This window comes from Microbacterium sp. F2 (assembly GCF_052274505.1).
In the GTDB taxonomy this organism is placed as follows: Bacteria; Actinomycetota; Actinomycetes; order Actinomycetales; family Microbacteriaceae; genus Microbacterium.
In genome coordinates, this window is the sequence record NZ_JBNVBV010000003.1 from 170795 (window position 1) to 270706 (window position 99912).

Consider the following 99912-nt stretch of genomic DNA (forward strand, 5'->3'; position numbering starts at 1 on the left):
CCCGGGAGCAGACCACACGCCGAGGGGTTCGGCATCTGTCATGTGGCCGAGGACTGCCAGGGCAGCATCCTGCGGGTCGATCGCGCTCACAGCTGGACCCCCTCGACAGCCTCGCGCAGGCGCGCTGCGGCATCCTCGGGCGGGATGTCGCCGATCCACGCTCCCATCGCGGCCTCGGAGCCAGCGAGGAACTTCAGCTTGTCGGCGGCGCGCCGGGGTGAGGTGATCTCCAGATGCATCCGCACGGTGTCGCGGGCGACGCTCACGGGAGCCTGGTGCCAAGCGGCGATATACGGAGTCGGCGTCTCGTAGAGGGCGTCGATTCCGCGCAGCAGACGCAGATAGATGCCGGCGAGTTCGTCGCGTTCGGCATCCGTGGACTCCGCGAAGTCGGGGACGTGGCGGTGCGGCATGAGGTGCACCTCGATCGGCCAGCGGGCGGCGAACGGGACGTAGGCGGTCCAGTGCTCACCGGCGAGGATGACGCGACCGCCCTCTCGCTCGAAGTCGAGCACGCGCTGCATCAGATCGGGAGAGGTGCGCGAGATGTTCTCGAGCAGACGACGAGTACGCGGGGTGACATACGGGTAGGCGTAGATCTGGCCGTGCGGGTGGGGCAGAGTGACCCCGATAGCCTCACCGCGGTTCTCGAACGGGAACACCTGCTCGACGCCCGGGAGGGCAGACAGGGCGGCGGTGCGATCCGCCCACGCTTCGATGACGGTGCGGGCGCGGGTGACCGACTGGGTTCCGAACGATCCGGTGTGCTCGGGGCTGAAGCAGACGACCTCGCAGCGGCCGACGGAGGTGCGCACGCTGCCGAGGCCGAGGGCATCGAGATCATCGAGACCGCGGGGCGGGTTCGATGCTTCCGGTGCGTCGCCGTGAGCCTCGGTGAGGGCCGGGCCAAACGAGGGCGAGCGGTTCTCGAAGACCGCAACGTCGTAGCGCGACGGGATCTCGGACGGATTCGTCGGCGTCTGCGGGGCGAGGGGATCTAGCTCTGCCGGCGGCAGGAAGGCGCGGTTCTGCCGCGCGGCGGCGATCGAGATCCAGTCACCGGTCAGGATGTCCTGGCGCATCGTGGCTGTTGCCGGGCGCGGATCGAGTGCTCGCTGATCGATTCCGCGATCGGCACCGAGTGTCGTATCGGGATCGTCGTAATAGAAGAGGTCTCGCCCATCAGCCAGCGTGGTGTCGCGTCTGACGACGCCGGCGCCGAGGGCTATCGGTTCCCGAAGCATGTTCACGATAACACGCTAATGCTCGGCCGTGATATCGTCAACATCGGAGGGCCCAATGACCCAGCAACGACGTGCATCCATGGCCGATGTCGCAGAACTGGCCGGCGTGTCGACGCAGACCGTATCGCGGGTTGCCAACGGTAGCCCGCGCGTGGACCCCGCGACGCGCGCTCGTGTCGAGGCAGCCATGGCCCAGGCCGGCTATCGAGTCCACCGGGCAGCCCGGGCGTTGCGCACCGGCCGCACCGGCGTCGTCGGGGCCGTCGTGTCGACCCTCGCCACGGTCGGTAACTCCATGCTGCTCGAGGCCGTCGTCGTCGAGGCCTCTGCGCGTGGCTATGCCGTCGCCGTCGCACGTATCGGCGAGGGTGGCCCAGCCGAGGCCTTCGAGCGGCTCCGCGATCAGGGCGTGGATGGGGCAATCGTCGTCAATGAGGCCTCGGCGCTTCTTCGTCAGAGCGAGTTGCCCACCGACCTGCGGCTGGCTGTGGTCGATTCACCGCCTGACGACCGATACGCGGGGGTGGAAACCGCCCACGCTGCCGGTTCAGCAGCCGCGACGGCGCACCTTCGTGAACTCGGGCATCGTGTCATCGCCCACATTGCCGGGCCGGAGTCGTCGTACGCCGCAGCCGAACGTGAGCGCGGGTGGCGTGAGACGCTCGCGGCTGCGGGTCTGAAGCCGGGCGCGCTGTTGCGCGGCGCGTGGGACTCGGCATCCGGCTACCGGGCGGGCCTGCAGCTTCTCGCGAACCCCGACGCCCATGATCCTGTGACGGCGGTTGTCGTTGCGAACGATCAGATGGCGCTCGGCGTCTTGCGGGCGGCCTCCGAGCTCGGCATCCTTGTGCCCGAGCAACTGAGTGTCGTCGGATTCGACGATGTGGCGGATGCCGCGAACTTCACTCCCGCCCTCACCACGGTGCGCCAGCGATTCGATCTGCTCGGTCAGCGCGCGGTAGCCGCGGTGCTCGACGGCGCAGAAGCCGGGTCCCGCGCGGTGATCGAGGCGCCGCTGGTCGTGCGCGGCAGCACTGCCGCGCCCTTCGCGCAGCCTGCCTGACGCGCGTCGGCGCTCCGCGTCACGCGGGTTCCCGGATGAACTCCAGCAGGAGCGCGCTCCCAGGGTTCATGACCGGAAGAGGCAGCCCCGCCTCGCACAGCATCGCGCCAGATGCCGACAGCGGCCCGTCCAGCCACGCTGGCGAGAGCACCTGGTGCGGATCGGCGCTCGTGAGCTCATCGCGTTCGCGGATTAGGTATCGGGATGCCGGATCCAAGCCCGGTATCGGGATGCGCATCGCTGCGGCATCCGGGCCCGTCGCCAGCTGCACCCAGGCGAAGACGGCATGAGCGGCATCCGGCGCCACCACGCCGTGGAGAAGGTTCGCCTCTCCGGGAAGATCGGCGCGCACCGTCGTGCCGGCGTGCAGCAGCGGCCGCAGCTCGCGATACAGCGCGCTCCAGGCGCGGAGGGCGTCGAGCTCGGCATCCGTGCACTCGGCGAGATCCCACTCGATGCCGGCGTGCCCGAACAGGGCAGTGGCCATCCGGAACCCGAGTGATGCGCTGCGGTGGGTCGTGTGAGCGCGCTCGGGGCCAATGTGCGCGCCGACCAGTTCGGGGGGCAGCAGAAGCCCTGTCCAGCGCTGGATCGCCTGCCGTTCGATGGGGTCGTTGGTGTCGGATGCCCACACACGCTGCGTGTGCTCAAGGACGCCCAGGTCGACGCGGGCTCCGCCGCTCGCGCACGACTCGATCTCCAGTGCCGGATGCCGTCTGTGCAGCTCATCCATGAGGGAGTAGACGGCCTCGACCTGCGCGTGCACGCTCGCCCGTCCCGTCGCCCGCGACACGGCCGCGTGCAGGTCGCGGTTGTGGTCCCACTTGATGGCATCGACGCCGGTTCGCGTGATGACGGCATCCATCTGTTCGAGGACGTGCTCCCACGCCTCGGGGCGCGTCAGATCAAGCACAAGCTGATGGCGCCAGAGCGCGGGATCAGCGTCGCGGCTCAGGATCCAGTCCGGGTGCTCCCGGACCAGCTGTGAGTCGGGGTTGACCATCTCGGGTTCGAACCAGAGGCCGAACTGCATTCCCAGCTCGTGGACGAGGTCGGCGATGGGGCCGAGGCCACTTCTCAGCGCCTTGGGCTGAGGCCCGCCACTGGAAGAAGCAGATGCCATCGGCGCCGCGGGCGATGTGGCTCGCCACGTTTCGGACGACTTCGCCCGGCGCTTTGGCGAGGTTGTATGGCTGCCAGTTCACGGCGCTCGTCGAGGTCTCCATGAGCAGCCAGGGCTCACCACCCGCCAAGCCTCGCGTGAGGTCGGCGGCGAAGGACAGCTCGGCAGCGGGATCCGGGAGGCGCCGATCGAGGTAGTGGTCGTTGGCGATGACATCCATCTCGCCAGCCCAGGTCCAGTAGTCCTGCGTGCGGATGTGGGCGGTGACCATGAAGTTGGTCGTGACCGGGGCGGCGCTGTGTCGGCGGATGATCTCGGCCTCGGCGCGGTACAGCTCGAGCCCCGCGTCCGAACTGAACCGTGAGAAGTCCAGCAACTGCGCGGGGTTTCGCAGCGACAGCGTCGCGCGCGGGGGCAGGACCTGCGCCCAGTCGGTGTAGCGCTGGCTCCAGAAGTTGGTTCCCCACGCCGCGTTGAGGGCGTCGATGGTTCCGTAGCGCGACTGCAGCCAGGAGCGGAAGGCGCCGGCGCTTTCGTCGCAGTAGCACAGCGCGTTGTGGCAGCCGATCTCGTTCGAGACGTGCCAGAGGGCCAGCGCGGGGTGGGCGCCATAACGCTCAGCGACGGTCTCGACCAGGCGTGCCGCGTGCTCGCGATAGATCGGTGAGCTCGGGCAGAACGCCTGGCGTCCCCCGGGGTAGCGGCGGGTTCCGTCGACGGCCATCGGCAGGGTCTCGGGGTGCGCGGCGCTCAGCCACGGCGGGGGTGAGGCGGTCCCGGTGCCGAGGTTCACGCGGATGCCGTTCTCGTGCAGCAGATCCATCATCGCGTCGAGATCGGTGAAGTCCCAGACGCCGGGGGCGGGATTGATGGCCGACCACCCGAAGATGTTGATCGCGACCAGGTCGATGCCGGCGTCGCGCATCAGCGCCATGTCCTCGCGCCAGGTGGCGCTGTCCCACTGCTCGGGGTTGTAGTCGCACCCGAACAGCACTCCCGGGGTCGGGACGAGGTCGGCGACGGTGGCGGCGGGCATCCGGTGGCGCTCCTTTGCGAATCTGTGCACGTGCACACATTCGAGTCTCAGAGAACCCTGACAAAAATGTGTGAACGTGCACAGATTGTCATGAGCGGCGCCCGAGTGTCAAGTCCCGACCCTCGATAGGCTGTCGACCATGGCTCATCCGGGGGTTCCGCCGCGTCGCAGCACCGTGCATGATGTGGCCCGAGCAGCCGGCGTTTCGCGGGGCACCGTGAGCCGGGTTCTCAACGGTGGATACGTGTCGGATGCCGCTCGCGAAGCGATCGAGCGAGCCATCCGAGACGTGGGTTATGTCCCCAACAACGCCGCCCGAAACCTCGTTCGCCAGCGCACGCAGGCGGTGGGCTTCATCGTGCACGAGCCGCACGCGCTGTTCCTGGAGGACCCGAACATCGGTGGCATCATGCTCGGTGCGAATGCGACTCTCTCGGATGCCGACTACCAGATGGTGTGTCTCGTGGTGGACTCGGTGCGCGACACCGACCGTGTGGCCCGGTACCTGTCCGGCGGCTTCGTCGACGGCGTCGTGATCGTCTCTGCGCGCCACGAGGATCCCATCACGGATGTCGTCGAGCGTCTCGCGCTTCCCGCGGCCTTCGTCGGGCATCCGCCGGGCATCAATGCCGCCTGGGTCGGAGTGGATAACAGAGGGGCGGCACGCGCCCTCACGCTGCGGTTCCGTCAGACCGGTCGCCGTCGTATCGGGATGATCGCCGCCGCCCTGGACCGCGACTCTGGTGCCGACCGCCTCGCGGGTTTCCGCGATGCGATGGGAGAGGACTTCGCCCCGGATCTCATCGAGCAGGTCGAGCTGTACTCCTATGCCGACGGTGTTGCCGGTATGACGCGGTTGCTGCAGCGCGCGCCGGATATCGAGGGAGTCTTCGCGGCTTCGGATGCCGTGGCCGCGGGTGCTATCGAGGCAATCAAGGCCTCCGGGCGTCGGGTTCCCCGCGATATCGGCGTCGTCGGGTTCGATGGCAGCACGTGGGCGCGGCGGACGGTTCCCGCCCTGTCAACGGTCCATCAGCCAGCCGAGGGAGTGGGCCGTGCGGCGGCAGCGACGGTTCTCGCTCAGCTTGCGGGCCAGGACGTCCCCGACGCGGGGCAGTTGCTCCCCACGCCCGTCATCTGGCGCGAGTCCGCGTAGGCTGTCGGTCCCGCGCGCTCAGCTCGCGTTCTGGCGCGCTTCCCAGCCGGTGCGCACCATCTCGTCGACCGTGTAGCGCATCTGCCAATCGAGGTCCCGTGCCGCCAGCTCGCCGGTGGCGACGATGCGGTCGGGGTCGCCCGGGCGGCGGGGGCCGATCTCGGCCGTGAAGTCCACGCCGGTGACGCGGGCCATGGCATCCATGATCTCTTTCACACTCAGCCCGTTCTGCGAGCCGAGGTTGTAGGCGGCCTCGACCGGTTCGCCGGCTGCCAGGCGCTGCGCGGCGACGACGTGAGCCGCGGCGATGTCGCCGACGTGGACGTAGTCGCGCACGTTCGTGCCGTCGGGGGTGTCGTAGTCGTCGCCGTTGATGCGCGGCGTCTCGCCGGCGATGAGCTTTTCGAACACGATCGGGAAGAGGTTGTGCGGGCTCGTGTCATAGACCGTGGGATTTGCCGAGCCGACGACGTTGAAGTAGCGCAGCGACGTGTGGCGCAGCGGGGCTGCCGAGTCCGCGGTCGCGCGGGCCTGGTCGGCGATCAGCCACTCACCGATGAGCTTCGACTCGCCGTAGGGCGACGCGGGGCGCTTGGGCAGGTCTTCGGTCACGAGCGGCACATCGGGAGTGCCGTAGACGGCGGCGCTCGACGAGAAGACGATGTTCGAGACATCCGCCGCGGCCATCGCCTCGAGAACGACCCGGGTACCTTCGACGTTCTGCGCGTACGTGTGCAGGGGGCGCTGCACCGAGACGCCCGCGTACTTGAAACCGGCGACATGGATGACGCCCTCGACGCCGTGTTCGCGCATGGTGGCTTCCAGTGCCTCGCGGTCGAGGATGGATGCCCTCACAAAGGGCACGCCCTCGGGGACGAAGGCGGCGTGCCCGCTGGAGAGGTCGTCGATCACGACGGGGGACAGACCCGCCGAGGCGAGCGCGCGGACGACATGGGCACCGATGTAGCCGGCACCGCCGGTGACAAGCCAACTCATGAGATCCATTCTTCCCCCATTCGACAGCATCGCCGCGCGTCCCCGAACACGTGCGGCGGCGCGTGACGAGATCCCCGCCCGTGGACCTGCTCGCGCGCTCCCTAGGATTGTGCCGATGCGAGACGTGCTGAAGAGCCTGATCACGTTGCGCCCGCCGGGCGGACCGCGCTGGCCGCACGCGCTCCAGGCGGCGATCGCGCTGATGGCCCCAATTCTCGTCGCGATCGCGTTCGGTGATCCGCACATCGGCTACCTGGCTGCGGTCGGCTCGTTCACCGCGCTCTACGGCGCGGCGTTGTTGCCGATCGAGCGTGTCAAAGTGCTGCCGTTCGTCGCCGTCGGGCTGCTCGGGTGTGCGGCCCTCGGCGCAGTTCTCGGCGGATCGACCGCGTCGACGCTCATCGGTCTCGTCGTCGTTGCGGCGCTCGCCGCCGTGTTCGTCTTCGGCTTCAGCCTCGGACCGCCCGGCGTGATGTTCTTCATCCTCGTGTACGGCATGGTCGCGCACGTCGTCGCTGTGAAGCCGGGCACCGACACTCTGCCCCTCCTGGCCGCGATCGCGGGTGGATGCCTTTTCGCGTATATGTTGTCGATCTCCCCGATCGTCCTGCGGCGCCATCGCGAGGGCGGGCGGCCACTGCGCGAACTCCTGCCTGTCCCTGCCTGGGAGGAACGCGGTCTGACACTCTTGTCGCGCACGGTCCTGGTCGCGGCGGTCGGAGCGGCAGCGGGCATCATCATCGACCCGGTGCGCTCATACTGGATCGTCGCGGCGGGCGTCGTGGTCGTGGGGATCTCGGTCGAGCGCGAGCAGATCATCGGGCGCGGCATCCACCGTATGGTCGGCACCGTGCTGGGCGCGGCGTTCTATTTGGCCTTCACCTTCGTGCCCTGGATCCCGCTGTGGGTCGCCGTCGTGCTCGGGCTGCTGCAGTTCTTGATCGAACTGTTCATCACGCGCAACTACGCACTGGCGCTGATCCTCATCACTCCGCTCGTGCTCTTGCTGACGGGCGCGGCCACGGGCGACATCGGGTCGCTGGATGTCGCGCTCGAGCGCCTCATCGACACGATCGTCGGCTCGACACTGGGCGTTCTCGCCAGCTTCCTGCCGCGGGTCAGGCGCCGTGCCCGCTGATCAGAGCAGGCTGGGAACCGCGGGATCAGATCCCTGCAAGGGCTGCCGCCACGACCGCGCGCGCCTCTTCCTGCACCTGGCGCAGGTGCTCTTCGCCCTTCAGCGACTCGGCATACAGCTTGTAGACGTCCTCGGTGCCGGAGGGGCGCGCGGCGAACCACGCGCTTGCGGTCTGCACCTTGAGTCCGCCGATCGCTGCGCCGTTGCCGGGAGCGTGCGAGAGCTTTGCCGTGATGGGCTCGCCGGCGAGCTCGATCGCCGTCACCACGTCGGGGGAGAGCTTGGCGAGCGCCGCCTTCTGCGCCGGGGTCGCCGGGGCATCCACGCGCTGATAGACGGAGGCTCCGAACTCGGCCTCGAGCTCGGCGTACCGCTGCGAGGGGGTCTTGCCGGTCACCGCGAGGACCTCGGATGCCAGCAGGCAGAGAATGATGCCGTCCTTGTCGGTGGTCCAGACCCCACCGTCGAACCGCAGGAACGAGGCGCCCGCGGACTCCTCGCCGCCGAAGGCGACCGAGCCGTCGATGAGGCCCGGAACGAACCACTTGAAGCCGACGGGCACCTCCACGAGGGTGCGTCCAAGCGACTCCGCGACACGATCGATGATCATCGACGACACCAGCGTCTTACCGATCGCGGCATCCTTCGACCATCCGTCGCGGTGTGAGAACAGGTAGTCGATCGCCACCGCGAGGAAGTGGTTCGGGTTCATGAGGCCCGCGTCCGGGGTCACGATTCCGTGGCGATCGGCATCCGCGTCATTGCCGGTGAGGATGTCGTAGTCGTGGCGCTTGGCGACGAGCGACGCCATCGCCGAGGGGGAGGAGGGGTCCATCCGGATCTTCTCGTCCCAGTCCAGGGTCATGAAGCGCCACGTCGGGTCGACCTCGGGGTTGACGACCGTCATCTCGAGCTCGTACATCTCGGCGATGAGCGCCCAGTACTCGACCGATGCCCCACCGAGCGGGTCGGCGCCGATCCGGATGCCGGCGCGTCGGATCGCGTCGAGGTCGATGATGTTCACCAGGTCTCGCACGTACCCGTCGCGGAAGTCATACGTGCCCAGCGTCGAGCGGTCGATGTTCGAGAACGGGGTGCGGTGCACGCCCGCAAGGCCTGCGGCGATCAGCTCGTTCGCGCGCGCGGCGATCCACGATGTGGCATCCGTGTCGGCGGGGCCACCGTGTGGCGGGTTGTACTTGAAGCCGCCGTCACGAGGCGGGTTGTGGCTCGGGGTCACCACGATGCCGTCGGCGCGTGCCGGATCATCGAGCGCGCGACCGCGGTTGTAGGTGAGGATCGCGTGGCTGAGCGCCGGGGTCGGGACCCAGGCGTCGCGGGAATCCACGAGCACCTCGACGGCGTTGCCGACGAGCACCTCGATGGCCGTGCGTTCGGCGGGAAGGGACAGCCCGTGCGTGTCACGACCGAGGAAGATCGGTCCGGAGATGCCCTGTGTCGCGCGGTAGTCGACGATCGCCTGCGTCGTGGCGAGGATGTGGTCCTCGTTGAAGCTCGTACTCAGCGACGAGCCGCGGTGGCCGCTCGTGCCGAACACGACCTTCTGCGCCGGGATCGAGACATCCGGTTTCAGGTCGTAGTACGCGTTGGTCAGCTCATCGATGTCGATGAGGTCGGACGGTTCGGCGGGCAATCCTGCGCGACTCATGGCACCAGTCTGCCTGGTTTGCGCGTGTGCGCGATACTCTTTCCATGGCTGTTCCCGCGCGCATTGCGATCGTCGACGACCACGAGTTGATCGCTCTCGCCGTGCGCGGGCTGGTCGATGCGTCCGAGCATCTCGTCTTCGAACGCCACGTCGCCTCGGTTGCAGACCTCGTCCGCCCGATGCCGGATGCCGACCTGGTGCTTCTCGATCTGAATTTGCGCGACGGCTCGAGCCCGAGCGAGAACGTCGAGGCCGTCCGCAGCTGGGGCGCCGAAGTGCTCGTGCTGACCTCGGCCGAGAACCCCTATCTCGTGCGGGATGCCTCGCGCACCGCGGCACTCGGCATCGTCCGAAAGGCCGCGCCGAGCCCGGTACTGCTGGGCGCGATCGAACAGGCTGCCCGCGGCGAGATGGTCGCGACGAGTGAATGGGCGTCGGCCCTCGACACCGATCCGCTGTTGAAGGCTGCGCCTCTGACATCCCGCGAGCGCGAGGTGCTGTCGGCATACGCCTCGGGACTGGGAGCGAAGGAGGTCGGCGAGCGCTTGTTCGTCAGCGAGAACACGGTGCTCGATCACCTCAAGCGCATCCGTTCGGTGTACCAGCAGCTCGGTCGCCCCGCGGCCACGAAGATCGACCTCTACCAGCGCAGCGTCGAAGACGGGCTGATCCCGGCACCGATTCGTGACTGACGGGATCGAGCGCAGGCGCACTCGCGGAGCGCCGGGCGTGGGCCCCTCCGAGCTCGCCGCACGCCGAGTCGTCGCCGTTAGCGCGGCGATCATCGCGCTGATGACAGCCGCGATCACGTGGGGACTACTGCTCGGGGATGTCGAGCGCGGCCTGCCGGGCTGGTATCTCGCCATCGGCGGAGCCGCCAGCGTCGCGTTCATCCTGTCGGGAGTGCTTGCGCCGTGGTTCGGCGAGCGGATGCTGCGGACCGCCGCGACCATGAGCCTGGCCGTCTACGTCGCGATGATCCTCGCGTTCCCGATCGCCGCGCTGCAGGCCGGCGGCGTGGACCACGTGCCCTGGATGCTCACCCCGAGCGCCGCGGCGATCGCGGCGGCTCTGCTCGTGGGGCGACTGCGGGTCGCCTGGGCGACGCTCGCCTTCGCGACCATCAGCACCCTTGTCTACCGATTGTCGATCGGTGGGTTGAGCGCCGAGACCATCGTCAACGACTCGCAGGTCGCGCTGACCGGGGCGGTGATCTGCGTCATCTGCGGGCATGTGCTCTCGATCAGTCGCGAGCTGGATGCCGCGGCATCCACTGCCTCGTGCACCGGCGCGCAAGAGGCTGCTGAGCGTGCCCGTTTGTCCGCGCGGCGGCGAGCGGCCGCGGTCGTGCACGACGAGGTCCTGACGACCCTCGCCGTCGCGGGATCGGGCATCGAGGTGCCCCGTGAGGCGCTCACGCGTCAGGCGAAGACGGCGGTAGGCGCGATGGCGGCGCTGACCCACGAGATCCATGACGGGCGGTCGGGCCTGCGTGAGGCGCTCGCGGATGCCGTCGCCGAGATTCGTGGCGAACTCGATGCGGGACGTAGCCGCGTCGCGTTCGAGGTGCGGGCCGACGACCCCGGTGAGGTACCCGGCGTGGCGGTCGAGGCGCTGGTCGCCGCGACCCGTCAGGCACTGCGCAACAGCGCGCGACACGCGGGCGCGGGGGCAGACATCCGACTCACCCTGTCGGCCACCCCGGAACGCATCGAGATCGAGGTCGTCGACGACGGCGTCGGGTTCGACCGCGCGGCACTGCGCGACGACCGGTTGGGCGTGCGGGTGAGTATCGAGCAGCGGGTGCGTGACGTACCCGGTGGCTACGCGCAGGTGGACTCGCGGCCCGGCGCGGGCACGCGCGTCGTTTTGGGCTGGCAGGCGATGGGACGCGCCGAGGCCCGCCCCTCCGCTGCGCTGGCGGCGGGCGATCAGCGGGCCCTTGAGCGCGGACTCGTCGCGATTGCCGTGATCTTCGTCGCGGGACAGGCCGCCAGTGCGCTCGCCGTCGCGCTCGCTGCACTGTCTGTCGGCCCGGCCGCAGGATCATCGATCGGCGCAGGCTGGTGGGCACCGATCCTGATTCTGCTCGGCGTGCTTGCGTCCTCTGAGATTCTGCGCTTCTCGAAGACGAACCTGCCGAGCCCTGCGCGCGCGCTCGTCTTCGTCGTGAGCACGGTGGCGACCGTTGTGATCGGCGCCACGCTCGTGCCGTTCACGTACGCCGACATGTGGTTCGTCACCGCGGCCGCTTTTCTGCTCGTCGCGCTCGCCCTCCGCTCGCGTGCGGGAGCCGCGCTGATGGGACTGGCGGGACTTGTCGCCGTCGTCGTGGTCGCGGGGATCGCCGAGGGAGCGCCGCTCGCGCTGCTGGCGAACGTCGCACTGCGCCCGGTGGTGCTCGTCGTGTTGGCATCCGCACTGCTGATCGCCGTCGACCGGATGCAGCATCGCACCAGGGCGCTGCTCGCGCGCACTGTGGACGTGACCCGCCGCACCGCGTGGGAGGCGGCCTCGCGCGCCGAGGTCGAAGAACGCGCTGCGGCTCTGGAAGAGCGCATCGCGCCGACGCTGCGGATGATCGCCCGAGGTGAGCCGTTGAGTATCGACGAGCAGCGTCGGTGCCTCGCGCTGGATGGCGAACTGCGCGACGAATACCGGGCCGGTGCTCTCGCGCGCTCGCCCCTCGTCGAGGCGGTGCGCGCCGCCCGCGAGCGGGGTGTGGATGTCGTGCTGCTCGACGACAGCGACGCGCCGATCGTGGACACCGACCTCGACGACCTCGCACGCGAGATGACGTCTTTACTGGCATCCACGCGCGCGCAGTTCGTCGGACGATTGCTGCCCGCCGATCGTGGACGGCTCGCGACGGTCACCGTCGACGGTAGAACCACCGACCTCGGGGGCTGAAGTGACCTCGAGCCCGGCCGGAGCCCACGTAGCCTCTGCCGAATGGAGTCTGGGTGGATCGTCGCGATCGCGCTGGTGATCGCCGGATGGCTGCTGGTCGCCGTGATCGGGATCGTCCGTGTCGCCTCGCGCCAGCTCGATCGAGACGTGGAGCCTGACGGTGATCCCGAGCGTGCTCTCGACGCTGATTCTGACGTGGACTGACCGCGGAGCGGGCGTCGCATGAGAAACCACTGGAGCCGGTGGGAGAAGCGCCGTCGGCGAGGCATCCGGTGTTCGTAGCGTCTGTCGTGGGTTTTGACAACGCAACACACACTCACGAAAGAGGCTCCTCATGAAAAAGATGAACAAGGCGGTGAAGGGCACGATCGCGGTGGGCGTCGCGGGTGCGCTTCTCATGGGCGGTGCGGGTTCGCTCGCTTACTGGCAGGTGCAGCAAGACGGCGGGGCAATCAACTTTCAGACCGGTTGGCTGACGATGCAGGCAGGTCGCGCGAAGACGTGGACCGTCAACGGTGAGACGCTGCCGAGCAACGAGGACTTCAGCAATATTCGTGTCGTCCCGGGAGACACGCTGGTCTACACCGAGGAAGAGCGCATCGAGATGGGTGGTACCAACCTCTTCGTGAGCGTGACGCCCGAGATGGGGACATTGACCGCCACCGATGGCCCCGACGGCCTCGACACGACCGCTGGGGTGAATGCGGCGCTCAACGTCAGCTACACGCTGACCGCTAAGCCTGGTTCCGGAGTCGGGGTGCAAGAGACCACCACGCCCGGTGTCTACAACATCACCGGCTCGGGAATTGGCGACCTCATCGTCACCGTCACAATCGACTGGCCGGAGGGATCGAACGTGCAGGAGGGCGGGGCGATGTTCAGCCACGTCGATATCTCGAACACGACGATCACCCTTCAGCAGGTCCCGGAGCCGATGTCGACGCCTTCCACCCCGCCGGTCTAATCCGAGGCATCCGCGCCCTCTCGAAGCCTTCCCCGCTCCCGCCTGCCCGAAAGGCCTCCCCATGAAGCGCATCCTCGTCGGCGCTCTGGCGCTGTGCGTCGCGGGTGCGCTGTGCCTGGGCGGGAGCGGATCGATGGCGTTTTGGGAGGTGCAGGAACAGGGTGGTGCGATGACCTTCCAGACGGGAGGTCTCGAACTGAGCGCGGGGGACGCGGCATGGACGTCGGAGGGACTCCCCGTGACCTCCGCCTTCCACGCCGCCCCGGGCACGTCCCTGACCTACACGCAGGAGTTCGACGTCGTGATGGAGGGGGACTCCCTCGCCGCGACGGTCGAATTCAACCCGGGGGCGATCACCCAACCGGCCGGCGCGAACTACGTCGTCACGGCCGAAGACATCACCGGTGTCGCGGAGCCCTCGGGCACCGCAGGCGTGTGGAACGTGACCGGCAGCGGCACGCTGACGCTGAGCTTCACGCTCACCTGGGCGCGCGGTGACGCGCTGAACAACGCCGGGCAGGGCGGCACGATCTCGGTCGCTGCCGGAGAGCTGCTCATCACACAGGTCGCGAACGAGAGTGGAGCGGGCGAGTCGTGAGGGATGCCATGAACGAGAGCCGTCGCCCCCGTCGACGTCTGCTCACCGGGGCCCTGCTTGCGACGGCGGCGCTCGTCGCCGGAGTTTCGGTGGCGCAGGGCAGCCTCGCGTACTGGAACGACGCGGAAGCTTCGGAGGGCATCACCGTCACGTCCGGCACTGCGTCGCTGGAGGTGACGGCGCCGGTGTGGCTGTCCAGCACGGTGAGCGCCGTCTACCCCGGTAGTTCTTCTATGCGATTCGGCAACGGTGCCGTGGAAAACACCGGCACGGTTCCCCTGGCGGTTACGGTGAGTCGTGTCAGCGCGGACGCGTTCGCCGAGGCCCTTGTGATCAACGTGGGGCTGGTGCAGGGAGACTGCCAGCCGGGGACGCCGCTGACGTCCACCACGGCGACGCTCGCCACGCTGGATCCGGGCGATTCTTACACCCTGTGCGCATCGGCGTCGCTGCCACTCGAAGCGAGCGTGGGCGTCAGCGCAACGACATCCGTGACGCTGACCGTGACGGGAGTGCAACCGTGAGACTTCGACGATCGAAGCGCGGGGATCATCCCGCGAGGCGTGGTCGTCCGATGGCCGTCCTCGGTGTAGCGGCAGCGCTCGTCATCGGTGCGCCGGTCGCCGCCGCCGCATATTGGGGGGCAACAGCCCCGGCGACGCTGTCGATTGCCGGTGCCCCGTTCGGGATCACCGCCACCAACTCGGGCCCGTCCTCGGCCACGATGACGAGTGTCGGGGGAGCCGCGACGCAGGCCGACGTCGCGTTCGTCGTCAGCTCCGTGGCGGGAGCGCCACAGTGGAGCGCCTCGGCGTGGATCCTCCCTGGCCACAACATCGCGGGCATCGTCACCACGTCGTGGGCTGCGTCGAAGACAGCGACGTCGTGTGACGGTCTCACGTACACCGAGGTCAGCGGGGGTGCCGTGACGCTTCCGGCGCTCGCGGACGGTGCCACCGCGCTCGTGTGTGTGCGAGTCAGTATGGCGAGTGTTCCTGCGTCGGCAGACGGGAAGTCGGTGTATGTCAGCTTCATGCCCTACGCGCAGCGGGGCGGATGGTCGGCGACCGCCAGTGCCTACGCGACTGTCCACGTGGAGTATGAACCCGTGCCGGTCGGCATCTGCGAACCGACAACCGACCCGTGGTACGTGGGCTATGAGGATGCCGTCGACTTCTTGCTACCGGACGGCGCGCCCTATCTGCCGGTCGAGTACACAGTGCGCGCTGGTGACCCTGTCTGGGGCCAGATCGTGAAGTCGTTCTCGGGTGACGAATTGGGGAACAACGGGCGTCCGACACTCGGCTCCTCCGATCTTCAGAACGTGGACCCGCCGCTGCCGCTCGGGACCTACACGTTCTATGTGATCCAAGGCGGAACGCTGCCTGTCGCCCAGTTCACGGCCACGCTCGTCAATGACATGTGGTATCCCAACGTCGTATGCGGGGAGGTGGCACCGTGGTGAGGGGTGGGTGCGTGACGCGGATCGCGGTCGCGACGTTCCTCAGGATGGTCCTCACGGTGCTGGTCACACTCGCCGCGGTGCTTGTCCTCCCCACCGCGGCGCACGCCGCCGACGCGGTGCCCACTGCTGCTCCGCCTGCCCCGGTCGAGTACTCGACCGACGGTGTCACATGGTCGGCGACGCCGCCGGCATCCGTGTTCCCGACGTCGTGGATGCCGGTGCCCGGCGCCTCCACGACCGCAACCCTTTACATCCGTGCCGCTCGCCCCGGCAACACCGTCGTCGCGGTCTACGCCGGCAACGCGGCATCCACCGATCCGGTGCTGCTCGCCTCGACCGCGGTCGCGGGGCCCGACGGTGAGGATGTCAGCCTCTCGAGCATCCCGACCTGCCGCGCACTCGCACCGCAGACGGTGCTCGCCGAGGGCGCCGTGGTCGGCATCCCGCTGACGGTGTCGCTCGCGCCCGACCTCACGACGGCGCAAGACACCGCGCTGAGGATGGACATCCTGGTCGATCTCAGCGACACCGGCGTCCCCACGCTCGTGGGCGGGTGCCCGGTGAATCCTGACATCCTCGCGGCTTTCCCCGGCGGTACCTCGCAGTCGGCCCTGGGAGGGACCGGCGGAGAGGTGCCGGTCGTGACGGTCGCCGCGGCGGCCGGGGTCGTTGCCTGTGGGCTGGTTGCGTGCGCGATCGCGCTGAGCATGCGGAGGCGGGAATCGTGACGCTCTCGTCTCCGAATCCGGCGCCGACCCCGGCGCCCACGCCGATCCCAGCGCCGGTGGGGCATCTGGCCGACCGGGACCGTCCACTGCGCTGGTACGTCGGCCGCGGCCTCGCCTATGGCCTGTTCGCCGTGGTCGCGCTGGTGGTGGCAGTCGTCGTGGTCGTGCCCGCGGTTTTCGGGGCGACCGCCTATACGATCACGGGGCGGTCGATGGAGCCCGCTCTGCCGGTCGGAACCCTCATCGTCACCCGTCCGGTCGACCCGGCTGAGATTCGGACTGGTGACATCATCACCTTCCAGCTCGAGTCGGGTCAGGCCGAGGTTGCCACGCACCGGGTCATCGGTGCGCAGAGCACGGCCGATGGCACCGCTGCCTTCGTCACGCGAGGGGATGCGAACGACGTCGCGGACTCCACGCCCGTGATCGCCGATCAGATCCGTGGACGACTCTGGTATTCGGTGCCGCTGGTCGGGTGGGTGAATTACGTGCTCACCGGGCCGGTGCGGGCCGTGATGCTGCCCCTGGCGGTCGCGGCCCTCTGCGGCTACGCGGTGTGGATGTTCTACGGCGCGTTCCGTGATCGCCGACGCCCGGCCGCCACGCCCCAGGACTCCCCGCCAGAGCACACCCCGGTCTAGGCTGGGTGGCCGTGACCTTCAACGCGAGCACGGCCGTGCCCGACACCCGCCGCACCTACAGCTTCCTCGGGCCCGCGGGAACCTTCACCGAGGCAGCGCTCGCGCAGGTGCCCGAGGCGCGCGGCCAGAACTGGCGGCCGGTGCGCAACGTCGGCGAAGCGCTCGCGGATGTCGTCGAGGGCCGCTCGGATGCCGCGATGATCGCGATCGAGAACTCGGTCGACGGTGGGGTTTCGACCGCGCAAGACGCCCTCGCGACGATGCCCGGACTGCGGATCGTCGGCGAGTACCTCGTTCCCGTCGAGTTCGTGCTGGTGGGCCGACCCGGCACGCGACTCGAGGATGTGTCGCTGGTGGCTGCGCATCCCGTGGCTTACGCCCAGTGCCTGCGGTGGCTCACGGCGACCCTGCCCGCCCATGCGCATATCCCTGCAGCATCGAACGTCGCGAGCGCTGTCGGGCTCATCGACGGCACCTCTGATGCGGATGCCGCGATCGCCGCTCCCGGCATCCTGGAGCACCTCGACGTCGAGCTTCTGGCGGAGGGGATCGGCGATAACGCCGAGGCCGTGACGCGGTTCGTGCTCGTCAGCCGGACGGTGGCGCCGCCCGAGCCGACCGGTGCCGACAAGACCTCGCTGATCGCCGAGCTGCCCGACGATCACCCTGGTGCGCTGCTGGAGATGCTCGAGCAGTTCGCGACCCGCGGGATCAACCTGAGCTTGCTTGCCTCCCGGCCCATCGGAGATGCCCTGGGCCGCTATCGATTCGTGATCGACGCCGACGGGCACATCATGGACGAGCGCATGGCCGATGCTCTGCTGGGGCTGCGGCGTTTCAGCCCCAAGGTGATCTTCCTCGGCTCCTACCCCCGCGCCGACCACGCGATCATCCGTTACCCCGACCGGTACTCCGATGACGTGTTCGTCGAGGCCCGCGACTGGCTGCGCGGGCTTCTCTCGGGCGAACCCGACCGCTGAAGCGCGCAATGGAAGCTCTCGCTCCGGTCGCGGCCTGGGTCGCTGTCGTCCTGCTCATTGTGCTCGTCGGATTTCAGGTCGCGCTCGCAGCGGGGGTGCCGTGGGGGAAAGCGGCGTACGGCGGCGCATCCGCGACGCTCACGCCGGCGCAGCGGGTCTCCAGCGGCGTCGCTGCAGTGATCTGGGCGCTGGTGGCGTGGTTCTTCCTTGCCCTCGCGATCCCCGCGCTTGCCGGGCCCGTTCCCGATTCGTGGCAGATCGTCGTGCTGTGGGTGCTCGTCGCGCTCTTCGCGATCGCCACGGCGATGAACGGTATCTCGCGGAGCCGCATCGAACGCGCGATCTGGACGCCCGTTTCCGCCGTTCTCCTGGTGTGCGCTCTGGTGAACGTCTTTCGTGCCCTCGCGCTCTCGGGCCTGGCCGGCTAGTCAGCGCGAGTTCTTGACCGTCTCGTAGGCGGCGAGGGCGGCGTCGCGGGTGGCCTTGAGGTCCACGATCGGTTCCGGTGCGTCAACACCGGTGTGCTCAGGAGCCCACCGGCCCACGTAGGCTCCGTCGGGATCGAACTTGGCTGCCTGCAGCTCCGGGTTGAAGATGCGAAAGTACGGTGCGGCATCGGCGCCGGAGCCGGCAACCCACTGCCAGCTGAACGGGTTGGAGGCGGCATCCGCGTCGACGAGGGTGTCCCAGAACCACTGCTCGCCCTTGCGCCAGTCGATCATCAGGTTCTTGGTGAGGAAGGATGCCGTCACCATCCGCACCCGGTTGTGCATTGTTCCGGTGTGCCAGAGCTCGCGCATGCCGGCGTCTACGAGTGCGACGCCCGTTCGTCCGTGCTGCCAGGCCTCGAGCCTGGCGGGGTTCAGTCGGGGCCAGGGGAACGCGTCGAACTCGGACCGCCAATTCTTGGTCGCAAGCTCGGGGAAGTGGAAGAGGATGTGCCACGCGAACTCCCGCCAGCCGACTTCGGTGAGGAACTTCTGCGCCGCGGTCGCGTGGGGACCCTGCGCGTGCCGGGCGTTGGTCTGATGCCAGATCTCGTGCGGGCTGATCTCGCCCCACCGCAGGTGCGGGGAGAGGCGGGAGGTCACGGCGCGGTCGGGCCGGTCACGTTCTGCCGCGTAGTCGGGCAGATCGTCGGCGAGGAACGCTTCGAGCCGGGCGTGAGCTGACGCCTCGCCCGGCTCCCACGTCTCGCGGAAACCCTCGGCCCAGTCGGGGTCGGTGGGCAGGAGCTGCCAGTCGGTCACGTCGTCGCTGTCGATGGCGGGTCGGGCGCCGCGTGCCCCTGTGGGGGCAGGAAGCGGCTCGCGCGGTTCGGGGAGTGCCAGGCACGCCTTCCAGAACGGCGTGAAGACACCGTACTGTGTGCCCGACCCGGTACGGACAGTCCACGGTTCGAAGAGCAGGTTCGCGCCGAACGAGCGCACATCGAGCCCGGCATCCCGCAGCTGGGACTTCAGCTGGGCATCGATGTCGCGCTCGGGAAGGCCATAGCGTCGGTTCCAGTAGATCGCGTCAGCGCCGATCTCGGCGACGAGCTCGCGGATCATCTCGCCCGCGGCTCCTCGCCGCAGGATGAGAGTGATGCCGAGCCCGTGCAGCTCGCCCTCGAGGGCGCTCAGGCTGTGGTGCAGCCACCAGCGGCTGGCGCCGCCGAGGGGTCGGATGCCGGGGGACTGCTCGTCGAGGACATACACCGCAACGATCGGTTCGCCCCGCTGCACAGCCTCGTGAAGAGCGGGGTTGTCACCGATCCGCAGGTCGTCTCGGAACCAGACGATCGTGCGAGAGGTCACCCTGGGATGCTAGCCGCGCCCGAGTACCGTAGGGCCCGATCGTGCGGTATTCAGCGGCGGAGATTACGCTGCCGCGAGCAGGTCGAGGGTTCGAAGGCGGGCGGGTGCGGCATCCATCGGGTCGCTGTCGTGTGCTGCGGCGACCGGCGAGATCATGACCTCATCTACCTGCCACCGGGTTGCGAACTCTCGCAGTCGCTCGGTCACGGCGTCTGGTGTGCCGATGAACCAGCGCTCAGCTGCCCAGGACTCCAGAGGCGCCGCCAGGCTGTCGGCTGCCTCGGCGGCGTGCGCCTGCTCGACGGTTTCGAGCGCGATCAGCGGACGCCCGCCGCGAAGCCGCGCCATCATCCGCACCTGAGGGAGGGCAAGCGCGCGGGCTTCGGCATCCGTGTCTGCGACGACGACGTTTGCCGTGAGGAACGTCCTCGGGGTGTCGCCTTCTGCTGCGGGTCGGAACTGCGAGCGGTACAGGTCGAGCGCCCGTTCGAGACCGTCTCCGGAGAAGTGGTTGGCGAAGACGTAGGGAAGACCCAAGGATGCCGCGAGCTGCGCCGAGTAGTCGCTGGAGCCGAGCAGCCAGACTTCTGGTGCGGCGGTCGCCGCGGGGGTCGCGCGGACGGCGTACTCCTGGCCGGAGGTGAAGCGCAGGCTCGCGCCCTCAGGGGAGGCAAGGGCGAGGATGTCGCGGATGTTGTCGGGAAAGCGGTCGACGTCGCTCGTGGTTCCGGACTGCCGCAGGAGTTGCGTGATGACGGGGTCGCTTCCGGGTGCGCGGCCGATGCCGAGGTCGATGCGTCCCGGGGCGATCGCTTCGAGCGCGGCGAACTGTTCGGCGACGACGAGCGGCGAGTGGTTCGGGAGCATGACACCTCCCGAGCCGAGGCGGATGCGGGAGGTGCGCACCGCGGCTGCTGCAACCAGGACCGGCGGAGTTGTCGAGGCGACGGCCGGCATGTTGTGGTGCTCAGCAAACCAGTAGCGCCGGTACCCGAGTCGGTCGGCCGCATCGGCGGTGGCGAGGGAAGCGGTGACCGCCTGTGCGCTGGTCTGCCCGGTGCGGACCGGCACGAGGTCGAGGACGGAGAGGGCAAGCGGTGCGGCAGACATCGCTCCATGCAACGCCGGGCGGCTCGATCCCATTCCGGTGCGTCAGAAGGGCGCTGGTTCGCTCTGACTATTCGTGGGGCCGTCTGGTGGGAAGTGCACCGAGACCGGCGGCGGACGGTCCGTGTAGATCCGGCCGGTCGGCGAGGTGAACTGAAGGATGCCGCCGTCGAGTTGCTGCACCTGCCAGGCCGTGAACTGCTTCATCGAATGATGTCGCTGACAGAAATGGCAGAGATTCCCGTGCTCGGTCTTGCCACCCTTGGCGTAATCGTCGTTGTGGTCGACCTCGCAGCGGACGGCGGGAATGCGGCATCCGAGTGTCCGACAGTGTTGATCCCGGGCCCGAAGCCAGCGGTCGAGCGCCGCGGGCCTGGCATACCCGTCTGCTGCCAGCACGGTGCCGCTGACCGGGTGGGTGACCAACCGCTCCCACCAGGTCGAGCCAGCGGCGAGCTCACGCGCCGTCTCGGGGTCGATGGGAGAGTGCCCGACGAGGTCGGCGGGTCCGGCGGTGTCGATGTCGGTCAGGGTGAGCGCGGGGATGACGATCTGCACCTTCGCCCGGATCGCGCCGAGCGGGCCTTCTCCGTCTCCGGCGACGGGGTCGGCAACGGGCGAACCAGCGAGGAGCAGCTGTGCGAACAGATCGGCCCGGATCTGATCCATCGTGCGGGCATCGCCGGTGAAGACGTTCCCGTGAACGTTGGGCCCCTCCTCAGGGGCAGCCGGGCTTGGCCGCGAATCGATGACTGCGCGCGCCATCTGGGTCAGCCGGTCGTCGATGCCGACAGCGATCACGGTCGGCACCGGCGCGCAGACCTCGCTCATTCCGTCTGACAACGGCCTGATCCGCACGGCGCGCCCTTCGCGTGCATCCTGGTGGCGCTCCTGCGGCGTGCGGGGGTGCATGCGCTCGGCGAGGATCATGACAGCGGCGCGAACCCGGTTCGCCGAGTCGGTCAGGCATCGTTCGGTGGCCAGCCGGTCGAATTCGGCGCGCACCTCGGCGGGAAGCGGGGCGCCAGCCTCGACGACGAGGGTGACGTGCTGACGGGTGATCGCCGCGGTCTCGCGTGCCGCGAGCAGGGTGGGGTAGTCCTCGACGAGCTGAACGGCGTCATTGATCTGGCGCTGCATCGACCGGTCACTGACCCGCGAGGCGGCGCCCAGTTCCAGCGCGATCGACCGCAGCGCCATGTCGTGGGCGCGCACCTTGGCCGTCTGGCCCATCGCCTGCTTCCGCGCCAACTGGCCGGCGCGAGCGAGGACTCGCACGCGAGCTACCTCTTCGCGAGCTGCCCGAATCTCGACGTCTTCGAAGTCGGCGACGATCTGGCACAGGGCGCCGAGGTCGGCATCCGTGTACCCGATCACCGGTCCGATCGACCGGTCACCCTTCCCGACATTCGAAGACATGTTCTAATGATGACAGGGGCCTCGGACATTGAACCGGCGGCCTCGGCCGTGCTCAAACACCGACACGAACCTGCGGACTCACGCTCCGCTGATGTCGTGACCGGCGGGGATCGCGATGACGAGGCCCTTCTGCTCGATGCGGCACTCGATCCGCACGGCCTCGCCGAACTCGTCTCCATCGAGCTGCACGGGCTGGGCTGCCTCCGGCATGATCTCGACGGTCGTCCCGCGGGAGTAGACGATCGCGTTGTCAGCGGTCCGCAATTTCAGGAATGCCCGGCTGCGGTGGAAGTGGCGGCGCAGGAAACCGTTGATCCATGCGACCCTGCGCCACACGAAGAACCAGCCGAAGAAGCCCTTGGGTTGGATGACCGCGACATCCAGCTGACCATCAGCGACCGACGCCTCGGGGATCAGCGACAGGCCAGCGGGCAGCGACCCGCAGTTGGCGAACAGCACGCTCTGCACGCGGGCGGTCCGCATCCGCTGTCCCGAAACCTCGTACAGAATGCGAAACGGTTTGGCGCTCCACAGGGACCGAGCCGCTCCGTCGACGTAGGCAATCCAACCGAGGCGCTTCTTGAGATCACTGTTCGTGTTGGCGATCATCGCGGCATCCATGCCCATGCCGCCCATCACGACGAACGCGTGCTCGTGGCGCGAGCCGTCGGCGCGCCGCAGCTCCGCGATACCGACATCGATGGTCTCGTGATCGCCGGAGAAGGTGGCTGTCACCATCGCGTCGGGCGGCGAGAGGGGGAGCTGCAGGTTGCGCGCGAGGAGGTTCCCTGTTCCCGACGGCACGATCGTCAAGGGAACGCCAGTCCCGGTGAGCGCCTCGGCTACCGCCCGGACGGTGCCATCGCCGCCGGCAACGAGCACGGCATCCGCTCCGGCTTCCAGCGCTTCGCGGGTCGCGAGCTGCCCGAGATCGTCGACTGTCGTCTCAAAAAAGAGCGGGGGTCCCCATCCGGCGGCGGCGGATTCGCGCTCGACCGATGCGCGGATGGCATCCTGATCGACCTTGATCGGGTTATAAACGAGAGCTGCCCGTTTGACATCCCCCGGCTGCGCCTCGTGCCCGGCGGAATCGACGGGTGAATCGGTGCCGGGATCGTTGGTCGGCGCTGCTTCCTCATCGGATGCGGAAGCGTGCGTCATGCACACACGATAACCCTCTCCGCGGGCGGAGGCGGTTCCGGGCGCTGTGACAGACTTATCGGGTGATCGATCCCGTGCTGCTTCGTGAAAATCCCGAGCTGGTCAAGCGCTCGCAGGAGGCTCGCGGGCACTCGTCCGAGACAGTGGATGCCGCCCTCGACGCCGACCGTGAGCGCCGCGCCGCCATCACGGCCTTCGAGGAGCTCCGAGCCGCGCAGAACTCCCACGGCAAGCGGGTGGCGCAGGCGCCGAAAGAAGAGAAGGCAGCGCTCGTCGCCGAGGCTAAGGAGCTCAGCGAGCAGGTCAAGCAGGCCCAGCAGCGGGTGACGGTCGCCGAAGAGGCTGCTGATGCGGCACTGTCGCGCATCGAGAACATCGTGATCGACGGTGTTCCGGCTGGCGGCGAGGCTGACTTCGTGACGCTCCGCACGTACGGCGAGCCGCGCACCTTCGACTTCACCCCGCGCGACCACCTCGAGATCGGCGAGATCCTCGGCGCCATCGACATGGAGCGCGGCACGAAGGTGTCGGGCAGCCGCTTCTACTTCCTCACCGGGATCGGTGCGCGCCTCGAGCTGGCGATCATGAACCTCGCCCTCAACCGCGCCCTGCAGGCGGGGTTCATTCCCGTCATCCCGCCGACCCTCGTCCGCCCCGAGGTGATGCGCGGCACCGGATTCCTCGGCGAGCACGCCGACGAGATCTACCATCTCGAAGAGGACGACCTCTTCCTCGTCGGTACCAGCGAAGTTCCGCTCGCCGGCTACCACATGGACGAGATCATCGACTTCGCGAAGGGCCCCAAACGCTACGCCGGCTGGTCGACGTGCTACCGGCGCGAGGCGGGTTCGTACGGCAAGGACACGCGTGGCATCATCCGGGTCCACCAGTTCAACAAGCTCGAGATGTTCGTCTACACGAGCCTCGAGGATGCCGAAGCCGAGCACCTCCGCCTCGTCGAGATGCAGGAGCGGATGCTGCAAGACCTCGGCCTCGCGTACCGGGTCATCGACGTGGCCGCCGGTGACCTCGGGTCGAGTGCCGCTCGCAAGTACGACGTCGAGGCGTGGGTCCCCACGCAGGATGCGTACCGCGAACTCACCAGCACGAGCAACTGCACGACGTTCCAGGCGCGTCGGCTCGACATCCGCCACCGCCCCGACGGTGGCAAGACCCAGCACGTCGCAACGCTCAACGGGACGCTCGCGACCACGCGCTGGATCGTCGCGCTGCTCGAGACTCACCAGCGCGAGGATGGGTCCGTTGCGGTGCCCGAGGTGCTGCGCCCGTACCTCGGCGGGCTGGAGATTCTGGAGCCGGTCGCGTGACGGATTCCGCGGTGCCGCACACCGGCGAGGTCGAGGCGGTTCCCGAAGCGGATGCCGCCGAGATCGTCGAGGAGCTCGCTGAAGAGACCGAGCGCCACCCGCGGAGCACGCCGCGGCTGCTGATCGCCCTGGACATCGACGGCACGGTGCTGCTCGAGGACGAGACCCTGAGCCCCGGCGTCGTCGAGGCCGTGGAGCACGCTCGCCGCGCCGGGCACGAGGTCATGCTCGCGACCGGTCGCTCGTGGGCGAGCACGCGCGGAGTCGTGCGCGTGCTCGAGATCGAACCCGACTACGTCGTGTGCTCGAACGGCACCGTCATCCTCAAGAAGATCGAGGGTGACGAGGTGCGCTACGAGCAGGTGCACACCGAGACCTTCGACGCGACCGAGGTCGTCACGCTGCTGCGCGAGCACCTGCCCGACGCGAAGTACATGGTCGAACTCGAAGACGGCAGCCGCCTGTATACCGAGGAGCTCGACGACTGGAACCTGCTCGGCGCGCGCCGCGTCGCCTTCGACGAGCTCACCAGCGAGCCGGTCTGCCGCGTCGTTGTCGTCTCGCCGGATCACGCGGAGGGGGACTTCGTCGACCTCGTTGCGCAGGTGGGCCTGAACGAGGTGTCGTACGCGATCGGTTGGACCGCCTGGCTCGACATCGCCCCGCCGGGCATCGACAAGTCGACGGCGCTCGAGATGGTGCGCGAGTGGCTCGGCTTCGACCCGCACGAGGTGCTCGTGATCGGTGACGGCCGCAACGACGTGGGCATGTTCGCGTGGGCGCTCGAGAACGGGGGTCGCGCGATCGCCATGGCGCAGGGCCCGCAGGAAGTGCTCGATGCGGCCGGCGAGATCACGACATCCGTTCACGAGGGCGGCGTGGCAGCGATCCTTCGCGCGCTCTGACTCGTCGAGGCGAGAACGTCGCCTGGGTGGTCGGATAGAGTGGACGCCGTTCGATGGATGCCGCGCGCGGCGTCATCGGGAGGGTTGTCCGAGCGGCCGATGGACCTGGTCTTGAAAACCAGTGGGCAGCAATGTCCCGTGGGTTCGAATCCCACACCCTCCGCAACGACGAAAGCGGGTCCCGGAGGGGCCCGCATTCGTCGTTATGGCCGGTTGAGCGGGATACGAACGCAGTTGGGCCCACGCCGCCGGAGGCTCCGCGCGCCGCGCAGCGGCGTGTGGAGGGGCGGTGGGGAGAATCCCACACCCTCCGCCATCGGAAGAGGCGTCGCCCGAAGGGCGGCGCCTCTTCCGATTGTCGGACGCGGCGGGTTCGAACCCTTGGGTGGGCCCACGCCGCCGGAGGCTCCGCGCGTCGCGAAGCGGCGTGTGGAGTGGCGGTGGGGACGAATCCCACACCCTCCGCAACGACGAAAGCGGGTCCCGGAGGGGCCCCGCTTTCGTCGTTATGGCCGGTTGAGTGGCGGCGCTTCGGGCTCAGCCGATCTTCGTCAGGGAGATGTTCGTCGAGCCTTCGGGGCTGGCGAACAGGCTCGCGCAGTTCGCGTCGACAGTGACCGGGGTGTCGTTTGCGCCCGGCGTGTGGCGCAGCTGCAGCGGACCGAGCGGACCCTCGGGCAACTGAACCGTGTACGACACCGTGCGGGACTCACCCATCGGTAGCAGCAGGGTGCGGCTCAGCCCCTTGTTCCCGTGGTCGATGCCCGAGCGGTCACGGAAGTACGAGTCCTGGTAATCGCCGCGCTTGGGATCGGTCGACAGAATCTCGCCACCGGGCGGCGCGAAGAAGAGGACATCGAGCATCATCGTGCGGGGATCGATACCGCGATTCACGTTGCGAAGCCCGAGCGTGTACTCGCTCTTGATGTCTTTGGTGATGCTGTTGTGCAGGTTCATGGTGACCGTGATCGTGCGCTCGTCGACGTTGCATGTGGCGTGCTGGTCGTAGGCCAGGTGATAGTTGAGCTTGCCGATCGAGTAGTCGTTGAAGTAGATCCCGAGCTGCGTGGCATCCGTGTTGTCTTCGCGCAGTGAGGCGTCGAGGCCGTACTCGGTCGCGAAAGCTTCGAGGCCCGGGTCGTTGAACCACACCTGGATGCGGCCTTCATCGGCGCTGCGCACGAGTTGATCCCACATGGCGCCGAACTCCCAGTTGCCGCTGGTGAGCGCGCTGAACATCTTCGATGTCACCTCATTGAAGTAGGCATCCATCGCTGCGTTGTCGGCACCGAACCTTTCGTACGGTTCGCTCATGAGCAGCGACGCCGTGTTCTCGGCCGTCACCTGTTCGCCCGAATCGAGGGTGAGAGGCCCGGTCGCCTCGATGAGGTGCGCAAGCACGATCGGGTCGATGGAGATCGCGCCGTCGAACTCGGGCAGGTCTTCCCACTCGCGGGTCGCCTGGAAGAGCTCAACGGCGCGTGGAAACTCAGGCGTCATCGTGAAGTTCGATGACCAGCTCACGAGTTCGCGAGGGTAGAGAGACTTGACGTCGCGGGGGAGGGTGATCAGGGATCCGTTGACGGTGTCGAACCCGAGCGAGGGAAGCCGCGTGTACATCAGGTCGACGCCGTTGTCTTGACCCACGAGCTCTGCCTGCCCGTTATCAACTTTGAGGATCAGCCAGTGCGCGACGCCGCCGCCGGTCGCACGAATCTCGGCGGGGGTCTGGATCATGACCTGGTAGAGCATCGGTCCGTTGGCGCCGGCTGCCTGCAAGAGCGCGGGGAGGTTCTCTTGCGCCACTTTAAGGATCGGGATCGCCTGGTTGAGCAGCCCGACCATCTCGTCCATCGGCTCGTAGACGGCCGGCAAGACGTCGGTGCGGTCCATGTTCGCCGCGATGGCTGAGGCATCCTCGAACGACGAAATGATCGTCGGGAGCACCGTCTCGGCCTCGAGGAACGGTTGCAGGTTGATCCCGAGGCTGCCCTCGGCGCGCTGCTCGTCCACGTTGGCGGCCGAGACCATGTTGACGACGGGTGGGATCGATTCGCTCGCGATCGTGTTCACGGCTTCGGCGACCGTGCGCACCGCGAGCACGTTGTTGCCAATACGGGGGAGCGTGGATACCAGATCCCAGAGCGGACCGTTCGCGGTCTCGGATGCGCGCTGGGTGCGAGCGACGATCTCATCGCCCGCCTGCTGGAGGGTGTCGGTGTTGCCCGACACGGCGGCCTCTGCCAGTCCACCCAGCTGCGATTTGACGGTTTCGAGGTCATCGCGGACCTCGAGCACCTGGAGCGCGAAGACGCCTCCCAGAATGACGGTTCCGACCAGGATCAGCCCGAGGGGGCTGAGCGCGATCCAGAACGTCCGCCATCCGCGCCGCCTGCGCGACGCTCCCGACTCGGGTGCGGCGTGCCGAGCCAGCGGCCGCGCCGGGGAGCGCCGTGTCCGTGTCTCACGCCGGGTCGTCGGCGGTTTCGGGACGACGGATGGCGCACTCGACCGGGTCCGCCGGGTGATGGCCTGCGAATCTGACGAATGGCCCGCGCTCAGGGCGGGCTGATTGCTGGGGGAGGGCTCGCCTGCCGGGACGGAATCGGCCTGCCGGTCGCCGTCAACGGTGGTCACGGCGCTGATGTTACCGGGCCCGTGTTGCGGGAAACCGAGCGCGGGCCGTGAAAGCCCGAACGGACGCTGAACATTGCATATGCGTGTGAGGAGGCGTGGTCAGCGACCGCACAGTGCATGTCCAGCGGCCATGGCATAACCTACCTTTCTTAAGGCGTCAGTTCTTCGGCTGCGCCAACACCCGACGTCCTAGAGGTCAACGACGTGTGACCGAAAGGGATCGCGCGCAGCCGGAGTCGAGCCACGCGTCGCACAGCCAGCGACCGAGGTGGGTTGCGACGGGCATCGGAAGGAACTTTGTGAGCAAGACAGCACCGCAGCGCGGCCGCCAGACGGTGGCCCGTCATGGGGCGCTGAGGTCGCCGCATCCGTTCTCGGTCTTCATGAAGGCGCTCGGTATCGTCGTTGCCGTCGTCCTGGTCTCCGGCACCGGAGTTGCCGCCTATGCCGTCTACGACCTGGCCGCCAGTTACGTCACGGAGAACACGGTCGAACTCGAAGACCAGGTCGTCGTTCCGCCCGACATCGGCGCGATCGAAGGTGGCGTCAACCTGTTCGTCGCGGGCACGGATGCCTGCGAGCCCGAGTTCTCTGCGATCTTCGGCGACCGCTGTTCGGGTTCCGACTCGGAGGGAGAACTCAACGACGTCAACATGCTCGTGCACATCTCGGATGCGCCGCGTCGCGTGACAGTCATCTCGTTCCCGCGCGACCTGATGGTTCCTATCCCCTCGTGCGATCGCGGTGACGGCTCGACATCCTCCGCAATGAGCAAGCAGCCCCTGAACTCCGCGTTCTATGCGGGCGGTGGAGCAGAGGGCGGCGGGCTGTCCTGTGTCGTCAAGACCATCTCGCAGCTGAGCGGCCAGAGCATCCCGTTCGCCGCGAAGGTCACGTGGGGCGGTGTCATCAACATCACCGATGCGATCGGCGGCGTCGACGTGTGTGTCCAGGGCGGCATCAGCGACCCGCTCGCGGGCCTCTATCTACCCGACGGGATCTCGACCGTTTCGGGAACCCAGGCGCTGGCGTTCCTGCGCACCCGCAAGGGTGTCGGTGACGGCTCGGATCTTGGCCGGATCAGCAACCAGCAGCAGTACATGTCGAGCCTGGCGAAGAAGCTCGTGAGCGAGAACGTGCTGTCTGACCCGACGACGCTCTACCGGCTTGCGACCGTGGCGATCGACAACATCACGAAGAGCTCGAGCCTGACCAACCCGCTGACGCTCGTGCAGATCGCGCTCGCGATCAAGGACGTTCCCTTCTCAGACATCGTGTTCGTTCAGTACCCCGTCAACGGCGACCCCGACGACCCGAACAAGGTCGTGCCGAACTACGCCGCCGCCGACCAGCTCTGGGCGGCACTCGAGGCGAACGCTCCGATCGAGCTCACCGGCACGGCGGGTATGAACGGAAGTGTCGTCGATGTGACTCCGACCGAGGAGCCGGCTCCCGAGGCCACCACCGACCCGAGTGCGACAGCCGCGCCTACCGATGCTCCTGCGCAGGAAGCCGTGGTTCTTCCGAACTCGATCACCGGCTCAACCGCAGCACAGAGCACCTGCTCGGTCGGAAACCTCGGCTGACGGCATCCATTCGTCGCGGCGGACCGCAGCGGTTAGTATTGACGAGGTCATCCGCCCGATTCGGGCACGGATGCCTGGAGACGTCGCATAGTCAGGCCTAGTGCACCACCCTGCTAAGGTGGAGTCCCCTTACGGGGACCGAGGGTTCAAATCCCTCCGTCTCCGCTCAGGTGGGCTCGTTTCAATCAGGTGAGCCGGTTTCGGCCCGATTCGGTTCGTGGCAAATCGTGGCAGAACTGAATCCCTGGTCAGCGCCCGATCGGCGGACCACCGCGTGGGCCGCTCACATTGCTATGCCGATCGTCACGGACGCGGGCATAACGCTGTGGGTGGCGCGTTCTGCCACGAACTTGCCACGTCGGAGACCGAGGGGCTGCGCGCCTCGGTCCGAGACCGGCACGTCGAATCCCTCGGTCTCGGGGCTGTGAGACGCTCGCGCCCGCGGCTCGTCGGTTCCTCCACAGCGCGGGCTTCGAAAGCGTTCTCGCCACGGCGTCGGATGCGGCGATCGAGGCTGCGCCTGCGTCGGGATGCTGGCCGCATGGGAATCCGCTACTACGCATATGCCTTCGATGCCGACCGCGCTCAGCAGGCGGTCGATGACCCGCAGAGCATCCTCTCCAGCGATCCGCTTGCTGACGCATGGGGCCTGGAGCCGCACGCGAGCCTGAGTGTCGCGACGTTCGAGCAGGTCTCGCCGAAGCGCGACATGCTCTATCTCGACAAGGCATGGTCTGCTTTGCAGTCCCTCACGCGCTCGGGGCCCCGAAGTCCCGCCGCCGGTTCGTGCTACCGGATGTTCGAGGGGAACGTGACGATGCACGACATGGGGTGGGACCCGTGGGTGAGGACCATCCTTCCGGAGGAGGTGCCGGCGATTCGGGACGACCTCTGCGCCATCGACGAGTCTCAGGTGCGAACGTGGGCGCGCACTTGGCGCAGCCGCCACGGAGCCGGCGATGACGACGAGCTCAACTACGTCCTCGACTACCTCACGCGGGCACAGGAGTTCGTCGAGCCGCTCGCAGCGGACGCCCGTGGAATGGTCTACCTCATCGGGTGATCCGAATGACTCGCATCGCGATCGTGAGGAAGTCCGGGCTCGTGTAGCCGCTCGTGCCGGCGTGCCATGCTCGCTGTATGGCGCGCACGTGGCTGTCGGTGAGGGTGGAGCTCCTGGGCGGGCGGGGTGAGGACCTGTGGCCGTGGCCGGGGCGGATCTTCGCGGTTGCGCCGTCGCACACGTTCCTTGATCTGGCTGAGGCGATCGATGATGCGTTCGCGCGCTGGGATCGCTCGCACCTCTCGGTGTTCACGCTCGCCGACGGTCGTGTCATCACCGACGACGAGACCGGGCAGGAGCTGGCGTCCAGTTCGTTCGGGCCGGTGGTGGCCGCTCTGGATATCGAGTCGGCGAAGGTGGGACGGATGCTGACGCTCGGCGCCATGTTCCAGTACACGTTCGATCTCGGCGACAACTGGGTGCACCGATGTGTGGTCGGCGAGCGCAAGATCGATCCGCTCGATACGGTCGGGATCGTGCCCGACAAGCCGCTGCCGTACTGGGGGTGGGGGAGTATCCCCGACCAGTACGGCAGGAACTGGGACGGCGACGACGGCGAGTCGCCGATGCCGCCGCGGCCACGGGTGCTGCATCCGATGCAGGCCCATCGGTGGCCAGCGGCGGATGCTCTGGCGGAGCTCGACATCCGGGCCGTCCGTCAGGCGGTCGCGGCAGCCGATCCGGCGGGTTTCCTCGATGCGCTGACGGGGCGGGAGATCGATGACGCGCTCCAGCAGCTCGGCTCCGGAATGGCCATGGCGTTGCGCAGCCGACGCCGCCAGGCGGAGCCGGTGGCGCTCTCGCTGATAAACCGGCTCATCACGCGCAGCGGCCCTGGGGACCAGGTGCTTTCCGAGGATCTGCTGGCCTTGCTGCGACGCGAGCCGCCCGCAGCGCACACGGCTCCCGTCGACCTCGACGAGCTCAGTTCGCTTCTGGAGGGCGGCTCCGGAGAGTCGAGCACGGTCTACGTCGACCTCCTGACCGGTGAGGCCTTCAGCGGAGACTTCACCGACCCTGCCATCGTTGGCGAGGACGCGGTGATTGATGTCGAGGCGGAACCTGATCGGAGGGTCTGGCTCGAGAGGGCTGGATCGCGGGAGGGGTGGGAGGACATGGAAGCGTTCGCGCTCCGCCAGCGTGATCATGCGTTGCGTGACCGACTCGCCCGTGCGATCGAGGGCGCGGGCGCGTTCCGACGGTTCCGTGACCTCGTCCACAACGAGGGCCTCGCCGAGCAGTGGCGGATCTACTCCGACGACCGCCGATGGGGGAGAGCCCGTGACGCGCTCGCGGACGCCGGCATCCGCGTCTTCTGACAGTGTCGAGCCAGTCCATGTACTGATCCGTCGGTGACGCGTGGTACTCTAATCGCAACAAACGCAACCTCCTGCGTTTACGCGTATTGAGGTGATTCCCGTGTCTCGCGCTGCAGTTGTTGAAGAGACGTACCTTCCCAGCAGAGGAGTCGAGCTTGCCCCTGTGCTGGACTTCCTCACCGCCCATGAGGCCGCTGGCAGGGCTCTTCCCGAGCCAAGGTACTTTCTTGCGGGGGCGCGTCCAGGTGACCAGGTGGAGCTTCCGGAAGAGGTCTACCTCGCTCTCCGCAAGATCGTGGACGCAATGCAGAGTGGGCTTGCCGTTTCGGTTGTGCCCCAGACAACACGGCTGACGACCCAGCAGGCCGCGGATCTTCTGAACGTGAGCCGCCCAACCGTTGTGAAGCTCCTCGACGAGGGTGAGATCCCGTTCGAGAAGGCGGGAACGCACCGACGCGTTCTCCTCGCGGATCTGCTCGAATACCGAGAGCGCCGGCGTGAGCGTCAGTACGACATGCTCGCCGCCACGCGTGATGCTGTTGACGAAGACAACGTCGAGCAGACGCTCGAGGACCTCAAGGCGGCGAGGAAGGCGGTCGCAGCGAGGCGGGCTGCGAGCCGTACGTGAGCAGGCTGGCTGGGGAGCTCGCCGAATGCGCACTCGTGCCTTAGAATCATAACTATTCGTTTGAGCGAAGGGTTACGAATGTCTGAGGTGACCACGGCGGATGCTGCGCGGCGCCTGGGGCTGTCGCAGGAGCGGGTGAGTCAGATGTTGCGGTCCGGCGAACTCGTCGGGCGACGGATCAGCGCCCGGGGCTGGCTCGTCGACCTCGCCTCCGTCGGCGAGCGCGCGCGCATCGCCACCGATGGCGGCCGACCCTGGTCCGAGCGCCGGGTGCGATCGGTCATCGATGCGCTGTCGACCGGTGAGACCACCGACGCGAGAACGCGGGAGCTGATCGGCACGACGGAGACCGACGTGTTGTGGCGCAGACTGGCGCAGTCGGTGACGGTGCGGCGCTTCACCGCCCGGCATCCGGATGTCGCTCGGGACGCTCTGGTACCTACGGGCGAATCCGCGATCGATGTGCTGGGAGAGCGGCTCGTCGGGCAGTCGGACACGATCCACGGGTACCTTCGCGAGGGCGAGCTGGACGACCTCATCGACGACGCTGGACTGGTGGAGCACGGCGACGGCGGGGTTGCGATCCACGCGTTCCGATCCGGGGACCTGTCCTGGATCGTCGGCGATACGGCGCCGCGCGCGCTCGTCGCGGCGGACTGCGCCCGGTCGGCGGCGTCCCGTGTCCGTTCGATCGGAGTGCGCGCGCTCGAAGAGATGAGGCAGGCGTGGCTGACGCGGAACACCTGATCGTCGTCCCGGGTGACGAGCGTCCCTGGAGCCTGCTGATCGAGATCGCCGACGTCACGGCCCCGGGCGATTGGGTGCTGGTTGGTGGGCTCATGGTGCACGCCCACGCGTTGCGCGCCGGCATCACCGCCTCGCGCCCGACCGAAGACGTCGACCTGCTACTGAACATCGCAGCGGCCAGCGTCAGCGCCGTCGCGGGTCCGCTCCAGAACATCGGACTCCGCCCGGCGGAGTCTCACGGTCGCAGTGTGCTGCATCGATTCGACCGCGGTGACGAGTCCGTCGATGTCATGGTGGAACGAGGCGCGTCCGCGCGGTGGGCGCGGCGATCGATCTTCCAGGCCCCGGCAGCCCGGCAGGCGATCGACCGCCGAGACTGGTACGACCTGCATGGCGCAGACCGCGTTGTCCGCATTGCGGTGCCGGATGCTCTCGGCGCCATCGTTGCGAAGGCCGCCGCTTACGCCGTCGACCAGCGCGACCGAGGCCGACACCTCGACGATCTTGTGGTGCTAATGGCCGCCGCCGGAGGTCGGCGCGGTCTCGGCCTGGACCGGCTCACCCGACGCGACAAGCAGCACCTGCGGCCCGCGTTCGATCAGCTCGCCGACAGCGGCCACGACGCCTGGATGATTCTCGATGCCAACGACCGCGCCATCGGGCAGCGCGCAGCGGATGCGATCATCGCAGCCATCTCCGCGGCCTGAGTGAGGTCCTCAGGAGCGCCGTAGTGCCGCGACGTCTCTCCGACGGATCGAACCCGGCCGACCGACCGAGGACGCTGTTCGCGACGTCAGAACCCGCGGAATCATGCGTGCCCGGTGATGTCCTCGTCAAGTCGCTTGACGAGGACGAGGAAGGCGTCGGCGGCCCGCTGCTCTTCTGTGCGTGTGTTGGGAGTTGCTCCGGGGAGGAAACTGCGCATGTCGTCGGCGTGCAACTCTGCCGTGACCCTTCCGAGCGCGTGCACGAGCGCGGCGCCGCTATCGCCCACCAACGGGCCTTCGAATCTGACCAGGCCGTCGACTTCTTCGGAGTTCTGCATCAGGGCCGTCAGTGCTTCAAGGAGCAATCCGGCAGGTTCGCCTTCCACAAGGACATCGCTGTTGGTCGTCATGACGCCACGCTACGTCGCGCCCCCGACATCCCCACAGGCTCGCTGCGACGTGTGATGCTGTTGACGAGGAGAACGTCTCGCGGTCGCTGGCGGCTGAGAGGCCGCCGGCCGACTCCGAAGCGGTGGTCGTCACTTCGAACGCGCTCACTAGCCCGCCACATTTCTGCCACGAATCGAAGCCGGCTCCACTGATTGAGGAGCACGTTCGCGACCTCAGAACCCGCAGAATCATGCGGTTTCGGCCTGTCTCGGTTCCCATCGGCGCGATTTCAAATCCCTCCGTCTCCGCCATTTGTCCTGAACGTCACCGAGCCGATCTCTTCTCCAGGCGGCGTGCGGGCATGATGGAGCACGTGACCCGTCATCCGCGAGCAGACGAATGGATCGAGCGACTGGGACTGCGCGTGCTCGAGGGTGAATCGGGATGGTGGGCTCCGGCCTTCCGTTCGGATGTAGAGGTTCGAACCATCGACGGTGTGGCATCGCCAGCTGCGAACGCCATCTACTACCTGCTCGACCCCCGTCGCCCGATCAATGCGTGGCATTGGCTTGCTGTCGATGACACTCACGTCATCGTTGACGGTGGTCCGGTCGAGTATGTGGTCGTGAACAGCTATGGCGTGGTGACCAGGTCTGTGGTGTCTCAGGAGACTCGGCCGATGATCACCGTGCCGGCCGGGTCTTACAAGGCGCTTCGACTTGTCGACCCCGCCGGCTTTGCACTGATCTGTTCGGTCGTCACGCCGGCCTGGACTCCCGAAAGGGTGCGAGTCGAACCGCCGATGAGAATCGTGCGGCCCGCATGGCTCGATGATGCCACCATGTCCGAGCTGACGACCGGCGTCCGCGCCTGAGATCGAGCGTCGTTGGTGCGAGCTATCGTGAGAGCGGCCACGAGCAGGAAGAGCACGCATGACTGACTTCGCCCGGCGCATCGACGCCATCACGATCGAGCAGCTTCGCGCGACCGGCGCGACGAAGTGGTCGGCGACGGATGACTCGATCGGAGCGTTCGTTGCCGAAATGGACTTCGGCGTCGACCCCGCCATCACCGCCGCTCTCCACGCGGCGGTCGATGAGGGGGCCTTCGGGTACATGCCGCAGCGCATCGCCGTCGACTTGTCGGAGGCGACAGCCGGGTTCCTCGAGCGCCGCTACGGCTGGAACGTGCCGGCCAGCGACGTGTGGGGCATCCCGGATGTCATCATGGGGCTCGAGCTCGCGATGGAGCACTGCTCGGAGGTGGGGTCGAAGATCATCGTCCCCACTCCGTCCTATATGCCGTTCCTGATGGTGCCGCCGATGCGCGGTCGCGAGGTCATCGAGATGCCCCTCGCCGTGCGGGACGGACGCTACGAGTTCGACCTCGACGCCCTGCAGCGAGCCTTCGACGAGGGCGGGAACCTGCTGCTGCTGTGCAACCCGTACAACCCCGTGGGCCGGGTGTTCCCGAGAGACGAACTGATCGGGATCGCCGAGGTGGTCGACCGCAACGGCGGGCGCGTCTTCTCGGATGAGATCTGGGCACCGCTCGTCTTCGCGGGAGCGGCCCACATCCCGTACGCAACGGTGACACCCGCGGCGGCTGAGCACACGATCACGGCCATGAGCGCCTCGAAGGCCTGGAACCTCCCCGGCCTGAAGTGCGCCGAACTCGTGCTCACGAGCGACCGTGACCGCGAGACGTGGGAGCGAATCGGGCGGTTCTCGGGCCACGGCACGAGCAACCTCGGCGCGATCGCCAACGCCGTCGCGTTCCGCAGCGGGGATGCGTGGCTCGCCGACCTCGTCCCCTACCTTGAGGGCAACCGCGACCGCCTCCTTTCACTCCTCGCCGAGCATCTCCCGGGAGCCTGGATGCCGAAGCCGGAGGGCACCTACGTCGGCTGGATCGATTTCCGCGGCGCCGGGGTCGAGGAGCTGCCCGCGGAGTACTTCGCCAGGGAAGCATCCGTGGTCCTGACCGAGGGAACAATGTGCGGACAGGCCGGCGCGGGATTCGCGCGCCTCATCTTCGCGACACCTCAGCCTGTGCTCGACGAGATCGTTCGCCGGCTCGCTGCTGCGATACCGACGAACTAAGCGGGCTCCGGTTCGACTGCGCCAAGAGCTCGATGCTGGTCGCGAAGGTACGCCGCGTAGCCCCCGGGGGTGCGTCCGACGAGCCGACCCGAGGTGACGACCTCTGCTGCGTCGCTGGCGACGACCCTCGCCCCGGCTGCGCGGCAGCGGTCGACCAGCATCACGTCCTCGTGCTCTGGGGCATCGCTGAAGCCGCCGGCTCCGCGATACACATCACCCCGCAGCCCGAGGTTGGCGCCGTGGACATGTCCGTTCGGGTGGCCGCGCGTGTGCGTGTCGAGCCACAGCTGCCGGTGCCGCGGGCTGAGATCGGTGAACTCTGGCCGTACGGTGCCGATGACCACGTCGGCTCCCGCCCGGGCGAGCTTGAGCTGCAGCGTGAGCCAGTTCGGCGGCACCACGGAATCCGCGTCGGTGTTCGCGATCCAGGTTCGCCGGTGGGGCACCTGCGCGAGGTGATCGAGCGCAGCGGCGACGCCGACCGAGCGGGCAGCGCCAACAGAACGCGCTCCGATCTCGATGACGGTGAACGGATGCCGCTGCGCGACCGCCCACGACCCATCGGTGCTCGCGTCGATCACCACGAAGACCGTGCACGGCAAGCTCAGCCGCGAGACGGCGGCCTCCACGGATGCCAGACACCGCGAGAGAAGCCGCTCCTCGTTGTGGACGGGGACCACGACGGCAAGCGCCTCGATCGTGGAGTCGGTCATGTCAAGCCTTCCCTAGCCGCCACCGACTCGGCAGCGCCGCGGCCAAAGACCTCCAGCACGAAGTCGTCCTCTTCGTGCAGCACGGTCCTGCGCCACCCCGGCACCCGCCGCAGCGTGTGGTGTACGCGATCGCCGGTCGAGGGGTACTCCGCCACCGGATGCCGCCAGTGGCACGCGACGACGATGCCGTCATCGGTGAGGGCCGCGTCGATTCGGCGGATGAGTGCGTCCAGATCTTCCGAGTCGAAGTAGTACCCGACCTCGGAGAGCACAACGGCGTCGAACGTGCCCTCGGGCCACTCCGTCGGGACGTGCGCGCGTGAAACGGTGACGTTGTCGGCCGAGGCCAGCCGGTTCCGGGCACGATCAACGGCGCGCTCTGATGCATCGAGGGCGAGGACCCTGTCGGATCGCGCGGCAAGCGGTGCAGTCAGTAACCCCGTCGCGCACCCGATCTCAAGAACGCTGCCCAGACGCCGGGTCGGCAGGGCAGCCAAGAGCACGGCGCGTTTGCGTTCCTCATACCATCGCGTCTCGAATCCCCAGGGATCGTCGTGGCGGTCATAGAAGTCCTCGAAGAACGCGGTGCGCAGCGTGGCGGCCTCGTCGCCGGGCGCCTCGTCTAGGAAGACCTCGCGGTCGCGCGTGAAGTGAGCGAGAAGTCGCGGCGGCACGATGGCCTCGTCACCCGGCTCGCTCGAGAGAGCTTGCACCTGAGACATATGAGCGCGCAGCGCGGAGACTTTGCGTACCCTCTCGTCCTCTGTCAGCCGCACAGCGTGCGCCAGCGACCAGGGCACATCATCGGGAGTAGCCCAGTGCCACATCCAGATCGGATAGCCCAGATAACGCACGCCGCGGGGTGAGGCGGCATCCCGCACGGCGCGGGCGACGGCCCGGTGATCGCGGTGACCGTCTCCTGACCAGGGCGAGACAATCATCGTCTGCGTGGGCGTGGCATCCGTCGCATCCAGGGCGGCTGCCAGGGCGTGCTCGACGACGCTCGCGTGCGCATCCACCTCGCCGTCGGGGATCGACAGGAACTGAACACGCGCGCTCGGCGCGAGAAGAGACACCGCTTCGATCACCTCGAGACGCCGCTTCGCGCGGAGCGTATCGGGTTCGTGCGTCGGGGATTCCGGATGCGACGCCTCACCGTCGGTCGCGACGATGACGCTCACCCGGGCCCCCTCGGCAGCGGCGCGTCGCATGAGTCCACCGGCACCGAGGGTCTCGTCATCCGGATGGGCGGCGACGACAATGAGTTCGCCGGGCACGGACTCCAACAGGGGCAGGGAGTGCAGCCGAGGGTCCGCGAGCCACTGCTCCTCGGCTGTGCCCTCATCGAGGTGGCTGAAGCTCACCACGCGGCACTCTGCCGAGCAGTTTCGCGGCCGATCCGCGCCACATCGCGCAGTCCGTGGTGCTGCTGCAGGTAGAGGTGGAGGTCGGCGCTGTGCCGGGCGTACCGCTCGTCGCGGGTCAGTGGACCGGGGCCGAGCGCCTCGGCAGCTTCAGCGAGCGTGAGTGCCGCGGCATCCACCACGACGGTGCGCACGCGTTCACTCAGCAGCCGCTCGCCGACCTGCTTCGATCGGCCGTCGTCTACCAGTTCGGCTGCCTCGGCGAGCACGGCACGCGCCGACCAGAGGGCTGCGTCGACGCGGCCGAGGTGGACGAGTGAGAGCTGGTCGGCATTCGTTGACTGCGCGGGGGTCAGCAGTCGCCCCGCGATGGCGGTAGCAGCGCCCCACCAGCAGGCAGCGACAGACATCCCGCCCCATGCGAACCCTGGCCGCTCCAGGTACCACCCTGCTGGTCCGACGGGCACGGCCGGGGCATCGTCGAAGTCGACCGGTGCGCTCACGATGTTCGCCAGCCCGCGTGCCACCCACGGGCCGTCGTGCGCTCGAACGCAATCCGCGCGAAGGTCGACCGCGAACAGGCGCCGGCGCCCGTCATCCAGCGTCGCCGTCACGAGAGCTCGGGAGAGGCGCGAGGCAAGAGAACACCACGGTTTGGTGCCCCGGAGGGTCCACCCCGCACCTGACTTTTCGGCGACGAGGTGGTAGCCGGGACCCTCAGCCGCGAAGACTCCCCAGGTGTCCTCGGGCCGATTGAGATCGCCCCTGTCGGCCTGCGCGAGGATCGTCAGTGCGTCAAGGTGCGGCTCGAGGGTGCGCGCAGCGCCCACGTCGATTGCAGCGGTGCCGGCGAGAAGCTCCCACAACTCCGCCGTACGACCCTCACCGACCCGTGGCGCCCACGCTCCGACTTCCACGCACCATCCGAGGGTCGCCGTGAGGCCAGTGCCGAACCCATCCGTCTCCGCTGCCGCGGCGATGGCACGCCGGACCCGCACCGTCGTGGCGTTCGCGTGCGCGCTGAGAGTCAAGCCTCCCTCGTCGCTCACCGGTATGGGCTGGTGAGTCGCGATGTTCGAATCGATGATGATGGTCCACCTCCGGCCGGGAGCCTAAACCGACTAACGGTTCGGCGAAGGAGGCTTGACATCGCATGAAGCGGACGGAATGTGTACCGACGAACGATGCCGGTCAGCCGCCGGGGCTGCTGGGATCGATAGGGGCGCCGTCGCCGTTCTCCGGTAGGTCTCCCCGCTCGATCGGCTGGGCAGGCCCGTCGGGGAGGTCGGAGAAGAGGAGGTCGAGCTCGGCATCCGATGGCACGCGCACAGCCTCGGCGGCAGCTTCGAGGTCGGCGGGGTCGGCGAGGTTTGCTCCCGTGACGCGGATCAGAGCACCGTCGCGGGCCACGATGTACTCCTCGACGGAGCCCGAGAATCGATGCCAGATATCACCCTCGCTGGTGCAGGTGACGTCATCGAGGGTGTCCCAGAGCGGCACCTCCGGGCAGGTCTCGGTGGTCAGCGTCCCACGGTCGGTGCGAACGGTCAGTATCCCGCCGGTCTGGGTATTGACCCAGGATGCAGACATCCCCTCGGCCCCTGTGAGCCCGACAGACTGCGGTGCCAGGTCGTATCCGTCGACGCCTGTCACGTAGACAAGGTCGGGGGAGATCCCAGCCGCCGTCGCGCGCTGGGCAAGGACCTCGCGCGCGGCGGGCTCGGTCGACGCGCAGCCGACAGTTGAGGCGGCGAGGGCCGTGAACACCATCGCCGCCCCCAACGCCCTCATGCCGTTCTCCGGTGCTGAACGCATCTCTGCATTCTTGCGTACCTCCGGCTGGCGCAAGTCGAGGATCAGTCAGCTGCCACCTCGACCGGTGCTTCGGCAGCAAGTCGCATCCACGTCTCCACGACCGTGTCGGGGTTCAGTGAGATCGACTCCACGCCCTGTGCGAGCAGCCATTCGGCAAGATCCGGATGATCGCTCGGGCCCTGGCCGCAGATGCCGACGTACTTCCCCTGCGCTCGGCAGGCCTGGATCGCCATCGACATCAGCTGCAGCACCGCGGGGTCGCGTTCGTCGAACGTGCTCGCGACCAGACCGCTGTCGCGGTCGAGACCGAGCGTCAGCTGGGTCATGTCGTTCGAGCCGATCGAGAAGCCGTCGAAGAACTGCAGGTACTGGTCGGCCAGCAGGGCGTTGGTCGGCAGCTCGCACATCATGATGACCTTGAGGTCGTTGACGCCGCGACGCAGGCCATTCTCGGCGAGCATCTCGACGACGGCGTGGCCCTCACCGACGGTGCGGACGAACGGGATCATGACCTGGACGTTCGTGAAGCCCATCTCGTCGCGCACGTACCGCAGCGCCTCGCACTCCATGTCGAAGCAGGCACGGAAGTCGGGGGAGATGTAGCGGGATGCCCCGCGGTAGCCGAGCATCGGGTTCTCCTCGTGCGGCTCGTAGCGCTCGCCGCCGATGAGGTTGGCGTACTCATTCGATTTGAAGTCGCTCATCCGAACGATCACCGGTTCGGGCGCGAACGCTGCAGCGATCATCGAGATCCCCTCCGCGACACGCTGCACGAAGAAGTCACGCGGCGACGGGTAGGCGGCGACGCGCTCGTCGATCTGGGCCTTCAGCTCGGTATCCAGCGTGTCAGCCTCGAGCAGGGCGCGGGGATGGATGCCGATCTGCCGGTTGATGATGAACTCGAGCCTCGCGAGCCCGACCCCGCGGTGGGGAAGACGCGAGAACGAGAACGCCTGGTCGGGCGTGCCGACGTTCATCATGATCTTGACGGGCAGTTCCGGCATCCGGTCGAGGTGCGTCTCCTCCTCGGCGAACTCCAGCGGGCCTTCGTAGACGAACCCGGTGTCGCCCTCGGCGCACGAGACCGTGACATCCTGTCCGTCGCCCAGGATGCGAGTGGCGTCCCCCGCGCCGACGACGGCGGGAATGCCGAGCTCGCGCGCGATGATCGCGGCGTGACAGGTGCGTCCTCCGCGATTGGTGACGATCGCGGCCGCCCGCTTCATGATGGGCTCCCAGTCGGGGTCGGTCATGTCGGCGACCAGAACATCTCCGGGACGGAACGAGTCCATCTCGGCCAGGTCGCTCAGGACACGGACGGGTCCCGAGCCGATGCGTTGGCCGATGGCGCGCCCCGCGGCCAGTACGGTGCCGCGTTCGTGAAGCCGGAACCGGCGGATGACGTTCGCCGATGCGCGGGACACGACAGTCTCGGGACGCGCCTGCAGGATGTAGAGGCGACCGTCGACGCCGTCCTTGCCCCATTCGATGTCCATCGCCCGGCCGTAATGCTCTTCGATGACAAGCGCCTGCCGGGCAAGTTCCTCGAGTTCGGCATCCGTGAGTGAGAACCGGGCGCGATCAGCAAGTGGAACATCGACGAACGCCGTGCTCGCGCCCGCGGCACGACTGTCGGTGTAGCGCATCGCCACCGCCTTCTCACCGACCGAGCGCTTCAACACGGCTGGGCGGCCGGCGCGCAGGGCCGGCTTCGAAACGTAGAACTCGTCGGGGTTGACGGCGCCCTGCACGACAGCTTCCCCCAGCCCGTACGAACTCGTGAGGAAGACCGCCTGATCGAACCCGGACTCGGTGTCGACGGTGAACATGACACCGGCGGCTCCGACATCCGAGCGCACCATGCGCTGCACACCTGCCGACAGTGCGACCTCGGTGTGGTCGAAGCCCTGGTGGACGCGGTAGGCGATCGCGCGGTCGTTGTAGAGCGACGCGAAGACCCGACGGATCGCCGTGAGGATGTTCTCGATTCCTCCGATGTTCAAGAACGTCTCTTGCTGCCCGGCGAAGGATGCATCGGGCAGGTCCTCGGCGGTCGCCGAGGAGCGAACCGCCCAGGTCACGGCATCCGGTTCGGCATCCTCGTGCAGCAGCCGGTCGTACGCGGCGCGGATGTCGCTTTCGAGGTCCTCCGGGAGGGGATGCTGCTCGATACGGGAACGGATCTCGCCGCCGACGCGGGTGAGCTCGGCGACATCGTCGGTGTCGAGGTCCCGCAGGAGGGCTGCGATCTGGTCGCCGAGGCCATCGTGGGCCAGGAAGCGGCGGTAGGCGTCGGCGGTCGTGGCAAACCCGCCGGGCACCCGCACGCCGAGCGCTGACAGGTGAGAGACCATCTCACCGAGTGAGGCGTTCTTGCCACCGACGGCGGGCAGGTCGGTCATACCGATCTCGTCGAACCAGAGGACGTTCTTCATGGATGCTCCTTTGTGAGGGCGGGGCGTGACGGATGGTCAGGCGCGAAGCTTCAGGGTCTGCAGGATGATCGCCGACATCTCTTCGACGCTCTTGGTCGAGGAGTTCAGGAACGGGACGCGGGTGCGCCGGTAGAGCTCCTCTGCCCGGCGCAGCTCGAGGGTGCATTGCGCGAGGCTCGCGTAGCGGGAGTCCGGGCGCCGCTCGTGGCGTACCTGGCTCAGGCGGAGGGGCGTCGTGGTGAGGCCGAAGCAGCGCTCGGCGTGCGGGGCGACGAGCCGCGGGAGTCCATCGGTGGGAAAGTCCTCGTCGGTGAGCGGGTAATTCGCGACCAGGAGGCCGTACTGCAGCGCGAGGTACATGGTCGTCGGGGTCTTGCCGCAGCGCGAGGGGGCAATGATGATGACGTCGGCGAACTCGAGCGCCCGCGAGCTCTGCCCGTCGTCATGCTCGATGGCGTACTCCACAGCGCGCATCCGCGCGAAGTAGGCCTCGGTGTCACCGAGGGTATGGAATTGCCCGAGCTGTTCGGATGCCGTCGTGCCGAGCGTTCGCTCCAGATCGGTGAGGTGGCCACCGAGAAGGTCGATGCGCGGCGCCGGCGCGGTATCGAGCACGCGTCCGACAGTCGCGTTCTTCATCGTCGAGAAGACAATGGGCGCCAGGCCCGCGGCATCCGCACCGGTGATCGTCTGCACCACCGCCGCTGCCGCTTCGGCGGTGTCGACGAACGGAATCGTGTGGCGCTCGAACCGGAATCCGGGAAAGTTCGCCAGGAGCGCGTTGCCCAGGGTTTCGGCAGTGATGCCGGTGCTGTCTGAGACGAAGAACACGGCGCGGCTCGGGCGCGCGTGGTCGCTCAGGGCAGGATGCATGCCTCGAGGCTAGGGAGATTTGCCCCTGCTTTTCGCCGAATTGTGCGTCAAGATTTGGTCTTCTTTACGCATGGGCAAGCATCGCGATGCCGGCCTCGCTCACCCGGCGAGCTGGTCGAGGTCGCGGAGGTGACGGTAGGAACCCTTGAAATAGAGCAGCGGTTCCTCGCGGTGCCACTCGGCCGGACTCATCCCCACAACCGACCCGATGACGATCAGGTGGTCACCGGCCTCGTGCTCGGCCCACGCTTCGCAATCGACCCACATCAGAGTGTTTGCGATGATCGGGTTTCCCGAGGCGGCGGGACTCCAGGAAACCCCGGCCCACTTGTCGGTGCCCCGCCGGGCGAACTGGTTGGCGATCTCGTGCTGGTCGTGCGCGAGGACGTTCACGGCGAACCTGCCGGTGGCGGCGATCCGGGGGTAGGTCGTCGAGGTCTTCATCACGCTGAATGAGATCAGCGGGGGGTCGATCGACACGGAGAAGAACGACTGGCAGGTGAAGCCGATCAGTTCGCCATCGTCGATGCCCGACACGATCGTGATCCCGGACGCGTAGTGGCCGAGGGTGTCACGGAACTGGCGGGGGGAGAACGGCACATCGGGTGCCGAGTACTGAGACATGGGTTCGCTTTCTCTTTCGCCGTCGGTTCAGGATGCCGGGACGCCGGCGCGGAGGGCGCCGGCCAGGGACGCGACCTGTCGGATGTTGGTGGCATACTCGGCGACCGCCGCGTCAAGGACCTCGTCGACCCGCTCCAACTGGCTCAGAGCCAAGTAGAAGCCCCGTCCGGGCACTGTCGCCCCGAGTTCCACCAGGAGGGGAGACAGCGTGAAGGTCGGTCCCATCGAGTGGGTGAAGTCGGCGCCCGTGTGAACCGGGATCGCGGTGACACCGGCGAGCCCGTTGGCCGGATACCTGTCGAGGAAGGCTTTCAGCAGCCCCGTGTAGGTGGCCTTGTAGGTCGGTGACGCGAAGATCGCGAGGTCGCTGTCGGCGACCACGGCGTTCAGCGACCCCATGACCTCCGACGGCCAGGCGAAGATCTCGTTCGTGTAGTCGGCCAGGTCGATCACCTGGGCCTCGTAGGTTCCCTGGTCGAGAAGCTTCTCGACCAGGAGCTCGGCGATCTTGCGGGTGCGCGATGCCGGCTTCGGGTTGCCGACGACAACCGCGACTTTGAGTGACATGACTCTCTCACTTCCATACCGATGAACAGGAAGGGATGAGTCGCCGCACCACACCGCGAGAGGGACGTGGAGCGAACGACATCTCCACACGCCCCGGGGTCTTGTGGCCCAGTGCGCCCGCAACGGCTTACGCTGCACGTCCATTGTGCACACGCTCGTGTTTCGGTCGCGTAAACCGCGCCTCAGAGCGCTCGGGTGAGCCGATCCTGGGATGCCCCGAACCACGTCACGGCGTCCGGGAGAACCGGCCCCCCGTCGGAGTGAGCCTGATCACCTCAGAAGGTCGCGGCAGCTTCCTCGACCTTCGCGAACGCGGCGGCCATGATCTCATCCGAGCGCGCCGGGTCGTGGTCCATGCCCTCGGCGGCGATCTCCGTGTAGTCGTCGATGCCGATGAATCCGAGCATCGTGCGCAGGTACTGGCTCGCGGGATCCTGGGAGTTGAACACTCCGCCGGCGGCCTGGATGTGCAGCGCCTTCTTGCCGTGCACGAGGCCGACCGCCTCGCCCTGTTCGTTGTAGCGGAAGGTCTTGCCCGCCACACAGATGCAGTCGATCCACGCCTTCAGTCGGGTGGGTACCTGGAGGTTCCACAGCGGGTTGGCGATCACGATCTTGTCCATGTTGAGGAACTGGGTCGTGTAGCCCTCAAAGAGGGTGAGCTTGCTCTGCTCGGCCTCGTGGAGGCGGACGAACGGCATGCCTTCGCGCAGCTTCCCCCATGCGCTGAACAGATCCAGATCGATCTCGGGGATCGCGATGTTGTACAGGTTCTGGTCGATGACGTCGTCGTCGGGGTGCGTCTCGACGTACGTCTTGAGGAACGCATCCGTGAGTCGCATCGACTTCGAGTTCTCTGAGGTCAGAGGGTGGGCGCGGATAACCAGCAGCTTGGACACGAGGTCCCCTTCTTCATCGTGTCGGAATGTCCGACCCCTCAACTGTGCGCCGGATCCGACCGTCGGCGGCAGGGACCAAAGACCCTCACTGTGGCGGCCGACGGGGCTGACCGCCCGCTGCATCCCGTGCAAGACTGGCCAGTCATGGGCATCCTGGCAACTGTCGTGAACGTCTTCGTCGATGAAGCCGGCGAGCACGGCAATCCGCTCGGAATCGTGTGGGCGTCGACCGCCACTCGCGGGCATGAGCAGGACATCGCCGCTGACCTCGGATTCAGCGAGACGGTGTTCATCGACGAGGTGGACGGGCGCACTGTTCGGGCGCGGATCTTCACCCCGAAGCAGGAGCTGCGCTTTGCCGGGCATCCCACGGTGGGACTGGCAGCCTGGCTGCGCGCGGCAGGCGACGACATCCGGCACGTCGTCGTGCCGGCGGGCTCGGCCCGGGTCCGTGCCGACGGCGACCTCACGTGGATCAGTGCCGACGTCGATTGGGCCCCGGAGTTCGAACTCGAACGACTCGACTCCCCTGGTGAGGTCGATGCCGTCGATCCGGATGCCTACACCGAGGGTATGCACTACGTCTGGGCCTGGCTCGACGAGGAAGCCGGGCGCGCGCGCACGCGGATGTTCGCGCCGGGCCTCGGGATCCGCACCGATGAGGCGACCGGGTCAGCAGCGATCCGGCTGACCGCCGCACTTGGCCGAGATCTGCAGATCGAGCAGGGAGCAGGGTCGAGGCTGGTCACGCACCGCCGGAACCTCGGCCGGGAGGTCGAGATCGGCGGCCGTACGACGCCGGGGCGCGACGTCGAGCTGGCGTGAGCTTTCAGTACAACTGGAACAGTTCAGACGCGATCGCGCCCAGATCGGTGTTGGCCTGGATGACCGCTTGCACCTCGGTGATCGGTACGTCATTGACGAACACCGCGAAGGCGAGACGCCGGCCGGATGCGGCATCCAGAAATCCGGCGAGCGCCTTCGTCTCGAGCACGTAGGGGGTGTCGGTTCCCGGACCGACGAGCGTGCCGGTCTTCGCGTGGGCAGAACCGATCGCGGGGTCACCGTCGGGCAGCACGGTTGCCAGGGACCCGTCCACCCCGAGGATCGGTGTGGATTCGAGGAAGGTCTCGAAGTACGGGGCGTCCGTCAGCGACACCAGGTAGGAGGTCATCGCTGCCGGAGTGATGCGGTTCCCCGGCAGCCCTTGACCATCGGTGATCACGACGTCGTCGGGCCCGAGTCCCGCCGCTTCGAGCACGCTCATCTGTCTCGCCAGCCCGGCGTCGAGGGTTCGCTCACCCGCCTGCGCCGCCAGCAGCAGCGGCAGTTGATTGGCGCCGAGGTTGTGGCTGACCTTGTTGATCAGCCGGGCGGTCTCCGAGAACGGCGGGGAGGTGAACGTGGCGACCGGGATCGCGCCGTCGAGGTCCGCCACCGGCGGCAGCTCGCTCGAGCTCGGCGTCCGCGGGTCCGCCGTGACGGTGACGCCCGCGCGCTCGAGCGCCTCGATGAACAGGATGCGGGCCCACGCTGCCGGATCAGGGACCTGATAGGTCTGCACCACCGGTTCGGCGCCCAGAGGGATCGTTCCGGTGACGGTGAGGATGCCGCCTTGCTCGGTGATCGTGACGTCGAACCCGCTGTCGGCATCCGCTGTGCTAACCAGATTCTCGACGGTGTACGCCGAGCTCTGCGGCCGCCAGCTCGCGGTCGTGGGGTCGCCGACCGCCGCGCCGGGGGTGATGACGATGTCCACCAGGTTGTCGTTGACCACGATCGGTGAAATCGGTACGCCGTCCAGGACGACGGGATCCCAGAGCCTGTCGTCGACGAGGACGTCCCCGCCCACCGTGTGGATTCCGGATGCGGCGACCTGATGTGCGAGATCATCGAGGCCGGTCAGCGGATCCTCGGGAGTGAGCGTCGCCAGGCCCGGGAGGACGTTCGCGTCGTAGTGGTCGAAGATCGGCACATCGAGGGTGCCATCGGGCATCGTTCGACCGCCGAGGGTGAGGTCTCCCGAGCCGCGCAGAATGAGATCTCCCTCGAGGGTGCCGTTCGAGACCTCGCCGACGGCGACGACCGGGGTCGTGAACGTCGCATCCGCGCCGAGCAGGTCGAGGGCTGCGGTGACAGAGAGGATCTTCGCCGTGGACCCGGTGAGGAACTGCTCGTCGGGGTTGACGGCGATGAGGGTCTCGCCGCTGTCGATGTCGATCACCGACATCCCCCAGCGGCCGCCCTCGTAGGTGGGCTGGTCCATGATGGCCGCGATCGTGGGTGGCACATCAGTGGGCGGACCGGGCGGGGCGGCGGTGCACGAGATCAATCCCGCTGACGCAGCGATGATCGCTGCAATGGTCACCGGTCGTCGGGTGCGGCGGAGCATGGGACGGAGTCTAGTGAGGCGCCCTCTGTGCCTCGGCCCGCAGGCCGTGCGGGGAAGGTACGATTTACATGTACTAAGACATGGAAAACGTCGGACGGGAGAGCGCGGATGAGCATGGTGCGCGGAGGCTTCGGCGGGGGGCTCACTCGAGGGGCCGACGAACGGACGCAGCGTGAGCGGAACGCGGAGGCGCCCCACATCCCTCACCTCGGGCGCCGCATCGTCGCGCTGTTCTCGCCGTACCGTGGGCGGCTCGCGGTCACCGCGGTTCTCGTCGTCCTGAGCGCGGCGCTCGGCGTCGTGCCCGCGCTGTTGGTCGAGCAGGTCTTCGACCTCGCCCTGTTCCCGGCATCCGGGTCCCCGGACATCCCGCTTCTGATCGAACTCGTCGCGCTGATGATCGGGCTGTTCGTGGCATCCGCGGGACTGAACGTGCTCCAGACGTGGCTGACCTCGTCAGTGGGTAACCGTGTCACCGGTGATCTGCGGGTTCGGCTCTTTCGGCACCTCCAGTCGATGGAGCTCGCGTTCTTCACACGCACGAAGACGGGAGTGATCCAGTCCCGCCTCCAGAACGACGTGGGCGGGGTCGCGAGCGTGCTCACCAACACGTTCACCTCGATCCTCGGCAACAGCGTCACCGTTGTCGCGTCGCTCGTGGCGATGGTCATCATCGACTGGCGGCTGACCCTCGTGGCGATCGTCATGCTTCCGGTGCTCGTGGTGATCCAGCGCCGCGTCGGGCAAGTGCGTGCCCGGATCGCCGCGCAGGCCCAGGAGTCCCTGTCGACCCTCACCGCCATGACCCAGGAGTCGCTCTCGGTGTCGGGCATCATGCTCACGAGTTCGTTCAACCGCTCGGATTACGAGACAGGTCGCTACGCCGAAGAGACCAGCCGTCAGGTGTCGCTGCAGATCCGGCAGGCCATGAGTGGCCAGGGCTTCTTCGCGGTCGTGGGCGTCATCATGTCTGCGGTACCGGCCATCATCTACCTGCTTGCCGGAGTATTCATCACGGGTGGTGTCGACATCACCGCTGGTGCGATCGTGGCCTTCACCGCGGTCCAGGGGCGACTGCTCTTCCCGCTCATGGCACTCATGAGGGTTGCTCTCGACGTGCAAACCTCGATGGCGCTGTTCGCCCGCATCTTCGAGTACCTGGATCTGACACCCGCGATCGTCGACTCGCCGGATGCGGTCGACGTCGCCGATGCCCCGGGACCGGTCGGTCGGATCGAGTTCCGCGATGTGTCGTTCCGCTACCCCGGGGCGGGAGAGGATGCTGCGACCCTCCGGGGCGTCTCGTTCGTCGCCGAGCCCGGTCAGCACATCGCGTTCGTCGGTTCCAGCGGAGCCGGCAAGACGACGATCCTCTATCTTGCGCCGCGGATGTACGAGGCCTCGTCGGGCGCCGTGCTCTTCGCCGGTGCCGACGTCCGCGATCTCCGCCGCGCGTCCCTCCTCGAGGGTATCGGGATCGTTTCGCAAGAGACGTACCTGTTCCACGCATCCATTCGCGACAACCTCCTCTACGCGAAGCCGGATGCCTCGGCCGACGAGATCGAACAAGCATGCCGTGGCGCGCATATCCACCACGTCATCGAGTCGTTCCCGGACGGGTACGACACGATCGTGGGTGAGCGCGGCTACCGCCTGTCGGGTGGTGAGAAGCAACGGATAGCCATCGCGCGGGTGTTGCTGAAGAATCCACCGGTGCTGCTGCTGGATGAGGCGACCAGTGCCCTCGACACGGTCTCGGAGCGCACGGTGCAACAGGCTCTCGATGCTGCAGCGCAAGGCCGCACGACCCTGACGATCGCGCATCGCATCTCCACGATTGTCAGTGCCGACGTCATCCATGTCGTGGAATCCGGCCGCATCGTCGAGAGCGGTACGCACGCCGAACTTCTCGCGGCCGGGGGAGCGTACGCCAGACTGGTCGCCCACCAGCAGGAGAGCGCCCTCTCGGCGATCTGACGGTTGCCGCCGCTCTGACGCGCTGGGAAGCTGAGAGGGCGCGTTCGGATGCGCGTCTCGCCGATGGAGGAACAACGATGGCTGGCAAGTTCGATCTGAACATGACCACGCTCGGACAGCTGCTCGACGACCCGGAGGCCCGGGCGATTATCGACGAGCTGGTACCCGAGCTTCCGACCCATCCCATGGTTGGAATGGCCAAGGGGATGCCGGTGAACACGGTGCTGACCTTCGCCGGAGGCCAGGTCGACCCCGAGATCGTGGCGCAACTGAAGGCGCGCATCGACGCACTCTGAACACTGCACTCGCGTCATAGCCGAGTCGGTGCGGCACTACGCTGAGGCTCCATGAGCGATGCCACCCGCCCGACGCGCCCCGCCGGGGTACGCGAGGTCGCTCGGCTTGCGGGGGTGTCGACCCAGACGGTGTCGCGGGTGATCAACGACTACCCCAACATCCGCCCCGAGACACGGGCGCGCGTCGTCGAGGCCATGCGCACCCTCGACTACCGTGTCAACAACGCCGCGCGGGCGCTCGGTACGGCATCCACCCGCACCATCGGTGTCATCGCCACGGATGCCACCCTCTACGGCCCCACGGTGGGAATCGCCGCGCTCGCCGAAGCCGCCCGCGAGGCCGGGTTGTGGATAGCCACTGCCTATGCCGATGCCGGTGACCCGGAAGCGATCGACAGAGCGATCGCCCATGTCCTCGCTCAGGGCATCGACGGGCTCGTGCTCGTCGCCCCGCACGAGCGCATGGTCTCGGCGCTGCGCGAGCGGGGACTGGGTGTCCCGATCGCCGCGCTGCACGCCGACGCCGGCGCGAGGGCGCAACGCGAGGGTGCGGCTCTGGCCGCGGCGCATCTCACCGAGCTGGGCCACCGACGTATAGGGCGGCTGGGAGGACCGGTCGACTGGCTCGAAGAGACAGCCCGTGCGCAAGGCGCCTCTGACGCGCTCGATGCGGCGGGCCTCTCCGTTGCCCGTCAATGGCGCGGTGACTGGTCGGCTCGATCCGGGGCGGTCCGAGCGCCGGAGGTCGCCGCGGCGGCGCGGGCGGGCGAGGTGACCGCGGTCCTTGCCGCGAACGATCAGATGGCGTTGGGACTCATGGCGGGCCTCGCCGCGAGGGGCGTGCGGGTTCCCGAAGATCTCGCGGTCGTCGGCTTCGATGACAACCCGGATGCGGAGTTCTATGCGCCGGCACTCACGACAGTTCGCGTCGATGTCCTCGGAGATGCGCGTCGCTGCGTCGCCGCTGTCGTGGGCGGTGTTTCTCTGCCGTCGGCGCCCGCTCAGCTCATCGTCCGCTCCTCGAGCGCAGCCTCGACTGCCTGATATCACCGCCCAGAAGGGCTTCGAGGGGTGAGCGCTGGCGGATCCGAAGTGTTACCGGTAACATTCAGGCGTGCCCGGTCGGTGCAGACAAGCGCGACGACGAGGGTGTCTCGGAAGGATTCATCGATGACCGAAATCGACAGTGCCCATTTCGACAGCGCCGTGAGTGAGGCGATCGCAAGGGTCCGTGCCGATGTCGCGTCCCTGCACTCCGAACTCGTGCGCTACGGACTGATCGTCTGGACCGGCGGGAACGTCTCGGGTCGCGTTCCGGGCGCTGACCTGTTCGTCATCAAGCCCTCGGGTGTCTCGTACGACGATCTGGCCCCCGAGAACATGATTCTCTGCGACCTCGACGGCAACGTCGTTCCCGGCAGTGTGGGAAGCGAACGCTCGCCCTCGAGCGACACCGCCGCTCACGCCTACGTGTACCGCCACATGCCCGAGGTCGGCGGGGTCGTTCACACCCACTCGACGTACGCCGTCGCGTGGGCAGCGCGCGGAGAAGAGATCCCGTGCGTCGTCACGGCGATGGCCGATGAGTTCGGCGGGCCGATCCCGATCGGCCCGTTCGCGATCATCGGCGACGACTCGATCGGCCGCGGCATCGTCGAGACACTGCGTGGTCACCGCTCACGCGGGGTCCTCATGCAAAACCACGGACCCTTCACGATCGGGTCGAGCGCGAAGGATGCTGTGAAGGCCGCCGTCATGCTCGAAGATGTCGCCCGCACCGTGCACATCGCGAAGCAGGCGGGGCCGGTGATTCCGATTCCGCAGGAGGCGATCGACAGCCTCTACAACCGCTACCAGAACGTGTACGGCCAGTCGACGGACGACCGTCGATGAGCGCCCTGAATACGGAAGAAGGCCGCGAAGCGATCGCCGCCGGGCGAGCGAGCCTGGGGATCGAGCTCGGCTCGACCCGCATCAAAGCCTGCCTCGTCGACGAGCGTGGACGGGTGCTCGCGATCGGCAGCCACGAGTGGGAGAACAGTTACGTCGATCGGGTGTGGACCTACCCCCTCGATGAGGTGTGGGCGGGCATCCAGGCTGCGTACGCGGCGCTCGGCATCCGGGTTAAGCACGCCTACGGGATTGTGATCGAGTCCCTCGCGAGCATCGGCATCTCGGCCATGATGCACGGGTACCTGGCCTTCGACGCCCAGGACCAGGTGCTCGTGCCGTTCCGCACCTGGCGCAACACCAACACGGGTGCTGCAGCGAGCGAGCTCAGCGCCCTGTTCGGTGTGAACATCCCGCTTCGCTGGTCGATCGCCCACTATCGGCAGGCGATGCTGGATGCCGAGCCACACGTCGGCGCCATCGACCATCTCACGACGCTCGCCGGCTACGTCCACACCGCTCTGACCGGCCGCCGTGTGCTCGGTGTCGGCGACGCGTCGGGCATGTTCCCCATTGATCCGGCCACCGGCAGCTATGACGCTGACCTCGTGTCGTGCTTCGATGCCCTAGCCGGCGACGCCGCGCCGCGTCGCCTCCTCGAGGTGCTCCCGACCGTCCTGCCGGCCGGCGCCGAGGCGGGGGAGCTCACCGCCGAGGGTGCCGCACTGCTGGACCCGACCGGGGCGCTGCGGCCCGGCGCGGTGTTCTGCCCACCCGAGGGTGATGCGGGTACCGGCATGGTCGCGACCAACGCCGTCGCCCCCCGCACCGGAAACGTCAGCGCGGGCACGAGCATCTTCGCGATGATCGTCCTCGAGCGTCCGCTGTCGGCCGCGCACGACGAGCTCGATATCGTCACGACTCCCGCCGGTGACCCCGTCGCGATGGTGCACTGCAACAACGGCGCCTCGGAGCTTGCCGCGTGGGTGGGTGTCTTCCAGCGCTTCGCGGACCTCATCGGCTCCCCGCTGCCGCCCGACTCGGTGTACGAGGCCCTGTTCACCGAGGCGCTCACCGCCGCACCGGATGCCGGGGGCATCCTCTCGTACAACCACCTCTCCGGCGAGCCCATTGCGGGCCTCGACGAGGGCCGACCCTTGGTCATCCGCACCCCCGACAGCCAGCTCACGCTGGCGAACTTCCTGCGCTCGCAGCTGGCGGGAGTGTTCGCGACGCTGAGCCTCGGGATGCAGGTGCTCGATGACGAGGGCGTCGAGGTCGACCGGATGCTCGCGCACGGCGGCATCTTCCGCACCGCCGGTGTCGCCCAGCGGGTGCTCGCCGCCGCGCTCGATACCGCTGTGTCGGTCGAGCGGCACGCTTCCGAAGGCGGAGCCTGGGGCATTGCGGTTCTTGCCGCGTACACCGCGGCCCGCCACGCGGGTGCCACTGACGCATCGCTTGCGGCGTACCTCGATGCCGTCGCTTTTGCTGATGCCGAGTTCGCCACGGTTGTTCCCGACCCCGCTGAGGTGGTCGGCTACACCTCCTACATCGACCGATACCGCGCGGGCCTTGCCGCCGAGCGTGCAGCCGTGACCGCCCTCTAGCTCCCCACCCCTCATCGAAGAAGGATCCTCATGACTTCTCTCAACACGTTCGCGACCCGCGAGGTCTGGTTCGTCACCGGCAGCCAGAACCTCTACGGCGAAGAGACACTCCGCCAGGTCGCCGAGCAGTCCCAGACCGTGGCCGCCGGGCTGTCCGAGCTGCCCATCCGGGTCGTCTGGAAGCCCGTGCTGAAGGATGCCGACAGCATCCGCCGCCTCGCCCTCGAGGTGAACGCCCGTGACGAGGTCATCGGGATCATCGCGTGGATGCACACCTTCAGCCCCGCCAAGATGTGGATCGGCGGGCTTGATGCGCTGCAGAAGCCGCTGTTGCACCTGCACACGCAGGCCAACGTCGAGCTGCCGTGGAGCGAGATCGACTTCGACTTCATGAACCTCAACCAGGCAGCCCACGGCGATCGGGAGTTCGGGTACATCCAGACCCGCCTGGGTGTTCCCCGCAAGATCGTCGTCGGGCACGTCTCGAACCCGGCAGTGCGCGACCAGATCGAGACGTGGCAGCGCGCCGCTGCGGGCCTTGCCGCGATGCGCTCCCTGAAGCTCGCCCGCTTCGGTGACAACATGCGCTACGTCGCCGTGACCGAGGGCGACAAGACCGAGGCCGAGATTCGCTTCGGGGTGCAGGTCAACACGTGGGGCGTCAACGAGCTCGCGGATGCCGTTGCTGCGGCATCCGACGCGCAGATCGATGCCCTCATCGACGAGTACGAAGAGCTGTACGAGATCGTTCCTGAGCTGCGTCGCGGGGGAGAGCGCCACCAGTCGCTGCGTGACGGAGCAGCGATCGAGGTCGGGCTGCGCTCGTTCCTGGAGGCCGGCGGGTTCGGTGCCTTCACGACGAGCTTCGAAGACCTCGGCGCGCTCAAGCAACTGCCCGGCCTTGCCGTGCAGCGCCTCATGGCCGAGGGGTACGGGTTCGGTGCCGAGGGCGACTGGAAGACTGCGATCCTCGTGCACGTCGCGAACGTCATGGGTGAGGGACTGCCCGGCGGTGCGAGCCTCATGGAGGACTACACCTACGACCTCGTCCCCGGTGACGAGAAGATCCTCGGCGCTCACATGCTTGAGGTCGCGCCCACCCTCTCCAGCGCCAAGGCGACTCTCGAGATCCATCCGCTCGGCATCGGCGGCAAGGATGACCCGGTCCGCCTGGTCTTTACCGCCGACCCTGGCCCCGCCGTCGTCGTGGCGATGAGCGACATGCGCGACCGGTTCCGCCTCGTTGCCAATGTCGTCGAAAACGTTGCAGCGCCCGACCTTCCCAAGCTCCCCGTCGGGCGGGCGATCTGGAAGCCGGCGCCTGACTTCGCGACGTCCGCGGCCTGCTGGCTGACGGCGGGGGCGGCTCACCACACCGTCATGTCGACAGCCGTCGGCATCGAGGTCTTCCGCGACTTCGCCGAACTCGCCGAGACCGAGCTGCTCGTGATCGATGAAGACACCACGGTCCGTGGCTTCCAGAAAGAGGTCCGCTGGAACCAGGCCTACTACCGCCTGGCGCAGGGTCTGTGACTCACCCTGCATCCGCGGTCAGGCAGACTGGCGATATGAATGATGAGTCCGTGGCCGTGATCCCGGCATCCGGAACGCAGTACACGATCACCGCTGGCGACTACGAGTCCACGATCGCAAGCGTCGGCGCGACCCTTCGAAGCCTCACCTACCGTGGCCGCGATCTTGTCGTACCGTTCGAGCCCGACATCGTCCGACCGTCCTTCCGCGGTGCCACGCTTGCGCCCTGGCCCAACCGCATCGTGGACGGTCGCTACGTGTTCCGGGGCCGTTCGTACGAGGTGGCTCTCACCGAACCGGGGCGCGGCCAGGCCCTCCACGGCCTCGCATCCTGGCTGGACTTCGCGCCCGTCGAGACGGCGGAGAGCTGGGTGACCCTCGGAGCCACGATCGAACCGCAGCAGGGGTATCCCTGGCGGATCCGTGTCGAGACGACGTTCGCGATCGGGGTGGACGGTCTCACTCAGCGGGTGAAGGCGACCAATCTGAGCCGCGACTTCGCGCCGTGGGGCACGGGTCCGCATCCGTATCTTCTCGCCCCGGGGACCCTGGATGACTGGATCTTCACGCTTCCGGCGTCCCAGGTGCTCACGGTCACCCCCGACCGGCTCTCTCCGGTCGGACTCCAGTCGGTGACTGCGGATGCCGAACGCTTCGATTTCCGTGAACCGCGGACTCTCGGTGCTGTCATGATCGACCACGCCTACACGGATCTCGTGCGCGACCGCGACGGACTCGTGACAGTCCGGGTGACCGATGCTCAGGGTGAGGGCACGTCGATCACGTGGGACTCGCGGTGCCCCTGGGTTCAGATCCACACGGCCGACCAGCCCGGCGGACCAGAGGCTCCCGGGCACCGAGCGGGTCTCGCCGTCGAACCGATGACATGCGCCCCCGACGCCTTCAACGATGAGAGCTACCCGTTCGACACGGGGCTCGCTGTGATCGCTCCGGGTGATGCTCACAAGGCGTCGTGGCGGATCGCTGCGCTTTCCTGAGAGTTAGCTGGAAGCGCAGGCCGCTTTCGCTCTAGGCTGTGGCCATGCTCGCAACTTCCATCACCGACCAGGCCAGTGTGTCCACCCTGTGGACGACGTCGCTCATCGGTCTTGCCATCTACGTCGTGGTCGCCATCGCTCTGTGGCGAGTCTTCTCGAAGGCGGGGTGGCCCGGCATCCTGGCGATCATACCGATCGTGAACATGTTCATCCTCGTGAAGATCGCCGGATACTCAGCCTGGCTCGGTCTGCTGTACTTCGTGCCCATCGCCAACCTGGTGCTCGCGATCATCGTGGCCATCAAGGTCGGAGAGAGGTTCGGCAAGGGAGGCGCCTTCTCGTTCTTCCTGCTGTTCCTCTTCCCGTTCATCGGGTACCTGATCCTCGGTTTCGGCGAGGCTAGCTACACCAAGCGCGCCTGAGTCAGATCCCACCACCTTCGCGGGCGCCGGCCATAGGTCGGCGCCCGCTCTCATGCCCCGATACCCTCTACGCAGGAGGTTGCGGATGGGCAGGACGGCCGATGCGATCGCCGAGGGCGTCATCATCGCCATCGCGGCGGCGCGCCTGAGCATCCGCAACCGGATTCTCGTCGACGCGATTCGCAACGACAGCACCTTCTCGGTCGACGCGGTGAAGCCGTTCGCGCGACAAACGCTCGAAGCGCTCGCCGACGAGCAGTCCGCGGCTGCCGACCGTGCCCGCGCCGACTGGCGCCGTGCGTGGGGGAAACAGTCAGATCCGAGCGGGACTCACGATTATCGTGGGCGTGACTCCCGGAATCTGAGGCGGCGCGCCCGACAGTACACGGGGGTCGCCAAGCAACTCCGTGAGCGGGCAACCGACGACGCGGCACTCGAGCAGCTGATCGAGCAGGCACGCGATGCCGCGTGGGGCGATGTCGAATCAAACCTTGAGCGACGCCTGATCGTCGAGGCGATGCGGCCGGATCTCGACCCCGATTATGCGTCGATGCGTGCTGCACGCATGCAATCGATCAGGCTCATCGACCTGCCTCGCCTCTCCTCTCACCAGCGCCGACTGAGCACCTCACAGGGGTCTGCACCCATGATCGATGTCGACGACTCCGGTCCGGTTCCCGATGGTGGGAGCCCCGAGGGCGAGTGAACCGCGGCGAAGCCGCCGACGATTCGCCGTGCGGGGCACTCGTGGGGTAATCTGGACGCTGGTTTGCTCGCAGAAACGCGCGGACCATGCGCCCGTAGCTCAATGGATAGAGCATCTGACTACGGATCAGAAGGTTGGGGGTTCGAGTCCCTCCGGGCGCGCACTGTGTTGAGACAGTGATGAGGTCCCTGAGCCCTGTGGCTCGGGGACCTTTTCGTTTCAGCGCGCGCTCACCGTGCGAAAGTCAGCGTTGCCCATAGACGAGTCGGGGGTGTTCTGCGACCGCGCGGAGTTGCGGTACCGGTTGCAGTACGAGGTGTGACAGAGGTAGCTGCCGCCGCGAAGGATGCGGGAGCTGCCGTTTTCGGGGCCGCGGGGATCGGCGTCCGTCGAGCGTGCGTAGTAGCCGGGATCGAACCAATCCGCACACCACTCCCAGACGTTGCCGACGGGCTGCCACAGGCCGTAGCCGTTCGGCTCAAAGGTGCGCACCGGGGCCGTCGTGAGGAAGCCGTCGTCGAGCGTGTTGACGCGGGGGAACGGACCCTGCCAGATATTGACGCGCCACATGCCATCGGCTTCCGGCTCCTCATCACCCCACGGGTACTTCTTCCCGTCGAGGCCGCCGCGGGCCGCATACTCCCACTCCGCTTCGGTGGGTAGACGCCTCCCCGCCCACGCGCAGTATGCCATCGCGTCGTTCCAGGAGACGTGGACGACGGGGTGATCGCCGAGCTCGTCGACCGACGAATTCGCGCCGCCCGGATGCCGCCAGTCGGCCCCACGAACTCCGAACCACCAGGGGGTTGCGGTGGGCTGCCCCATGATGTCGCTCTCGGGAGCCTGCAGCGCCAGGTGGAAGACGGCGGAGAACCCGAAGGTTTCGGCCTCCGTGAGATAGCCGGTGTCATCGACGAATCGCGCGAAATCGTCGTTCGTGACGCTCGTCGTGTCGATCTCGAACGCGCTGATCGAGACCTCGTGGCGCGGGGTCTCACCATCGCCGAGATTGGCGTCGCCCGACGAATCGCCCATCACGAAGCTGCCCGTGGGGATCTGCGCCTGGGGGATGCGGTGACGCGTACCCGAGGCGGAGGGGATCGCGGAGGCGGTGACCGGTGCCGTGCCGAGGGTCAGGAACTGCGATCGTCCCGGTGCGCCGCACGCGCACTCGGGTCCACATCCGCCCGCGGGTTCTGAGTCGGTGTCCATACGATCCTCCTCCAGCAGGCTACTGCGGCAAGCAGACGCGCACGCTCGATAGGGTTGTCTCACTCTCACCGGGAAGAGCGAGGAAGCGGATGCCTGGTCCGATGCCCCTGGACGGTGTCGTCGTCGCCGACCTCAGTCGCGTGCTCGCAGGTCCGCTGGCGGCATCCACGCTCGCCGACCTCGGTGCCGACGTGATCAAGGTGGAGCGCGCCGCATCGGGCGACGTCACTCGGCAGTGGGGTCCGCCATGGACAGGCAACTCCTCGTCGTACTTCGAGTCGGCAAATCGGGGAAAGCGCTCCATCGCGCTCGACTTCACTGACCCCGCCGATCTCGATCTTGCACGCCGACTCGTGTCGCGTGCCGATGTCGTCATCGAGAACTTTCTGCCCGACACTCTCGACCGGTTCGGGCTCGGCTACGAGAGTGTGCGTGCGCTCAACCCCGCCGTCGTCTATGCCTCGATCACGGGGTTCGGGAGTCAGGCCGGTGCCCGCGACGCGGGATACGACTTCCTCGTTCAGGCTGTGGGTGGGCTCATGGACATCACGGGCCCGCCAGGCTCCCCATCCAAGGTCGGTGTCGCTATCGTCGATGTGCTGACGGCGAAGGACGCCACTGTCGCCATCCTCGCCGCCCTTCACGAACGTGCCCGCAGCGGGCTCGGGCAACACGTCGAGGTCGCGCTCCTCTCGAGTCTGCTGGCAGCGCTCGTGAACCAAGGCTCGGGGTTTCTTGCGACCGGCAGCTCCCCGCGCTCGCTCGGCAATCGGCATCCATCGATCGCGCCGTACGAGGCGCTCGACACTGGCGAGGGAGTGCTTGCGCTCGCCGTGGGAAACGACGCGCAGTTCGCGAGGCTGTGCGAGATCGTCGGTGCCCCGGACCTTGCGGCTGATCCCCGCTTCGTCACGAATGCGCAGCGCGTCGCCCACCGGGATGAGCTGGCGGCAGCCCTCGAAGCTCGGCTGCACAGCGACACCGCGTCGTCGTGGGCGGCGCGTCTGATGGATGCCGGTGTGCCGGCGGGCACGATCGGCAGCGTCGCCGACGGCTTCGCCCTGGCAGAACGGCTCGGTCTCGAGCCCCGAGTTCCGGTCGCTGGCGGCACGGATCAGATCAGGTCTCCGCTGCGGTTCGAGCGGACGCCGATCGGCCGGTACGTGCGCCCGCCGCGGCTCGACGAGCACGGCGACGAGATTCGCCGGTGGCTTGCCGCCGACCCCGATCCGATCGGTCACGCGAGTGACCTGCCCGAAGGAGAAGCCCGTGGCAACCATGGATGACGTGATCGACATCGCCGGCATCGATGCTCTGCTCAGCGACGACGAGCGCGCAACCCGCGACGCCGTGCGCGCGTTCGTCGAACGGCGCGTGAGCCCGTTCGTGGCGGACTGGTTCGAGCGCGGCGAGATCGACGATCTGCGCGGGCTCGCGAACGACCTCGGGCAGCTGGGGGTACTCGGCATGCACCTCGAGGGGTACGGGTGTGCCGGAATGTCGGCCACCGAGTATGGCCTGGCATGCCTCGAGCTCGAAGCCGCCGATTCCGGCATCCGTTCGCTCGTGTCGGTGCAGGGGTCGCTGGCGATGTACGCGATCTGGCGCTGGGGGAGTGAGGAACACAAGCAGCGCTGGCTTCCCGGTATGGCTGCCGGTGACCTGATCGGATGCTTCGGTCTGACCGAACCGGATGCCGGCTCCGACCCCGCGAGCATGCGAACGCGAGCTCGCCGCGATGGCGAGGACTGGGTGCTCGAGGGCCGCAAGATGTGGATCACGAACGGGTCGGTCGCCGATGTCGCGATCGTCTGGGCGAACACCGATGGTGGCATCCGGGGGTTTGTCGTTCCGACGGACTCGGCGGGATTCTCGGCTCCCCAGATCCACCACAAGCTGTCGCTTCGGGCATCCGTGACCTCGGAACTCGTGCTCGACGCGGTGCGCCTGCCCGCGGATGCCGTGCTCCCCGAGGTGGTCGGGCTTCGCGGTCCGCTCAGCTGCCTCAACGAGGCGCGATACGGCATCACCTGGGGCGCGCTCGGTGCCGCGCGGTCGGCGCTGATCGCCGCGCTCACCTACGCGGGGGAGCGGATGCAGTTCGGCAAACCGATCGCGGCGTTTCAGCTCACGCAGCAGAAACTCGTCGACGCCGTCGTCGAGTATGAGAAGGGACTGCTGCTCGCGCTCCACCTCGCGCGTCGCAAGGATGCCGGCACGCTGACCCCGCAGCAGGTGAGCCTCGGCAAACTCAACAATGTGCGGGAGGCGCTGGAGATCTGCCGCACCGCCCGCACGATCCTTGGCGCAAACGGGATCTCACTCGAGTACCCCGTCATCCGGCACGCCGCGAACCTCGAGTCGGTTCTGACGTACGAGGGCACTGTCGAGATGCACACGCTCGTCCTCGGCCAGGCGATCACCGGCATCCCCGCCTTCCGCTGAGCGCAGGGATCCTGTTCGCCGAGAGCGAGTCATTTGCGCGCTCAGACAGCTGGCACTCGCATGTCGAGAGTGCTAATCTGAACTCAGTTGAGTCGAGGTGACTCAACTTCTAGAACTCGGTCGGATGCCGAATCCGACCCCGCTCATAAAGGAGACGAGATGGCAACCTATGACCCGCTCCGCGAGATGGAGCGATTCGCGAACGCACTCTTCGACGGCAACCGCCGCGGACCGCGTCAGATGCCGATGGACCTCTACCGTGACGGCGACCACTACGTGCTCTCCGCCGACCTTCCGGGGATCGACCCCGGTTCGGTCGACGTGGATGTCGACGGCCAGCTGCTCACGATCCGCGCCGAGCGCACGCTCACCTCGCAGGAGGGCGTCAAGTGGATCACGCGTGAGCGTGAGGCCGGCAGCTTCCTGCGCCAGCTGAGCCTCGGCCAGGGCGTCGACACCGAGGGCATCGCTGCCAGCTACGCGCACGGCGTGCTGACGGTCACGATTCCGGTGAGCCCCAAGGCCAAGCCGCGCAAGATCGACATCGCAACCGAGGCTCCGGCGACGATCACGGTCGACGAGTCCCACAGCGAGATCCAGGAGGCCGGCGCCAGCGCCTGACCTACTCTCCAGAAGCCCCCGGCCCGACAACGGACCGGGGGCTTCTGCGTGCTCGCGCGTGCGGCGGGATGAATAGTCCCCCGCCTCTAGGCTGGAGTGCGTGTCGACGACGACTCGTTTTTCCAGACAAGACTCTCGCAGTGAGATCACGGCTCCGGTCGAACTCACCCTTCCCGATGGGCGCCTGAACCCCGCCGCGGTCGGCTGGGCACGCTCCCCACTCATCCGGACTGACGGGATCGGGCCGCGACGGTCCTGGGGGCGCAACAAGCGGTGGGAGTACTGGAACATCATGACGCCGCGGTTCATCGTGGGCGTCACGGTGTCGTCCATCGACTACGCCGCGGTGCACGAGGTCTGGGTGTTCGATCGTGAGTCGAACGAGGCCGTCCATCGCGCGGCCACTGTCGTCCCCGCACGCGGCGTGAGCCTGCCCGGGTCGCTGGGACAGGGACCCGTTACGGCACGCGCCAAGGATCTTCGGATCGAGATCACCGAGGAGACAGGCGGCGTCCGGATGCGCGTCGAGGTCCCCCGCGCGTCCGTCGCTGTTTTCGCCGACAAGCCCGCCGGAAACGAGAGTCTCGCCGTCGTTGTGCCGTGGACCGACCGTCGATTTCAGTACACGGTCAAGGATGTCGCGCGTTGCGCGACCGGCACGATCGCCATCGACGGCGAGGTCTACGACCTGCCGGCGGGGGAGTCGTGGGCGGTGCTCGACCACGGTCGCGGGCGATGGCCCTACGACATCACCTGGAACTGGGGTGCGGGGTCTGGCCGCTACCGGGGCAGCGTGATCGGGATCCAGGTCGGCGGAAAGTGGACCGACGGCACCGGCGCCACCGAGAACGCGTTCTTCGTCGATGGACGGATGCACAAGATCCACGACGACGTGACGTGGGACTACGACCAGGCAGACTTTCTGAGCCCGTGGTCGGTGTGCGGCGGCGGTCTGGACGCGCGATTCGTCCCCTTCTATGACCGTGTTGCGCGAACGAACCTCGGCATCATTGCGGCGGCGACCGACCAGTGCTTCGGCGTGTGGTCAGGAACCTTCACGACGGCGAACGGCGAGGTCATCCCGTTCGAGGGCATCGAGGGATGGGCCGAGCACGTCCACAACCGGTGGTAGCAGACCAACTCGGGCCCGGATGCTGGCGTCAGCAGTCTGATGGGCGCGACTGACGGAGCTTGGCGGTCAGCGTGCGGAGCTGCTCGAGTTCGATGTCGCTCAGGGTCGACATCCGTTCTGCGATGGCCCTGCCGTGGGCCGAGGCTACCTTGCGGAACAGGCTCGCGCCCCGATCTGTTGCGGTGACCACTGCCCCGCGGCCATCGTCAGGATCTGAGCACTTTGTCAGCAGCCCCGAGGCGACCATGCGGTCGACGAGCCGCGAGACGCTCGGCTGGCTGATCAGCATGTTGGACGTCACATCCCGCAGGCGTGCCGACATCCCGGGCGCCCGGGTGACGGTGAGCAGGACGTCGTACTCGCCCTGCGTCAGTTCGCCGACCACGAAGTCGCCGCTGATCTCGGCGAGCACTTCGTGTTGTGCGCGAAACAGGCTCTCCCACGCGTCGATCGCCAGCCGCCGGTCCGTCATGCACACCAGAGTACGACCACGGCGGCGCCCCTAGGCTGATCTCATGTCAGCCCGGATCCTGTTGCACCGGACCGTCGGCGCCGTCGCGACGCTCGCCATCGCGCTGGTCGCGATCGTCGCGTGCTCGGTGAGTGTGTCGTTCGGTGATGAAGCCGCGGCGGTGTCCACCGACGTCGACGACTTCGTTTTCGAGAGCCTGGATGCCGACTACACGCTCGGCCGCGCCGAAGACGGCACCAGCACGATGACCGTCGTCGAGACGTTCGTCGCGATCTTCCCCGAGTACGACCAGAACCGGGGGATGCGCCGCATCCTGCCCGACTCGTACCTGGGCGCACCGCTGCACACCCAGCTCGTGTCGATCACCGACGCCGACGGGAACCCGAGGCCTGCCGAGGTCGTGAGCGAGGACGGCGCTTACGTGATGACCTCGCGCGCTGACGATTACGTCCACGGTGCGCAGACCTACGTCTTCACGTACACGCTCGACAACGTCGCCCGCTTCTTCGATGACACCGGGGTGGATGAGCTGTACTGGAACGTCAACGGTGTCGACTGGGTTCAGCCCTTTGGGTCGGTCTCGGCGACGCTGCACGTTCCGACCGAACTTGCCGCCGCCCTCACGGGGGCGCAGTCCTGCTACGTCGGTGCTGCAGGCGCTACCGACCAGTGCTCGATCGCCTCGACGACGGATGCCGACGGCGGGGTGACAGTCACGGCATCCGCCACTGACCTGCACTCGTACGAGACGATGACGATCTCCGTCGCCTTTCACCCCGACACCTTCACGTCGTTCGACAGCTCCTACCTCGCCTCGCCGTTCGGGTGGCTGCAGGCTCTCGCCTTTCTCGGCGTCATCGGGTCGCTCGTGTGGGCGATCGTGTTCCGGGTCAGGATGCTGCGCGACGAGCCCGGCCGGCCGACGATCATCGCCGAGTACGCGCCGCCGCCGCGGATCGATGCGCTTGAGAGCGCGGTACTGCTCGGCAAGACGACGAAGGCGATCCCCGCCGAGGTGCTCGAGCAGGCGGTGGTCGGCAGCATCCGGATCGAGGAAGCCGGCCGCAAGCTCTTCGGTGGCCTGAAGCTCAAGGCGGTGCTGATGGATCCGGCCCGCGCCGACGGTGACGGACTCCTGCTGCTGCAGGGGCTGTTCCCCACCATGGCGCCCGGAGACGAGTACGAGTTCGGGTCGAGCGACACACGACTCTCGTCGGCCGCGCGCCGCATCATCAAGGCGGCGGAGCGAGAACTCGACACGCGCGGGCTTCGACGCCGTGTTCCCAGCGGCCTACGGTTCTGGCCGACGCTCGGGGCCATCGTGTTGGGCATTCTGACGATCGCGCTCGGGTTCCAGGCGCTCGGAGCCTTCGTCGATGCCACCATCCCTGTGCTCCTGATGATCGTGGCTTTCGTGATGTTCTTCGTGGTCGCTGGCCTGGTGTCTCGGAAGCCGCTCACCGCCGCCGGCGCCGAGACTCGTGATCACCTGAAGGGCCTGCAGGTGTTCATCGAGTGGGCTGAGGCCGACCGGATCCGAATGCTGCAGTCGCCGCAGGGCGCCGAGCGGATCGCGCTCGACGACAGCGGTGCGCGTGTGGATCCCGCGAACCCCCGCCAGATGCTGCGGATCTACGAGACGCTGCTGCCCTACGCCGTGGTGTTCGGCCAGGAAGAGGAATGGGCCGAGCACCTCGCCGTGCTCTACGACCAGACCGGCGTTCCCGGCTGGTATGTCGGCACGGCGGGATTCAACGCTGCTGCCTTCTCTTCGGGGATCTCGACCCTGTCGACCACGACGACGTCGTCCACCTCGGGCGGCTCCAGCGGTGGCGGAAGCGCCGGTGGTGGTGGCGGTGGTGGTGGCGGTGGCGGGGTCTAGGGTGCGGCATCCGAATTAAGTTGTGCACAACTAAATTGTGTGCAATGCTTTTTCTGTGATCGCGAAAGAAGAGGTCCCAGAGCGCGCCCTCGACCGGATGCTGTGCTTCTCGCTCTACGCGGCACATCGCGCCACGACACAGGCCTATCGCCGCACCCTCAAGCCGTGGGGACTGACCTACCCGCAATACCTCGTGCTCGTAGAGCTCTGGGAGCGGGAGCCGCGTACCGTCACGGAGCTCGGCGACGATTTGATTCTGGACTCCGGCACGCTCTCGCCGCTCCTGAGCCGCCTGGAGGCCCTTGGATTCGTTGTGCGTGCCCGCTCCACCGAGGATGCTCGCGTCGTGACGATTCGGCTCACCGATCGCGGCGCAGCCCTTCGGGAAGAGCTCGCCCACGTGCCCGGCGAGATCGCCCGGTGCATGGGCATACCTCTCGACATGGCGCAGTCCCTGGCATCGGAGGTGCGGGCATACACAGCCAGCATCCAGGCCGGCAGCGCTTCGCACGTCTGACGCTTCCGACTCGCCGCCGGGGTGATTGCGATCACGCGTGCCCGCGAGCAGCCACGAATCCCCATACAGAAGGAGAACCCCATGGAAACCCTGTACACCGCTGAAGCCCTGGCCACCGGCGACGGCCGCAACGGTCACGTGGCGACGATCGACGGTTTGCTGGATGCCGACGTGCGCGTGCCGAAAGAGATGGGTGGCGCGGGCGGCGCGCTCAACCCCGAGCTGCTGTTCGCCGCGGGGTACGCCGCCTGTTTCCACAGCGCGCTGTTGAGTGTCGCGCGCCGCGAGAAGGTGCAGCTCCACGACACCAGCGTCGGTGCCCGCGTGGGTATCGGACCCAACGGTGACGGCGGGTTCGGCCTGGCTGTCGAGCTCGAGGTCGTCATCCCGGACGTTGCGGCCGATCAGGCGCAGGCGCTGGCTGACGCCGCACACCTCGTCTGCCCCTACTCCAACGCGACCCGAGGCAACATCGAGGTCATCGTCCGCGTCGTCGAGGACTGACCTCGAGCAGACGAACGACAGGGCCGGCGGAGAGGCATCCGACCGGCCCCTGCCGTTCGCGCTGCTCACTGGGCGAGATCTGCCGCTGATAGAGTCCGTGCCACAAGAGTTCATCAGCGGGCGGGCGACGCCATCCGGGTCGGGGGATGCGTCGGAAAGCGATTCCGTCTGTGACTGATCTGTCGTCGGGGCGTTCTGCCCTCGCCGCCTACCGCGCCCTGCCCTCTCTCGCTGGCTGGGGCTATCTCATTGCGACGTCGCTCGGGCGCCTGCCGGTGTCGATGGTCCCGCTTGCCATACTCACCCTCGCGACATCGGCGACCGGCTCCATCGCGGTCGGCGGAGTGGCCGCCGCCGCGACGGCGCTCGGCGAGGCGGTCGGAGCGCCCGTCGGCGGTGCCCTCTCTGATCGATGGGGCCAGCGCCGCGTGCTCCTGATCGGCGTCGTGACCAATGTCGCATCCGTCGTGGCATTCGTCCTCGCCGTCGGGCACGTGCCCGACGGGTTGGCTGTCGCGCTCGCCGGCCTCGCGGGCCTTTCCCTGCCACAGGTCGGACCCCTCTCGCGGGTCCGGTGGCTCGCCATGTCGCGCGATGACGTCTCGGCAGCCTTCGCGTTCGAGGGCGTCGTCGACGAGGTCGTCTACATCATCGGTCCGGCGCTGGTCGGCATCGTTGCCGTCGTGCTGTCGCCGCAGCTCTCGCTCCTGGCAGCCGCAGCGTTGATCGCGGTGTTCGTGACACAGTTCGCGCTTCACCGCAGTGCCGCGCTGGTGCCGCGCCGGGAGCCGACGACGGATGCCGACGTCGTCGCTGCCGCTGAGGGTGGACGTGCGCGTTCGGCAATGGCGGCTCTCGTTCTGGCGGGGATGCTCGCGATGGGGGTGTTCTTCGGCGCGAGCCAGGCGGGTCTCACGGCGTTCGCACGCACGCAGGGGGTGCCGGACGCGGGTGCGCTGTTCTACGCCGTCATGGCCATCGGGTCGGCTGTCACGACGATGGCGATGGTCGCGCTGCCGTCATCCATCGGCCCCTGGATGCGATGGATCGGCGCAGCCGTCGGCATGGCTCTCGGGGGCATCGGGATGACCCTAGCCCCGACCGTGCCCATCCTTCTGATGTTCGCGGTCTTCGCGGGCGCCTTCCAGGGGCCGGCACTTCTTACGCTCTATAGCGTCGCGGGATCCATCGCCGAACGCACTCGGGCGGGCGTTCTCATGACGCTCACCGGCAGTGGTGTGGTCTTGGGCGTCGGTATCGGTACCGCAGTCGGCGGTGCTGGTGCGGCGATCGGGGGTGCCGCAGCCGCTTTCAGCCTCGTCGTGGCGGCATCCGTTCTGCTCGCCCTGCTCGGCGGTGTCGCAGGGGTCCTCGGTCGCGAGCGGCGATGACGCCGAGGCATCGTTCGGGTACAAGTAAGGGCCGGTCGGAGAGGCTTCCGACCGGCCCTTGTCCCTTGCACCAAGAGTGTCCTGCAATCACATGTCGGTAGCTGCCACAGCAAAACAACTACCGTGCAAGCACTCTATAACGGTGAGGTAACGGAAGGGAAGACCTCACCGTTATCTTTTTGTGATTCATAGCCAGCGCATGATCCGGTCAGGATTCGTGGAGGTTTCGTTCAGGAAGAGCACCCAGACTCGGACACTTGTGTGCCGCCCGAGGCACGCTTTTCCGGGCCCACTGGTGCTGCCCGCTTGATTCTCCGAACAGGAAGCCACTGAATTCGTGCGTCAACGTTCATCGTCAACTCCCCTCGTTTCCCGTCCCCGCGCTCGTGCTCTGACCGCAGCCGCGATGGGGCTCACCCTGCTGCTGGGGGTCTCATCGACTGCCGCCTTCGCACAGACGCCGGCTCTCGCGACCGTCCCCACCGCGCGGAGCGAAGCACCGCCGATTCCGGCATCCATCCAAACTGACGCCTCCTCCGTCGAGTCGCTCACCTCTGATGCCAAAGCCGCACTTGCTGCCGCGGCGACCGTTGCGGCGGATGCCACTGCTCTGAATGGGGAGGTCGCGGCATCCGGGCTGACGGTCGACGCCCCCACTACTGTCTCGGTGTCGGCTGTGGAAGCGGCAACCGCCGATCTGGATGGACTGGATCTTCTGCCGATCGTGCTGCTGCCCTCGCTCACCTCAGCGGTCACGGATGCCGTTGCCGACACGCAGGCCAAGATTGACGGGCTGCGCGAGCGACTGGCCGCTGCAGTCGCAGCTGAGGAAGCCCGCCGGGCTGCCGAGGAAGCTGCAGCCAAGGCCGCGGCTGAAGAAGCCGCGCGCGTTGCAGCTGAGGAGGCTGCGCGCGCAGCGGCCGCGGCAGCGCCGGCCGTTTCCGGGCCCGTGGCGTCCACGGGCGATAACTCCCCGGGTGCGGCGCAGGCTGCTGCCCGCGACATCATGGCGTCGCAGTACGGCTGGGGCGACGGTGAGTTCTCGTGCCTCGTGGCGCTGTGGAACAAAGAGTCCGGCTGGAACTATGCCGCCTACAACTCCTCGAGTGGTGCAGGGGGTATTCCGCAGGCGCTCCCCGCCAGCAAGATGAGCTCTGCCGGTGGCGACTGGGCGTCCAATGCAGTCACGCAGGTGCGCTGGGGCCTTGGCTACATCGCCGGACGCTACGGGTCGCCGTGCAACGCGTGGAGCCACTCCCAGTCAACCGGCTGGTACTGAGCCGCGAGGGTACAAGTAAGGGCCGGTCGGAGAGGCTTCCGACCGGCCCTTGTCCCTTGCACCAAGAGTGTCCTGCAATCACATGCCGGTAGCTGCCACAGCAAAACAACTACCGTGCAAGCACTCTATAACGGTGAGGTAACGGAGGGGAAGACCTCACCGTTATCTTTTTGTGATTCGTCTCGGGCTCCACTGATCTGTGCGTGGATGGCGCACAGCGCACCCACTTTTCGGGAGTCGTACCATGAGGGCGGGAGGTCGCATGTCGCTGATCGCGCTGGCACGTCGTGTGCGAGGCGGGGATTCGGTAGCGGGCACGCTGCTTCTGGTCGTCGGCGTCACCGTGGCGGTCATCATCGGACTTCTCGCCATGCACGCGTTGAACGCGCCGACAGCCAGCGGACACCTCCTCACCTCGACAGTGAGTACTCCTCATGCGCACAGTCACCATGACGCACTGACGGCCGTACCCGGCGAGCACACGGCGCAGGCTGTCACTGACGAATCGTGCGAGGACTGCGCCGCGGGTGGCCACTCCGGGATGCTCGCCATGGCGTGTGTACTCGCCCTGCTCGTGACGGCGCTGCTGTTGAGGTGGTCTGGTCCCCGTCTGCGGTGGCTGTCGGTTCTCCCGAGGCCGACGAGAGCCGCCAGGGGCGTTCTGACGCTCCCGCCACGCCCCCCGTCGCTCATCTCTCTCTGCATCAGTCGTACGTGAAATGCGAGAGCCGGATAATCCTGCGCCCGGCTCTTCCCCGCACACCCGCCGGGCCCCGGCCGGTGCCATTCACGACCCACTCCTTGGAGACCCCTGATGACAATCATGAAGAATCGTCCTGCAACAAGTACCGCTATCGCGCTGAGCCTCGCTCTGGCCGTCACCGGCTGCGCTTCAGTGACCGGCTCCGGCCCGGGCGCCAGCACCGCCCCTTCCTCCGCGTCAGCTTCCGCTTTCGCGTTCAATGCCACGGACGTGATGTTCGTGCAGATGATGATCCCGCATCATGCGCAGGCCATCGAGATGTCGGACACCCTCCTCGCCAAGGATGGGGTCGATGCCGACGTGCGCGAGCTGGCAGAGAACATCAAGGCCGCGCAGCAGCCCGAAATCGACACGATGGAGGGGTGGCTCACCGCGTGGGGCGCGGAGATGCCCGGCGCCGGCGGAATGGCAGGTATGGGCCACGACGACGGAATGATGAGCGACGACGACATGTCGGCACTGGCGGCGGCCTCCGGCCCTGACGCATCGCGTCTGTTTCTCGAGCAGATGATCGTCCACCATGAGGGTGCCATCGACATGGCCCAGGACGAACTCGACAGCGGATCCAGCCCCGACGTGAGGGAGCTCGCCGAGGCGATCATCGTTGCTCAGACTGCCGAGATCGCCACCATGCGGGCCATGCTTGCCGAGCTCTGACGGCCTGAGCTGAGAGCGGCAAGCCCTCGCTCTGGGAAGGACCCCCTTCGCGTCACTCCACGCGGAGGGGGTCCAAGGCGGTGCCCGTCGCGTAGAAGTTGCCGAGCAGGATGGCACCGTCCAGCGTCAGACGCACGTCACCGGCTTCGATTGTCGCAAAGGGCACGCGCGCGCCCCGTCGACCGCCGATGGTGACAATCGAACCGCCGTTCTCGAGATGCGGGGCGGCCAGACGCCAGTCCATCATGCCGCCGTGGGCGAGGAAGCGGACCGAGCCGGTGAAGGCATCCTCGATTGCGTCATCCGCGGGGAAGATCACCTCGTCGCCGTCGAGCCACGCTCCGTCGCCGGCCTCGACGGAGCCCTCCGACGAGCGCACGTACTCGTGCAGGCTCTTCTTGATCCCCCACCGCAGCGCGGCCATCAGCCCACCCGCCGATGCACTGACTGGTAGGTGAGGTAGGCGTGGAGACCCTCGATCCCGTATTCCACGCCGAGGCCCGAGTCGTGGCGGCCGCTGAAGGGGGCTGCATGGTTCGACGCGAAGAAGTTCACTCCGATCGAGCCGGTGTCGATACGCCGCGCGACCTCGAAGGCGCGATCCTCGTCAGCGCCGAACACGATCCCGCCGAGCCCGAAGGGTGTCGCGTTGGCGATCGCGACCGCATCATCGATGTCGCGCGCGGGAAGGATTGACAGGACGGGGCCGAAGATCTCCTCGCGGGCGATCCGCATGTCGGGGGCGACGTCGGCGAACACGGTCGGGGTGACGAAGAACCCCTCGGCGATCGCCGGATCGACGTCACCTCCGGTGACCGGTCGCGCTCCCTCGGCGATGCCACTGCGGATGTAGCCGCGCACGATGTCGCGCTGCGCTCGCGTCGCTGACGGGCCGAACACCGTGGCCGCATCCAGGGGATCTCCCTGGATCGCCTCGCCGATCGTGGTGGCGACGGCCTCCACGACCTCGTCGTAGTGCTCTGGGGTGACGATCAGGCGCGTGGAGATGTAGCAGGTCTGGCCCGTGTTGCGCATGCACGAGCGGATCAGGACCTTCCGCAGGTGGTCGAGGTCGGCATCCGGCAGAACCAGCGCCGCGGACTTCCCGCCGAGCTCAAGGGTCACGGGGCGCAGGAGTTCGCCGCAGGCAGCCGCGATACGTCGGCCCACCGGGGTGGACCCGGTGAACGCGACCTTGTCGACATCCGGATGCCGCACCAGCTGATCCCCGACCTGGCCGTCTCCGGTGACGAGGTTGATGACCCCGTCAGGGATGCCGGCCTCGACCGCGGCGTCGAGCACGAAGCGGATCGACAGGGGAGTGGGGGAAGCGGGCTTGATGACGACGGTGCAGCCCGCGATCAATGCCGGCGCGAGCTTGATGACCACGAGGTTGATGGGGAAGTTCCACGGAGCGATCAGCGCACAGACCCCCACCGGGTCGCGACGGACGGTCGTCGCTTGCGTGGGGTCCAGCGGCGCGATGCGGACGTCGTCCTCTTCCAGCACGGTGGACAGCCCCGCGAAGTAGCGGATGATGCCCGCAGCGTTGGCGGCAGCTCCTGCCGTCTCGGAGATCGGCGAGCCGTTCTCGAGTGTGCTCGTCACCGACAGTGGCTGGGCTCGCTGTTCCAGAGCGTCGGCCCAGCGCCGCATCCGCTCGGCGCGCTCGTGGGGAGGGATGGCCGCCCAGGCCGGGAAGGCCGCACGGGCCGCGGCGACGGCGCCGTCGACATCCTGCGCCGACGCCTTCGGCACCGATGCCCAGGTCTCCCCGGTCGCCGGGTCCACTACCTTGTCGACGCCGTCGCTGACCGCGGCGCGGCGATAGTGGCCGCCGATGAACAGGTCGTCGACGTGCTGATAGGGGAGGGCCTCGGCGGCGGCGCGGTGGCCCGCCAGCAGCGTCGTGGCCGAAGTGGCTCCGAGGGTTTCGGGCATCGTCAGTGCTCTTCTCTCACAGCAGATCGATCTTCAGCAGCTCGATCGTGCGACCCATCTCGGCTTCGGCCATCCGGCGCCCCGAGGCGGTGATGAGCTCATCGAGGACAACCGCCTCAAGGTTCTCGACGATCTCGCGCGGGGTCATCCCGAACCACTCCGCCGAGAACGCCGTGCCCGTGGGGGTGAAGCGCCACAGGCGGTCGGCATCGCGCACTATCGCATCCTCGAGGGAGTGGTGGTCCAGACGGGTGTCATGACCATCGATGATGTCGGTGACCTGGGTGATGAACGCGGTGTCGAAGCCCAGTCCGGGAAGGAGCTCGCGGGCGATGTTGCAGCCTTCGATCTCGTGCTGGATGCGGGCATCGGACTGCCGCCAGTTCGCCGAGCGGAACCCCTCGGTGATCATCTTCTCGGCATCCACTCGAGCCCAGCCTGTGTCGTGCAGCAGGATCGCGACCCGCGTCACCAGCTCGTCAGCCTGGGGGTAGTCATCCAGCAGCAGCTCGGCGAAGTAGAACGACAGAGGAATGTGGATGTCGTTCCGCCGCGCCCGCATGTACGGCTCGGCCGCGCGCCACAGATCGTCAAGATTCGTGTAGTGACGCTGCGGTGTCTGACCGTTGCCGACGGTCTGCACCGAGTCGAAGGTGTTCACGAAGCGGCTCATGGTGCCTCCGCCGTGGCCAGCAGCGGCTCGGTGATCGACTGCTTGAGGGGGATGTCGGTGTCGGCGGCTGCCTCGGGACTGATCGTGTGCCCCTTGCCGAGGGCACCGCGGATCGCGAGGAACTCGGCGGGCTGGTTGATGCAGTCCGCCGCGATGAGCTGACCGCTTCGGTAGTACAAGACGGCAAAGCGCTCGTCCTCGGGTCGCCCCCGCACGACGACCTGGTCGTACCCGGTGCTCAGCCCCGCAATCTGCAGCTTGAGATCGGCCTGATCCGACCAGAACCAGGGCACCGAGCGATACGTGAGGCGCTCCCCGAGCAGGCTCGCGGCGGCGATCTTGGCCTGCTCGAGAGCGTTGTTCACACTCTCGATACGGGTGGGGCCGGGGATGCCGAGAGCATAGGGGTTGGGCATCACCGTGCAGTCACCCGCGGCCACGGTGCGGCCGTCCGAGGCCAGCGCGTGCTCGTCGACCAGGATGCCGCCCTCCACCGCAAGCCCGAGCTGCACAGCAAGTTCGGTACGCGCGATCACGCCGATCCCGATGACGACGAGGTCTGCGGGCACCGCAGTACCGTCGGCGAGTTCCACTGCGACGACCCGCGAACGGCGGCCGGCAGCATCCGCCACCCCGCCGATGATGCGCCGAAGCTCTGCCCCCAGCACGACAGCGGTGCCGCGCCGCTGGTGGGCGGCGAGATAGAAGGCGCTCGTCTGTTCCGACACGACCCGGCCGACCAGGCGGGGCGCTGCCTCCAGCACCGTGACCTCTTTGTCCATGCTGCGGGCCACGGCGGCAATCTCGAGTCCGATGAAGCCCCCGCCGATGACGACGACGCGACGGTTCGCGGGATCGTGCAGGGCAGCCTCCAGCGCGAAGGCATCCTCCGCGTCACGGAGGTAGTGCACGCCGTGAAAGTCGGTGCCGGGAATCGTGAGGCGGCGCACCGAGGAGCCGGTGGCCAGGGCAAGACGATCGAAGCGCAGTCGCCGCCCGCCCTGCGTGGTCGCCTCACCAGGGCCCTGCGTACCGCGATGGATCGTCACGACCCGGTCGCCGCTGATGAGCTCGATGTTCTGACTGTCGAACCACTCGCGGGTGCGCAAGATCACATCCCCGGGCACGAGCTCACTCTTGAGCCATTTCTTCGACAGCGGCGGGCGCTGGTAGGGGCGGTGCGGTTCTTCGCCGACGAGGATGATCGGGTCGGTGTCACCGAGCTCACGCATCGTCGCGGCGATCTGGACGCCGGCTTGGGAGGCTCCGACGATCAGTGTGGTGCCCATGTCAGATCTGCGCTTTCGGGGTGCGGACGCGGTAGTCGACGCCCTCCTGCAGCTTGATCTGGCAGGACAGGCGTGACGTTGCTTCACGGTCCACGGCGGTGCCATCGAGCATGTCGTCTTCGAGAGGACCTGAGGGGCCACCTACCAGGGCGAAGGTCTCGGGTTCGACGAACACGTGGCAGGTGGCGCACGAGAGGCTGCCACCGCACTCGCCGACGATCCCCCTGACGCCGTTGCGCACGGCGGTCTCCATGATCGAGTCGCCGGGGCGACCCTGGATGGTCGTCTCGGTGCCGTCATCGGCGATGTAGACCACACTGCTCACGAGTACTCCTTGTCAGATGAACTGCTTGCCGCCATCGACGACGATCGTTTGACCGGTGATGTAGGCAGCGTCGGGGGAAGTCAGAAAGAGGGCAGCTCCCACGATGTCCTCGGGCACGCTGGCGCGCTTGATCGCGCGGGCCGCGACACCGTAGGTCTCGGCATCCTCGATCTGCGCGAGGGATGCCTCGGTGAGGGTGAATCCGGGAGCGATGACATTCGCGGTGATGCCCAGGCCCCCGACCTCACGGGCCAGGGTGCGGGTCATCCCGATCACAGCGCCCTTGGAGGCGACGTAGTGCATCCACTGCGGGGAACCGCTGAACACCGTCGCCGAGGCGATGTTGACGATCGATCCACCCTCGCTCATGCGGGTGACAGCGGATGCCGAGCACAACCACGTGCCCTTCACATTGACTGCCATGACCTTGTCCCACTCGTCGGGGTCGATCTCGGCGAAGGGAGCGCGGTGGATCGTCGCATAGATCGCCGCGTTGTTGATCAGGGCGTGAATCGCGCCGAACCGCTCGAGGGCGGCATCCATCAGGGCATCTGTGGAGCCACGGTCGGTGACGTCGGTGCGCACGGCCAGCGCGCCGACGCCGAGTTCCTCCACGAGGGCAGCTGTCTCCGCCGCGCCAGCCTCGTTGACATCCGCGATGACCACATTCGCCCCGCGCCCGGCAAAGCCGAGGGCGAAAGCCCTCCCGAGCCCCGTGGCGGCGCCGGTGACCACGACAGTGCGGCCAGTGTGTGTGTTGCTCATTGGTCGAACTCCCGGGGCGTGGTCTGGGTCCATTGCGGGCTCTCGGTCATGCACTCCCACGACAAGAACGCGCGGGACATGGCTTTGGCTTCGGGGTTGAAGAGGTCATCGACGGCCCGGGAGGCGTTGAGAATGGCCGACTCCTCACGGGTCAGTCCGAATCGGGGGACGGCGACGTCGATGCCGTGCGGGGAGACCCGCCACACCTTGTCGGCATCCTTCACGACCGAGTCGTTGAGGCTGATCGCGGTGAGCCGGGTGTCGTGTCCGTCGATGATCGCGACGACCTCGTCGATCACCTCCGGAGAGTGCCCGAGCGGCTCCAGCACTTCCCGGGCGATCCGGGCGCCTTCCTTCTCGTGCTGGATGACGATGTGGTGCAGGCTGCCGTCGCGGTCGGGGGCTATCGCGTTGAAAGCGACGACCTCGTCGACTGTGGACCATCCGGTGTCGTGCAGGATGATCGCTGGCAGCACGACGTCGGGGTCGGCGTCCGGGATCATCTCGCACAGTGCGCGGGCGATGCCATACGACACCAGGGTGTGGGCGTCATTGTCGCGGGTGCGCAGAAAAGGCAGGGCGGCGTTCCACACCGCGTCATCCCGCTCCCGCATCACGATCATGCCCTTGGTGGCCTCGAGCGCAGGGATATGCGCCGAGACGTTGCGTCCGAGCAGATTGACGGGGGAGCGGGATGTGCGCGTCATGGTGAACTGCCTCTCGGATCCTCAGTCGAGGATCGTGACCTTGCCCTGGTTTCCGTCGACCCGCAGGCGCATGCCGGTCGTGATGGTAGTGGATGCCTTGCCGGTACCGGTGACGGCGGGCACGCCGTACTCGCGGCAGACGATCGCCGCGTGGCTCATCATGCCGCCGATGTCGGTCACGGTGGCGGCGATCTTGCCGAACACCGGCCCCCAGCTGGGGGCGGTGACGGGAGCCACGAGGATCTCACCCTGTTGCAGTTCACCCAGCTGCGAGGCGTTGATGATCACGCGCGCGGGGCCTTCCACGACGCCACCCGAGGCTGCCATACCGCTGAGGACTCCCTCTTCGGCGTCATCCGAGCCCAGCCACTGCTGCACCTGCTCGGTCGTGATGCCCCACAGCATGACGGTGAACGGCTCGCTGATCTGGGCGGGGGGAGTGTTGAATGCCGGCTGCGGACGATCTTGCTCGAGAGCGGCGATGATCGCGCGGCGACGCTCGATCTCTTTCGGCCAGTAGGTGGGACCGATCGGCTCGGTGCCGACGGCCCAGGCGCTGGCGTAGTCGAAGAGCACGGGACGCACCTCGTCGCGGCTGAGGTAAAGGATGTCGTTCGGCTGCGGCCAGAACCCCTGCTCGTGCAGCATGTTCGACAGTTGGCGGACCTTGCGCCAGAAGACCCCCATCGTCCAGTGCTCGATGTAGAAGTTGTGGTCTTCTACGTAGGGGTAGACGGTGCGGGCAAGACCCAGCTTGCCCTCGAACGTGGCGCGGGCCTCGTCATCGAGCACCGAGGCGTACTCTTCGGCGATGCGGTCGCGCTCGGCGATCAGCTCGTCCTTCGGGCGCCCCAGCGTCTCGCCCGCAGCCACGCGCACGACGTAGTCGCGGATGTAGCCCATCGGGATGTCCAGGTCGTCGCGCCAGTACTTGTCATCGCCGTAGAAGCCGTTACCCGAGGTGTAGTTGAACCACGGGTGCTGCGCAGCCTCCCACGCCTGGATCCACTCCGCACCGCGGGGGGCGTCGCGAAGGGCTGCGAGGGTAGTCTCGGCGTTGCCGTCACCGCGGATGAAGGCATCCTGCAGGCCGAGTTCCACCGCCAGCGTCGAGAGCTTCTTCAACTCGTCGTCGGGACGGAACAGCACGGAGTCGACACCGGCGACCAGCTTCGCGATCGCCAGGTCGGGGATGCCGGGGAAGGCCTCCTTGCAGAACTGGAACAGGTCGAGGTAGGCCACGTAGCCGAGGTTCAGGAACTCCATGTGGTGCTCCCAGTTGCGGTACGCCAGGGCGATGAGCTTGTCGTAGGCCTCGAACAGGTCCACGGACGGGTCGTAGCCGACGCCCTCGGTGATCGTCTCCATCGGCACCATCTCGGGTAGCGGCGTGAACTCGATGGCCTCGATCGCCTTGATGTTGTCGGTGACCTTGGTGTGCCAGTTCTCCAGCAGCGACTCCCAGTTCTGGAAGTAGTAACCGGCGCGCTCGAGGAAATGCGGCACACGGGCGGCGATCTGCTCGGGCGGAACCGGTACGGGGCTGAAGTAGTTGTAGCCGTTGTGGATGCGGTAGTCGATACCGTTGGCAGGCGGAACCAGGTAGTGCCGGGTGTTGTAGGCGCCGAGGTTTCGGCTGGCGAACTCGACCATGGTCACCTCGAACGGCTTGAACACGTTCGGCCAGTGCTGGCTGTCGCAGAACCAGAAGCGGCCCTCCTCCTGTTCGCGCAGCTCCTCGCGGAAGACGAGGTTGTAGGGGTACAGCGACTCCCACCCCTCGGAGCCGGCGGGGGCCTTCAGCTCATAAGGAGAGGGGAAGGACTTGGTTTGCATCGCGGTGTCGGACATTGCATCTCCTTCGATACGTCCGTGACGCGCTCGGCAGAGCTGCGTCGTTTCGGGTAGTGGGTGTGGTGGGTGATGGTGCGACGGGGCGGGAGTCAGCGGATGCCGAGGCTCGAGAGCATCGATGTCGCGATCGCTGAGATGCCCGACCCCTTGGAGGTGATGGTGATGGTGTTGGTATTCGACTTGGGCGACCAGATTGTCTCGGGACGCGCCTGCAGGAGCAGAACGTTGTCTCCGTCAGGAAGGTCGGCATCGATCGCCCACTCGATGTCCTGCGGACGTCCGTAGTGCTTCTCTGCTGCCTTCGCGAGCCTCGCAACCGCCATCAGTTCGTCATCGCTGAGGCTCGGTGCCTCGACCCGCTCGGCAGCGACAGCGCGTCGAACGATTCCGCCTCGGCCATTGGGCACCAGCTCCTCGCCTTTGAAGCTGATCGCGCGTGTCACGACGGTCATCATGACCTTGTCGAGTAGGAAGTTGTCGGGTGTAACCTCGCCCGAGACGACCATCTCGCCGAGGCCCCAGCTGGACTCCACGACGATCTTGGTGCGGTCGCCGGTCTGGGGGTCGAGCGTCATGGCGACCCCGGATGAGCGGGAGTTCACCATCTTCTGCACCGCCACGGCCATCGACAGTCCCTCATCGGGAATGGCGTTGCTGAGGCGATAGGTGATGGCACGTGCCGTGTAGAGGCTTGCCCAACACTCGCGTACTTTGTGCAGGGCGTTGTTCTCGCCGACGATCCAGAGGTACGTGTCTTGCTGCCCGGCGAAGCTCGCGTCGGGCAGGTCTTCCGCCGTGGCGCTGGAGCGCACCGCGACGGCGACCTCGCCGCCGCACCGCGCCATCAGGGCGCGATACGCGCCGACGACTTCGTCGCGGACGTCATCGGGGATCTCCTGGGTGAGGATGAGCTCCCTGACGTGGTCGGCGCGCCGCTCGACGTCCGCAACATCGGCGACATCGTGGACGTCGAGACCGGCGAGGATCTCGCGGATGCGGGTGCGAAGACCCGTCTCGTCCATGACCTTGTCGAAAGCATCAGTCGTGACAGCGAATCCGGGTGGGACAGGCATGCCGGCGGAGGTCATGATTGCCAGGCTGTTGCACTTACCGCCGAGGCGCTCGATCGTCGGAGTCTCGACCGAGTCGAACGCGAAGGTGTACGTCTGGGATGTGTAGGCGCTCATGACGGTCAGCTCCAAAGGACGGGGACGGAGTCGGGGACGCGGAAGGACAAGTTGTCTCCGAAGGTGATCTGTGCGTCCGGAACAAGACGCAGGTTCGGAAGCCGCCGCGCGATCTCTTCGACGGCGATCTTCGTTTGCAGCTTTCCGAGCATGTTGCCGATGCAGTAGTGGATGCCGTACCCGAACGACAGATGGGCGCGGGCATTGCTGCGGGTGATGTCGAAAGTGTCGGGGTCGGGGAAGACGGCGGGGTCGCGGTTCGCGGCGCCCATCAGCAGCAGAACCTTGGACCCGGCGGGGATCGGAACTCCCGCGACCTCGCCATCCCTCTCTGCATGGCGGCGCCAAGCCACGATGCTGCCGCTGACGCGCAGGACTTCGTCGATGGCGCCCGGGATGAGCTCGGGATCCTCGGCCACATGGGCGAACTCGTCGTTGGCGAGAAGTTCGCGCACCGTGTTGGAGATCAGTGTGGTCGTGGTCTCGTGTCCAGCAAAGAGCAGGCTGTAGAGGAAAGAGGCGATCTCGTGATCGGTGATCTCGTCCCCTTCGGCCTGGAAGCGCACGAGGTCGGACACGAGATTGTCGCCCGGGGTGGTCTTGGCATCGGCGACCAGCTGGCGGCAGAAACGCCAGTACGCGACGAGGTTCTCGGCGTGCGGGACCTGCTCGTCGTCGGTCAGGTCGCTCCAGGTGATCGCCGTGCGTGAGCTCGCCCACGCCTTGACGGTCTCGATCATGTCGACGGGAACGCCGATGAGGGTGAAGATCGTGATGGTGGGCAGGTCCCACGCGATGTCGGTGAGGATGTCTCCCGGCTCGCCCTTGGCGATCATCCGGTCGATGAGCACGTTGACGTTCTCGCGGATGAAGGGCTCGAGCACCTTGTAGCGCCGCGGCGTGAAGGCCTTGGTCGCGATCGCGCGGATGCGGGTGTGATCCGGGGGGATCCGCGCTGACAGTCCGGAGTAGGCGGTGAAGTCGCCCTCGGCAAGAACCTTCTTCGCTGCCTCGCCGAGGGGGCGCACGGGCTGCTGCGCGTTTGCTGACGAGAACGTCTCCCAGTTGTCGAAGACGCTCTTGACGTCGTCGTAGCGGGACACGACCCAGTAGCCGATCCGGTCGTCGTAGAAGACGGGGGCCTGCTCGCGGAGGGCTTTCCACGAGGCGAAGGGGTCGGTGAGCTTGAACGGTTCGAACCCGTGGTAGTCCGGCGCTGCAATCGGTGCAGTGATGCTCATGCTGTTCCTCCTCGAACGAGTGCCTCGACTCTTCAACGAGGATCGGCGGCGTGCAACCGGGATTTCTCACCGCCTGAGAAACGATCCGGCGCGGGAGGCGGAACCCGGCGCATCACGGCGCCGGCGCTCCCTCCCCGCATCGCCCGGCTGATCTTGTCGGCGGTCCCCTTGACTGCCGGGCGGAGACGTTCGATCTCCCCGGCCTGGCTGATATCGAAGACCAGCGCTACCGAGGCGACTGTCTCTTCCTCGTAGACGATCGGTGCTGCCAACGAGATCGCGCCCAGGCGCATCTGCTCGTAGGTGACCGACATCCCCTCACGCCTCACGGTGTGGATGATCTCGGCGAGCTCTATTGGATCGGTCACGGTGCTCGGGGTGGGGCTCTCGAGCTCCCGAGCAAGGTACGCATCGACGAACCAGTCAGGTTGCGCCGCCAACAGCACACGCCCGACCGCGGTGGCGTGCAGCGGCAGGCGCCCGCCGATGCGCGAGACGATAGGGAGCTTGCGGGAGTTGTAGACCTTGTCGATGTACAGCGAGTACAGCCCGTCACGGATCGCCAGATGCACGTTCTCGTGAGTGAGGTCGAACAGATCCTGCAAGAACGGATGCGCGCGGTCGCGCAGCCGCCTTCCGGCCTGTTGCCCCAGTGACCACAGCCGAAAGCCGATCTGGTATCGACCGTCCGAGCCCTTGCGTAACGCCCCCCACCCCTCCAGCGAGGCGACGATCCGGTAGGTCGTCGAGACCGGGAGTTCTGCCCGCTGGGCGATCCCGGCCACCGTGAGAGAGCCGGTCGTGCCCTCGAAGGCAGCGAGGACGGCGAGGACGCGCTCGATGACGCCGTGGGGTCCGTGTTTGTCGTCGTCCGCGGTCATCCTCGCTCCTTCATGCCACTCACCGGGCTGCGGCCACCTCGACAAGCGCGGGGTCGGGCTTGCGGATCTCGGCGTGTGGGTCGAGCCCGAGGTCTGCGGCGATCTGGTGCCAGGCATTGAGCGAGCTGCCTCGCCCGATGCCCGATCCGGAATGGACATTGGACGAGCAGTTGTACAGGTTCGGCAAGATCGTGCGGTAGCCGGCGAGCTCGGGGATCGGGCGGAACCGACCCAGCTGGCTGGCCAGGTGTGCGCCCTCGACGTACCCTCCCTCGACCATGTCGGGGTGGGTGGAGTTCACCCGCGGCGGCAGGAACCACTCGATCGCGGCGATGTTGTCCGCTGTCATGTTCTTGGCGTAGCGGGGCCACTGCGCGCGGATGCGGGTGTCGAATTCTTTCTCGAGCGCGGCCCATCCCTGATCGTCGAAGAACCGGATGGGCGCCGTGAACTCTTCGATCCCGGTGATGTGCTGGCCCTGCGGGGCACGGGTGGTGTCCCACTGCGAGTCCGTACTCGAGAGCATCAGCATCCGCGGCGAGATTCCCTCCGAGAAGATGTGGGCCTGGTAGCGGGTGGCGAACCAGTCGGGGTCTTTGGGCCCCCAGTACAGTCGCGGCTGGACGCCGGCCTCGGCCACTCCCGTGGTGCCGGCGTAGTCGGGAGCCTCGTAGCTGACGACGTTGGCCCACACGAGCTGACCGCGGTCGTAGACGACGTTGCGGAGGCGATGGCGAATGCGTTCGGCCACCTCGCCGTGACGCAGAAGCTGGAGCACGGTCTGGGGAAGCCCGAGATCAGAGACGACGATCCCCGCGCCCACGAAAGATCCGTCGGCAAGGCGGATGCCGGTGGCCTTGCCGTTCTCTTGCACGATCTCATCCACGCGCACACCCGTGAAGTACTGCACCCCCCGCAGGGTTCCTGCCTTCACGAGGGCGGAGGTGATGGCTCCGGTGCCGCCGATCGCAATCGCTGCCGGCTCGAGCGAGAGGACGAGGGCCAGATTGTGGATGAAGCCCTGGAGCCCCGGCACGTCATCCGGATAGCACCCGGTCGAGGTGACTCCGGCCCGCATGAACAGGGTCCGCAGCTCATCGGATTCGAACATGTCGTAGGCCAACTGGCGCATCGTCATGAACTGGTGCACGGGCTCGATGAGCGAGCCCGGCTGGTCCAGGAGCTCTTCGAGCGGGTCGGGCGTGCCCCAGGGGGTGGGTGGCGTGAACCGCTGGCGCCCGAAAGCGCTCTTGATGTGTGCCGAATACGCCTCGTGGACGCGCAGGTAGGTGTCGGCATCCCGAGAACTGAATGCCCGGATGTTGGCCTCGGTGCGCGCCACTCCCTCGTCCCACGCCTCGGCGCGGCCCGTGCTGTCGACCACGCGCGCCGCCGAATACCCGATGAACACCGAGCCGTCGTCGTAGACCATGGCCTCGTTGCCCTCGGGAAAGACGTAGCTCAGGCCAAGCTCGCCCAGCCCGAAGTCCTTATAGGCAGGATGCCCATAGAAGCGTGTCCAGTGGGCGCAGGGGTTCTGCGTCACCCCCGCGGTGGGGCCGGGCATGCTCTGTGCGCCGCCGCCGAGGTGCGAGCGCGCCTCGAAGACGGCGACGCTGAGGCCCGCACGCGCCAAATACGGCGCGATGATCGTTGCGTGGTGTCCGCCGCCGATAATGACGGCGTCAAAGTGATCGGTCACGTTTCATCCTTGAAGTCGCGATCTGGTTCGTCCCTGGTGGGGCGATCACCGTAAACCGATCGCGTGTGCCGTGACCACGGCGCTTCTCATCATATGAGAACGCCGGTTGCCCCCACCAGGGCCTCCCCGCACGATGGTGCCTCAACCAGAAGGAGGGCGACGTGGCCCACGAATCTGCCCCGAGCTGGCAGCAGCTGCTCGACCTGGTCGCGACCCTGGACGGTGGCGACTACGACACTGTCGCGATCACGTGGGGCGATGTGTCGGTACAGCTTTCTCGCACTGGGCCGATCGCGCCGGCGGGCTCCCCGCTCTCCGCCGGCCCAGCCCCAGCCCCCGCCCAGGCAACCCCCGCGCCCACCTCGCAGGACACGCAGGCAGCGTTCGAGCCGGCCGCTGCGTCGACTAACGCGACAGTCGGTGCACCGATCACGGCTCCCATGCTGGGGGTCTTCTATCGCCGGCCCGCTCCGGGGGCAGCTCCGTTCGTGGAGCCGGGGGACGAGGTCCAGGCCGACACCACCATCGGGATCATCGAGATCATGAAGCTCATGAACCCGGTCGTGGCAGGCGCCGCCGGCACGATCGCGGCGTTCGAGGCGCAAGATGGCGCGCAGGTGCAGTTCGGTCAGGTCCTCGCGCGGTTCGAGGCGTGAGCTGTGAGCACTGACCGGCCCGTCGTTCTTGTCGCCAACCGCGGCGAGATCGCCGCGCGCATCGTCGCCGCAGCGCAGCGGATCGGGGCAGAGGCGGTGCTGGCTGCCAGCGCTGCTGACACGCAGTCCCTCGCGGCCCGCGCTGCCGACCGCGTCCTGGTCATCGGCCCCGCTCCGTCGGCGCAGAGCTACCTTCGCCCCGAACTCATCGCCCAGGCCGCTGTCCACGCCGGCGCCGATGTGGTCCACCCTGGTTACGGCTTTCTCAGCGAACAACCGCGGCTGTGTGAGCTTCTCGAGGAAGAGGGGATCGCCTTTGCCGGCCCCCGTCCCGAGACCCTGCGCGCTGTCGGCGACAAGGGCAGCGCGCGGGCCGTCGCGGTGGCAGCCGGGGTCCCCGTCTCTCAGGGCCGGGTCATCACCGATGTGCACGATGTCGCAGCTCTCGGCGCCGAAGTGGGCTATCCGCTCATGGTCAAGGCCATTCACGGGGGCGGGGGGCGCGGCATCCGCCTTGCCACCACCGAAGCCGAACTCGTCGCCCTTGCTCCCCAGGCCGCGCAGGAAGCTGCGGCAGCCTTCGGTAACGGCGACCTCTATATGGAGCGCTACTACGGGTCTGCCAGGCACGTCGAGGTGCAAGTCTTCGGCGACGGCGAGGGGGGCGCGCTGATCTTCGGCGACCGCGACTGCTCTGTGCAGCGCCGCCATCAAAAGCTCATCGAGGAATGCCCGGCTCCCGGCTTGTCGGCCGAGCGTCGCCGCGTGCTGCACGACGCCTCGCGCGCGCTCGTGGAGGCGCTGCGCTACCGGGGTGCCGGCACAGTGGAGTTTCTCGTCGACACGCTCAGCGACGACGTCGTCTTTCTCGAAGTCAACGCTCGCATCCAGGTGGAGCACCCGGTCACCGAGGAAGCCTTCGGCGTCGACCTCGTCGCAGCGCAGCTCCTGCTGGCGCTGGGGCTGCCCACCGGGTTGCCGGTGCCCCCCGCAGTGCCGCCGGCTGTCGCGATCGAGGTGCGTATCAACGCCGAGGACCCCGCCGCCGACTTCCGACCCAACGCGGGGCGGATCGGCCAGGTGCGGTGGCCCCGTGGCCCCGGCATCCGGATCGATACCCAGATCGAGTCCGGGTTCGAGTTTCCGCCCTACTACGACAGCCTCGCCGCCAAGCTCATCGTGCGTGCCCATGACCGCGCCGCCGCGGTCGATGGCGCGGTCGCCGCGGTGCGCAACACGCGCGTGGCGGGCCTGACTACCACGCTCCCCATGCTCGAGGCGGTCCTTGCCCACGAGGACTTCAGGGCGGGGCCCGTGCCGACCACCTGGTTCGGGCAGGAGTGGGAGAGCATGAGGGAGAAGATCGGATGACGCAGCATCCGCGTGCCGCGCACTTGAGTCAGCTCGGCGGGCACCGCACCCGCGGGCCCGTGCGCATCGTCGACACCTCTTTGCGCGACGGCAACCAGAGCCTGTGGGGAGCCACCGGCATCACGACGGGCATGGCCGAAGCTGCGGCTGTCGATCTGGCACAGATGAACCTCGCCGCGATCGATTTCACCAGCTCCACGCACCTGTCGATGGGGGTGAAGTTTCACCACGAGAACCCCTGGGAGCGGCTGGACCGGGTCAGCGGGGCAGCCCCCGACACCCTGTTGTCGGCGATCACGACAGGGATGCGCTTCATGTCGTGGGAGAAGGCCAGCGAGCCGGTGATGCGCCTTGCCCTGCGGATGATGGCCACCCACGGGGTGCGGCGCCTGCACATTGCCGAGCCGATGAACGACCGGGACGCCACCATCCGGGTCGCGCAATGGGCCAAGGACGAAGGCTTCACGCAGATCGTCGCCGGTGTCGTCTTCACCGAGAGCCCGGTGCACACCGATGAGCGCTACCTCGCTAATGCGGCTGCCTACCAGGCCGAGCCGGCGATCGACCACGTGTACCTCAAGGACCCCGGCGGCTTGCTCACCGTCGAGCGCGTGCGAGAGCTCGTGCCGCAGCTGCGGGAGGTCGTGCACAAGCCCCTCGAGCTGCACAGCCACACCACCACGGGGGCGGCATCCCAGCTGTATGTCACCGCCGCAGCTCTGGATGTCGATGTGCTGCACACGGGTCTTGGGCCTCTCTCCAACGGCACCGCCCAGCCAAGCCTGGAGCACCTGCTGACCAACCTCGACGCTGTCGGGATCGAGGTGGATGTCGACCGGGATGCCGCGGCCCGGGCCGCGCAGACGCTGTGGGCGATTGCGCGCTCGCAGGGCCTGGCGGCCGGGGCTCCGAGCGAGTTCGATCTCGGGGCGCACGTCCACCAGGTCCCGGGAGGAATGATGGGGACCCTGCGACGCCAACTCGGTGAGATCGGGATGGCCGATCGGCTTCCCCGAGTGCTGGAGGAGTGCGTGCGGGTGCGCGCCGACCTCGGGTACCCGATCATGGTGACGCCCTTCAGCCAGTTCGTGGGTAGCCAAGCGCTCATGAACGTGCTGGCCGAAGAGAGCGGGCAAGACCGCTATAGCCGCATCCCCGATGAGGTCGTGCGTTTCGTCCTCGGCCACTTCGGCACTCCCGAGGGGCAGATCGACCCCGACGTCCAGACGCGCGTGCGGGATCTTCCCCGCGCGGCCGAACTCGACAGGCCCGTCCCCGAGCCGTCGCTTGACGAGCTGCGGATGCTGCACTCCGAGAGACTCGGCCGTGAGCTGTCTGACGAAGACCTGCTGCTGGCCATCGTGCTGCCCGCCGAGCAGCTCGATCCGATGTATGCCGCGGGTCCCGCACCGCGCTGGGTACCAGCATCCGCGGGGCCACCGCCGACAGATGTCGCCTCGTTCATCGCCGCTGCGCACACCCTGCCCCGGTGGAGGTCTTTGCGTATCGCGTTCGGCGAGACCCGCATCGCCCTGGACCGTCCCGCACAGGAGGAGCGATGACATCCGAGATTCTTTCCCGCCTCGCCGCCGTCGAGGGTGTCATGTTCGATGTCGACGGATGCCTGGTGATCTCTGACGGACCCGCAGGCCAAGAAGGCTCAGCCCTCCCGGGGGCTGCCGAACTGATCGCGCAGATGCGGGCATCCGGGCGCCGGGTGTGCGTCTTCACGAACGGCACAGCGCAGCCACCCGCCGAGATCGCCGCGCACCTGCGTCATCTGGGGCTCGGCGTCGCCGACGAGGAGGTACTCACCCCAGCTGTGGCCGCGGCCCGTACCCTGCGCGAGCGCTACGGCCAGCAACCCGTGCTCGCTTACGGCGGTGGCGGGGTGGTGCCGGTGCTGCGGGCTCACGGGATTAACCTCATCGACCCTGATGAGCACCGCTCGGGCGCAGCATCCGGAGCCGTCGCCGTGCTAGTGGGATGGGACACCGAGTTCACCAAGCCCAAGCTCCAGTTCGCCGCGGAGGCGATCCTCGCCGGTGCCACGCTGTACTGCACCTCGGATGCTCCGGCCTTCGCGAGCAAGGACCGGCTGAACGTCGGACTGTCGGGCTTCATCGTGGCAGGACTTTCGCACGTGACCGGGCAACCCTGGACGGTGCTGGGAAAGCCGTCGGCGTTTGCGCTCGAGACCGTGTGCTGGGCACTGGGAACGACCACCGAGAGCACTCTTGTGCTCGGAGATGACCTCTACCTCGAAGCCAGCATGGCCCGTCGTGGCGGGGCGGTAGCGGGCATCGTCCTCACCGGGATGACCACCCGCGAGCGCCTCGCCGACATCCCGGGCGACGAGATGCCCGAGATCGTGGTCGAGTCGATGACCGAGCTCGCGGCCTTGTTCACGGATGCCGACGAGCTGCGGATGCCGGTCTCAACCGGTCTCAAGCGATGACGGACTCTGGCCAGCGCGCCCCCGCGCACGAGGTGCTCTACCGCCCCTCGACTGCTGCTCGCGATGGATCGGTGATCGCAGAGTACCTGCGCTGGCTCGCTGCCGAACGTGGACTGCGCTTCGACGATGTCCAGTCACTTCATGCGTGGTCGGTCGACGAGCTCGAGGCTTTCTGGCAGAGCGTGTGGGACTTCTTCGGGGTTCGTGCATCCGCCCCTGCGCGCTCGGTTCTTTCGGGCGGGCCGATGCCGGACGTCTCGTGGTTCGAGGGTGCCGAGCTCAACTACGCCGAGCACTGCCTGCGCCACGATGTCGATGCGCTCGCGATCTTCGCAACCTCACAGACGCGCGAGGACGTCTCGCTGAGCTTCGGCGACCTTGCCGAGCAGGTCCGGCGGGTGCGGGCGGGGCTGCACCGACTCGGCGTCGGACCTGGCGATCGGGTCGTGGCGTACCTTCCCAACATCCCCGAGACCGTGGTGGCGTTCCTTGCGACCGCGAGCCTCGGAGCGATCTGGGCCAGCTGTGCTCCCGAGTTCGGAGCCCGGGCAGTTCTCGACCGCTTCGGTCAGCTCGATCCCGACATCCTGCTGGTTGTCGGTGGCTATCGTTTCGGTGACAAACCGATCGACAAGTCGGCCGACGTCGCTGCGATCCGTGCGGGGCTGCCGACGGTCAGGAAGACGATCGGCGTGCCATACGGTGACTTTGCCGTCGATGCAGACATGGCGTGGGACGAGATCGCGGCGCCCGCGGACGATCCGCTCACCTTCGCGCCAGTGCCGTTCGCGCATCCGCTGTTTGTGTTGTTCTCGTCGGGTACGACAGGGGCACCCAAGCCGATCGTCCACGGGCATGGCGGCATCCTGCTCGAGCACCTGAAGACTCTCGGGCTGCACTGGGACCTGCGGGCGGGCGATCGACTGATGTGGTTCAGCACGACGGCCTGGATGATGTGGAACACCCTCGTCTCGACCCTGTTGCACGGCGCCGCCGCGGTGCTGATCGACGGAAACCCCCTCTATCCCGACCTCGACGCGCAGTGGCGCCTCGCCGCCCAGACCCGGGCAACGCTGGTCGGTGCGAGCCCGGGACTTATCAGCGCGTCGCGGACGGCGGGACTTTCCCCTGCCCACGATCACGATCTCTCGTCCGTGCGGCAGATCGGCGTAGCCGGCAGCCCGCTTGCGGCCGAAGGATTCGTGTGGATTCACGAGCAGTTCGGTGACGATGTCGTCTTGAACGTCGGCAGCGGAGGCACCGACGTCTGTTCCGCGATCGTGCAGGGCTCGCCGCTGCACGACGTGTGGCTCGGGGAGATCAGCGGCGCCTCGCTCGGTGTGGACGCCGTGGCCTTCGACGCCCACGGAGAGGTCATCATCGACGACCTCGGCGAGCTCGTCATCCGTCGCCCCATGCCATCGATGCCGGTCGGCTTCTGGGGGGACGCTGACGGCAGTCGTTATCGCGACGCGTACTTCGATGTCTACCCCGGGGTCTGGCGGCACGGGGACTGGGTGCGGTTCGCGCCGAGCGGCAGCTGCGTCATTGCCGGCCGATCGGACGCGACACTCAACCGGGGCGGCGTGCGTCTCGGGACTGCGGAATTCTACCGTGTCGTCGAGGAGCTGCCTGATGTGACTGACAGCCTGGTCGTGCACCTGGAGGACCCCGACGGGGGGCCGGGTGTGCTCGTCCTTTTCGTCGTTCCCGCGACCGAGGACTGGGACCAGGAGCAGGGCGCACATCAGATCACTGGCACTCTGCGCGCGGCGCTCACCCCCCGACACGTGCCCGATCACATCGCGGTGGTCTCCGCCATTCCGCACACCAGGACGGGAAAGAAGCTCGAGGTTCCAGTGAAACGCGTGATGCAGGGGAGTGACCCTGTCGAACTGGCGGCGCTGTCGTCGCTGGATGACTCTCACGCCCTCGAACCGTTCGCCCGCTTCGCCCGCGAGCGTGGCCTGCTGGCGTAGCAGCCGGGAGGCACTCCAGAAGTGTCGACGTATGCCCTGCGGGACGTACGGGCCTCCGTAGACTGGCGCGCACCGTCGACCAGAAACGAGACGATGAGCATCCCGAACCCGTCTGAGCACTCGTCGCCGCTGGCGCACCGGCCGTGGCTTGCCGCCTACGCCGACGGTGTGCCCGCGGACATCGACCCGGTCGACCAAACGCTCGTCGACATGCTTTCGGCATCCGTCGACCGATACCGCAAGGACGTGGCCCTCGAGTTCTTCGGCAGAACGACGACGTATGGCGAGCTGGGCGAGCAGGTCGAGCGCGTCGCGAACGGACTCCGTAAGCAGGGGGTCGTCGCGGGTGACCGGGTCGCGCTCGTGTTGCCGAACTGCCCGCAGCACGTCGTGGCGTTCTACGCGATCCTGCGCCTGGGCGCCATCGTCGTGGAGCACAACCCGCTGTACACGGCTCGGGAACTGCGGCACCAGTTCGAGGTGCACGGTGCGGTCGCCGCAATCGTGTGGGATAAGGTCGCCGACACGATCGCTGAGATGCCCTCAGACGTCAGGCCGCGAACGATCGTGTCGGTACGGATGCCAGACGCGCTGCCCCTGGGCAAGCGTCTCGCTCTGCAGCTCCCGGTCCCCGCAGCGCGGGAGACCCGCACCGCGATGACGGCAAAGCCGACCGCGAAGAAGCTCGTGGCGTGGAAGACGCTGACGGCTGCCCGTCCTCTTGCGAGGAAGACCGCGAAGCCGACGCTCGATGACATTGCGCTGCTGCAGCTGACCAGCGGTACGACCGGAACCCCGAAGGCCGCGATCCTCTCGCACCGCAATCTGCGCTCGAACGCCGCGCAGGGTCGCGCGTGGGTGCCGGGTCTGAAGGAAGGCGCCGAGACCTTCTACGCGGTGCTTCCCCTCTTCCACGCCTACGGCCTCACGCTGTGCCTCACCTTCGCCGTCTCGATCGGCGCACGCATCGTGCTGTTCCCTCGGTTTGACGTCGACGCAGTGGTGGCCGCGGCGAAGCACTCGCCGCCGACGTTCTTGCCTGCCGTCCCGCCGGTCTACGATGCCCTGGCGCGGGCTGCTGCCCATCGCCGGATCGACCTGCGCAGCATCCGGTTCGCGATCTCGGGGGCGATGAGCCTGCCGATTCCGACAGTCACGCGGTGGGAGGAGGCCAGCGAAGGCCTCCTCGTCGAGGGGTACGGCATGACCGAGTCCTCTCCTGTTGCCCTCGGAAATCCCATCGGTCCGACGCGGCGCCCCGGGACGGTCGGGGTTCCGTTTCCGAGCACCGAGATTCGCGTGGTCGACCCCGACAATCCGGGCATCGATCGTGCGGTCGGTGAGGCCGGGGAACTGCTCATCCGGGGACCCCAGGTCTTTCAGGGCTACTGGGAGCGTCCCGAAGAGACAGCCGCAGCCCTGCTTCCGGGCCGCTGGCTGCGCACGGGCGACATCGTGACCGTCGCCGAGGACGGCTTCGTCACGGTGATCGATCGCGTGAAGGAGCTCATCATCACGGGCGGCTACAACGTCAGCCCGAGTGAGGTCGAGCAGGTGCTTGTGTTGCATCCGGATGTCGATGCCGCAGCCGTCGTCGGCATCCCGCGTTCCTCGGGTGGCGAGGATGTCGTGGCAGCCGTCGTGCTGCGCGAGGGCGCGCACTTCGACTCCACGGGACTGCGGGACTTCTCGCGTCAGCATCTCGCTGGCTATAAGGTACCCAAGCGCATCGTCGAGGTTCCCGATCTGCCACGATCGCAGATCGGGAAGGTCCTTCGTCGGTCGGTGCGTGAGAGTCTCACGAGGAGCTGAGGTCAGCGCCTGGCCCCTGTAACGCGGGGGAAACGGATCGCGCGTATCGTGACGCGCGACGCTCATGAAAGCGAAAGCCCGCACCCGGCGGGTGAGTGGAAAGCGTGAAGCGGCTCGAGAAGGAGTTGCTATGACATTCCAGGTTCCCCTCGTGGACATCACCGCGTACGTGACCGATGGCACGCCCGCGGCGAAGGCGGAGGTCGCTCGCAGCATTGACGACGCCTGCCGCACTGTCGGGTTCATCCAGATCACCGGTCACGGCATCCCGGATGCCGTGATCCGCGGCCTCACCGAAGCGATGGATGCCTTCTTCGCCCTCGACATGGAGGCCAAGAAGGCCTATCGAACCCCGCCGCAGATCAACCGCGGTTACAGTCCGCCGAAGTCCGAATCGCTAAGCCTCAGTCTCGGCGTCGAGCAGGCCAGCCGCATGAACGACTTCTTCGAGGCGTTCAACGTCGGGGCATCCGCTGCGACCTACCCGCACATGGCAGAACTCCCACAGCCCGACTACGCCGAGAACCTCTGGCCCGCCGTCGAGGGGTTCCAGACGCAGGTGGAAGCCTACTTCGACGAGGCTGCCCGCGTCGCCCGGGTCATGACCCGGATCTTCGCCGACGCACTGGGGCTGGACCCGGAGTTCTTCGCCTCCCGCACCGATCACTCGCTGGATGTCATGCGGATGAACAACTACGCGCTGCCGCCTGGGACCGATGTGACTCTCGACGGCGACCTCATCGGCATGGGCGAGCACACCGACTACGGGATCGTCACCATCCTCTGGGCCGATCAGGTGAAGGGCCTGCAGGTGCTCGGCGCGGATGGCTCCTGGAACGATGTCGCTCCAGCCGACGACGCCCTGCTGATCAACCTCGGCGACGTGACCGCCCGCTGGACGAACGAGCGGTGGATGTCGACGCTTCACCGTGTGAAGCCACCCGTGATCGACGGCACGATCGAGCGGCGCCGATCGGCTGCCTTCTTCCACGACGGGAACGTCGATGCCCTGATCGAGACGCTGCCCTCGTGCGTGGATGCCGAGCATCCCGATCTCTACGAGCCGGTCACCGTCGGCGAACATATCGCCGCGAAGCTTGCCGGGTCCCGCGCGGGTGTGCGCAACGAGGCGGCCGCGCGGGAGTCGGCGCGCGTGCTCGCGAGCCAGCGCTACTGAGGATGTGAGCGTTCGAGGCGCGCATCGAGACCGTCGAGCAGAAGCATCAGACCAAAGTCGAATCCCGACCCCTGGTCGGAGGCGTGAAGGTTCACGTGCTCGATGAGATGAGTGTGTCCGACCTGTTCGAGGTAGGCCAGGGCGGCGTCGCGTTGTTCACGCTCGGCGGCGGCATCCGTCGGCGCGAAATCGAGGGCCTGGATGACGTACCCCTGGATGTAGGCCTCGAGCACGTGATGGGCATGAAAGGCCTGTTCGGGTGTGAAACCAGCGCTGCGCAGGTGCCCGAGGGATGCGTCGATGTAGGTCATCCGTGCCGGACCACCGCTGGACGCACGAATCCGGTTGGCCCACGGGTGGCGCAGCAGCGTCGTGAACGCTGATCGGGCGGTGCGACGCACAGCCGTGCGCCAGTCGCGCGTGTCGCCGGTCAGGGTGACCTTGGCCCAGACGAGATCAACGATCCCGTCAATGACAGCTTGCTTCGATGGCAGGTGGTGGTAGATCGACATCGCCTCGACGCCGAGCCGGGCACCCAGTGCCCGCATGGTGAGCGATTCGAGCCCCTCGGCGTCGACGAGTTCCAGCGCCGCGGCGAGGATGCTGTCGCGGCTGAGCGGTCGTCGAGTCGCGTCGGGCTCCCCGTCGGATCTCGTCATGTGACGACCTTTCCGCACCTTGACGAACTTACGGTGTAAGACTAGCCTGGTCGCCAACCATACGGTGTAAGGCTGAATCGATTTGACTCAGGAGGGCCACCATGCTCGCTATTCGCCGCTCCCGCTACGGCGGACCGGAGACGCTCGAGATCGCTGACATCGATGACGAGCCGCTGGAAGCGGGGCGCGTTCGGCTGAGGGTTGCCGCTGCATCGCTGAACCCGTTCGAGTGGCATCACATGCGTGGCCTGCCCTGGTTGATGCGCCCCACATCCGGATGGCGCCATCCGCGCAATCCCGGACTCGGTGTAGACGTCGCCGGCATCGTCACCGAGGTTGCGGATGACGTCGCTGATCTGCGAGTGGGCGATCCCGTGTTCGGCGTCGCGCGAAACTCGCTGGCGGAGTCGGCGACCGCGCGCGCCGAGTATCTCGTGCGGATTCCCGATGGCGTGGAGCTGGAAGCCGCGGCTGCTGTGCCGCTTGCGGGTCTGACGGCGCTGCAGGCCCTGCGCAACCAGGGGCTCATCACGGCGGGCTCCCGTGTGCTGATCCTCGGCGCCGCGGGTGGCGTGGGGCACTACGCCGTGCAGATCGCCCGCGCTCTCGGTGCTGGTCGTGTTGTGGCAAGCTGCAGCGGGCGCAACGCCTCGTGGGTCCAGGGTTTGGGAGCGGACCGCGTTCTGGATTACACGCGGGGCGAGGTCGACGCCATCGACGAGCGGTTCGACGTCATTCTCGATATCGCCGGCGGAGCACGAATCGCGTATCTGCGATCCCTTCTCGCGCCGGGAGGCTCGCTTGTCCTCGTGGGTGGCCCCGGCGACGGGTTGCTCCTCGGGCCTGCCACACGGATCTTTCGAGGACTGATCACGAGTCGATTCCGCCGAGAGCGGGTCGTCATGGTGAACGCGACGTGGTCGGGAGAAGACCTCGCGACCCTCGCGACGATGCTCGGCGAGGGGAGCCTGCGCAGCATCATCCATCGAGAGGTCGGACTCACGGAGGTGCCCGCGGCGATCGCGGAGCTCGAGGGTGGACACGTCCCGGGAAAAATCGTCGTGCGACCCTGACGGCCGCGGTGGCCTCAGCGGGGACCTTCGGCCCTTCATGTGGCCTGACCACAGGCGTATCGTGCCCGTGTGCGCACGATCGAAGAGACCCTCGACCTCCAAGCCGATGCGGCGATCCACAAGATCGAGGGGATGAGGCATCCGCTGCGCTTCACCGTCTCGGGGATGCTCGCCGGCGCCTACGTCGGCATCGCCGTCGTGTTGATGCTCAATGCGGCAGGCCCGCTGGTCGAAACCAGCGGCGGTTGGGCGAAGCTCGTCAGCGGCTTGGTGTTCGGCGTCGCACTGACCCTCGTCGTCTTCGCGGGGGCAGAGCTTGTGACCTCATCGATGATGACGCTCACGCAGGGAACACTCATGCGCGCGACAGCACCCGGTCCGGCCGCGGGCGCGCTCGGCTTCACGTTCGTCGCGAACCTCCTCGGCTCGGCACTGTTCGGGGTGCTCGTCGCGGTGTCGGGAGTCCTGCACGCCAATCCCGCTGCTGGCGCGATGCTCGAGGTGATGCTGGATGCCAAGGCTCACGAATCACCTCTGGAGCTGTTCGTGCGCGGCATCCTGTGCAACGTGCTCGTGTGCCTCGCGATCTGGATGGTCGCGCGGTCGACCACCGACGGTCCGAAGTTCGTGGTCATCTTCTGGGCACTGCTGGCGTTCATCACGTCGGGTTTCGAGCATGTCGTGGCAAACATGACGACCTTCACCCTGGGGTTTGCGACCGGAGTCCCGAGCGCGACCTGGCTCTCGTTCGGCACAAACATGCTGTGGGTCGGCCTCGGCAATCTCGTCGGCGGCGCGGTGTTCGTGGGACTTGCCTACTGGGTGATCGGCGGGGCGCCGCGCTGGCCCTCCGTGCAGACCCTCAGGCCCGAGGAGGCCCAGGCATCGGTGTGACGGATGCCGCGAGCTGCGTCATCCGACGCTGGCGCATCGCCAGAAACAGGGGGAATGTGAAGGCGAATGCCGTAAGCCCCGAACCGAGGATGTAGAGCCACGCGAAGCGCATCCCGAGCCGGCGAGACTCGGCGACGATGAACACGCACCCGGCGACGGCGACGACGAGCAGGTCGACCGTGATCGACGAGACAGCCGGGCCGCTGGTGATGAGGTCGCCGATGAAGTCTCGCAGCTGGATGATCGCGAGGGTGTTGAAGAACCACGTGCCCACCAGCCCCGCGAGGGCCAGGACGAGGTAGGTGATGGCGAGGGGGCTCCAGTGTCGGGTCATGACTCGATCCTGACCGCTCGCTCAGCATCCGACCAGGTGCGCGCCTCAGGCAGGATGAATGAGTGATCGATGACTCCTCGCACGGCTCCCCCGATCCTTCCGTCGACCTCGACGCTCTTGCCGGCCGAGCGAGCGAGATTCGTCTGATCGCTGTCGATATGGACGGCACCTTGCTTGACGGCGAAGGCGCGGTGCCGCCGGCGCTGTGGCCGATGCTCGACCGCCTGCGCGCGGCGGGGATCGCGTTCGCACCCGCCAGTGGCAGGCAGCACGCCACACTGCGCCGGGAGTTCGGTACGCACGGTGACGATCTTGTCTTCATTGCCGAGAACGGCACGTTCGTGACGCGCGGTGATGAGGAGCTCAGCGCCGATGTCATGGACCGCGCGTTCGTCGCAGAGCTTCTGGGTGACATCCGCGGCTTCACCCACGACGTCGGCGTCGTGCTGTGCGGCAAGGGCTCGGCGTATATCGAACGAACGGATGCCGTCTTCCGCAGCCAGGCGGAGAAGTACTACGCGCGCCTGACCGATGTCCCCGACCTCACCGCCGTGGAGGACGAGATCCTGAAAGTCGCCGTCTTCGACGTCGAGGACGGCGAGAAGAACACGGCTCCCGCGCTGGAGCGACACCGTCTGACGCACCAGGTCGTCGTATCGGGACACCACTGGGTCGATGTCATGAACCGGGGAGCCTCCAAGGGCAAGGCGCTTCGCGCCATCCAGGACCTCCTGAACGTCACTCCCGAGCAGACCGCCGTGTTCGGGGACTACCTCAACGATCTCGACATGATGGATGCCGCAGACTTCTCGTTCGCGATGGCCAATGCGCATCCGGATGTCGCGGCAGCAGCCCGCTACCGGGCGCCATCCAACGTCGACCACGGCGTCATCCGCGTCCTGGAGCGCCTTCTGGGCTGACGGCCCCGCGTGCGGCTGCCACGGGGCAGGATGGACCCATGATCTCTATCCCCACCGTGACCCTGGCCGACGGCGTGAGCTTCCCGGAGGTGGGCTTCGGCACTTATGGCCTCCGCGGGGACGATGGCACCGATGCCATCGTCTCGGCCGTCCAGGCGGGATACCGCCTCCTGGATTCGGCAGTGAACTACGAGAACGAGGGCGAGGTCGGTGAGGCGGTTCGGCGCAGCGGCCTGGACCGCGACGAACTGATCGTCACGACGAAGATCCCGGGGCGCGACCACGGGTACGACGAGGCCCGCCGCAGCGCCCACGCGTCTCTCGACCGCCTCGGGCTCGACCGCATCGACCTGTATCTCATCCACTGGCCGAACCCCAGCGTCGACAAGTATGTCGACACGTGGCGCGCGATGATCGACCTGCGGGCTGAGGGACTCGTGCGCTCGATCGGAGTGTCGAACTTCACGGAGGCGATGCTCGATCGGCTGCACGGCGAGACGGGAGTGATGCCCGTCGTGAATCAGGTCGAGCTCCACCCCTACTTCCCGCAGGCATCGCTGCGCGCGTACCACGCGACTCACGGCATCCGCACCGAGAGCTGGAGTCCGCTCGCGCGCCGCAGCGAACTGCTGAGCGAACCGGTGATCGGCGACCTCGCGACTGAACTCGGCATCAGCCCCACGCAGGTCGTGCTGCGCTGGCACGTGCAGGTCGGCGCCACGCCCATTCCCAAGTCCGCTCACGCCGGTCGCCAACGCGAGAACGCCGATGTCTTCGGATTCACGCTCACCGACGATCAGGTTGCCGCGATCTCGGCGCTTGAGCGCGGGCGGCTCTGGGGCGGCGACCCGAACACGCACGAAGAGATGTGACGGCGACTCGCTTCAACCGCCGGCCGGGCTGTCAAGTCCCTCGCTGAGGAGGGCCGTCTGGCGCGATCCTGACGTCCTCCGTGCCGCGCGGGTTGCGCGGCTCCTGGCGAAAGGAAATCGACATGACCGACAGCGCACGTGATCCCCTGGAAGAGGCCGACACCGTCGAACAGATCGCCCCCATCGAAGGAGCTGAGCCCACGGTCGACCCGCAGCGCTCGTCGGAGGACGGATCGGTCGAGGATGCCACGGTCGATATCGATCCCGACATCCTGCCCGAAACGCAGGGCGAGGATCCGCTGAGCGCCGACCTGGGTGAAGAGGGGCAGGGTGATCTTGCCCCCGAAGACGAGTAGACGGACCGGAGTCAGCGTGACCGGTGATCCTCGGGGTGCAGCCGTGGGGCGCGCCGCGGCTCGCGGGGTGCGCCGGCCGCCGCGAGCAGTCGGATGACGCGCTGCCGGTGACCTGCCCAGGGGGACAGCAGTTCGAGCATCCCGTCGTCGTCGGTGCGCGAGCCGGTGAGCGCATAGCCGACCTCGTGGGCGAGGTGGTAGTCACCGACGCTCACCGCATCTGGGTCACCGAGCGCCTTGATGCGTGTCTCGGCTGAGGTCCAGGGCCCGATGCCGGGCTGCGAGATCAGGACCCGGTCGATCTGCTCGGAGTCGCTGGCGGTGACGATGGCACGCACGAGCGATTCGCCGCGCTCGGCGACCCGGGCGATCGTTCGCGCCTGAGGTGGTTCGAGTCCGGCCCGGTGCCAGTCCCACGATGGGATGCGCCGCCACCCCTCGATCGTGGGTGGGGCGAACATCGGCCGCGGCGTAGGACCCGGCGCCGGCGTGCCATACCAGGTCACGAGCCGCCGCCAGGCCGCGAACGCCTGCAATCCCGTGATCTTCTGCTCGACGACGGAGCTCACGAGAGCATCGAAGACGAGCTCGGTGCGCCCGAGCCGGAGCCCGGGGTTGCGGTGTGCGAGGTGCGCGATGAGCGGATGCCGCGTCGCGTCGAACCCGGTTGCATCATCGCTGACACCGCACAGGGCGGGCGCCTGCTCGAGGGCCCACTCAGCGCCCGGGCCCCACGCCGCAATCCGCACCGAACCGTCCGCGGTGCCGCGCAGCGCGAGGGTTGCCACCCCGAGCGGCGTACGGCTCGCGCGCCAGATGACGGGTCCATCGACGGTGAGCGTAGGGTCGTTCGCGCCACGGCGCTGGAACACCACGGTCGCGCGCAGATCGAGCGGGTGCCGCGGCCGGTAGACGGTCTCGAGGGCCGCCGCGGAAGCGGTGGGGCTCGGCGCCAGCGAGGTCATGGGATCACGATACGTGGGTCGGCTGACACGCCGACGGGTCCTGATGGTTCGGTCGCGCTGTCGTGCGGGTGAGTGGCGCTGAAGCCCGCGTCAAGGCGCGACTGAACCGGGAGGTCGCACGCCGATCGGATGCTGAGGGAGAGACCCTGTGCGCTCTAGAACCGGTCGGGCGAGGGCGCACCGTGGCCGTAGCGGATGACGACGTCGGCGTGACGATCGAAGCGGTAACCGACACCGCGCACCGTGCGCACGATGTCTTCGTAGCGGCCGAGCTTGGAACGCAGGCGTCGGACATGCACATCGATCGTGCGCTCTCCGGGCGCCTCGCCGTCCTCGGCGCTCTGCCAGAGCGACGAGACCAGTTCCGCCCGCTCGATCGTTCGGCCTTCGCGGAGCACCAGGTACTGGAGCAGTTCGAACTCCGTGAAGGTGAACGGCGCCGTCTCGCCGTCGATAACGACGCGCTTGCGCGAGATATCGAAGACGACGCCGCGTGCGGAGCGGTCGGTGTCTTCGGGCTCGGTGGCAGCAGTAACCGCGGCGATGGCCGACGGCTCACGCAGTGCGCGGCGCACGACATCGACATCGCGTCCGCCGGCGCCTCGGGGCGCAAGCGCGACAGTGGCGTAGGTTTCGGCATCCGGTGCGAGCTCGGCCAGGGTGCGGCGCAGCGCATCGACGAGAACCGGGAGTGAAACGCCGGCAGCGGCGGCTTTGGCCTCATCGAGACCGACATACAGAGCGAAGCCCCGGGGAGTGCGCGCGGCGGGCTCGTCAGCGATCGGCGGCACGGCGTGCAGGTGACGGGCGGGAGCGGGGCGGGTGAGGAGGGCGGTGTTCGACATGGGGATGATGGTCCTTGCGGAGGGCCCGGCTGGTTCGGGCAGAGGTGTTGCGGTGACCCGGCGGTCGGTGTCGAGCGCGGTTCTGATGGGGGCGCTCTGCGAGAGGGCTAGGGGGCGGTGCGATCTGGATCGCAGGACGAGCCCCGCTGAGGTGTCGTCAGCGACACATTCGACAACACATGACTGAGCGGCCGGCCATCATCATGCCGGCAGTACCGTTCGCCTCCCAGGCGGACAGAACATGCGCGTTGTCAGTCATGCGGCCGATTATGACCGACAGTGTCGAAGTGCGTCAAATCGCCGACGTGCCTCAGCTTCTTTGAGCGTGTGGGGGTGGCCGGTGCCTCACATAGTTTGAGCGCGAAGCTTGCCTGTGTG

Annotated in this window: 95 protein-coding genes, 3 tRNA genes and 1 pseudogene; 60 read left to right on the forward strand and 39 right to left on the reverse strand. The window is 67.4% G+C overall.

Annotated features, from left to right (window positions below):
• Positions 1–86: 86 nt before the first annotated feature.
• Positions 87–1244 carry a galactose-1-phosphate uridylyltransferase gene (gene galT, locus ACQVDU_RS08525; protein WP_300590731.1) on the reverse strand — a complete coding sequence of 386 codons (1158 nt, stop codon included), beginning with the start codon at positions 1242–1244 and terminating at the stop codon, positions 87–89.
• Between the two features lie 55 nt (positions 1245–1299).
• On the opposite strand from galT, the gene ACQVDU_RS08530 reads away from it, so the two are divergent.
• On the forward strand, positions 1300–2307 hold the full coding sequence (locus ACQVDU_RS08530; protein ID WP_443476865.1) for a LacI family DNA-binding transcriptional regulator: 1008 nt from the start codon (positions 1300–1302) through the stop codon (positions 2305–2307).
• A 19-nt stretch (positions 2308–2326) separates the two neighbouring features.
• Here ACQVDU_RS08530 and ACQVDU_RS08535 read toward each other — a convergent pair whose 3' ends face one another.
• Together ACQVDU_RS08535 and ACQVDU_RS08540 are read right to left on the reverse strand one after the other, a co-directional pair.
• Entirely contained in the window at positions 2327–3340 is a 1014-nt protein-coding gene (locus ACQVDU_RS08535) for an alpha-galactosidase (RefSeq protein WP_443476866.1), read from the reverse strand.
• A gap of 1 nt (position 3341) precedes the next feature.
• Positions 3342–4466 (reverse strand): annotated as a pseudogene (locus ACQVDU_RS08540) (beta-galactosidase); the annotation flags it as partial.
• A gap of 139 nt (positions 4467–4605) precedes the next feature.
• Here ACQVDU_RS08540 and ACQVDU_RS08545 point away from each other — a divergent pair.
• Complete coding sequence (locus tag ACQVDU_RS08545) at positions 4606–5622, forward strand: LacI family DNA-binding transcriptional regulator (RefSeq protein ID WP_443476867.1); 1017 nt, start codon at positions 4606–4608, stop codon at positions 5620–5622.
• 18 nt (positions 5623–5640) lie between these two features.
• On the opposite strand, the gene galE is transcribed toward ACQVDU_RS08545, so the two are convergent.
• On the reverse strand, positions 5641–6618 hold the full coding sequence (gene galE / locus ACQVDU_RS08550; protein WP_300590723.1) for a UDP-glucose 4-epimerase GalE: 978 nt from the start codon (positions 6616–6618) through the stop codon (positions 5641–5643).
• A gap of 115 nt (positions 6619–6733) precedes the next feature.
• Here galE and ACQVDU_RS08555 point away from each other — a divergent pair, with 115 nt between their 5' ends.
• A complete protein-coding gene (locus tag ACQVDU_RS08555; RefSeq protein WP_300590722.1) occupies positions 6734–7756 on the forward strand; it encodes an FUSC family protein in 1023 nt (340 codons plus the stop codon).
• Positions 7757–7781: 25 nt separating this feature from the next.
• Here ACQVDU_RS08555 and pgm read toward each other — a convergent pair whose 3' ends face one another.
• Entirely contained in the window at positions 7782–9425 is a 1644-nt protein-coding gene (gene pgm, locus ACQVDU_RS08560; protein ID WP_300590721.1) for a phosphoglucomutase (alpha-D-glucose-1,6-bisphosphate-dependent), read from the reverse strand.
• Between the two features lie 44 nt (positions 9426–9469).
• Between pgm and ACQVDU_RS08565 the strand changes: the two genes are divergently transcribed.
• From ACQVDU_RS08565 to ACQVDU_RS08615, 11 genes are all read left to right on the forward strand, one after another.
• The gene (locus ACQVDU_RS08565; RefSeq protein WP_443476868.1) at positions 9470–10117 is read left to right on the forward strand and encodes a LuxR C-terminal-related transcriptional regulator; all 648 of its coding nucleotides are present in this window, start codon (positions 9470–9472) and stop codon (positions 10115–10117) included.
• A gap of 37 nt (positions 10118–10154) precedes the next feature.
• Positions 10155–12335 carry a sensor histidine kinase gene (locus tag ACQVDU_RS08570; protein WP_443476869.1) on the forward strand — a complete coding sequence of 727 codons (2181 nt, stop codon included), beginning with the start codon at positions 10155–10157 and terminating at the stop codon, positions 12333–12335.
• 42 nt (positions 12336–12377) lie between these two features.
• Positions 12378–12539, forward strand: a complete 162-nt coding sequence (locus ACQVDU_RS08575) for a hypothetical protein (protein WP_300590718.1) — start codon at positions 12378–12380, stop codon at positions 12537–12539.
• A 130-nt stretch (positions 12540–12669) separates the two neighbouring features.
• Positions 12670–13299, forward strand: a complete 630-nt coding sequence (locus ACQVDU_RS08580; RefSeq protein ID WP_300590717.1) for an alternate-type signal peptide domain-containing protein — start codon at positions 12670–12672, stop codon at positions 13297–13299.
• A 61-nt stretch (positions 13300–13360) separates the two neighbouring features.
• Complete coding sequence (locus ACQVDU_RS08585) at positions 13361–13897, forward strand: alternate-type signal peptide domain-containing protein (protein ID WP_300590716.1); 537 nt, start codon at positions 13361–13363, stop codon at positions 13895–13897.
• Positions 13898–13905: 8 nt separating this feature from the next.
• On the forward strand, positions 13906–14421 hold the full coding sequence (locus ACQVDU_RS08590; RefSeq protein ID WP_300590715.1) for a hypothetical protein: 516 nt from the start codon (positions 13906–13908) through the stop codon (positions 14419–14421).
• 50 nt (positions 14422–14471) lie between these two features.
• A complete protein-coding gene (locus ACQVDU_RS08595) occupies positions 14472–15362 on the forward strand; it encodes a hypothetical protein (RefSeq protein ID WP_443476870.1) in 891 nt (296 codons plus the stop codon).
• A gap of 11 nt (positions 15363–15373) precedes the next feature.
• Positions 15374–16090 carry a hypothetical protein gene (locus ACQVDU_RS08600; protein WP_300590713.1) on the forward strand — a complete coding sequence of 239 codons (717 nt, stop codon included), beginning with the start codon at positions 15374–15376 and terminating at the stop codon, positions 16088–16090.
• On the forward strand, positions 16087–16731 hold the full coding sequence (locus ACQVDU_RS08605; protein WP_300590712.1) for a signal peptidase I: 645 nt from the start codon (positions 16087–16089) through the stop codon (positions 16729–16731). Before ACQVDU_RS08600 ends, ACQVDU_RS08605 begins: the two co-directional genes overlap by 4 nt.
• A gap of 11 nt (positions 16732–16742) precedes the next feature.
• Positions 16743–17711 (forward strand): prephenate dehydratase, encoded by a 969-nt coding sequence (gene pheA / locus ACQVDU_RS08610; protein WP_300590711.1) that lies wholly within the window; start codon positions 16743–16745, stop codon positions 17709–17711.
• Between the two features lie 8 nt (positions 17712–17719).
• A complete protein-coding gene (locus tag ACQVDU_RS08615) occupies positions 17720–18139 on the forward strand; it encodes a hypothetical protein (protein WP_443476871.1) in 420 nt (139 codons plus the stop codon).
• Here ACQVDU_RS08615 and ACQVDU_RS08620 read toward each other — a convergent pair whose 3' ends face one another.
• The 4 genes from ACQVDU_RS08620 to ACQVDU_RS08635 form a co-directional block, all read right to left on the reverse strand.
• A complete protein-coding gene (locus ACQVDU_RS08620) occupies positions 18140–19510 on the reverse strand; it encodes a cryptochrome/photolyase family protein (protein ID WP_443476872.1) in 1371 nt (456 codons plus the stop codon).
• 63 nt (positions 19511–19573) lie between these two features.
• Positions 19574–20620, reverse strand: coding sequence for an LLM class flavin-dependent oxidoreductase (locus ACQVDU_RS08625; protein WP_443476873.1), 1047 nt, complete (start codon positions 20618–20620; stop codon positions 19574–19576).
• Positions 20621–20662: 42 nt separating this feature from the next.
• On the reverse strand, positions 20663–22036 hold the full coding sequence (locus ACQVDU_RS08630) for a DUF222 domain-containing protein (protein ID WP_443476874.1): 1374 nt from the start codon (positions 22034–22036) through the stop codon (positions 20663–20665).
• Positions 22037–22114: 78 nt separating this feature from the next.
• A complete protein-coding gene (locus ACQVDU_RS08635) occupies positions 22115–23197 on the reverse strand; it encodes a diacylglycerol/lipid kinase family protein (RefSeq protein ID WP_443476875.1) in 1083 nt (360 codons plus the stop codon).
• Between the two features lie 62 nt (positions 23198–23259).
• On the opposite strand from ACQVDU_RS08635, the gene serS reads away from it, so the two are divergent.
• The 3 genes from serS (at position 23260) to ACQVDU_RS08650 (ending at position 25593) form a co-directional block, all read left to right on the forward strand.
• Positions 23260–24525, forward strand: coding sequence for a serine--tRNA ligase (serS, locus tag ACQVDU_RS08640; protein WP_443476876.1), 1266 nt, complete (start codon positions 23260–23262; stop codon positions 24523–24525).
• On the forward strand, positions 24522–25430 hold the full coding sequence (locus tag ACQVDU_RS08645) for an HAD family hydrolase (protein WP_443476877.1): 909 nt from the start codon (positions 24522–24524) through the stop codon (positions 25428–25430). Before serS ends, ACQVDU_RS08645 begins: the two co-directional genes overlap by 4 nt.
• A 78-nt stretch (positions 25431–25508) precedes the next feature.
• A tRNA-Ser gene (locus tag ACQVDU_RS08650) sits at positions 25509–25593 on the forward strand.
• A gap of 374 nt (positions 25594–25967) precedes the next feature.
• Here ACQVDU_RS08650 and ACQVDU_RS08655 read toward each other — a convergent pair.
• Positions 25968–28067 carry a DUF4012 domain-containing protein gene (locus ACQVDU_RS08655; protein ID WP_443476878.1) on the reverse strand — a complete coding sequence of 700 codons (2100 nt, stop codon included), beginning with the start codon at positions 28065–28067 and terminating at the stop codon, positions 25968–25970.
• Positions 28068–28366: 299 nt separating this feature from the next.
• On the opposite strand from ACQVDU_RS08655, the gene ACQVDU_RS08660 reads away from it, so the two are divergent.
• The 7 genes from ACQVDU_RS08660 to ACQVDU_RS08690 all read left to right on the forward strand — a co-directional run bounded on the left by ACQVDU_RS08660 (position 28367) and on the right by ACQVDU_RS08690 (position 34117).
• Complete coding sequence (locus ACQVDU_RS08660) at positions 28367–29653, forward strand: LCP family protein (protein ID WP_443476879.1); 1287 nt, start codon at positions 28367–28369, stop codon at positions 29651–29653.
• Positions 29654–29729: 76 nt separating this feature from the next.
• Positions 29730–29818: transfer RNA gene (locus ACQVDU_RS08665), tRNA-Ser, on the forward strand.
• Positions 29819–30194: 376 nt separating this feature from the next.
• Entirely contained in the window at positions 30195–30716 is a 522-nt protein-coding gene (locus ACQVDU_RS08670; RefSeq protein ID WP_363378997.1) for a DUF1877 family protein, read from the forward strand.
• A gap of 77 nt (positions 30717–30793) precedes the next feature.
• A complete protein-coding gene (locus ACQVDU_RS08675; RefSeq protein ID WP_443476880.1) occupies positions 30794–32035 on the forward strand; it encodes a hypothetical protein in 1242 nt (413 codons plus the stop codon).
• Between the two features lie 100 nt (positions 32036–32135).
• Positions 32136–32663 carry a helix-turn-helix domain-containing protein gene (locus tag ACQVDU_RS08680; RefSeq protein WP_443476881.1) on the forward strand — a complete coding sequence of 176 codons (528 nt, stop codon included), beginning with the start codon at positions 32136–32138 and terminating at the stop codon, positions 32661–32663.
• 78 nt (positions 32664–32741) lie between these two features.
• Positions 32742–33410 (forward strand): hypothetical protein, encoded by a 669-nt coding sequence (locus tag ACQVDU_RS08685; protein ID WP_363378994.1) that lies wholly within the window; start codon positions 32742–32744, stop codon positions 33408–33410.
• Positions 33389–34117: a hypothetical protein gene (locus ACQVDU_RS08690; RefSeq protein ID WP_443476882.1), complete on the forward strand. Its 729-nt coding sequence runs from the start codon at positions 33389–33391 to the stop codon at positions 34115–34117. The genes ACQVDU_RS08685 and ACQVDU_RS08690 overlap by 22 nt, the downstream gene beginning before the upstream one ends.
• Positions 34118–34218: 101 nt before the next feature.
• Here the strand turns inward: ACQVDU_RS08690 and ACQVDU_RS08695 are convergent, their stop codons facing one another.
• The gene (locus tag ACQVDU_RS08695; protein WP_443476883.1) at positions 34219–34527 is read right to left on the reverse strand and encodes a hypothetical protein; all 309 of its coding nucleotides are present in this window, start codon (positions 34525–34527) and stop codon (positions 34219–34221) included.
• A 353-nt stretch (positions 34528–34880) separates the two neighbouring features.
• On the opposite strand from ACQVDU_RS08695, the gene ACQVDU_RS08700 reads away from it, so the two are divergent.
• Together ACQVDU_RS08700 and ACQVDU_RS08705 are read left to right on the forward strand one after the other, a co-directional pair.
• Complete coding sequence (locus ACQVDU_RS08700) at positions 34881–35381, forward strand: cupin domain-containing protein (RefSeq protein WP_443476884.1); 501 nt, start codon at positions 34881–34883, stop codon at positions 35379–35381.
• A gap of 58 nt (positions 35382–35439) precedes the next feature.
• Positions 35440–36609, forward strand: coding sequence for a MalY/PatB family protein (locus tag ACQVDU_RS08705; RefSeq protein ID WP_443476885.1), 1170 nt, complete (start codon positions 35440–35442; stop codon positions 36607–36609).
• Here the strand turns inward: ACQVDU_RS08705 and ACQVDU_RS08710 are convergent.
• From ACQVDU_RS08710 to ACQVDU_RS08750, 9 genes are all read right to left on the reverse strand, one after another.
• Positions 36606–37322, reverse strand: coding sequence for a glycosyltransferase (locus ACQVDU_RS08710; RefSeq protein WP_443476886.1), 717 nt, complete (start codon positions 37320–37322; stop codon positions 36606–36608). The genes ACQVDU_RS08705 and ACQVDU_RS08710 overlap by 4 nt on opposite strands.
• A complete protein-coding gene (locus ACQVDU_RS08715) occupies positions 37319–38686 on the reverse strand; it encodes a PIG-L family deacetylase (protein WP_443476887.1) in 1368 nt (455 codons plus the stop codon). The genes ACQVDU_RS08710 and ACQVDU_RS08715 overlap by 4 nt, the downstream gene beginning before the upstream one ends.
• Positions 38683–39717, reverse strand: coding sequence for an acyl-CoA dehydrogenase (locus ACQVDU_RS08720; protein WP_443476888.1), 1035 nt, complete (start codon positions 39715–39717; stop codon positions 38683–38685). The genes ACQVDU_RS08715 and ACQVDU_RS08720 overlap by 4 nt, the downstream gene beginning before the upstream one ends.
• Before the next feature lie 160 nt (positions 39718–39877).
• Entirely contained in the window at positions 39878–40501 is a 624-nt protein-coding gene (locus tag ACQVDU_RS08725; protein ID WP_443476889.1) for a hypothetical protein, read from the reverse strand.
• A gap of 41 nt (positions 40502–40542) precedes the next feature.
• A complete protein-coding gene (gene ppsA / locus ACQVDU_RS08730; RefSeq protein ID WP_443476890.1) occupies positions 40543–42936 on the reverse strand; it encodes a phosphoenolpyruvate synthase in 2394 nt (797 codons plus the stop codon).
• Between the two features lie 36 nt (positions 42937–42972).
• Positions 42973–43809 carry a pyruvate, water dikinase regulatory protein gene (locus tag ACQVDU_RS08735; protein WP_443476891.1) on the reverse strand — a complete coding sequence of 279 codons (837 nt, stop codon included), beginning with the start codon at positions 43807–43809 and terminating at the stop codon, positions 42973–42975.
• A gap of 99 nt (positions 43810–43908) precedes the next feature.
• On the reverse strand, positions 43909–44433 hold the full coding sequence (locus ACQVDU_RS08740) for a flavin reductase family protein (protein WP_443476892.1): 525 nt from the start codon (positions 44431–44433) through the stop codon (positions 43909–43911).
• A gap of 27 nt (positions 44434–44460) precedes the next feature.
• Entirely contained in the window at positions 44461–45000 is a 540-nt protein-coding gene (locus tag ACQVDU_RS08745; protein ID WP_292727593.1) for an NADPH-dependent FMN reductase, read from the reverse strand.
• Between the two features lie 275 nt (positions 45001–45275).
• Positions 45276–45899 carry an FMN-dependent NADH-azoreductase gene (locus tag ACQVDU_RS08750; protein ID WP_341578678.1) on the reverse strand — a complete coding sequence of 208 codons (624 nt, stop codon included), beginning with the start codon at positions 45897–45899 and terminating at the stop codon, positions 45276–45278.
• 90 nt (positions 45900–45989) lie between these two features.
• Between ACQVDU_RS08750 and ACQVDU_RS08755 the strand changes: the two genes are divergently transcribed.
• On the forward strand, positions 45990–46724 hold the full coding sequence (locus ACQVDU_RS08755; protein WP_443476893.1) for a PhzF family phenazine biosynthesis protein: 735 nt from the start codon (positions 45990–45992) through the stop codon (positions 46722–46724).
• A 4-nt stretch (positions 46725–46728) separates the two neighbouring features.
• Here ACQVDU_RS08755 and dacB read toward each other — a convergent pair whose 3' ends face one another.
• Positions 46729–48291: a D-alanyl-D-alanine carboxypeptidase/D-alanyl-D-alanine endopeptidase gene (gene dacB, locus ACQVDU_RS08760; RefSeq protein ID WP_443476894.1), complete on the reverse strand. Its 1563-nt coding sequence runs from the start codon at positions 48289–48291 to the stop codon at positions 46729–46731.
• A gap of 108 nt (positions 48292–48399) precedes the next feature.
• Here dacB and ACQVDU_RS08765 point away from each other — a divergent pair, with 108 nt between their 5' ends.
• The 10 genes from ACQVDU_RS08765 to ACQVDU_RS08810 all read left to right on the forward strand — a co-directional run bounded on the left by ACQVDU_RS08765 (position 48400) and on the right by ACQVDU_RS08810 (position 57884).
• Positions 48400–50268, forward strand: coding sequence for an ABC transporter ATP-binding protein (locus ACQVDU_RS08765; RefSeq protein WP_443476895.1), 1869 nt, complete (start codon positions 48400–48402; stop codon positions 50266–50268).
• 77 nt (positions 50269–50345) lie between these two features.
• Positions 50346–50564, forward strand: coding sequence for a hypothetical protein (locus tag ACQVDU_RS08770; protein WP_443476896.1), 219 nt, complete (start codon positions 50346–50348; stop codon positions 50562–50564).
• Between the two features lie 51 nt (positions 50565–50615).
• A complete protein-coding gene (locus tag ACQVDU_RS08775) occupies positions 50616–51608 on the forward strand; it encodes a LacI family DNA-binding transcriptional regulator (protein ID WP_228178441.1) in 993 nt (330 codons plus the stop codon).
• 126 nt (positions 51609–51734) lie between these two features.
• Entirely contained in the window at positions 51735–52457 is a 723-nt protein-coding gene (locus ACQVDU_RS08780) for an L-ribulose-5-phosphate 4-epimerase (protein ID WP_443476897.1), read from the forward strand.
• Entirely contained in the window at positions 52454–54064 is a 1611-nt protein-coding gene (locus tag ACQVDU_RS08785; RefSeq protein WP_443476898.1) for a xylulokinase, read from the forward strand. Before ACQVDU_RS08780 ends, ACQVDU_RS08785 begins: the two co-directional genes overlap by 4 nt.
• A gap of 30 nt (positions 54065–54094) precedes the next feature.
• Complete coding sequence (araA, locus tag ACQVDU_RS08790; protein WP_443476899.1) at positions 54095–55597, forward strand: L-arabinose isomerase; 1503 nt, start codon at positions 54095–54097, stop codon at positions 55595–55597.
• Between the two features lie 35 nt (positions 55598–55632).
• A complete protein-coding gene (locus ACQVDU_RS08795; RefSeq protein WP_300590700.1) occupies positions 55633–56595 on the forward strand; it encodes an aldose 1-epimerase family protein in 963 nt (320 codons plus the stop codon).
• A gap of 44 nt (positions 56596–56639) precedes the next feature.
• A complete protein-coding gene (locus tag ACQVDU_RS08800) occupies positions 56640–57017 on the forward strand; it encodes a DUF5684 domain-containing protein (RefSeq protein WP_443476900.1) in 378 nt (125 codons plus the stop codon).
• Between the two features lie 85 nt (positions 57018–57102).
• Positions 57103–57723 carry an asparagine synthase gene (locus ACQVDU_RS08805; RefSeq protein WP_443476901.1) on the forward strand — a complete coding sequence of 207 codons (621 nt, stop codon included), beginning with the start codon at positions 57103–57105 and terminating at the stop codon, positions 57721–57723.
• An 88-nt stretch (positions 57724–57811) separates the two neighbouring features.
• Positions 57812–57884: transfer RNA gene (locus tag ACQVDU_RS08810), tRNA-Arg, on the forward strand.
• A gap of 58 nt (positions 57885–57942) precedes the next feature.
• Here the strand turns inward: ACQVDU_RS08810 and ACQVDU_RS08815 are convergent.
• A complete protein-coding gene (locus ACQVDU_RS08815) occupies positions 57943–58935 on the reverse strand; it encodes a formylglycine-generating enzyme family protein (RefSeq protein ID WP_443476902.1) in 993 nt (330 codons plus the stop codon).
• A gap of 89 nt (positions 58936–59024) precedes the next feature.
• On the opposite strand from ACQVDU_RS08815, the gene ACQVDU_RS08820 reads away from it, so the two are divergent.
• From ACQVDU_RS08820 to ACQVDU_RS08835, 4 genes are all read left to right on the forward strand, one after another.
• Positions 59025–60221 (forward strand): CaiB/BaiF CoA transferase family protein, encoded by a 1197-nt coding sequence (locus ACQVDU_RS08820; RefSeq protein WP_443476903.1) that lies wholly within the window; start codon positions 59025–59027, stop codon positions 60219–60221.
• A complete protein-coding gene (locus ACQVDU_RS08825) occupies positions 60214–61380 on the forward strand; it encodes an acyl-CoA dehydrogenase family protein (protein WP_443476933.1) in 1167 nt (388 codons plus the stop codon). Before ACQVDU_RS08820 ends, ACQVDU_RS08825 begins: the two co-directional genes overlap by 8 nt.
• Positions 61381–61539: 159 nt before the next feature.
• Entirely contained in the window at positions 61540–62001 is a 462-nt protein-coding gene (locus ACQVDU_RS08830) for an Hsp20/alpha crystallin family protein (RefSeq protein ID WP_443476904.1), read from the forward strand.
• A 100-nt stretch (positions 62002–62101) separates the two neighbouring features.
• A complete protein-coding gene (locus tag ACQVDU_RS08835) occupies positions 62102–63133 on the forward strand; it encodes a DUF2804 domain-containing protein (protein WP_443476905.1) in 1032 nt (343 codons plus the stop codon).
• Between the two features lie 28 nt (positions 63134–63161).
• On the opposite strand, the gene ACQVDU_RS08840 is transcribed toward ACQVDU_RS08835, so the two are convergent.
• A complete protein-coding gene (locus ACQVDU_RS08840; protein ID WP_443476906.1) occupies positions 63162–63605 on the reverse strand; it encodes a MarR family winged helix-turn-helix transcriptional regulator in 444 nt (147 codons plus the stop codon).
• Positions 63606–63648: 43 nt separating this feature from the next.
• Between ACQVDU_RS08840 and ACQVDU_RS08845 the strand changes: the two genes are divergently transcribed.
• From ACQVDU_RS08845 to ACQVDU_RS08875, 7 genes are all read left to right on the forward strand, one after another.
• On the forward strand, positions 63649–65487 hold the full coding sequence (locus ACQVDU_RS08845; RefSeq protein WP_443476907.1) for a DUF2207 domain-containing protein: 1839 nt from the start codon (positions 63649–63651) through the stop codon (positions 65485–65487).
• A gap of 97 nt (positions 65488–65584) precedes the next feature.
• Positions 65585–66004, forward strand: coding sequence for a MarR family winged helix-turn-helix transcriptional regulator (locus tag ACQVDU_RS08850; RefSeq protein ID WP_292707837.1), 420 nt, complete (start codon positions 65585–65587; stop codon positions 66002–66004).
• 81 nt (positions 66005–66085) lie between these two features.
• Positions 66086–66508: an organic hydroperoxide resistance protein gene (locus ACQVDU_RS08855; protein WP_292707794.1), complete on the forward strand. Its 423-nt coding sequence runs from the start codon at positions 66086–66088 to the stop codon at positions 66506–66508.
• Between the two features lie 170 nt (positions 66509–66678).
• A complete protein-coding gene (locus ACQVDU_RS08860; protein WP_443476908.1) occupies positions 66679–67899 on the forward strand; it encodes an MFS transporter in 1221 nt (406 codons plus the stop codon).
• A 337-nt stretch (positions 67900–68236) separates the two neighbouring features.
• A complete protein-coding gene (locus ACQVDU_RS08865) occupies positions 68237–69178 on the forward strand; it encodes a hypothetical protein (protein WP_331792431.1) in 942 nt (313 codons plus the stop codon).
• A 262-nt stretch (positions 69179–69440) separates the two neighbouring features.
• Complete coding sequence (locus tag ACQVDU_RS08870) at positions 69441–69896, forward strand: DUF6153 family protein (RefSeq protein ID WP_331792204.1); 456 nt, start codon at positions 69441–69443, stop codon at positions 69894–69896.
• Positions 69897–69992: 96 nt separating this feature from the next.
• The gene (locus ACQVDU_RS08875; RefSeq protein WP_341578647.1) at positions 69993–70598 is read left to right on the forward strand and encodes a DUF305 domain-containing protein; all 606 of its coding nucleotides are present in this window, start codon (positions 69993–69995) and stop codon (positions 70596–70598) included.
• Between the two features lie 52 nt (positions 70599–70650).
• Here ACQVDU_RS08875 and ACQVDU_RS08880 read toward each other — a convergent pair whose 3' ends face one another.
• The 12 genes from ACQVDU_RS08880 to ACQVDU_RS08935 all read right to left on the reverse strand — a co-directional run bounded on the left by ACQVDU_RS08880 (position 70651) and on the right by ACQVDU_RS08935 (position 83163).
• Complete coding sequence (locus ACQVDU_RS08880; RefSeq protein ID WP_443476909.1) at positions 70651–71022, reverse strand: HtaA domain-containing protein; 372 nt, start codon at positions 71020–71022, stop codon at positions 70651–70653.
• Complete coding sequence (locus ACQVDU_RS08885) at positions 71022–72539, reverse strand: aldehyde dehydrogenase family protein (RefSeq protein ID WP_443476910.1); 1518 nt, start codon at positions 72537–72539, stop codon at positions 71022–71024. Before ACQVDU_RS08885 ends, ACQVDU_RS08880 begins: the two co-directional genes overlap by 1 nt.
• 16 nt (positions 72540–72555) lie before the next feature.
• Positions 72556–73212 carry an HD domain-containing protein gene (locus ACQVDU_RS08890; RefSeq protein ID WP_443476911.1) on the reverse strand — a complete coding sequence of 219 codons (657 nt, stop codon included), beginning with the start codon at positions 73210–73212 and terminating at the stop codon, positions 72556–72558.
• Positions 73209–74501, reverse strand: a complete 1293-nt coding sequence (locus ACQVDU_RS08895) for an NAD(P)/FAD-dependent oxidoreductase (protein WP_443476912.1) — start codon at positions 74499–74501, stop codon at positions 73209–73211. Before ACQVDU_RS08895 ends, ACQVDU_RS08890 begins: the two co-directional genes overlap by 4 nt.
• A gap of 1 nt (position 74502) precedes the next feature.
• On the reverse strand, positions 74503–74826 hold the full coding sequence (locus ACQVDU_RS08900; RefSeq protein WP_443476913.1) for a 2Fe-2S iron-sulfur cluster-binding protein: 324 nt from the start codon (positions 74824–74826) through the stop codon (positions 74503–74505).
• Positions 74827–74838: 12 nt separating this feature from the next.
• A complete protein-coding gene (locus ACQVDU_RS08905) occupies positions 74839–75591 on the reverse strand; it encodes an SDR family NAD(P)-dependent oxidoreductase (protein WP_443476914.1) in 753 nt (250 codons plus the stop codon).
• The gene (locus ACQVDU_RS08910) at positions 75588–76298 is read right to left on the reverse strand and encodes an HD domain-containing protein (protein WP_443476915.1); all 711 of its coding nucleotides are present in this window, start codon (positions 76296–76298) and stop codon (positions 75588–75590) included. The genes ACQVDU_RS08905 and ACQVDU_RS08910 overlap by 4 nt, the downstream gene beginning before the upstream one ends.
• Before the next feature lie 21 nt (positions 76299–76319).
• Positions 76320–78149: a PEP-utilizing enzyme gene (locus tag ACQVDU_RS08915; RefSeq protein ID WP_443476916.1), complete on the reverse strand. Its 1830-nt coding sequence runs from the start codon at positions 78147–78149 to the stop codon at positions 76320–76322.
• A gap of 92 nt (positions 78150–78241) precedes the next feature.
• Positions 78242–79339 carry a PEP/pyruvate-binding domain-containing protein gene (locus ACQVDU_RS08920; protein WP_292710927.1) on the reverse strand — a complete coding sequence of 366 codons (1098 nt, stop codon included), beginning with the start codon at positions 79337–79339 and terminating at the stop codon, positions 78242–78244.
• 5 nt (positions 79340–79344) lie between these two features.
• A complete protein-coding gene (locus ACQVDU_RS08925; protein ID WP_443476917.1) occupies positions 79345–80580 on the reverse strand; it encodes a cytochrome P450 in 1236 nt (411 codons plus the stop codon).
• A 32-nt stretch (positions 80581–80612) separates the two neighbouring features.
• Positions 80613–81461: an IclR family transcriptional regulator gene (locus ACQVDU_RS08930; protein WP_443476918.1), complete on the reverse strand. Its 849-nt coding sequence runs from the start codon at positions 81459–81461 to the stop codon at positions 80613–80615.
• Between the two features lie 19 nt (positions 81462–81480).
• On the reverse strand, positions 81481–83163 hold the full coding sequence (locus tag ACQVDU_RS08935) for a phytoene desaturase family protein (protein ID WP_443476919.1): 1683 nt from the start codon (positions 83161–83163) through the stop codon (positions 81481–81483).
• A 161-nt stretch (positions 83164–83324) separates the two neighbouring features.
• On the opposite strand from ACQVDU_RS08935, the gene ACQVDU_RS08940 reads away from it, so the two are divergent.
• The 7 genes from ACQVDU_RS08940 to ACQVDU_RS08970 all read left to right on the forward strand — a co-directional run bounded on the left by ACQVDU_RS08940 (position 83325) and on the right by ACQVDU_RS08970 (position 92616).
• Positions 83325–83819 carry an acetyl-CoA carboxylase biotin carboxyl carrier protein gene (locus ACQVDU_RS08940; protein ID WP_443476920.1) on the forward strand — a complete coding sequence of 165 codons (495 nt, stop codon included), beginning with the start codon at positions 83325–83327 and terminating at the stop codon, positions 83817–83819.
• Between the two features lie 3 nt (positions 83820–83822).
• Positions 83823–85190, forward strand: coding sequence for an ATP-binding protein (locus ACQVDU_RS08945; RefSeq protein ID WP_443476921.1), 1368 nt, complete (start codon positions 83823–83825; stop codon positions 85188–85190).
• Complete coding sequence (locus tag ACQVDU_RS08950; protein WP_443476922.1) at positions 85187–86752, forward strand: pyruvate/oxaloacetate carboxyltransferase; 1566 nt, start codon at positions 85187–85189, stop codon at positions 86750–86752. The genes ACQVDU_RS08945 and ACQVDU_RS08950 overlap by 4 nt, the downstream gene beginning before the upstream one ends.
• Positions 86749–87648, forward strand: a complete 900-nt coding sequence (locus tag ACQVDU_RS08955) for an HAD-IIA family hydrolase (protein ID WP_443476923.1) — start codon at positions 86749–86751, stop codon at positions 87646–87648. The genes ACQVDU_RS08950 and ACQVDU_RS08955 overlap by 4 nt, the downstream gene beginning before the upstream one ends.
• Complete coding sequence (locus tag ACQVDU_RS08960) at positions 87645–89627, forward strand: acetoacetate--CoA ligase (protein ID WP_443476924.1); 1983 nt, start codon at positions 87645–87647, stop codon at positions 89625–89627. The genes ACQVDU_RS08955 and ACQVDU_RS08960 overlap by 4 nt, the downstream gene beginning before the upstream one ends.
• A 93-nt stretch (positions 89628–89720) precedes the next feature.
• Positions 89721–91439, forward strand: coding sequence for a long-chain-fatty-acid--CoA ligase (locus ACQVDU_RS08965; protein WP_443476925.1), 1719 nt, complete (start codon positions 89721–89723; stop codon positions 91437–91439).
• A 130-nt stretch (positions 91440–91569) separates the two neighbouring features.
• Entirely contained in the window at positions 91570–92616 is a 1047-nt protein-coding gene (locus ACQVDU_RS08970) for an isopenicillin N synthase family dioxygenase (protein WP_443476926.1), read from the forward strand.
• On the opposite strand, the gene ACQVDU_RS08975 is transcribed toward ACQVDU_RS08970, so the two are convergent.
• A complete protein-coding gene (locus ACQVDU_RS08975; RefSeq protein WP_331792221.1) occupies positions 92610–93275 on the reverse strand; it encodes a TetR/AcrR family transcriptional regulator C-terminal domain-containing protein in 666 nt (221 codons plus the stop codon). The two genes, ACQVDU_RS08970 and ACQVDU_RS08975, sit on opposite strands and share 7 nt — an antisense overlap.
• A 101-nt stretch (positions 93276–93376) precedes the next feature.
• On the opposite strand from ACQVDU_RS08975, the gene ACQVDU_RS08980 reads away from it, so the two are divergent.
• Both ACQVDU_RS08980 and ACQVDU_RS08985 read left to right on the forward strand, forming a co-directional pair.
• Positions 93377–94348, forward strand: coding sequence for an NAD(P)-dependent alcohol dehydrogenase (locus tag ACQVDU_RS08980; protein WP_443476927.1), 972 nt, complete (start codon positions 93377–93379; stop codon positions 94346–94348).
• Positions 94349–94417: 69 nt separating this feature from the next.
• Positions 94418–95242: a formate/nitrite transporter family protein gene (locus ACQVDU_RS08985; RefSeq protein ID WP_300590496.1), complete on the forward strand. Its 825-nt coding sequence runs from the start codon at positions 94418–94420 to the stop codon at positions 95240–95242.
• Here ACQVDU_RS08985 and ACQVDU_RS08990 read toward each other — a convergent pair.
• Entirely contained in the window at positions 95211–95576 is a 366-nt protein-coding gene (locus ACQVDU_RS08990; protein WP_300590497.1) for a DUF2834 domain-containing protein, read from the reverse strand. The genes ACQVDU_RS08985 and ACQVDU_RS08990 overlap by 32 nt on opposite strands.
• 62 nt (positions 95577–95638) lie before the next feature.
• Here ACQVDU_RS08990 and ACQVDU_RS08995 point away from each other — a divergent pair, with 62 nt between their 5' ends.
• The 3 genes from ACQVDU_RS08995 (at position 95639) to ACQVDU_RS09005 (ending at position 97724) form a co-directional block, all read left to right on the forward strand.
• A complete protein-coding gene (locus tag ACQVDU_RS08995; protein WP_443476928.1) occupies positions 95639–96496 on the forward strand; it encodes a Cof-type HAD-IIB family hydrolase in 858 nt (285 codons plus the stop codon).
• Between the two features lie 38 nt (positions 96497–96534).
• Positions 96535–97368: an aldo/keto reductase gene (locus ACQVDU_RS09000; protein ID WP_443476929.1), complete on the forward strand. Its 834-nt coding sequence runs from the start codon at positions 96535–96537 to the stop codon at positions 97366–97368.
• A gap of 122 nt (positions 97369–97490) precedes the next feature.
• A complete protein-coding gene (locus ACQVDU_RS09005; RefSeq protein WP_300590499.1) occupies positions 97491–97724 on the forward strand; it encodes a hypothetical protein in 234 nt (77 codons plus the stop codon).
• A gap of 11 nt (positions 97725–97735) precedes the next feature.
• On the opposite strand, the gene ACQVDU_RS09010 is transcribed toward ACQVDU_RS09005, so the two are convergent.
• Both ACQVDU_RS09010 and ACQVDU_RS09015 read right to left on the reverse strand, forming a co-directional pair.
• A complete protein-coding gene (locus ACQVDU_RS09010; protein ID WP_443476930.1) occupies positions 97736–98689 on the reverse strand; it encodes a DNA-3-methyladenine glycosylase family protein in 954 nt (317 codons plus the stop codon).
• A gap of 155 nt (positions 98690–98844) precedes the next feature.
• Complete coding sequence (locus ACQVDU_RS09015; protein WP_300590501.1) at positions 98845–99534, reverse strand: winged helix-turn-helix domain-containing protein; 690 nt, start codon at positions 99532–99534, stop codon at positions 98845–98847.
• Positions 99535–99912 lie beyond the last annotated feature (378 nt).

What these genes read in the sequence shown, in the direction of transcription:
- ACQVDU_RS08825 (WP_443476933.1), top strand. Translation starts at nt 60,214, where the DNA reads ATGGATGACGTGATCGACATCGCCGGCATCGATGCTCTGCTCAGCGAC.
- ACQVDU_RS08965 (WP_443476925.1), top strand. Translation starts at nt 89,721, where the DNA reads ATGAGCATCCCGAACCCGTCTGAGCACTCGTCGCCGCTGGCGCACCGG.
- ACQVDU_RS08765 (WP_443476895.1), top strand. Translation starts at nt 48,400, where the DNA reads ATGAGCATGGTGCGCGGAGGCTTCGGCGGGGGGCTCACTCGAGGGGCC.
- ACQVDU_RS08565 (WP_443476868.1), top strand. Translation starts at nt 9,470, where the DNA reads ATGGCTGTTCCCGCGCGCATTGCGATCGTCGACGACCACGAGTTGATC.
- ACQVDU_RS08855 (WP_292707794.1), top strand. Translation starts at nt 66,086, where the DNA reads ATGGAAACCCTGTACACCGCTGAAGCCCTGGCCACCGGCGACGGCCGC.
- ACQVDU_RS08635 (WP_443476875.1), bottom strand. Translation starts at nt 23,197, where the DNA reads ATGACGCACGCTTCCGCATCCGATGAGGAAGCAGCGCCGACCAACGAT.
- ACQVDU_RS08795 (WP_300590700.1), top strand. Translation starts at nt 55,633, where the DNA reads ATGAATGATGAGTCCGTGGCCGTGATCCCGGCATCCGGAACGCAGTAC.
- ACQVDU_RS09010 (WP_443476930.1), bottom strand. Translation starts at nt 98,689, where the DNA reads ATGACCTCGCTGGCGCCGAGCCCCACCGCTTCCGCGGCGGCCCTCGAG.
- ACQVDU_RS08850 (WP_292707837.1), top strand. Translation starts at nt 65,585, where the DNA reads ATGCTGTGCTTCTCGCTCTACGCGGCACATCGCGCCACGACACAGGCC.
- ACQVDU_RS08545 (WP_443476867.1), top strand. Translation starts at nt 4,606, where the DNA reads ATGGCTCATCCGGGGGTTCCGCCGCGTCGCAGCACCGTGCATGATGTG.
- ACQVDU_RS08625 (WP_443476873.1), bottom strand. Translation starts at nt 20,620, where the DNA reads ATGTCTGCCGCACCGCTTGCCCTCTCCGTCCTCGACCTCGTGCCGGTC.
- ACQVDU_RS08710 (WP_443476886.1), bottom strand. Translation starts at nt 37,322, where the DNA reads ATGACCGACTCCACGATCGAGGCGCTTGCCGTCGTGGTCCCCGTCCAC.
- ACQVDU_RS08870 (WP_331792204.1), top strand. Translation starts at nt 69,441, where the DNA reads ATGTCGCTGATCGCGCTGGCACGTCGTGTGCGAGGCGGGGATTCGGTA.
- ACQVDU_RS08580 (WP_300590717.1), top strand. Translation starts at nt 12,670, where the DNA reads ATGAAAAAGATGAACAAGGCGGTGAAGGGCACGATCGCGGTGGGCGTC.
- ACQVDU_RS09005 (WP_300590499.1), top strand. Translation starts at nt 97,491, where the DNA reads ATGACCGACAGCGCACGTGATCCCCTGGAAGAGGCCGACACCGTCGAA.
- ACQVDU_RS08800 (WP_443476900.1), top strand. Translation starts at nt 56,640, where the DNA reads ATGCTCGCAACTTCCATCACCGACCAGGCCAGTGTGTCCACCCTGTGG.
- ACQVDU_RS08875 (WP_341578647.1), top strand. Translation starts at nt 69,993, where the DNA reads ATGACAATCATGAAGAATCGTCCTGCAACAAGTACCGCTATCGCGCTG.
- ACQVDU_RS08805 (WP_443476901.1), top strand. Translation starts at nt 57,103, where the DNA reads ATGGGCAGGACGGCCGATGCGATCGCCGAGGGCGTCATCATCGCCATC.
- araA (WP_443476899.1), top strand. Translation starts at nt 54,095, where the DNA reads ATGACTTCTCTCAACACGTTCGCGACCCGCGAGGTCTGGTTCGTCACC.
- ACQVDU_RS08905 (WP_443476914.1), bottom strand. Translation starts at nt 75,591, where the DNA reads ATGAGCAACACACACACTGGCCGCACTGTCGTGGTCACCGGCGCCGCC.
- ACQVDU_RS08885 (WP_443476910.1), bottom strand. Translation starts at nt 72,539, where the DNA reads ATGCCCGAAACCCTCGGAGCCACTTCGGCCACGACGCTGCTGGCGGGC.
- ACQVDU_RS08535 (WP_443476866.1), bottom strand. Translation starts at nt 3,340, where the DNA reads ATGCAGTTCGGCCTCTGGTTCGAACCCGAGATGGTCAACCCCGACTCA.
- ACQVDU_RS08975 (WP_331792221.1), bottom strand. Translation starts at nt 93,275, where the DNA reads ATGACGAGATCCGACGGGGAGCCCGACGCGACTCGACGACCGCTCAGC.
- ACQVDU_RS08630 (WP_443476874.1), bottom strand. Translation starts at nt 22,036, where the DNA reads ATGTCTTCGAATGTCGGGAAGGGTGACCGGTCGATCGGACCGGTGATC.
- ACQVDU_RS08705 (WP_443476885.1), top strand. Translation starts at nt 35,440, where the DNA reads ATGACTGACTTCGCCCGGCGCATCGACGCCATCACGATCGAGCAGCTT.
- ACQVDU_RS08815 (WP_443476902.1), bottom strand. Translation starts at nt 58,935, where the DNA reads ATGGACACCGACTCAGAACCCGCGGGCGGATGTGGACCCGAGTGCGCG.
- ACQVDU_RS08960 (WP_443476924.1), top strand. Translation starts at nt 87,645, where the DNA reads ATGACGGACTCTGGCCAGCGCGCCCCCGCGCACGAGGTGCTCTACCGC.
- ACQVDU_RS08675 (WP_443476880.1), top strand. Translation starts at nt 30,794, where the DNA reads ATGGCGCGCACGTGGCTGTCGGTGAGGGTGGAGCTCCTGGGCGGGCGG.
- ACQVDU_RS08950 (WP_443476922.1), top strand. Translation starts at nt 85,187, where the DNA reads ATGACGCAGCATCCGCGTGCCGCGCACTTGAGTCAGCTCGGCGGGCAC.
- ACQVDU_RS08830 (WP_443476904.1), top strand. Translation starts at nt 61,540, where the DNA reads ATGGCAACCTATGACCCGCTCCGCGAGATGGAGCGATTCGCGAACGCA.
- galE (WP_300590723.1), bottom strand. Translation starts at nt 6,618, where the DNA reads ATGAGTTGGCTTGTCACCGGCGGTGCCGGCTACATCGGTGCCCATGTC.
- ACQVDU_RS08930 (WP_443476918.1), bottom strand. Translation starts at nt 81,461, where the DNA reads ATGACCGCGGACGACGACAAACACGGACCCCACGGCGTCATCGAGCGC.
- ACQVDU_RS08955 (WP_443476923.1), top strand. Translation starts at nt 86,749, where the DNA reads ATGACATCCGAGATTCTTTCCCGCCTCGCCGCCGTCGAGGGTGTCATG.
- ACQVDU_RS08530 (WP_443476865.1), top strand. Translation starts at nt 1,300, where the DNA reads ATGACCCAGCAACGACGTGCATCCATGGCCGATGTCGCAGAACTGGCC.
- ACQVDU_RS08685 (WP_363378994.1), top strand. Translation starts at nt 32,742, where the DNA reads ATGTCTGAGGTGACCACGGCGGATGCTGCGCGGCGCCTGGGGCTGTCG.
- ACQVDU_RS08695 (WP_443476883.1), bottom strand. Translation starts at nt 34,527, where the DNA reads ATGACGACCAACAGCGATGTCCTTGTGGAAGGCGAACCTGCCGGATTG.
- ACQVDU_RS08895 (WP_443476912.1), bottom strand. Translation starts at nt 74,501, where the DNA reads ATGGGCACCACACTGATCGTCGGAGCCTCCCAAGCCGGCGTCCAGATC.
- ACQVDU_RS08840 (WP_443476906.1), bottom strand. Translation starts at nt 63,605, where the DNA reads ATGACGGACCGGCGGCTGGCGATCGACGCGTGGGAGAGCCTGTTTCGC.
- ACQVDU_RS08880 (WP_443476909.1), bottom strand. Translation starts at nt 71,022, where the DNA reads ATGGCCGCGCTGCGGTGGGGGATCAAGAAGAGCCTGCACGAGTACGTG.
- dacB (WP_443476894.1), bottom strand. Translation starts at nt 48,291, where the DNA reads ATGCTCCGCCGCACCCGACGACCGGTGACCATTGCAGCGATCATCGCT.
- ACQVDU_RS09015 (WP_300590501.1), bottom strand. Translation starts at nt 99,534, where the DNA reads ATGTCGAACACCGCCCTCCTCACCCGCCCCGCTCCCGCCCGTCACCTG.
- pgm (WP_300590721.1), bottom strand. Translation starts at nt 9,425, where the DNA reads ATGAGTCGCGCAGGATTGCCCGCCGAACCGTCCGACCTCATCGACATC.
- ACQVDU_RS08595 (WP_443476870.1), top strand. Translation starts at nt 14,472, where the DNA reads ATGGCCGTCCTCGGTGTAGCGGCAGCGCTCGTCATCGGTGCGCCGGTC.
- ACQVDU_RS08585 (WP_300590716.1), top strand. Translation starts at nt 13,361, where the DNA reads ATGAAGCGCATCCTCGTCGGCGCTCTGGCGCTGTGCGTCGCGGGTGCG.
- ACQVDU_RS08920 (WP_292710927.1), bottom strand. Translation starts at nt 79,339, where the DNA reads ATGAGCGCCTACACATCCCAGACGTACACCTTCGCGTTCGACTCGGTC.
- ACQVDU_RS08980 (WP_443476927.1), top strand. Translation starts at nt 93,377, where the DNA reads ATGCTCGCTATTCGCCGCTCCCGCTACGGCGGACCGGAGACGCTCGAG.
- ACQVDU_RS08845 (WP_443476907.1), top strand. Translation starts at nt 63,649, where the DNA reads ATGTCAGCCCGGATCCTGTTGCACCGGACCGTCGGCGCCGTCGCGACG.
- ACQVDU_RS08615 (WP_443476871.1), top strand. Translation starts at nt 17,720, where the DNA reads ATGGAAGCTCTCGCTCCGGTCGCGGCCTGGGTCGCTGTCGTCCTGCTC.
- ppsA (WP_443476890.1), bottom strand. Translation starts at nt 42,936, where the DNA reads ATGAAGAACGTCCTCTGGTTCGACGAGATCGGTATGACCGACCTGCCC.
- ACQVDU_RS08890 (WP_443476911.1), bottom strand. Translation starts at nt 73,212, where the DNA reads ATGAGCCGCTTCGTGAACACCTTCGACTCGGTGCAGACCGTCGGCAAC.
- ACQVDU_RS08735 (WP_443476891.1), bottom strand. Translation starts at nt 43,809, where the DNA reads ATGCATCCTGCCCTGAGCGACCACGCGCGCCCGAGCCGCGCCGTGTTC.
- ACQVDU_RS09000 (WP_443476929.1), top strand. Translation starts at nt 96,535, where the DNA reads ATGATCTCTATCCCCACCGTGACCCTGGCCGACGGCGTGAGCTTCCCG.
- ACQVDU_RS08925 (WP_443476917.1), bottom strand. Translation starts at nt 80,580, where the DNA reads ATGAGCATCACTGCACCGATTGCAGCGCCGGACTACCACGGGTTCGAA.
- ACQVDU_RS08555 (WP_300590722.1), top strand. Translation starts at nt 6,734, where the DNA reads ATGCGAGACGTGCTGAAGAGCCTGATCACGTTGCGCCCGCCGGGCGGA.
- ACQVDU_RS08670 (WP_363378997.1), top strand. Translation starts at nt 30,195, where the DNA reads ATGGGAATCCGCTACTACGCATATGCCTTCGATGCCGACCGCGCTCAG.
- ACQVDU_RS08590 (WP_300590715.1), top strand. Translation starts at nt 13,906, where the DNA reads ATGAACGAGAGCCGTCGCCCCCGTCGACGTCTGCTCACCGGGGCCCTG.
- ACQVDU_RS08745 (WP_292727593.1), bottom strand. Translation starts at nt 45,000, where the DNA reads ATGTCACTCAAAGTCGCGGTTGTCGTCGGCAACCCGAAGCCGGCATCG.
- ACQVDU_RS08785 (WP_443476898.1), top strand. Translation starts at nt 52,454, where the DNA reads ATGAGCGCCCTGAATACGGAAGAAGGCCGCGAAGCGATCGCCGCCGGG.
- ACQVDU_RS08990 (WP_300590497.1), bottom strand. Translation starts at nt 95,576, where the DNA reads ATGACCCGACACTGGAGCCCCCTCGCCATCACCTACCTCGTCCTGGCC.
- ACQVDU_RS08575 (WP_300590718.1), top strand. Translation starts at nt 12,378, where the DNA reads ATGGAGTCTGGGTGGATCGTCGCGATCGCGCTGGTGATCGCCGGATGG.
- ACQVDU_RS08820 (WP_443476903.1), top strand. Translation starts at nt 59,025, where the DNA reads ATGCCTGGTCCGATGCCCCTGGACGGTGTCGTCGTCGCCGACCTCAGT.
- ACQVDU_RS08970 (WP_443476926.1), top strand. Translation starts at nt 91,570, where the DNA reads ATGACATTCCAGGTTCCCCTCGTGGACATCACCGCGTACGTGACCGAT.
- ACQVDU_RS08780 (WP_443476897.1), top strand. Translation starts at nt 51,735, where the DNA reads ATGACCGAAATCGACAGTGCCCATTTCGACAGCGCCGTGAGTGAGGCG.
- ACQVDU_RS08770 (WP_443476896.1), top strand. Translation starts at nt 50,346, where the DNA reads ATGGCTGGCAAGTTCGATCTGAACATGACCACGCTCGGACAGCTGCTC.
- ACQVDU_RS08775 (WP_228178441.1), top strand. Translation starts at nt 50,616, where the DNA reads ATGAGCGATGCCACCCGCCCGACGCGCCCCGCCGGGGTACGCGAGGTC.
- ACQVDU_RS08915 (WP_443476916.1), bottom strand. Translation starts at nt 78,149, where the DNA reads ATGTCCGACACCGCGATGCAAACCAAGTCCTTCCCCTCTCCTTATGAG.
- ACQVDU_RS08725 (WP_443476889.1), bottom strand. Translation starts at nt 40,501, where the DNA reads ATGCGTTCAGCACCGGAGAACGGCATGAGGGCGTTGGGGGCGGCGATG.
- ACQVDU_RS08910 (WP_443476915.1), bottom strand. Translation starts at nt 76,298, where the DNA reads ATGACGCGCACATCCCGCTCCCCCGTCAATCTGCTCGGACGCAACGTC.
- galT (WP_300590731.1), bottom strand. Translation starts at nt 1,244, where the DNA reads ATGCTTCGGGAACCGATAGCCCTCGGCGCCGGCGTCGTCAGACGCGAC.
- ACQVDU_RS08740 (WP_443476892.1), bottom strand. Translation starts at nt 44,433, where the DNA reads ATGTCTCAGTACTCGGCACCCGATGTGCCGTTCTCCCCCCGCCAGTTC.